The organism is Ectothiorhodospira variabilis (assembly GCF_022227625.1).
GTDB lineage: Bacteria > Pseudomonadota > Gammaproteobacteria > Ectothiorhodospirales > Ectothiorhodospiraceae > Ectothiorhodospira > Ectothiorhodospira haloalkaliphila.
Genome location: NZ_JAJNAO010000009.1, coordinates 1 through 115,343, shown reverse-complemented (window position 1 = coordinate 115,343; position 115,343 = coordinate 1). Strand labels below are relative to the sequence as shown.

103 protein-coding genes, 1 tRNA gene, 1 other RNA gene, 1 pseudogene and 1 riboswitch (1 of these 107 running past the window's edge) are annotated in these 115,343 nt (G+C 63.0%); of the genes and pseudogenes, 64 read left to right on the top strand and 42 right to left on the bottom strand.

Translation table 11 applies throughout. The features are described from left to right. The 8 genes from LPW30_RS10645 to LPW30_RS10610 all read right to left on the bottom strand — a co-directional run. On the bottom strand, window positions 1-787 hold the 5' portion of the coding sequence (locus LPW30_RS10645; RefSeq protein WP_239680831.1) for a FecCD family ABC transporter permease. It extends 302 nt beyond the left edge of the window; the window shows 787 of its 1,089 coding nt (coding positions 1-787); its start codon is at window positions 785-787; the stop codon falls past the left edge of the window. A gap of 5 nt (window positions 788-792) precedes the next feature. Then, window positions 793-1,944, bottom strand: coding sequence for an ABC transporter substrate-binding protein (locus LPW30_RS10640; RefSeq protein WP_239680830.1), 1,152 nt, complete (start codon window positions 1,942-1,944; stop codon window positions 793-795). Window positions 1,945-1,996: 52 nt separating this feature from the next. Beyond that, a complete protein-coding gene (locus LPW30_RS10635) occupies window positions 1,997-4,024 on the bottom strand; it encodes a TonB-dependent receptor domain-containing protein (RefSeq protein WP_239680829.1) in 2,028 nt (675 codons plus the stop codon). Window positions 4,025-4,167: 143 nt separating this feature from the next. Next, window positions 4,168-4,421: riboswitch (cobalamin riboswitch) on the bottom strand. Window positions 4,422-4,779: 358 nt separating this feature from the next. Continuing rightward, complete coding sequence (locus tag LPW30_RS10630; protein WP_239680828.1) at window positions 4,780-5,145, bottom strand: DnaJ family domain-containing protein; 366 nt, start codon at window positions 5,143-5,145, stop codon at window positions 4,780-4,782. Window positions 5,146-5,290: 145 nt separating this feature from the next. Further along, window positions 5,291-6,496, bottom strand: a complete 1,206-nt coding sequence (locus tag LPW30_RS10625; RefSeq protein WP_239680827.1) for a TsoY family (seleno)protein — start codon at window positions 6,494-6,496, stop codon at window positions 5,291-5,293. 102 nt (window positions 6,497-6,598) lie between these two features. Further along, window positions 6,599-7,141, bottom strand: coding sequence for a hypothetical protein (locus tag LPW30_RS10620; RefSeq protein ID WP_239680826.1), 543 nt, complete (start codon window positions 7,139-7,141; stop codon window positions 6,599-6,601). A gap of 37 nt (window positions 7,142-7,178) precedes the next feature. Continuing rightward, a complete protein-coding gene (locus tag LPW30_RS10615) occupies window positions 7,179-9,314 on the bottom strand; it encodes a TonB-dependent receptor plug domain-containing protein (RefSeq protein ID WP_239680825.1) in 2,136 nt (711 codons plus the stop codon). Window positions 9,315-9,467: 153 nt separating this feature from the next. Then, window positions 9,468-9,947, bottom strand: coding sequence for a DUF427 domain-containing protein (locus LPW30_RS10610; RefSeq protein ID WP_025281020.1), 480 nt, complete (start codon window positions 9,945-9,947; stop codon window positions 9,468-9,470). Between the two features lie 161 nt (window positions 9,948-10,108). Between LPW30_RS10610 and LPW30_RS10605 the strand changes: the two genes are divergently transcribed. From LPW30_RS10605 to egtD, 3 genes are read left to right on the top strand one after another with little or no spacing between them, the layout of a single operon-like run. Further along, a complete protein-coding gene (locus LPW30_RS10605; RefSeq protein WP_239680824.1) occupies window positions 10,109-11,335 on the top strand; it encodes a patatin-like phospholipase family protein in 1,227 nt (408 codons plus the stop codon). Between the two features lie 60 nt (window positions 11,336-11,395). Then, window positions 11,396-12,682 (top strand): ergothioneine biosynthesis protein EgtB, encoded by a 1,287-nt coding sequence (egtB, locus tag LPW30_RS10600; RefSeq protein ID WP_239680823.1) that lies wholly within the window; start codon window positions 11,396-11,398, stop codon window positions 12,680-12,682. Continuing rightward, a complete protein-coding gene (gene egtD / locus LPW30_RS10595; protein WP_239680822.1) occupies window positions 12,682-13,650 on the top strand; it encodes an L-histidine N(alpha)-methyltransferase in 969 nt (322 codons plus the stop codon). Before egtB ends, egtD begins: the two co-directional genes overlap by 1 nt. Before the next feature lie 72 nt (window positions 13,651-13,722). On the opposite strand, the gene LPW30_RS10590 is transcribed toward egtD, so the two are convergent. Continuing rightward, complete coding sequence (locus tag LPW30_RS10590; RefSeq protein WP_084306560.1) at window positions 13,723-14,262, bottom strand: Slp family lipoprotein; 540 nt, start codon at window positions 14,260-14,262, stop codon at window positions 13,723-13,725. A 225-nt stretch (window positions 14,263-14,487) separates the two neighbouring features. Between LPW30_RS10590 and pufB the strand changes: the two genes are divergently transcribed. Both pufB and pufA read left to right on the top strand, forming a co-directional pair. Next, window positions 14,488-14,646 (top strand): light-harvesting antenna LH1, beta subunit, encoded by a 159-nt coding sequence (gene pufB / locus LPW30_RS10585; RefSeq protein WP_025281025.1) that lies wholly within the window; start codon window positions 14,488-14,490, stop codon window positions 14,644-14,646. A 90-nt stretch (window positions 14,647-14,736) separates the two neighbouring features. Next, complete coding sequence (gene pufA / locus LPW30_RS10580; RefSeq protein WP_025281026.1) at window positions 14,737-14,931, top strand: light-harvesting antenna LH1, alpha subunit; 195 nt, start codon at window positions 14,737-14,739, stop codon at window positions 14,929-14,931. A gap of 140 nt (window positions 14,932-15,071) precedes the next feature. On the opposite strand, the gene LPW30_RS10575 is transcribed toward pufA, so the two are convergent. From LPW30_RS10575 to motA, 5 genes are all read right to left on the bottom strand, one after another. Next, on the bottom strand, window positions 15,072-18,224 hold the full coding sequence (locus LPW30_RS10575; RefSeq protein ID WP_239680821.1) for an ATP-binding protein: 3,153 nt from the start codon (window positions 18,222-18,224) through the stop codon (window positions 15,072-15,074). Between the two features lie 192 nt (window positions 18,225-18,416). Beyond that, window positions 18,417-18,491, bottom strand: a tRNA-Val gene (locus LPW30_RS10570). A 57-nt stretch (window positions 18,492-18,548) separates the two neighbouring features. Next, entirely contained in the window at window positions 18,549-19,499 is a 951-nt protein-coding gene (locus LPW30_RS10565) for a LysR family transcriptional regulator (protein WP_239680820.1), read from the bottom strand. A 78-nt stretch (window positions 19,500-19,577) separates the two neighbouring features. Beyond that, window positions 19,578-20,432, bottom strand: coding sequence for a flagellar motor protein MotB (gene motB / locus LPW30_RS10560; RefSeq protein WP_239680819.1), 855 nt, complete (start codon window positions 20,430-20,432; stop codon window positions 19,578-19,580). 6 nt (window positions 20,433-20,438) lie between these two features. Continuing rightward, window positions 20,439-21,296 (bottom strand): flagellar motor stator protein MotA, encoded by an 858-nt coding sequence (gene motA, locus LPW30_RS10555; RefSeq protein ID WP_025281031.1) that lies wholly within the window; start codon window positions 21,294-21,296, stop codon window positions 20,439-20,441. Window positions 21,297-21,415: 119 nt separating this feature from the next. Between motA and LPW30_RS10550 the strand changes: the two genes are divergently transcribed. Further along, window positions 21,416-22,855: an HDOD domain-containing protein gene (locus LPW30_RS10550; RefSeq protein WP_239680818.1), complete on the top strand. Its 1,440-nt coding sequence runs from the start codon at window positions 21,416-21,418 to the stop codon at window positions 22,853-22,855. 24 nt (window positions 22,856-22,879) lie between these two features. Here LPW30_RS10550 and ispG read toward each other — a convergent pair whose 3' ends face one another. Further along, the gene (gene ispG / locus LPW30_RS10545; protein ID WP_239680817.1) at window positions 22,880-24,109 is read right to left on the bottom strand and encodes a flavodoxin-dependent (E)-4-hydroxy-3-methylbut-2-enyl-diphosphate synthase; all 1,230 of its coding nucleotides are present in this window, start codon (window positions 24,107-24,109) and stop codon (window positions 22,880-22,882) included. Between the two features lie 110 nt (window positions 24,110-24,219). On the opposite strand from ispG, the gene LPW30_RS10540 reads away from it, so the two are divergent. The 8 genes from LPW30_RS10540 to LPW30_RS10505 all read left to right on the top strand — a co-directional run bounded on the left by LPW30_RS10540 (window position 24,220) and on the right by LPW30_RS10505 (window position 33,187). Further along, window positions 24,220-25,488 carry a metallophosphoesterase family protein gene (locus tag LPW30_RS10540; RefSeq protein WP_239680816.1) on the top strand — a complete coding sequence of 423 codons (1,269 nt, stop codon included), beginning with the start codon at window positions 24,220-24,222 and terminating at the stop codon, window positions 25,486-25,488. Further along, window positions 25,485-29,030, top strand: coding sequence for an ATP-binding protein (locus LPW30_RS10535; RefSeq protein WP_239680815.1), 3,546 nt, complete (start codon window positions 25,485-25,487; stop codon window positions 29,028-29,030). Before LPW30_RS10540 ends, LPW30_RS10535 begins: the two co-directional genes overlap by 4 nt. Window positions 29,031-29,108: 78 nt before the next feature. Then, window positions 29,109-29,205, top strand: an RNA gene (ffs, locus tag LPW30_RS10530) — signal recognition particle sRNA small type. A 61-nt stretch (window positions 29,206-29,266) separates the two neighbouring features. Then, entirely contained in the window at window positions 29,267-30,895 is a 1,629-nt protein-coding gene (gene dnaX / locus LPW30_RS10525) for a DNA polymerase III subunit gamma/tau (protein ID WP_239680814.1), read from the top strand. Window positions 30,896-31,002: 107 nt separating this feature from the next. Beyond that, on the top strand, window positions 31,003-31,329 hold the full coding sequence (locus LPW30_RS10520; RefSeq protein WP_025281037.1) for a YbaB/EbfC family nucleoid-associated protein: 327 nt from the start codon (window positions 31,003-31,005) through the stop codon (window positions 31,327-31,329). 7 nt (window positions 31,330-31,336) lie between these two features. Further along, complete coding sequence (gene recR, locus LPW30_RS10515; RefSeq protein WP_025281038.1) at window positions 31,337-31,933, top strand: recombination mediator RecR; 597 nt, start codon at window positions 31,337-31,339, stop codon at window positions 31,931-31,933. Between the two features lie 44 nt (window positions 31,934-31,977). Then, on the top strand, window positions 31,978-32,322 hold the full coding sequence (locus LPW30_RS10510) for a histidine triad nucleotide-binding protein (RefSeq protein ID WP_025281039.1): 345 nt from the start codon (window positions 31,978-31,980) through the stop codon (window positions 32,320-32,322). A gap of 22 nt (window positions 32,323-32,344) precedes the next feature. Then, window positions 32,345-33,187 (top strand): hypothetical protein, encoded by an 843-nt coding sequence (locus LPW30_RS10505; protein ID WP_239680813.1) that lies wholly within the window; start codon window positions 32,345-32,347, stop codon window positions 33,185-33,187. A gap of 21 nt (window positions 33,188-33,208) precedes the next feature. Here the strand turns inward: LPW30_RS10505 and rsgA are convergent, their stop codons facing one another. After that, a complete protein-coding gene (rsgA, locus tag LPW30_RS10500; protein WP_239680812.1) occupies window positions 33,209-34,087 on the bottom strand; it encodes a ribosome small subunit-dependent GTPase A in 879 nt (292 codons plus the stop codon). Between the two features lie 19 nt (window positions 34,088-34,106). Beyond that, on the bottom strand, window positions 34,107-34,448 hold the full coding sequence (locus LPW30_RS10495; RefSeq protein WP_239680811.1) for a 4a-hydroxytetrahydrobiopterin dehydratase: 342 nt from the start codon (window positions 34,446-34,448) through the stop codon (window positions 34,107-34,109). A 96-nt stretch (window positions 34,449-34,544) separates the two neighbouring features. Between LPW30_RS10495 and orn the strand changes: the two genes are divergently transcribed. Continuing rightward, entirely contained in the window at window positions 34,545-35,090 is a 546-nt protein-coding gene (gene orn, locus LPW30_RS10490) for an oligoribonuclease (protein WP_025281043.1), read from the top strand. A 6-nt stretch (window positions 35,091-35,096) separates the two neighbouring features. Here orn and LPW30_RS10485 read toward each other — a convergent pair whose 3' ends face one another. Together LPW30_RS10485 and nadB are read right to left on the bottom strand one after the other, a co-directional pair. Then, window positions 35,097-35,957 (bottom strand): sulfurtransferase, encoded by an 861-nt coding sequence (locus LPW30_RS10485; RefSeq protein ID WP_239680810.1) that lies wholly within the window; start codon window positions 35,955-35,957, stop codon window positions 35,097-35,099. Further along, entirely contained in the window at window positions 35,950-37,599 is a 1,650-nt protein-coding gene (gene nadB / locus LPW30_RS10480) for an L-aspartate oxidase (protein ID WP_025281045.1), read from the bottom strand. The genes LPW30_RS10485 and nadB overlap by 8 nt, the downstream gene beginning before the upstream one ends. A 354-nt stretch (window positions 37,600-37,953) precedes the next feature. Between nadB and rpoE the strand changes: the two genes are divergently transcribed. The 14 genes from rpoE (at window position 37,954) to acpS (ending at window position 49,109) form a co-directional block, all read left to right on the top strand. Beyond that, complete coding sequence (gene rpoE, locus LPW30_RS10475) at window positions 37,954-38,529, top strand: RNA polymerase sigma factor RpoE (protein WP_239680809.1); 576 nt, start codon at window positions 37,954-37,956, stop codon at window positions 38,527-38,529. A gap of 24 nt (window positions 38,530-38,553) precedes the next feature. Next, on the top strand, window positions 38,554-39,180 hold the full coding sequence (locus LPW30_RS10470; protein WP_238624541.1) for a sigma-E factor negative regulatory protein: 627 nt from the start codon (window positions 38,554-38,556) through the stop codon (window positions 39,178-39,180). 4 nt (window positions 39,181-39,184) lie between these two features. Continuing rightward, window positions 39,185-40,174, top strand: coding sequence for a MucB/RseB C-terminal domain-containing protein (locus tag LPW30_RS10465; protein ID WP_239680808.1), 990 nt, complete (start codon window positions 39,185-39,187; stop codon window positions 40,172-40,174). Next, window positions 40,171-40,647: a SoxR reducing system RseC family protein gene (locus LPW30_RS10460; protein WP_025281049.1), complete on the top strand. Its 477-nt coding sequence runs from the start codon at window positions 40,171-40,173 to the stop codon at window positions 40,645-40,647. The genes LPW30_RS10465 and LPW30_RS10460 overlap by 4 nt, the downstream gene beginning before the upstream one ends. A gap of 55 nt (window positions 40,648-40,702) precedes the next feature. Continuing rightward, on the top strand, window positions 40,703-42,157 hold the full coding sequence (locus tag LPW30_RS10455; protein WP_239680807.1) for a DegQ family serine endoprotease: 1,455 nt from the start codon (window positions 40,703-40,705) through the stop codon (window positions 42,155-42,157). Between the two features lie 4 nt (window positions 42,158-42,161). Then, window positions 42,162-42,404, top strand: coding sequence for a glutaredoxin family protein (locus LPW30_RS10450; RefSeq protein ID WP_239680806.1), 243 nt, complete (start codon window positions 42,162-42,164; stop codon window positions 42,402-42,404). Between the two features lie 134 nt (window positions 42,405-42,538). After that, a complete protein-coding gene (gene lepA, locus LPW30_RS10445) occupies window positions 42,539-44,365 on the top strand; it encodes a translation elongation factor 4 (RefSeq protein ID WP_029762302.1) in 1,827 nt (608 codons plus the stop codon). 15 nt (window positions 44,366-44,380) lie between these two features. Then, on the top strand, window positions 44,381-45,205 hold the full coding sequence (gene lepB / locus LPW30_RS10440) for a signal peptidase I (protein WP_238624544.1): 825 nt from the start codon (window positions 44,381-44,383) through the stop codon (window positions 45,203-45,205). Window positions 45,206-45,295: 90 nt separating this feature from the next. Then, window positions 45,296-45,667, top strand: coding sequence for a DUF4845 domain-containing protein (locus LPW30_RS10435; RefSeq protein ID WP_025281054.1), 372 nt, complete (start codon window positions 45,296-45,298; stop codon window positions 45,665-45,667). A 2-nt stretch (window positions 45,668-45,669) separates the two neighbouring features. After that, complete coding sequence (gene rnc, locus LPW30_RS10430) at window positions 45,670-46,353, top strand: ribonuclease III (protein ID WP_238624545.1); 684 nt, start codon at window positions 45,670-45,672, stop codon at window positions 46,351-46,353. Then, entirely contained in the window at window positions 46,353-47,291 is a 939-nt protein-coding gene (era, locus tag LPW30_RS10425) for a GTPase Era (RefSeq protein ID WP_419397959.1), read from the top strand. The genes rnc and era overlap by 1 nt, the downstream gene beginning before the upstream one ends. Further along, the gene (recO, locus tag LPW30_RS10420; protein ID WP_025281057.1) at window positions 47,288-47,992 is read left to right on the top strand and encodes a DNA repair protein RecO; all 705 of its coding nucleotides are present in this window, start codon (window positions 47,288-47,290) and stop codon (window positions 47,990-47,992) included. The genes era and recO overlap by 4 nt, the downstream gene beginning before the upstream one ends. Continuing rightward, window positions 47,989-48,729: a pyridoxine 5'-phosphate synthase gene (locus tag LPW30_RS10415; protein ID WP_238624547.1), complete on the top strand. Its 741-nt coding sequence runs from the start codon at window positions 47,989-47,991 to the stop codon at window positions 48,727-48,729. Before recO ends, LPW30_RS10415 begins: the two co-directional genes overlap by 4 nt. Beyond that, a complete protein-coding gene (gene acpS, locus LPW30_RS10410; protein ID WP_239680805.1) occupies window positions 48,729-49,109 on the top strand; it encodes a holo-ACP synthase in 381 nt (126 codons plus the stop codon). Before LPW30_RS10415 ends, acpS begins: the two co-directional genes overlap by 1 nt. On the opposite strand, the gene LPW30_RS10405 is transcribed toward acpS, so the two are convergent. From LPW30_RS10405 to LPW30_RS10385, 5 genes are all read right to left on the bottom strand, one after another. Next, entirely contained in the window at window positions 49,096-51,840 is a 2,745-nt protein-coding gene (locus tag LPW30_RS10405; RefSeq protein ID WP_239680804.1) for an ATP-binding protein, read from the bottom strand. The genes acpS and LPW30_RS10405 overlap by 14 nt on opposite strands. Next, window positions 51,840-52,850 carry an ABC transporter substrate-binding protein gene (locus LPW30_RS10400; protein WP_025281061.1) on the bottom strand — a complete coding sequence of 337 codons (1,011 nt, stop codon included), beginning with the start codon at window positions 52,848-52,850 and terminating at the stop codon, window positions 51,840-51,842. The genes LPW30_RS10405 and LPW30_RS10400 overlap by 1 nt, the downstream gene beginning before the upstream one ends. A gap of 8 nt (window positions 52,851-52,858) precedes the next feature. Next, window positions 52,859-54,766: a TonB-dependent receptor plug domain-containing protein gene (locus LPW30_RS10395; RefSeq protein WP_239680803.1), complete on the bottom strand. Its 1,908-nt coding sequence runs from the start codon at window positions 54,764-54,766 to the stop codon at window positions 52,859-52,861. 122 nt (window positions 54,767-54,888) lie between these two features. Further along, complete coding sequence (locus LPW30_RS10390; protein WP_239680802.1) at window positions 54,889-55,806, bottom strand: ABC transporter substrate binding protein; 918 nt, start codon at window positions 55,804-55,806, stop codon at window positions 54,889-54,891. A gap of 45 nt (window positions 55,807-55,851) precedes the next feature. Then, complete coding sequence (locus LPW30_RS10385) at window positions 55,852-57,879, bottom strand: TonB-dependent receptor plug domain-containing protein (RefSeq protein WP_239680801.1); 2,028 nt, start codon at window positions 57,877-57,879, stop codon at window positions 55,852-55,854. Window positions 57,880-57,918: 39 nt separating this feature from the next. On the opposite strand from LPW30_RS10385, the gene cysM reads away from it, so the two are divergent. Genes cysM through LPW30_RS16045 form a run of 4 tightly spaced genes read left to right on the top strand, consistent with a single transcriptional unit; the run spans window position 57,919 to window position 61,077 of the window. Then, window positions 57,919-58,809 carry a cysteine synthase CysM gene (cysM, locus tag LPW30_RS10380; RefSeq protein ID WP_025281065.1) on the top strand — a complete coding sequence of 297 codons (891 nt, stop codon included), beginning with the start codon at window positions 57,919-57,921 and terminating at the stop codon, window positions 58,807-58,809. Next, complete coding sequence (locus tag LPW30_RS10375; protein WP_238624554.1) at window positions 58,806-59,606, top strand: 3'-5' exonuclease; 801 nt, start codon at window positions 58,806-58,808, stop codon at window positions 59,604-59,606. Before cysM ends, LPW30_RS10375 begins: the two co-directional genes overlap by 4 nt. Next, a complete protein-coding gene (rlmD, locus tag LPW30_RS10370; protein ID WP_239680800.1) occupies window positions 59,603-60,934 on the top strand; it encodes a 23S rRNA (uracil(1939)-C(5))-methyltransferase RlmD in 1,332 nt (443 codons plus the stop codon). The genes LPW30_RS10375 and rlmD overlap by 4 nt, the downstream gene beginning before the upstream one ends. Before the next feature lie 14 nt (window positions 60,935-60,948). After that, a complete protein-coding gene (locus LPW30_RS16045; RefSeq protein ID WP_274520652.1) occupies window positions 60,949-61,077 on the top strand; it encodes a hypothetical protein in 129 nt (42 codons plus the stop codon). A gap of 80 nt (window positions 61,078-61,157) precedes the next feature. On the opposite strand, the gene dapD is transcribed toward LPW30_RS16045, so the two are convergent. From dapD to map, 4 genes are all read right to left on the bottom strand, one after another. Next, window positions 61,158-61,979, bottom strand: a complete 822-nt coding sequence (dapD, locus tag LPW30_RS10365; RefSeq protein ID WP_025281068.1) for a 2,3,4,5-tetrahydropyridine-2,6-dicarboxylate N-succinyltransferase — start codon at window positions 61,977-61,979, stop codon at window positions 61,158-61,160. Between the two features lie 64 nt (window positions 61,980-62,043). Continuing rightward, window positions 62,044-63,258 carry a succinyldiaminopimelate transaminase gene (dapC, locus tag LPW30_RS10360; protein WP_239680799.1) on the bottom strand — a complete coding sequence of 405 codons (1,215 nt, stop codon included), beginning with the start codon at window positions 63,256-63,258 and terminating at the stop codon, window positions 62,044-62,046. 63 nt (window positions 63,259-63,321) lie between these two features. Next, on the bottom strand, window positions 63,322-66,030 hold the full coding sequence (glnD, locus tag LPW30_RS10355) for a [protein-PII] uridylyltransferase (protein WP_239680798.1): 2,709 nt from the start codon (window positions 66,028-66,030) through the stop codon (window positions 63,322-63,324). Window positions 66,031-66,040: 10 nt separating this feature from the next. Continuing rightward, on the bottom strand, window positions 66,041-66,811 hold the full coding sequence (map, locus tag LPW30_RS10350; RefSeq protein ID WP_025281071.1) for a type I methionyl aminopeptidase: 771 nt from the start codon (window positions 66,809-66,811) through the stop codon (window positions 66,041-66,043). A gap of 206 nt (window positions 66,812-67,017) precedes the next feature. Here map and rpsB point away from each other — a divergent pair, with 206 nt between their 5' ends. The 13 genes from rpsB to lpxA all read left to right on the top strand — a co-directional run bounded on the left by rpsB (window position 67,018) and on the right by lpxA (window position 79,641). Further along, window positions 67,018-67,806, top strand: a complete 789-nt coding sequence (gene rpsB / locus LPW30_RS10345; protein ID WP_025281072.1) for a 30S ribosomal protein S2 — start codon at window positions 67,018-67,020, stop codon at window positions 67,804-67,806. 72 nt (window positions 67,807-67,878) lie between these two features. Continuing rightward, a complete protein-coding gene (tsf, locus tag LPW30_RS10340; protein WP_239680797.1) occupies window positions 67,879-68,757 on the top strand; it encodes a translation elongation factor Ts in 879 nt (292 codons plus the stop codon). Window positions 68,758-68,836: 79 nt separating this feature from the next. Further along, complete coding sequence (gene pyrH, locus LPW30_RS10335; RefSeq protein ID WP_238624558.1) at window positions 68,837-69,565, top strand: UMP kinase; 729 nt, start codon at window positions 68,837-68,839, stop codon at window positions 69,563-69,565. Between the two features lie 5 nt (window positions 69,566-69,570). Further along, a complete protein-coding gene (gene frr / locus LPW30_RS10330) occupies window positions 69,571-70,128 on the top strand; it encodes a ribosome recycling factor (RefSeq protein WP_025281075.1) in 558 nt (185 codons plus the stop codon). Window positions 70,129-70,154: 26 nt separating this feature from the next. Next, window positions 70,155-70,907, top strand: coding sequence for a polyprenyl diphosphate synthase (gene uppS, locus LPW30_RS10325; protein WP_026623407.1), 753 nt, complete (start codon window positions 70,155-70,157; stop codon window positions 70,905-70,907). Beyond that, a complete protein-coding gene (locus LPW30_RS10320) occupies window positions 70,900-71,721 on the top strand; it encodes a phosphatidate cytidylyltransferase (protein ID WP_025281077.1) in 822 nt (273 codons plus the stop codon). The genes uppS and LPW30_RS10320 overlap by 8 nt, the downstream gene beginning before the upstream one ends. Before the next feature lie 108 nt (window positions 71,722-71,829). Then, complete coding sequence (gene ispC / locus LPW30_RS10315; RefSeq protein WP_025281078.1) at window positions 71,830-73,041, top strand: 1-deoxy-D-xylulose-5-phosphate reductoisomerase; 1,212 nt, start codon at window positions 71,830-71,832, stop codon at window positions 73,039-73,041. Next, on the top strand, window positions 73,041-74,402 hold the full coding sequence (gene rseP / locus LPW30_RS10310) for an RIP metalloprotease RseP (protein ID WP_238624560.1): 1,362 nt from the start codon (window positions 73,041-73,043) through the stop codon (window positions 74,400-74,402). Before ispC ends, rseP begins: the two co-directional genes overlap by 1 nt. A gap of 6 nt (window positions 74,403-74,408) precedes the next feature. After that, the gene (gene bamA / locus LPW30_RS10305) at window positions 74,409-76,712 is read left to right on the top strand and encodes an outer membrane protein assembly factor BamA (protein WP_239680796.1); all 2,304 of its coding nucleotides are present in this window, start codon (window positions 74,409-74,411) and stop codon (window positions 76,710-76,712) included. Window positions 76,713-76,774: 62 nt separating this feature from the next. Beyond that, window positions 76,775-77,293: an OmpH/Skp family outer membrane protein gene (locus LPW30_RS10300; RefSeq protein ID WP_025281080.1), complete on the top strand. Its 519-nt coding sequence runs from the start codon at window positions 76,775-76,777 to the stop codon at window positions 77,291-77,293. Between the two features lie 5 nt (window positions 77,294-77,298). Continuing rightward, window positions 77,299-78,345 carry a UDP-3-O-(3-hydroxymyristoyl)glucosamine N-acyltransferase gene (gene lpxD, locus LPW30_RS10295; protein WP_239680795.1) on the top strand — a complete coding sequence of 349 codons (1,047 nt, stop codon included), beginning with the start codon at window positions 77,299-77,301 and terminating at the stop codon, window positions 78,343-78,345. 61 nt (window positions 78,346-78,406) lie between these two features. Continuing rightward, window positions 78,407-78,856: a 3-hydroxyacyl-ACP dehydratase FabZ gene (fabZ, locus tag LPW30_RS10290; RefSeq protein WP_239680794.1), complete on the top strand. Its 450-nt coding sequence runs from the start codon at window positions 78,407-78,409 to the stop codon at window positions 78,854-78,856. Next, window positions 78,853-79,641, top strand: coding sequence for an acyl-ACP--UDP-N-acetylglucosamine O-acyltransferase (gene lpxA / locus LPW30_RS10285; protein WP_025281083.1), 789 nt, complete (start codon window positions 78,853-78,855; stop codon window positions 79,639-79,641). The genes fabZ and lpxA overlap by 4 nt, the downstream gene beginning before the upstream one ends. Before the next feature lie 27 nt (window positions 79,642-79,668). Here lpxA and LPW30_RS10280 read toward each other — a convergent pair whose 3' ends face one another. The 7 genes from LPW30_RS10280 to LPW30_RS10250 all read right to left on the bottom strand — a co-directional run bounded on the left by LPW30_RS10280 (window position 79,669) and on the right by LPW30_RS10250 (window position 86,297). Further along, window positions 79,669-79,845, bottom strand: a complete 177-nt coding sequence (locus LPW30_RS10280; protein WP_156946774.1) for a hypothetical protein — start codon at window positions 79,843-79,845, stop codon at window positions 79,669-79,671. Window positions 79,846-79,873: 28 nt separating this feature from the next. Then, window positions 79,874-80,737: a PH domain-containing protein gene (locus LPW30_RS10275; RefSeq protein WP_238624563.1), complete on the bottom strand. Its 864-nt coding sequence runs from the start codon at window positions 80,735-80,737 to the stop codon at window positions 79,874-79,876. Window positions 80,738-80,830: 93 nt separating this feature from the next. Continuing rightward, the gene (locus LPW30_RS10270) at window positions 80,831-81,130 is read right to left on the bottom strand and encodes a hypothetical protein (protein WP_025281085.1); all 300 of its coding nucleotides are present in this window, start codon (window positions 81,128-81,130) and stop codon (window positions 80,831-80,833) included. Beyond that, complete coding sequence (locus LPW30_RS10265; protein WP_239680844.1) at window positions 81,105-82,973, bottom strand: Na/Pi cotransporter family protein; 1,869 nt, start codon at window positions 82,971-82,973, stop codon at window positions 81,105-81,107. Before LPW30_RS10265 ends, LPW30_RS10270 begins: the two co-directional genes overlap by 26 nt. A gap of 52 nt (window positions 82,974-83,025) precedes the next feature. Further along, window positions 83,026-84,195 (bottom strand): lipid-A-disaccharide synthase, encoded by a 1,170-nt coding sequence (gene lpxB, locus LPW30_RS10260; RefSeq protein ID WP_274520650.1) that lies wholly within the window; start codon window positions 84,193-84,195, stop codon window positions 83,026-83,028. Beyond that, the gene (locus LPW30_RS10255; RefSeq protein WP_239680793.1) at window positions 84,188-85,282 is read right to left on the bottom strand and encodes a DegT/DnrJ/EryC1/StrS family aminotransferase; all 1,095 of its coding nucleotides are present in this window, start codon (window positions 85,280-85,282) and stop codon (window positions 84,188-84,190) included. The genes lpxB and LPW30_RS10255 overlap by 8 nt, the downstream gene beginning before the upstream one ends. Window positions 85,283-85,334: 52 nt before the next feature. Further along, window positions 85,335-86,297, bottom strand: coding sequence for a Gfo/Idh/MocA family protein (locus tag LPW30_RS10250; RefSeq protein ID WP_026623411.1), 963 nt, complete (start codon window positions 86,295-86,297; stop codon window positions 85,335-85,337). Between the two features lie 189 nt (window positions 86,298-86,486). Here LPW30_RS10250 and rnhB point away from each other — a divergent pair, with 189 nt between their 5' ends. The 6 genes from rnhB (at window position 86,487) to hypE (ending at window position 95,174) form a co-directional block, all read left to right on the top strand. Continuing rightward, entirely contained in the window at window positions 86,487-87,107 is a 621-nt protein-coding gene (rnhB, locus tag LPW30_RS10245) for a ribonuclease HII (RefSeq protein WP_239680792.1), read from the top strand. Window positions 87,108-87,197: 90 nt separating this feature from the next. Beyond that, window positions 87,198-90,737 carry a DNA polymerase III subunit alpha gene (gene dnaE, locus LPW30_RS10240; protein ID WP_239680791.1) on the top strand — a complete coding sequence of 1,180 codons (3,540 nt, stop codon included), beginning with the start codon at window positions 87,198-87,200 and terminating at the stop codon, window positions 90,735-90,737. An 85-nt stretch (window positions 90,738-90,822) separates the two neighbouring features. Then, the gene (gene accA / locus LPW30_RS10235) at window positions 90,823-91,779 is read left to right on the top strand and encodes an acetyl-CoA carboxylase carboxyl transferase subunit alpha (RefSeq protein WP_025281091.1); all 957 of its coding nucleotides are present in this window, start codon (window positions 90,823-90,825) and stop codon (window positions 91,777-91,779) included. A gap of 6 nt (window positions 91,780-91,785) precedes the next feature. Then, window positions 91,786-93,084: a tRNA lysidine(34) synthetase TilS gene (tilS, locus tag LPW30_RS10230; protein ID WP_025281092.1), complete on the top strand. Its 1,299-nt coding sequence runs from the start codon at window positions 91,786-91,788 to the stop codon at window positions 93,082-93,084. Then, window positions 93,068-94,171: a hydrogenase formation protein HypD gene (gene hypD / locus LPW30_RS10225; protein ID WP_025281093.1), complete on the top strand. Its 1,104-nt coding sequence runs from the start codon at window positions 93,068-93,070 to the stop codon at window positions 94,169-94,171. Before tilS ends, hypD begins: the two co-directional genes overlap by 17 nt. Further along, window positions 94,164-95,174, top strand: a complete 1,011-nt coding sequence (gene hypE / locus LPW30_RS10220) for a hydrogenase expression/formation protein HypE (protein WP_025281094.1) — start codon at window positions 94,164-94,166, stop codon at window positions 95,172-95,174. The genes hypD and hypE overlap by 8 nt, the downstream gene beginning before the upstream one ends. A gap of 13 nt (window positions 95,175-95,187) precedes the next feature. Here hypE and zapE read toward each other — a convergent pair whose 3' ends face one another. Beyond that, window positions 95,188-96,276 carry a cell division protein ZapE gene (gene zapE / locus LPW30_RS10215; protein ID WP_239680790.1) on the bottom strand — a complete coding sequence of 363 codons (1,089 nt, stop codon included), beginning with the start codon at window positions 96,274-96,276 and terminating at the stop codon, window positions 95,188-95,190. Between the two features lie 162 nt (window positions 96,277-96,438). Between zapE and trpB the strand changes: the two genes are divergently transcribed. Then, entirely contained in the window at window positions 96,439-97,668 is a 1,230-nt protein-coding gene (trpB, locus tag LPW30_RS10210; RefSeq protein WP_238624571.1) for a tryptophan synthase subunit beta, read from the top strand. A gap of 126 nt (window positions 97,669-97,794) precedes the next feature. Then, the gene (locus LPW30_RS10205; protein ID WP_128571865.1) at window positions 97,795-98,193 is read left to right on the top strand and encodes a hypothetical protein; all 399 of its coding nucleotides are present in this window, start codon (window positions 97,795-97,797) and stop codon (window positions 98,191-98,193) included. 27 nt (window positions 98,194-98,220) lie between these two features. Here the strand turns inward: LPW30_RS10205 and LPW30_RS10200 are convergent, their stop codons facing one another. Next, complete coding sequence (locus LPW30_RS10200) at window positions 98,221-99,165, bottom strand: sodium-dependent bicarbonate transport family permease (RefSeq protein ID WP_025281098.1); 945 nt, start codon at window positions 99,163-99,165, stop codon at window positions 98,221-98,223. 106 nt (window positions 99,166-99,271) lie between these two features. On the opposite strand from LPW30_RS10200, the gene LPW30_RS10195 reads away from it, so the two are divergent. The 5 genes from LPW30_RS10195 (at window position 99,272) to LPW30_RS10175 (ending at window position 104,446) form a co-directional block, all read left to right on the top strand. After that, window positions 99,272-99,691 (top strand): hypothetical protein, encoded by a 420-nt coding sequence (locus LPW30_RS10195; protein ID WP_025281099.1) that lies wholly within the window; start codon window positions 99,272-99,274, stop codon window positions 99,689-99,691. Window positions 99,692-99,790: 99 nt separating this feature from the next. Further along, window positions 99,791-100,930 carry a DUF5610 domain-containing protein gene (locus LPW30_RS10190; protein WP_239680789.1) on the top strand — a complete coding sequence of 380 codons (1,140 nt, stop codon included), beginning with the start codon at window positions 99,791-99,793 and terminating at the stop codon, window positions 100,928-100,930. A 74-nt stretch (window positions 100,931-101,004) separates the two neighbouring features. After that, window positions 101,005-101,997 carry a hypothetical protein gene (locus LPW30_RS10185; protein ID WP_025281101.1) on the top strand — a complete coding sequence of 331 codons (993 nt, stop codon included), beginning with the start codon at window positions 101,005-101,007 and terminating at the stop codon, window positions 101,995-101,997. Continuing rightward, entirely contained in the window at window positions 101,997-103,097 is a 1,101-nt protein-coding gene (locus LPW30_RS10180) for an ATPase (protein ID WP_239680788.1), read from the top strand. The genes LPW30_RS10185 and LPW30_RS10180 overlap by 1 nt, the downstream gene beginning before the upstream one ends. Then, window positions 103,094-104,446: a vWA domain-containing protein gene (locus LPW30_RS10175; RefSeq protein WP_239680787.1), complete on the top strand. Its 1,353-nt coding sequence runs from the start codon at window positions 103,094-103,096 to the stop codon at window positions 104,444-104,446. Before LPW30_RS10180 ends, LPW30_RS10175 begins: the two co-directional genes overlap by 4 nt. A gap of 102 nt (window positions 104,447-104,548) precedes the next feature. Here the strand turns inward: LPW30_RS10175 and pdxH are convergent, their stop codons facing one another. After that, window positions 104,549-105,187: a pyridoxamine 5'-phosphate oxidase gene (gene pdxH, locus LPW30_RS10170; protein ID WP_025281104.1), complete on the bottom strand. Its 639-nt coding sequence runs from the start codon at window positions 105,185-105,187 to the stop codon at window positions 104,549-104,551. Between the two features lie 6 nt (window positions 105,188-105,193). After that, window positions 105,194-106,672 (bottom strand): phytoene desaturase family protein, encoded by a 1,479-nt coding sequence (locus LPW30_RS10165; RefSeq protein WP_239680786.1) that lies wholly within the window; start codon window positions 106,670-106,672, stop codon window positions 105,194-105,196. Window positions 106,673-106,831: 159 nt separating this feature from the next. On the opposite strand from LPW30_RS10165, the gene LPW30_RS10160 reads away from it, so the two are divergent. Genes LPW30_RS10160 through LPW30_RS10140 form a run of 5 tightly spaced genes read left to right on the top strand, consistent with a single transcriptional unit; the run spans window position 106,832 to window position 112,945 of the window. Further along, window positions 106,832-109,180 carry a Tex family protein gene (locus LPW30_RS10160; protein ID WP_239680785.1) on the top strand — a complete coding sequence of 783 codons (2,349 nt, stop codon included), beginning with the start codon at window positions 106,832-106,834 and terminating at the stop codon, window positions 109,178-109,180. Window positions 109,181-109,204: 24 nt separating this feature from the next. Continuing rightward, window positions 109,205-109,546, top strand: coding sequence for a hydrogenase maturation nickel metallochaperone HypA (gene hypA / locus LPW30_RS10155; protein ID WP_239680784.1), 342 nt, complete (start codon window positions 109,205-109,207; stop codon window positions 109,544-109,546). 38 nt (window positions 109,547-109,584) lie between these two features. Continuing rightward, window positions 109,585-110,391, top strand: coding sequence for a hydrogenase nickel incorporation protein HypB (hypB, locus tag LPW30_RS10150; RefSeq protein WP_239680783.1), 807 nt, complete (start codon window positions 109,585-109,587; stop codon window positions 110,389-110,391). Between the two features lie 9 nt (window positions 110,392-110,400). Beyond that, window positions 110,401-112,710 carry a carbamoyltransferase HypF gene (gene hypF / locus LPW30_RS10145; RefSeq protein WP_239680782.1) on the top strand — a complete coding sequence of 770 codons (2,310 nt, stop codon included), beginning with the start codon at window positions 110,401-110,403 and terminating at the stop codon, window positions 112,708-112,710. Between the two features lie 19 nt (window positions 112,711-112,729). Next, window positions 112,730-112,945, top strand: a complete 216-nt coding sequence (locus LPW30_RS10140; RefSeq protein ID WP_025281110.1) for a HypC/HybG/HupF family hydrogenase formation chaperone — start codon at window positions 112,730-112,732, stop codon at window positions 112,943-112,945. 108 nt (window positions 112,946-113,053) lie between these two features. On the opposite strand, the gene metK is transcribed toward LPW30_RS10140, so the two are convergent. The 3 genes and pseudogenes from metK to LPW30_RS10125 all read right to left on the bottom strand — a co-directional run. Beyond that, the gene (gene metK, locus LPW30_RS10135) at window positions 113,054-114,211 is read right to left on the bottom strand and encodes a methionine adenosyltransferase (RefSeq protein WP_239680781.1); all 1,158 of its coding nucleotides are present in this window, start codon (window positions 114,209-114,211) and stop codon (window positions 113,054-113,056) included. Between the two features lie 57 nt (window positions 114,212-114,268). Next, window positions 114,269-115,105, bottom strand: coding sequence for a methyltransferase domain-containing protein (locus LPW30_RS10130; RefSeq protein WP_025281112.1), 837 nt, complete (start codon window positions 115,103-115,105; stop codon window positions 114,269-114,271). Continuing rightward, a pseudogene (locus LPW30_RS10125) lies at window positions 115,105-115,343 on the bottom strand (class I SAM-dependent methyltransferase); the annotation flags it as partial. The gene LPW30_RS10130 and the pseudogene LPW30_RS10125, both read right to left, overlap by 1 nt.

Here is a 115,343-nt window from a genome sequence, read left to right as displayed (position 1 = left end):
GGCGCTCCACCGGCAGGCCCAGACTCCTGGCCGTGTCATCCCCCAGGAGCAGGCGGTTGAGATCCACCGCCCGCCACAGAAAGATGGGCAGTACCAGCAGCAGTGTCAGGCTGATCAGGGTGGCGCTTTCCCAGTTGGCGCGGCTGAGGCTGCCCACCGTCCAGAACATCACCTCACGGGTGGCATAGGCGTCGGAGAAATAGATCACCAGCGTGGTGCAGGCACCAAAGAAATACATGAGCGCGATCCCCGCCAGGATCAGGCTCATGGGGGTGGCACCCTTCCATTGTCCGATCAGCAGGATCAGCAGCGAAACCCCGATGGCGAACAGGAAGGCGTTGGCCACGATGCCCACCACGCCAAAGGCGGAAAACCCGAAAATGATCACCAGCGCCGCCCCCAGGGAGGCCCCGGAAGACAGGCCCAGGGTAAAGGGGGAGGCCATGGGGTTACGCAGCAGGGTCTGCAGGATCACCCCACCCAGCGCCAGCCCCATGCCGGCGGTGAGGGCGGTGATGAGGCGTGGAAGGCGGATGTTCCAGACCACGTTCTGAATCTCCGGGCTCACCCATGCGCCGGGCAGGGCCGGGGCGAGCAGGGCCAGGATGGTCTGTGAGACGGGGATATCCATGGCCCCCAGGGTCAGGCCATGGAGACTGATGGCCACCAGACCCAGTGCCAGCAGCGCCAGAAGCAGGGCACGCCGGCGATTCTGGCGACGATAGGCGGCGATGGTATCGGGTGATCCCGCATCACCCGTGTGCCGTGCCGGGGTGGCCGTGTCCATGATGGTCACAGATCCTCAAAGCCGCTTTGCCGGGCAAGATGCTCATACAGCCCGGGTTTGCCATAGAAGGTGTGGAGGATGTCCTCGCCAAGAAGTGCTGCATCCAGGTCCTCAAGGGCCTGGGGATACAGGATCCTGCCCATGCGGATCAGATCCACCAGTCCGGTGGCCAGATCCCAGCCCATGTAGGTACCCTTGAAACGATGCACCTGCCCGTCGCGGATGGCGGCCACGTCCTGCAGACGGGCGTCGTCCAGCACGGTGTCCAGGGACACCCGGCTCGCCTGGGAAGGGGTGTGCAGGAAGATATGCTCGGGGTCCCATTGCAGCAGTTGCTCGGCGGCGATTTCGCCGTCTCGACCGCGCCGCTGCGAGGCGACGTTGCGGGCACCCAGCTGTTCCAGCGGATAATAAAAGGCCACGTTGCTGAACAGGTTGGTGCGGTGGGCCAGGTAGACACGGGGCGCGGCTTCGCCCTGGATGCGGGCTTGCAGGGAGGAGACTTCCTGGCGATAGCGATCCAGCAACTGCTCGGCACGCGGCTCCCGGTCGAGGATGACGCCCATCAGGGCATAGGCCCGCTCGATCTCGGCCATGATCTTCTTTGGATCCCGCTCCCTGCCGAGGGTGCTCACCGCCACCACCGGGACGCCCAGTTGCCGCTGCAATCGATCCGCATGGTCCGCCATGGCCTGGGTGGAGTCGCCCCGGGTGAAGGCCCAGTAGAAGAAGACGTCCGGGGAGACGCTCACCACCCTCTCCAGATTGATGTCCGATCCGGGCTGACCGCCGCCCAGTTGCGGGATATCTTCAACCCCGGTCACCGCCAGCGCCTCGATGGTCTTCTCCCGGGAGAAACGGGAACCGAACATGTCGCCGGGGATGCCCACCAGGCGATCGTCCGCCCGCAGGTGCACCACCATGCGAAAGGCATCCACGTTCACCGTGGCGATGCGCTCCACATCCCTGGGCACGCTGACCTGTCGGCCCAGCATGTCCTGGATCTCGCGCATGGAAGCATCGGCCTGGTCCTTGTCGAGTCGGGCCTCGGGTGCGGGGGCATCACAGCCGACAAGGATCATCAGGATCACCATCAGCATCGATACCCGGGCAAGGGCGCGCATGGGCGCCCATGGAGTCATCATCGCGTTCTGCATGGAATGCTTTCCGTGGTTGAATGGATTCGGGCGCAGGCTGGATACCGGTTTGTCAGAATCTCAGCGTGGCACTCACCCGGATGTCCCGGCCGGGTTCGTCCCGCACGAGGATGCGGCCATCATCATCCGTGTCCGCCAGCGAGGTGTGCCGGGCATATCGGGTGTCCAGGAGGTTGTGAATCACCAGCGACAGGGTCAGACGGTCGTTCAGGCCGGGGTCCCACTGGGCCTGCAGGTCGTGGAGGCTGTAGCCATCACGTGGTGGTGCGTCGTCGGGTACCTGGGTGAGGTCATCCACCCAGGTGAAGGTGTATCCCAGGGTCAGGCTGTCCAGGGCCGCCCAGCGATGATCCCAGACGAAGCGATCCCCGCCGGTGCCACCCCGTCGCCGTGATACCGCCTGGGGATTGCCGTCCTCGTCCAGGGTTTCGGCACTGAAGAACGAGATATGGGTGTCGTACCGGCCCGCGCCCCAGCTTCCGCGGATCTCGTAGCCGCGTGTGCGCAGGGTATCCTCCCGGTTGCGGATGGTCCCCACAAAAGGTGGCTCAAAGCCGAAGCGTCGGCTGGCAAAGGGGCTTCCCCAGGGATCATCCCGGTCCACGCTGTTGCGCAAGCGGGTGTCGAACAGGGTGAATTCCAGTTGCAGCCGATCCCGATCGACCAGGGCATCCCGGGCTTCGTATCGCACGCCCGCCTCCCGGCGACGGGACTTTTCCGCCTTGAAGGGCTCGCCATCATTGAGGTTGGTGTCCTCTTTGATGTAGGCCATCCAGCCGACGGGGATGATCCCGGTGCCGCTCACCGCCTCGCCATAACCGGCAAAGGCGGTCAGGCCGGCGGGGAGTGCCACTTCCGCGCTCACGTTGGGGGAAACGGCGCTTCCCGACAGTGTCTGCTGGTGAAATTCGGTGGAGAAGTCATCGAAGCGCGCCCCCAGGGAGAGGGACAGGCGTCCCCGGTGCATGCGATTCTGGATGAAGGCTCCCAGGTTGCGGGACTCACTGGAGATGCTCGGGCCCTCTGTTTGTCCCTCTTCCAGGTAATAGTCCACGCCCAGGGTCAGCCGGTGCTGGATGCCCGCGTGATCAAGGTGGAAGGTATTCCTGGCATCGCCGCCGTATTCCCGGGTGCGGATTCGGGTGTCGTTGTCGAGTCGCTGCAGTTGATGGTCGGTGTAGTAGAGGCTTCCGTTCCAGTCCAGCCAGTCCCCCGGGGCGTCATAGGCATGTTGCAGGGTCCAGCGATGCTGTCTCACACGTTGACCCACCTCATCCTGGGCCTGGTCCTCGCGGGGGTCGCCGAAGTCGCTACCCCGGGACCCATAGGGATGATCGCCGGTGAATGTGTGGCGCTGGGCACCCAGTCGGATCTCATGACCTTGTGTGGGCAGTCGGCTGAGCCGCAGCAGGTAGTCGCGGTCCTGTCCACCGGAATGGGGCATGGTTTCGCCCCCGCCAATACGGTAATCCTCACGATTCACGGCCCGCAGATGGGCCAGGGCACCCCAGTCCTCGTTCAGCCGGGTCATGAGGGAGGTTGAACCCAGCCATGCCTCATCCGCGCTGGCATACGCGGCTTTCATGCGAGCGCCCTGTTGCTGGTCTGGCAGGAGCAGGTCCTGGGCATCCTTGGTGGTGAATGCCACGCGCCCCCCCAGGGCCCCGGGGCCCTGGTCGGCCGAGGGGCGGGGGTCCACTTCCACTTGCCTGATCAGATCAGGGTCCAGACCGCTGAGGCTGCCCCGATGCTGGTGGAGATTGCGGCCTTCGCGGGCGCCGTCGATGTTCACATTGAGATTGCTGGCTTCCAGTCCGCGCAGATAAAGGCGCTGCGCGTTGCGACTGCCGCCGCCCACATCCACGGAGACCTCGGAGCGGAAGATGTCCGCAACATCCAGGGGCTGGTGCCTGCGAATGTCCTCGTCGGTGATTCGACGGCTTGAAGGGGTTCGGGACTCGAGAACGATACGGTCCAGTTCAACGACATCAGATGGATCATGGCTGGCCTGGCCCGCAAAGCCGGGCGACACCAGGGTGCCGGACACCATGGCCAGTAAAAGGGGATTCGACTTGTGCATGGACGTTCCTTGCGCGCACCACCCCGTGCGCGGTGATCGGATGGACCACGGGGTGTCAGCGAAGGAGGGCCGAACGAGAGGAACGCACCACCGGGAAGGCGGGAGGGTTATCCGTGACCGGCCCCGACCGCAGCGCCCCGCAGTGTTCGGGTCTGTTCAGGGCCGGTCTCCGGACTTGTGGCCTGGAGGGCGATGACGCCCTCCGGCAGATCTGCCTTCCCACACGGCCCGCCCGAACAAGGACGTGAGCCGCGCAGTGGCATGAGAGAATCTGCCGTTACCACCTACCGTTGCGGGGGCAGTGCCGGACTTGCCAGGTCAACCTGGCTGCACCGGACTTCCCGTTTAACCTGCCAGACCGGGACGGTCGACAGGCACCCAGAACAACCGTGGAGAATATCAGGTTAATTGGCGCCGATTCAACTTGACGAAGGGTGCTGATTCTGGAACTGACTCCCGTGCAGCGTGTGTTTGTGCACAGGCGGGCTGGGGCTTAGTCGATTTCCCGGTTTTCTGTCAAGGGGAAATCACCCATGGAGGATATTCAGAATAAATCTATATAAATTATTGAGTTAGCCTGGGGTGGCGATTTTTTGACCAATCTGACGGCAATGCCCGTCAGGCCAGGCTTTTCGGAGTTTGCCGACACGCTGTCCACAAAGATATCCACAGGATCTGTGGGCAGCGTGTCCGCCACCTGGAAGACGCGCAAATGATCAACCGATAAATTTTTCGATGACGGCTGGATGTGGTCGTCAACGCCGCTCCAGGCGTTGGCAGACCTGCTCGAAGTAATCTGCGCTCAGCGCTGGATTCATGCCCCGTTCCCGTCCCAGCCGGTCCAGTAATAGCCTTAGGCGCTTCGAATGCTGATCCTTGAGCGACTGATCCGTAGCCGTCGCCAATAGATCTTCCACCTCACGGATTTCCTTGCGCAAACGCAGTTCCTCCGGGATGAAACCACTGTTACGCAGGAGCCGATAGGCCGTGCGCAGCTCCTCGGGCACCATGGAGTCGTCTTCCAGGTTCAGTGGCTTGCCGGCACCGGGCAGATCCTGAAAGTCGCCCCGCCGCTCGGCTTCCTCAATGCGGGCTTCCACCATGCGGTCGATGAGATACATGGGCTGATAAGTGTCGGGGGTGACGAAGCTTTGCCGGAGGCGGGAAGGGACATCAGAATGATGGCAAGTTATCGATTCTGATGTCCCTTTCGCAAGGAGTCACTGACTCTCTGAGGATTCTGTAGTGGGCGGCGTGGGCTTAACTTCAAGTGGTCCGCGCCGCTTTCAAATCTCCGGGTGCATCAAGGATGTTGCGCTTGATGCGCCACATCACTTCAAGAGTCTTGAGCTGCACGGCGATGAACGGGAGCATGACCAGAAGATGTGCCCAGCTGCCCGCCTGCAGCACGCCGCTGTTGATCAGGCCCAGGTGAATGAAGAACATGCCGAAAACGAAGAACGCCACGCCCGGGCAGATCAGAGCAAAGGTGCCGGCATTGCCCTGGCTTCCCCGGGAATAGTCGCGGAAATAACCGAGGCGCTGCATCACGGCATAGCCGATCAGCCCGAAGAGGATCTGTGCAGACAGGATGGCGGCACCCAGGATCAGCAGCGAGCTGTAGTTGACCGATTGGTCAAACCCCTGTTGCAGGCCATAGGACAGACGGATCCAGGTGATGCCCAGCAGGGTCAGGATGGGGATGATGATCCACAGGCTGGGGCTGGCTGCCACATTGATGCCCTTGACCATCATGGCCCGGAAGCCGTGTACCAGCTTGATCACCGACAGCAGGATGGCAGCGGTGAAAAAGAACATGGACAGCAGGAGGGCAATGATGGCGGTGGCCTGCGTTTCGCTCATCATGGCCGGTGCTGCCAGGCCCACGGCGATCATGGCCAGGGCGAAGATGGCGATCATGGGCGCCAGACTGTTATTGGACGAGAAATCCACGTTGCCTTCGGTGAGGGTGCGGGCAAAGTAGGTGGTCAGGATCTTCAGGGCGTATACCCCCACCGCCATGAAGGCCAGTAGCGCCAGCGGGAACAGGTATTCCACCACCGACCACAGATTAGGCACGAATAGGGCGCCCAGCACGAACATCATGTTGATGGACATGGCCAGGGTGAGGGGAATGGCCATCAGGGAGATCTCGCTGTTGTTACTGAGTAACTGGGCGAACGCCGGCGTGCGGCGAAACTGGCGGTATTCGCGGATGTTCCAGGCCAGCAGCCGGAAGTGCAGCGCAGCCAGGAGGACCACGGCCAGCAGCACCAGCGCCAGCCCGACCGATGCGGGCGTCACGGGGCCGGTGAGGATGGGCCACAGGTGATTGAAGGTGGCCATGGAGGGCTGGGGGCGTTGCACCAGAAACATGGGGTACATGAAGAACGAAACGGCCAGACCGCCTGCCCCCAGGGCTGCCAGGAAGAAGAGGGGATGGTACGACTCGTTGAGGTCGCGTTTGAGCATCAAAGGTTCCTTGGATGGCGTGGATCAATATCCGTATATGATAAATTGCTAATATAGTTCTGGCAAACCCGGACCTTGGGCCGGGAATGGGGTGTGGGTGGCTTAGTGACACTCCATGGGCAGGAATTCAAACTGCCGATGACAGGCGATGCACACGTTCTGCACATTCACCAGGCGATGCATGATCTCCTGGCTGGGCGCACCCTGCCGGGATTGCTCGGCAATGTCGTCGAATCCCAGGCGCATGGCCCGGTACATTTCCACGAAATCCGGAGACAGATTGGCCGCCATGCGCTCGAAGCGCCTCAGCTCCCGCTGGTGTGTCCGATGCGGCCGACCCTCTTCCTCATAGGCTTGAGCCAGCAACTTCATGCGTTCCAGCATGGCCGAAGTGGGGCGGAAATCCTCGGCCAGGGTGGCAATGCCCTCATGATCATCCTCCAGTGCGGAGGCGAGAATACCGTTGGAGATCTCCAGAAAATGCCGCATGTGGCCGAGCAGGTGCTGACGGTCATCGTCGCAAAGATGCAGGGCCGTGCGTGATTGACCTGGATCCGCATGCACCGGAGTCATCATCATCAACAGCATGATCAGCAGAAGAAAAAGGGCCGGAATGCCCGAGCGATATGCGTGTGGTCTTGTCATGGCTTGAATCTGTCCGCGTGTTCAGGAAAAAGGAGGCTCAGCGCAGCGAGTAGCGCAATCCCACTCGGTAGAACCGACCCGGGTCGGCCAGCAGGCTGCTGTCATTGCTGGCGTCGAACAGGTTGTCGATGCCGCCATAGAGTTCCAGGTTGTCCCAGTGTCGGGGCTGGAAGCTGGCGGTCAGGTCGGCCACGGTGTAGCTGCTGTCCCGCTCGGTGTTGTCGGCATCCAGATAACGCTGGCCCACGTGACGCACGCGCACCTGCCAGAACTGCCTGTCATCGGGTGCCCAGTTGAGGCCGGCCACGGCGGTGATGTCGGGGCTGCTGGACAGGGTTTTCCCGGTGTTGCGATTCTCGGCGTCCACCCAGGTGCCGGTGAAGTCAGCGTGCACCGTGCGGGTGACGGGCAGTGTCAACAGGCCCTCCAGGCCTCGGATGCGAGCCTCGCCCACGTTGCGGAAGGTGATGTATTCCGTGCCCAGGGGCTGTTCACGCACCCGCTCCACCCGGTCGCGAATATCGGTGTGGAAGGCGGTGAGTTCGTAGCGCCCACCGCCAATCCGTCCCAGGAGGCCCAGTTCCCAGGTTTCGCTTCGTTCCGGCTTCAGGTCATGAGGCGTTTTGCCGACACTGGGGTCGGACACATGGGCACCGAGCATGGGCATGCCGCGTGGATTGATATGGTTGGAATCGTAGTCGCGATTCTCGGGCACCTTGAAGCCCTGGGCGTAGTTGAAGCGCAAGCGGGAGGCTTCGGTCAGGGCGTAGACGCCACCGGCCTTAATGGTGGTGCTGTCTTCGCCCACGCTGGCCTCGTCGTAACGGGCGCCGTATACCAGATCCAGACGTTCGCTGGCCTGCCACTCGTGCTGGAGGAAGGCACCGCCATGCCAGCGGTCATCGCCATCGCGGTACTGGGCACCGGCTGCCAGGGTGTGTTCAGCGGCGGGGCTCCAGGTGGCCAGCAGGTCATTGATGGTCTCGGTCAGGATGGTGTCCCTGCCTCCGGCATCCGTCTGGCCCCGGTTGTCAAAGCCCAGGTCGCCCCATGGGATTGCGGTGACGGAGCGTTCCTTTTCATAGCGGCTCTGATACAGGTTGTAACGCAGCCCGAAGCGTTCGTCGGGACGCCAGTCCAGGGTGCCGGAGACATCGGTGCGACGGTTATCGTCGGTCCAGCGGGTGGGGATATTGAAGGCCGGAATGGTCTGGCCCTGGTTGTTGGTGTAGTTCGTGTCGGTACGGCCCTCATTGACGTAATCCCGGGACCGGCTTTCCTCCATCCATCCCAGTTCCAGTTCACCCTGGAGGGTGGGACTGATCTCGTGGCGTAGTGTCACTCCCAGGTTATACACGTCCGCCTCGTCCAGGCGCTGTTCATCGAAGCGGTAGATATCCTGAATGTTTCGCACGGGAGAACTGGCTCCACCGTGCTCGGAGGGGGGTGTTCGTTGCCCGGTGACCCCCACCTGGGCGGAGGTGCTGCTCTCATAGGCGTTGCGTGTACTGGCGTTGGCCAGCACGCTGACCTGGGTGCGCTCATTGCCGCCGAGCAGGTTGGCGCTGGCCGAGAACCGCTCCGCGCCCCCGCCATCGCGCATCCCCGCCTGCACGTCCACATCCGCCTCGAAGCCGGTGCGGGGCTGGCGGGTGATGATATTGATCACGCCGCCCAGGGCATCGGAGCCATACAGCACGCTGCCCGGGCCCTTGAGGATCTCGATCCGTTCAATCTGTCCTGCCGTGAGGCGGTTGAGCTCGTAGCGCCGGCTCGGTTCACCCGAGATACGGCGTCCGTTGATCAGGAACACGGTGTCATCCCGGCTGGCGCCCCGGATGGAGGCCAGGGTGCCATCGGCACTCACATACAGCCCGGAGTGGTTGCGCAGCACGTCGCCGAGCAGCACGGAACCGCTGTTCTGGATGTCTGCAGCGGTGATCACCTCCACCGATGCCGGGCTGCGCTCCAGGGCCCGTTCGGTGCGGGTGCCCGCCGTGACGGTCACTGTTTCCAGCGATACTGCAGAAGCCTCGGGTACGGGCTGGCTGGCTTGAGCATGGGCGAAGGTGGGCAATAAAACTGCCATCGCGCCGGCCAGCGGCGTCAGACGGTTTTTACGGAAGAAAATGCTGAACCGGCGGTCCCGGTGGGATGCGAGAAAGTGAGGCATGGGGCGATCCGTGAAAGGGGCCTGGCTGGCTCACCGGTGACGGCCGGTTGGCGGGCTTGGCTGCTGCGCTTGGAGGGGTTTGAATAAGAATTATGTGCGTCATGGTAATCCTTGGTTGGGCGCAGCGTCATTGATATTGGCCAAAGCCGAGGATTACCACCCCGCCGTGCCCGGCCCGCCCTTGAAGGGCCCCTCGATCTCGCTGGTGATCCAGCCGCCGTAAAAGCTGCCCTGCTGCGCCTGCACCTGCTCATCGTCCACGTAACAGGCCTCGACCCGGCCCGCGTAGAAGGAGACAAACCCGGCAATGTCGCGATGGGAGGCTGTGGGGTGCGCATAGGCCCAGCACACATCGCGGATGGTGCCGTCCGGTGTGCGCAGGTTCCAGTAGCGGGCCTGCCCCTTGAATTCGCAGTACGTGCTTGTGTCGCTGGGCTCCAGATTTGACCAGTCGACGCTGTCCGGGGGCAGGTAGTAGCAGGGCGGGTGGGATGTCTCCAGTACCCGAAAGGCCTGCCGGGTCTCGGCCAGAACCTGGCCATCATGGATCACCATCAGGTGGCGCTGCGTCGGCTCCACTCGGGGTGGACGCGGATAGTCCCAGACGGATTCCCGGGGGTGGCTCTTGGTCATGGTGGTCTCCTCAATTCATCTCCAGCCGGTGCGTGGTTGGAGCGTCGGCCGATCCGCCTGGTTCCTTCGTGTGGCTTCCGGGCCTGGTTCCAAAGACATGTCCGTGTCCATGGTATTTTTGGCCGGCGAGCTGCAATAGGATCTCAGGTTACTGGCAACACATGTCGATGGATCGTTCGTTCAATATGATCTCACCGCATTCCACCTCGCAGAGCGCTGATCAATATGACCACGCCGAGCCCCGACGTGCTTTGGTCCTCACTGGCGGGGGCGCCCGGGCGGCCTATCAGGTGGGCGTGCTCAAGGCGATTGTGGATCTTCGTGGCACGGAGGGTCCCACTCCGATGCCGATTCTGTGCGGGGTGTCGGCGGGAGGCATCAACGCCGCGGTACTGGCGGTGCTCGCCAGGGATTTCAGGGCCGGGGTCGAGAGCATGGAGACCATCTGGGGGAATTTCCGTGCTCACCAGGTGTATCGGGCTGATGCAGGTGCCTTGCTGTCTTCGGCGCTGCGCTGGAGCCTGTACCCGCTGGCCGCACGTTTCCCGCGCTTTCGCCCCCTGGCGGTTCTGGACAACGCGCCGCTTCGGCAGCTGCTCACCCGTACGCTGGATTTTTCGGCCCTGGAAGAGGCCATCGCTGACGGCCATTTGCGTGCCGCCAGCGTGTCCGCGTTTGGATATGCCTCCGGCGAGAGTCTCACGTTCTACCAGGGGGTGGGAGAGATCGAGCCATGGCGACGGGCCAAGCGAATCGGTATTCCGGCACAACTGGGCATCGATCACCTCATGGCCACCAGTGCCATTCCTTTTGTCTTTCCTGCTGTGCGTCTTGACCGGGAATATTTTGGCGACGGTTCCATGCGACACCTGTCGCCCATCAGCCCGGCGATCCACCTGGGGGCCGATCGGGTGCTGGTGATCAGTTCCTGGAAGTTACAGGAAGACCCCTGGGAGCGGGGTGAAGCCTATCCTTCGCCGGGGCAGGTGGCCGGACATGCCCTGTCCAGCATTTTTCTGGATGGCCTTACCGTGGATCTGGAGCGGATGGAGCGTATCAATGCCACCTTGAGGGCGACGGGTCGGCAAACCCTTCGCTCCGGCGGTGTGGAATTAAGGCCGATCCAGGCCCTGGTGATCGCTCCGTCGGAGGACCTTGCGGCAGTGGCCGTTCGCTATCGGCGTGAATTACCGCGCCTGATGCGGGCGGCCCTGTACCCGCTGGGAGCCATGCATCCCGAACGCTCGGAGTTGCTTTCCTACCTGCTCTTCGAGGCCGGCTTCACGCGTGAATTGATCCGACTGGGGTATCGGGATGCCATGGATCGTCGCCAGGCATTGAGAGGGTTCATGGGCTGGGCTAATGAGGATTTGCCGGATGATCGTTGACGTGGGTCAAGTCACAGTTTAACTTCCATTGACAGAACCCATGGTTGTAAGGAGCCCGCCGTGAGTGCCCTGCCCGATATTGCCCAGCCAGACGTTACGCAGACCGAGGTTACTCTTCAAACCCTGCGCCACCGTTACCAGGCGGTCCGGGATCACAGCGTTGCCCTGGCGGCACCGTTGTCCGCCGAGGACATGACGGTGCAGACCATGGCCGACGTGAGCCCCACCAAGTGGCATCTGGCGCATACCACCTGGTTTTTCGAAAATTTCATCCTGCATCCCCACGCAAAGGGTTATCGCCGATTCAATGAACGTTACGGTTACCTTTTCAACTCCTACTATTACACAGTGGGGCAGATGCACCCCCGTCCGCAACGCGGCCAGATCACGCGCCCCGGCGTCGACCAGATCATGGCCTACCGTGCCTATGTGGATGAACACCTGCTGAACTTGCTGGGTGAACGTGGAGACGATCCGGAATTGGCGCAACTGGTCACGCTTGGACTGCACCATGAGCAGCAGCACCAGGAGCTGATGCTCACGGACATCAAACATGTGCTGGCTGCCAATCCACTGTGTCCGGCCTACCGTGATGGCTCGCTTTCCGCGGTGGTATCCGTGGCACCCCTGGAGTTCCTGCCCGGGTCCAGGGAGTTGGTGGACATCGGTTCCGAGGGGGCCGATTTCTGTTTCGATAACGAGCGCCCGCGGCATCGGCAATGGCTGGAACCTCATCGGTTGGGGGACCGCCTGATTACCAACGGTGAATTCCTGGAATTCATTCGCGACGGTGGCTACCGCACCCCGGAACTCTGGCTTTCCGACGGCTGGGCCACCGTGCAGGCCCAGGGTTGGGACCGCCCGCTTTACTGGAACCGGGAGTACAACTCGGAGTTCACTTTGCTGGGCGAACAGGCCCTGGATCCATCCCGCCCCGTGTGCCATGTGAGCTACTACGAGGCCGACGCCTTTGCCCGCTGGGCCGGCGCCAGGTTGCCCACCGAGGCCGAATGGGAGACCGCCGTTGAACAGGCCGGGATCGAACCGGTGGGGCAGGGCGGGCATTCTGCCTTTCATCCCGACGCCGCACAGGGCAGTGGCCTGCGCCAGTGTTTTGGCGACGTATGGCAGTGGACCTCCAGCCCCTATGTGCAATACCCCGGTTACCGGGCGCCCGCCGGGGCCATTGGGGAGTACAACGGCAAGTTCATGTGTAACCAGATGGTGCTGCGCGGCAGCTCCTGCGTGACCCCGCCCGGGCACGCTCGAATCACCTATCGCAATTTCTTCTATCCCGGAGACCGCTGGCAGTTCATGGGGATCCGGCTGGCCAAGGATATCGACTGATGCCGGCAAACGCACAACGCCTCAATTCCCCCGCCGACGAGCGGGAAGTGTTCCTGCAGGACATGCTCACGGCCTTGTCGGGGCGCCCGAAGCAGACCTCGCCCAAGTACTTCTACGATGAGGTGGGTTCGCGCCTGTTCGATCGCATCTGCGAGTTGCCCGAGTATTACCCCACGCGCACCGAACGTCGCATCCTCGAGCAGCATGGCGCCGAGATGGCCCGGGTCCTGGGGCCACGCGTGATGCTGGTGGAGCCGGGCAGTGGCAGCAGCACCAAGGTACCGCTGATCCTGAAACACCTGCGGGAACCCGCTGCTTATGTGCCCATGGAGATTTGTCTGGAGCACATGGTGGCCAATCTGGGGCCTCTGGAGGCCGCTTTTCCGCAACTGGAGATCCTGCCGGTGGCGGCAGATTTCACCCGGCCATTCTCGCTCCCCACGCCGCGGCTGCGGGCGCGGCGCCGGGTGGTGTTCTTTCCTGGCTCCACATTGGGCAATTTCACCCCCGAAGAGGCGCGGCAGTTGCTGCGTACCCTGCGCCGGGTCGTCGGTCACGGGGGCGCGGTGTTGCTGGGGGTGGATCTGCAAAAGCCGTCCGAAGTGCTCATCCCTGCCTACGATGATGCCCAGGGCGTCACTGCCGCCTTCAATCTCAACCTGCTGGAGCGTGCCAACCGGGAGCTGGGTGCGGACTTCAATATCGGCAATTTCAGCCACCGGGCGGTGTGGAACGCGGACGCTGGACGCATGGAGATGCATCTGGTCAGCCGTTGTCCGCAGGCAGTGCACCTGGCTGGCGAGACCTTTCACTTCGCCACGGATGAGGCCATCATCACCGAATACAGCCACAAATACACTCAGCCGGCCCTGCAGTCGCTGGCGGCCGAAACAGGCTTTGCCCTGCATCGCACCTGGGAGGACGAGAAAGGCTGGTTCAGCCTTCAGTACTGGGTGGCAGTGGACTGAACGACCCGCCGCGTCCGTTCAGGAACCAATCGGATGTCCGGTCCGTTGGCTTGCAAATGATTGGGGGCGGCTTCACCACCGACGCAGTCCGCGGGGGTGGGGATACCACGGATGCCAGGGGTCATACCAAGGGTCGTAGAAGTACGGAGGGGGGTGACGGTACGATCGGTCGGTTCGTGGCTCAGGCCACAAATGGTGTCCGGTTGTGCGCACGCGTACATAGTCGTATTTGTGCTCACCCACAGGGCGCGTGGCGATCCCGTCGATGGTTCCGGTCACGGTGAAGGCGCGCCCGGGGGTATGAATGGCAGGATCGAGGAAGCCCTCCACCACAGCGAGAAAACGGCCGTCGCTGCCGTCCCCGGAATGTGGCCGCCCACGGTTATCCAGTTGACGAGAGACCACCTCAACCAGGCTGCCGTGCTCCTGGTTTTCCACCCCGGCGATCGAGCCACCCCAGCGCACCTGCGCTCCCTGGAAGCGCTCAGCGTTGCCTCGTACCTCTGTGAGGTGTGGACTGTCCGGGCCCGTTGCGGGTATGCCCTCGGGCGTTGCGGCGCAAGCCACCAGTGCCACCGAAGCCAGCAGAATGGGGAGCAGCAGTGTGCGCATGGGAATGACCTGAGAAGCGGCCTGGTATGCCTGTACTCCGTTGAGACCACCGCGTTGGGTGCAGGTTCGCTTATCTGATGGACCGAGGAAAATCGAGCGTCTGGGATTTTCTTGTGCTGGATCACTATCGTGGAAATTATCCTCGTGTAGTGTCTGCTCCGAAGTCTGTGATCGCGTTGAATCGACGCGGTATTTGCCAATAGGTCTCATTTGGAGGGAATTTAAATGGTTGACGAAACGAAAGGTTCGCTCTCGGGGCTGAACGAAGAAGAGGCCATGGAGTTTCATGGTGTCTTCATGACCAGCATGATGGGTTTTCTGGCGGTTGCCGCGGTGGCCCACGTTCTGGCCTGGATGTGGCGTCCCTGGGGTGTGGCTTGGTAAGACCCTTCGCCTGAATGGCGAATCAGGTCTGAAGCACTACTCTCAGCGAAGCAGTAAAAGCAGTTTCTTTCCGATATAGGAGATTTCACTATGTGGCGTACTTGGCTGCTGTTCGATCCGCGCAGAGCGCTGGTTGCCCTGTTTGCATTCCTGGCCGTGCTGGCCCTTTTGATCCACTTCATCCTGTTGAGCACCGAGCGCTTCAACTGGATGCATACCGCCTCTCTGGTCGACACGGTCGAGCAGGTCGCGGTTGAGCAAACGGGCAAGTCAACCCTGGGCTGAACTGGCCTCAAGGCGTTTGATGCCCGACTGCTGGGCGGGATTGCTCTGTCATTTGCATCCCGCCCAGCCTCGGGGAAACCCCCTGAAAAACCCCGCCTCTTTCTGGTCCCGGCCGTTGAAGGACCGTCGCTCTCCAGCGGCTACCTGCCTGTGACCCCAGTTGTTTGACTCGCCTGGTCCCTTGAAAGGGGGCCGTCCTCCTTTTGAGCCTTTTGCAGCAGCGCATCCAGCACGCTCAAGAAGTGCTCCACGTCCAGGGGCTTGGTCAGGTATTCGTCAAAGCCTGCGCTGATACCCCGCTCCACGTCGCGTTCGGTGGCAAAGGCCGTGAGCGCCATGACCGGGATGCGGGTCGTATCCGGGCTGGCGCGCAGCCGCTTGAGTACCTGGTAGCCATCCAGTTCGGGCATGTTGATGTCCAGCAGGATCAGGTCCGGTGCATGGGCGGTGGCCAGCTCCAGGCCCAGGCTCGGATCGGGGGCGCTGAGCAGGCGCAGATGAGGGCGGCGGGTGAGGATCTGCGCTACAAGTCGCAGGTTGGCCGGATTGTCGTCGATATGCAGTACGGTGTGGGTCTGGGTTGCATCCCCCATGGGTGCGGGCTGGCTGCTGGGTTCCATTCGGCTCACCTCGACGGACTCCTGAACCCCCTGGGGCAGGCGCAACCAGAAAGTGCTGCCCTCTCCTGGCTGGCTGTCCACGCCAATCTCTCCTCCCATGACCTCCATCAGTCGACGGCTGATGGCCAGCCCGATTCCCGTGCCCTCAACGCCCTCCATGCACCCCTCCAGGCGACTGAAGGGCTGAAAGAGTTGGTCGAGCTTGTCTGGAGAAATGCCCTTGCCCGTGTCGGTCACGCTGATGCGTAGCCATCCCTCGAAATCCGAGCGGATATCCAGGCGCACATCACCGCCATCCCGGTTGTACTTGATGGCGTTGGAAAGCAGGTTGATCATCACCTGCTTGAGTCGTATACGGTCGGCCAGGACCACGCAATCCTCGTCGTGGCCCGGGTCGATGCGGATCTGTCGGGCGTCGGCCAGGGGGGTGAGCAGCATCAGGCACTCGCGCACGAGTTCCCGCAGGGGGATGCTTTCGATGGATAGTTCCACCCGGCCAGCCTCCACGCTGGCCAGATCCAGCACTTCATTGATCAGGTCCAGCAGATGACGACCGCCTTTGAGGATCTCGCCCACGCTGTCAGCCTGGATCTCATCCAGCGTGGGATCGGTCTCCAGTAACTGGGCAAAACCGAGCACGGCATTCATGGGGGTGCGCAGCTCATGGCTCATGTTGGAGAGAAATTCGGATTTGGCGCGACTGGCCCGTTCGGCTTCTTCCTTCGCCCGGCGCAGATCTTCCTCCGTCTGCTTGCGTTCGCTGATGTCCTTGTGGCTGATCACTAACTGTCGACCGGATGTGGGTCCCCCGTCCAGAGGGGTGGCCAGTACCATGAAGGCCGTACCAGCGATTCGGTATTCGTCCTCGAAATGGGGCATCTGGCCGCGCAGAACCTGCCGGATACCCGTCGCGACCCGTCGCGCCTCGTCCGCTGATTCACCCTGAACCGCGCTGCATAGCGAGAAATAGTTGAGGCCCTGTCCCACCGGGTCCTGGGCGCCTTGGTGATGGCGACTAAAATCATCCCATGCACGGTTTACGGCGATGATCGTGCCCTCGTGATCCAGCACGCAGATGCTGGAGCGCAGCGAGTCGATGATGGCCTGGGTGAAGGCCAGCGTTTTGGCTTCGCGCTCCTGGGCGGCGGTTTCGATGGATCGGCGCTTGCGCTCCCGCTCCATCTGGTGCAGCGCATGGGACGTGTCCTCGACGATGCCTCGCAGAGAGTGCAGAACATCCTCGGTGAACAGGTCCTTGTCGCGACCCATGAAGCTGGCCAGGCCCAATAGTTCATCGCCGCGGAACAGCACGAAATGGACGCAGGTACGTATGCCGTTGGCGCCCGCCCATTCCCGCCAGGCCTCGGGCGTATCGGGGGACTCGCAATCCTTGCAAAGCAAGGGACGGTCGTTCAGGCATTCCCAGGGATTGCCACGCAGTATTTCCCAGGTCTCTTGCAGGGGCAGTCCCCGGGCCTGCTCCTCGGTCAGTCCATGGACCACGGGCTTTTTCAGTTGGGCATCGCCCCGGTGGCGCAGGCTGATGGCACAGGCATCCAGGCCGCCCTGTTCCACGACGATGCTGGCCGTGCGATGCAATAAAGTCCCTTCGTCATCGATGCGGTTGATGCATTGATTCACCTGGGTGCGGGTCGCATACAGCCGGAAGATCTGCTCAAGACGCGCTTGGGCCAGCTTGCGCTCGGTGATGTCGCGATTGACGCCGCGCCGACCCAGGTAGGTGCCGTCGTCGTCCACCACCGGCTGGCAGTAGTGCTCGATCCAGCGGATCTCGCCATCCGGGCGATGCACGGCAAACTCCAGAGCCATGTGGGGTAGATCGCTTTCCTGGTGGGCCACCTCGGCCAGGTGCTGGCGCCAGCGCTGGGCATCCTCCGGACTGAAGAGCGTGTACATGAGGTCCGGATCCTTCAGGAAGGCCTCCGGGGGATAGCCGCTGATGTCCTCACAGCCGGGAGAGACATAGACATACCGGCCATCGGCCCCGTACCAGTAATCCCAGTCCGGTGAGTGCTGGGCGGCAATGCGATAGCCGCGTTCGCTCTCGCGCAATTGCTCATGGGCAATGCGCAACTCCTCCTCATGACGCACCCGCTCGGTGAGGTCCACCAGGGCGCAGGCAAATTCCACATCCCGGCCGTCGCGGCCGGGCAGGCGTGCCACGTGCAGTTCCCCCGGGAAGTGATCCCGCTGCGCGGGGCTGGCACTAAAACGGATGTTTGCCAGCCGGGCCTGGCCTTCTCGCTCAGCCTGGCGCAGGGTCACCTGGACGATGGCCTCGTGCTCACGCTCCACCAGGCTGCACAGCCGTTTCCGGCGCAGATGGCTCACGTCGAGCCTGAACACCTTTGTGGCCTCCTCATTGGCCTCAAGGATCATGCCGCTTTGATCCACCACCAGGGATGCCATGGGCAGGCCGCCGAAGAAGGCAGCGTAGTTATCCAGTAACCGCTGGGTGACAAACTGGGATTCGCGCAGCTCGGCGTTCTGGATCTCCAGTTCCGACTCATACACGCTGAGGGTCTGTACCAGCTCGGCCAGGCTCACTTCACCCTGTTTGAGCAGATCCTCGGCCTGTTCGAAATCACCCTGCTCAACGGCATGCTGAGCGCGTTTCAAGGCATGATTGGGATGGACATCGTCTTGGGTCATTGCCGGCAATTTTGAGGCCGTGCGGGCACGGCATGAGCAGAGGCCATGGTTCCGGCATGGCCTGCGGATAGCCCAGAGTCCTTTTTATGGCGGTGCGTGGAGTTTACCGAGTGAGGGTGGGGGATACAATTCGTCATGGCAAGAAAAAAGCCGCCAAGGTTTCCCTTAAGCGGCTGTTTTTCTTACTGCATTTGGTGGGCGGTACTAGGATCGAACTAGTGACCCCTGCCGTGTGAAGGCAGTGCTCTACCGCTGAGCTAACCGCCCGATACGAGAGAAGCGCAGATTATAGGGAGGGCAGTGAGGGTCGTCAATACCTGATTTTCAGGTCGATATGTTCGGGCCTCGAGAGGCATCCTGGCCGGTCGCCACAGGCGGTACCCTGAGCACGTGCTGGGCCTCCTGCAGGGTGAAATCCAGGAAGGCTTGTCCCACTTGCGAAAAGCGTTTGCCACGTGGGTAAACCACATACCAGTGCCGCCGAATGGGGAAGCCTTCCACGTCCAGCACCACCAGCCGGTTCAACAGCAACTCCATCTCCAGGGTATGCAGGGACAAGACGCCCAGGCCCATGCCGGCCTCCACCGCCTGCTTGATGGCCTCGCTGCTGTGCATCTGCTGTGCTGCGCGCAGGGCCACGCCGTGCTCCGCAAAAAAGCGTTCGGCGGCGCCACGGGTTCCCGAACCTGTCTCACGCATGACAAAGCACTCCCCCGAGAGACGGCTCAATGGGATGTCCTTCTCGTTGGCCAGGGGATGCTCCGGTGGTGCGATGATCACCAGAGGGTTTTCCATGAAGGGGTGGGCCATGGGCTCTGATGTGGGGGGTTGTCCCATGATGGCCAGATCCATGGCATTGATGGCCAGTCGGTTTAGCAGTTCCTCCCGGTTGCTCACCTCCAGGGTGACCGAGACCCCCTGATGACGATTGCAGAAGGCGGCGATGAGCCGGGGCACGAAGTAGTTGGCGGTGCTGGCCGCTGCGATGGTGAGATGGCCGCGACGCAGACCTTTCATCTCGTCCAGCACCATTTCCACCTCTGCCAGTTGTGCGGCGATGGCACAACTGTAGTGGTAGAGCTCACGGCCAGCGTCGGTCAGATGGATGCGTTTGCCGATCTGTTCGAACAGCGGCAGGCCCACATGCTCCTCGAGCTGCTTGATCTGCATGGAGACGGCGGGCTGGGTGAGATGGAGTTCCTCCGACGCCCGCGTATAGCTCAGGTGACGGGCCACGGCCTCGAAGGCCTTGAGTTGGCGGAAGGTGAAGTTCATCGTCAGTGTTATCCGGTGCCATGATCATCCAGCAGGGGGATGCCTATCAACGCATCGTTTCGTGACCCGGTCGCAGCTTCAGAAGGGGCTCGTGTCGCCACCGTCGTATTCCACTGCCGTGGTCTCGTACATGGCATCTTCCGCTTCCTTGTTCATCACGATGATGCTGATGCGCCGGTTGATGGGATCCTGGGGATTGTCCCTGTTGAACAGCACCGTGGAACCCAGGCCCATGACGCGGCCCACCTTGTCGCTTTCCATGCCGCCTGCCACGAGCGCCCGCCGTGCCGCATTGGCCCGGTCGGTGGACAGCTCCCAGTTTGTGTAGTCGGCACTGGGGAAGGGGCGGGCGTCGGTATGCCCGGTGATGGTGACGCGATTGGGCACGGCGTTGATGATGGCACCCAATTCGCGCAGGATCGCCTGGGAATAATTCAGAAGACGATCACTGCCCAGGTCAAACATGGGGCGGTTTTCGCGATCCACGATCTGTATCCGCAGACCCTCGGGCGTGATGTCCAGTAACAGTTGATCCTTGAAGGGCTCCAGGGCCTGGCTCTTGTCCAGTGCTTCTTCCAGCACTTCCATCAATGATTCCAGGCGCTCCTCGTCCTGTTCGCGTGCCATTTCCTCGGCACGATCCATGTCGATGGCCCCTTCAAAATCAATGATGGATGGAGAAGCGCCGTCACCCTCGGTGGGGTAGGGGGGCGTGGGGCTGATCCCCATGGCAGCCGACGGGTTCTGGAAATATTCCGAAATGGCGGCTTTTTGCCGATCATCGGTCATCCCCAGAATCCAGAGCAACAGGAAGAACGCCATCATGGCGACAGCAAAGTCCGCAAAGGCGATCTTCCAGGCGCCACCATGGTGGCCTGCCTTCTTGACCACCCGCTTGATGACGATGGGTTGCTTCTTGTCTTCGGCCGCCATGGGCCCTTACTCCTTGGCGCCGCGCAGGTGGGATTCCAGTTCCGCGAAGCTTGGGCGCAGGTCCGACGCCATGGCCTTGCGGCCGAATTCCACCGCCACCTGAGGGCTGTAACCCTGGACGTTGGCGAGAATGCAGGCCTTGAGACAGGCGAAGAACTTGGCTTCCTCCTCGGCCCGGCGCTCGAGCGCGGAGCTCATGGGCCCGACGAAACCATAGGCAAGCAGGATACCGGTGAAGGTTCCCACCAGTGCGGCCGCCACGAGACCACCGATCTTGTCGATGGGACCGTCCAGGGCGCTCATGGTGTTCACGATGCCGAGCACCGCCGCGACGATACCAAAGGCCGGCAGGCCATCGGCCACCCGGGCCACCGCATGGGAGGGCTCGGCCACCTCCTCGTGGTGGGTTTCCAGGTCGATGTCCATGAGGTTGTCCAGTTCGAATGGATTCATGGCCCCGCTCACCACGAGACGCATGTAGTCACAAATGAACTCCACCGCATGATGATTCTTCGCAATACGGGGGTACTTCTCGAAGAGTGGGCTGCTCTCGGGTTCTTCGATGTCCGCCTCGATGGACATCAGGCCTTCCTTGCGGGCCTTGGAAAACATCTCGTACATCAGGCCGAGCAGTTGAAGATAGTCGTCCTTCGTATAGGTGGAACCGCCCATGAGCCTGGGGATCGCCTTGAACACCTGGATGATGGTCTTCATCGGGTTGGCGATGACGAAGGCGCCCAGTGCCGCCCCACAGATGATGACAAACTCGTACGGCTGCCAGATGAGGATCAGCTGCCCGCCGTGCGCCGCCCAGCCACCCAATACGGCGACGGTAACGATGATTGAGCCAATGATCAGATTCACGAGCCGCTATCCTCCGGGTTGGCGCGATGACTGCGGGGCTGGCTTGCCGAGAAAAAACCACGCGATAATAACGCAATCAAGACGCCCGTCACACTCATTAGGTATTAGGAGCCACATTGATGGACAGACAATCGCTGGCGGACTGGGTGCATCACCTGGGTGATCGGGACCTGCCGCTGCTCCAGGGAACCGCCGCCATCTTGTCCATTGTGGACGCCAACCCTCAGATGAGCATGCGAGCGTTAGGGCGCCTGGTGCAGCGGGATCCGGGGCTGGCCCTCAAGCTCATTCGGGTGGCCAATGGCGTACCCCATCGTCACTTTCGCACCGAGGTGGTGGCCCTGGACGAGGCCGTGATGATGATTGGCACCGACGGGCTGAAACGGGCCATCCAGGAACTTGAAAAGCTGCCGGATGTGCTCTCCACGAATGCCCAGTCCTATTACCGTTACCTGGCGGGCAGGGTGGCCTACGCGGCGACGCTTGCGGAGGCCTGGGCGGAAAACCGTCACGACATGATCCCCTCCGAGGTGGGGTTGGCGGCGCTGTTGTATGACCTTGGGGAACTGGTCTGGACGATCCATGACGAGCGGCGCATGGCGCGCTACATGGAGCTGGTTCGTGACGGACAGGTGCTGCCCCATGAAGCCGAGTACGTGGCCCTGGATGTCAGCCTGGAAACGGTGGGTCATGCCCTGGCGGAGCGCTGGCAACTGCCTGCCATGGTGCGCGAGTGCATGTGTCCTGCCAACGCCCGTCATGCCCGGGCCATGGGGGTCATGCTGGCCTCCAACCTGGCCCGGGATGCAATGGCGGCCTGGGACCACCCGGGCGTGGGGGGTAACCTGGACCAGGCGGCTCGGTATCTGGACTGTAGCTCCGAGGAGTTGGCGGACTACATCAATGGTGCCACCGAGCATTTCAATGCCCATGTGGATCTATACGGGCTGGATCCCGTTCCCTTGCTGGACGAAGAGAGGGTCAAGGCCTATCGGGAAAAGGGCGCCAGGCCGCCCGAGCCGGTATTCTGCCTCATGCCCCGGTCTGATCGGTATGAGCAGGCCCGCAGCCAATTGGCCTCCCATTCACTGGAGAACCGCGATCAGGTACTGGATGTGTTACTGGAGGGGTTGCACGAGGGCCTGGGGCTGAACCGGGTGGTATTCGCGCGACTCAGCGATATTGGTGACACCCTGTCGGCCGAGCGCATGGAGGGGACGGATCACGAGCCGGCCTTCAATCGTTTCGAACTCAATCTGGCCGGGGGGCACCTGATCGCGGTGATGATGAAGCGGCCCTCGGCCTTCTGGCTGAACCCCTCCAATTGTGACGAGGTCTGGCCGCGCGTACCCCACTCCATGCGCACCCTCATCGGTGTGCGAGAGTTCTTCGCCCATTCGGTGTTTGTGGGGGATCAGCCTTACGGCCTGGTCTATGCGGACCGCCGCTCAGAAGTCTGCGCACTGGATCGGCGGGCGCTGAAGGGTTTCAAGACGTTGGTTGAACTGGCCACTGCCCATCTGGAGTCGTTGCGACAGGCAGGGCGGGGGCGCCTCTGAGGGCACCCCCGCCAACTTGAGGGATTATTGCCCGTAACGGCGTTCGATGTACTGTTCCACCAGCACCTGGAACTCCTCGGCGATGCGTTCGCCCTTGAGGGTGACGGTCTTTTCGCCGTCCTCATAGACCGGTGCGATGGGCGTCTCGCCGGTTCCCGGCAGGCTGATGCCGATGTTGGCATGCTTGCTCTCGCCAGGGCCGTTCACCACGCAACCCATCACCGCCACGGTCATCTCCTCCACACCCGGATACTGCCGACTCCATTCGGGCATCTTGTGGCGGATGTAGTTCTGGATGTCCTGGGCCAGGTGCTGGAAGTAATCACTGGAGGTGCGGCCGCAACCGGGGCAGGCCACCACCGCGGGAAGGAATCGGCGCAGCTCCAGGCTTTGCAGGATCTCCTGGGCGACGATGACCTCCTTGGTGCGTTCCGCGCCCGGCTCCGGGGTGAGCGAAACACGGATGGTATCGCCGATGCCCTCTTGCAGCAGAACCGCCAGACCGGCGGTGGAGGCGACGATCCCCTTCACACCCATGCCGGCCTCGGTGAGGCCCAGGTGAAGGGGGTAGTTGCAGCGCGAGGCCAGGTCCTTGTAGACGCGGATCAGGGGCTGCACGCCGCTGACCTTGCAGGAGAGGATGATCCGGTCCCCGGGAAGGCCAATCTCCTCGGCCCGCGCGGCGCTGCCCAGCGCCGACTGGATCAAGGCCTCGCGATTGACGTCATGCATGCCCAGGGGCTGGGGTTGGCGGGCGTTTTCGTCCATCATACGGGCCAGCAGATCCTGATCCAGGCTGCCCCAGTTCACACCGATGCGCACCGGCTTGTCGTACTGGCAGGCCATCTCGATCATCTGTGCGAACTGGGTATCACGTTTGGCCCCGCGGCCGACATTACCCGGGTTGATGCGCAGTTTGGCCAGTGCCTCGGCGCAGGCCGGGTACTTGCTCAGCAGCTTGTGGCCGTTGAAGTGGAAATCACCCACCAGCGGGGTGTTTACCCCCAGGGCATCCAGGCGTTCGCGAATCCTGGGAACGGCCGCGGCGGCCTCGTCGGTGTTCACGGTGATGCGCACCAGTTCGGAGCCAGCGCGGGCCAGGTCGGCCACTTGCCTGGCAGTGGCGTCAATGTCGGCGGTGTCGGTGTTGGTCATGGATTGAATGACCACCGGGGCGTCGCCACCCACCGTGACATGGCCCACGCGAACCGGAACGGTGGCATGCCGGCGGTACTCAGGATTGTTCGTCATCATGGTGTGCGGTACTGGCAGATTGAGGTGGAACAATGGTAGCAGGTTGCCCGCCACCCTTGTACGGGCGGGGGATGATCCTGCCACGGTAAAAAGGACATCGGGACGATTCAATGAACTTCACTTTCCTGCATGCGGCAGATCTGCACGTGGATAGCCCACTCAAGGGGCTGGACCGTTATGAAGGGGCGCCGGTGGAGCGTTTGCGCAACGCGACGCGCCAGGCCCTGGAGGCCTTGGTGGACACCGCCCTGAATGCCCGGGTGGACTTCCTGCTGCTGGCCGGAGACATCTACGACCGGGACTGGCAGGATTTTCATACCGGCCTTTTCTTCCGCGAGCAGATGGTTCGCCTGGAGCGAGGTGGGGTGCGGGTGTTCATGGTGCAGGGCAACCATGATGCCCAGGGGGTGATCAGTCGCCAGTTGCATTTGCCCGAAAACGTGACCGTATTCTCCAGCCGAACGGCACAGACAGAGCAGTTGGAGCCGCTCTCCGTGGCCATTCATGGCCGCAGCTTTCCCAATCGCGCCGTGGATGAGGACTGGGTACCTGAATACCCGGCACCGGTGGCCGGTTGCTTCAATATCGGGCTGTTGCATACCAGCCTGAGTGGGCGGCCGGGCCATGACCGTTATGCCCCTACCGATATGGCCGCGCTCACCGCCAAGGGATACGACTACTGGGCGCTGGGGCATGTGCATCATCGCGAGGTGGTGTGTGAAAGCCCGCGCATCGTCTTTCCCGGTAACCTGCAAGGCCGTCATGCCAATGAAACCGGCCCCAAGGGCTGCGATCTGGTGCGGGTCACGCCCGCGGGCATCCAGTCCGAATTCACGCCCCTGGATGTGGTGCGCTGGCATCGGCTCACACTGGATGTCACCGATATCAAGGATATCGCCGCCTTCGTGCGCCGTGCCTCCGGGGCCCTGGAAGAAGCGCTGGACGGGGATCTGGAGCGACTGCATGCGGTGCGTGTGCAACTCACCGGCATGAGTGCCTTGCAGGATCTTGAGGCCCGTCAGCCCGGCACGCTGGAAGCCCAGGTGCGGGCCGCCGCGCAGGACCTGAATGGGCCTCAGGTATGGGTGGAACAGGTGCGGGTGCGCCTGAGTCGTCCGCTGGAGCGGGGTCAGGTGGCGGCCCGGGATGACGCCGTGGGCGAGTTGCTGCGACTGGTGGATGAAATGATGGAGGATCCCGACAGGGCTGCCGAATTCCTGCAACAGCCGCTTGCGGGTCTTCTGGACAAGATCCCCGGCGAGGTGGAACTCCCTGACTGGGTGGAGCTGAAGGATGAACAGCAGGTGCGGGATCTGCTGCTGGATGCCGAATCCACCGTGCTGGCACGGCTGGGCGAGGCGGGGCAGGGCGAATCATGAAACTCATTCGGCTGGATCTTCAGGCCTTCGGGCCGTTCACCGACACGCAGATCGTCTTTGGCCAGGCCGATGATGGACGGGACGCCGACGGTCTGCACCTGATCTACGGCCCCAATGAGGCTGGTAAATCCTCGGCACTGCGGGCCATGACGGATCTGCGTTTTGGTATCCCGGTACGCAGTCGCGACAACTTCGTTCATGATTTCAATCGCTTGCGCATTGCAGGTGTGTTTGTGGATGCCCGGGGGGAGCCCGTCTATCTGGCGCGTCGCAAGGGGCGGGGCCTTACCCTGCACAGGCCGGACAGCAAGGACCACACCCTGACCGATGCGCCCGCGGCCACCCCGGAGCAGGAGCAGCAACTCACGGGTGGGCTGACGCGAGAGGCCTTCGAGGCCATGTTTGGCCTGGATCACCTGCGATTGCGCGAGGGCGGGGATCGCTTGCTCAAGGGGGAGGGGGAGCTGGGATCCGCACTGTTCGAGGCCAGCGCCGGCACCCGGGGCATCGCCGGCATACTCGAGGCCCTGGATACGGATGCCAAAGGTCTTTTCAGTTCACATGGACGGGCCACCCAGGCGGTGATCAATGAGGCCCGGTCGACCCTGGAGGGGCAGCGCAAGGTCCACAGGGATGCACTCACGCGACCCGCCGAGTGGCAAGCCCTGGAACGCAGTCATCAGCAGGCCCTGGAAGAACTCACCACCCTGGAGAAAACGCTGGAGGAAGCCCAGCGGCATGAGAAGGACCTGGCGGGTCTGCGAACCGTGGCGCCGCTTCTGGAGGATCTGGACCGTTTGCGCAAGGAGCTTGCATCGCTTGACACCGTGCCCGACCTGGCGGCCGAGGCCCGCGAGCAACGCCTGTCGGCCCAGCAGGCTCGCGGCCGCGCCCGCCAGGATCTTCGGGATGCCGAGGCCCAGTGGCAGGAATGCGAACTCCGATTGCAGGCCCTGGTGATTGAAACCCCACTGCTGGAGCACGCTGCCACCATCGAGCGGTTGGCCGGGCGCCTGGAGACAGTCACCGAAGCCCGAGTGGAGCTTTACCGTCAGCAGGCTCGCGTGGAGCGGCTGGATGCCCGTCTGGCCGAACAGGCCCAACGCCTGGACCACAAGGCCGATGTGCAGAAGTTATTGAAACATCTGCCTTCAGCGGCCGATCGGGCTGCCCTGGAGGAGGACCTCAATCAGCTGGCAGTGATCGGGCCGCGTCTGGAGGATCGACGGTCGCGCCTGGAGGCGCTGGAGACCGCCGAGCGGGAGGCGGAGCACGAGGCGGCAGCCCCCGAGGTGACGGCCAGCGAATCCCTTGCCCAGGCGCTGCATCAGGCCCGGGCCCTGGGTGAGGTGACCACAGATACCCAGGCCGTGAAGCGGGATCTGGAAGATATGCACGGCCAGTTGCAGCAGCATCTGGCGGATATGGGGCAGACGGAGCTTCAGGCCGTGCGGGAGGCCCGGCCCTTGATGCAGGCTCAGTTGGATGAGGCCCGGAATGCCCGGGACGCGGTGGAGGACACCCTGCGGGCGCTCAACGAGGAGCAGTCGCGCCTGCAACGGGATCGGCAGGAGCAGGCCAGGCAACTGGAGCAGTTGACGGCAGGCGGTCGGGTGGTGACCCTCGATACCCTGCTCGAAGCCCGGGCGTGGCGCGATGCCCTGTGGTCGCGTCTCAGGCAGACCTACGTGGAAGGCAAGGGCGCTCCGGAAACGGCAATGCAGGATCTGGAACTGACGCGCCCCTTGCCGGAGAGCTTTGAGGCTGCTCAGGTGCAGGCCGATCATCAGGCAGATCAGCTCAGGGAGAATGCCGGGCAAGCTGCGCGCATCCAGGAATGCCAGGGCAGGATCAAGGCCATGGATGAACGCCATGGGGAGATCCAGGCCCGGCTTGCGCAAGGGCAGCGGGAGCGTGAGGCATGGATTGAACACTGGCAGGCGCGTTTGCAGGCTCAGGGACTGCCGGATCTTTCACCCGATGCCCTGGGGCAATGGCAGGCGCGCCGCGAGGCCCTGCTGGAACTGGCGAGACGAGTGGAGAGGCTGGAGCGCAGCCAGGCCGAGCGTGATGAGCAGCGTCGACAGGCCATGGAGGCACTGAGTCAGGCCTTGTGTGCCGTTGGCGAGCGCCCGGCTGGGACGGACCTCGCCACGCTGATCGAGCAGGCGGGTGCCTGGGAACGCCAGGCCACCGCCGCCCAGGGGCGCCGTCAGGAGCGAGAGCGCCACGCACGCATCCGGCAAAGGGATCGGGATGCATTGGTGCGGGACATCGACGCCATGGAACGGGCGTGGCAGGCCCGCACCCGCGCCGTTTCCGCGTGGCATGAACGCCTGGGTCTGCCCGCGACGGCAGGACCAGCCACGGTACGCGCCCGGCTGGAGGAACTGGATGCCCTGGAGGCCCTGAGTGTCGAGCGGGGGGATCTTCTCGCCGCGCAAGCACGTCAGCAATCGCTGGTGCGGGACTTTCAGGATCAGGTGGCCAGTCTGGCCCATCTTCTGGGTGAACCCGCGCCCAGCTCGCCGGATGACCATGCGGGGCAGTTGCAGATGAGACTGCGGGTTGCCCGGGAACGGGAGCATCAGCGGGCCATGTGGCTTCAGGAGCAGGGCGCGGCCGCGACCGCTCGGGAGCGGGCCCGGCAAGAACTCGATACCCAGGCCAGGGTGCTTGAGGCCTTGTGCCAGGCGGCCGGTGGGGTCTGTGAGGACGATTTGCCCGAGATCGAGGCCAGAGCCGACCGCAAACGTCAGGTGCGTATGGGCCTGGAGGAGCGGCAGCAGCAGCTGGCCCTGGCGTCCATTCGCTCGGAGGCGGACTTGCGACAGCGTCTGGAGGGGTTGGACGTGATCGCCATCGAAGCAGATCAGGCCCGTTGTCAGGGGGAGATCGAACGCCTGGGGCAGGCGGTGGCCGAGGCTCGCAGGGTGGAAGAACGTACCCGCAGGGAGCTTGAAGCGGTGGATACCTCCGGCGAGGCGGCCCGTGCCCGGGAAGCGATGGAATCGGCTGCCGCCCGTATCCAGGGGGCGATCCGGCCCTGGTTGCGCCTGCGTCTGGCCCATGGGTTGCTGCAGGAGGCGCTGCATCGATTCCGACAGCGTTCCCAGGCGCCCATGGTGGCGGCCGCCTCGAAGTATCTGGCGTTGATGACTCAGGGGCGCTATGCGCGCCTGGAGGCCGATGAATCCCAGGATGTGCCGGTGCTCAAGGCCATGCGGGATGACGGCACCCTGATCGGCGTGGATGCCATGAGTGAGGGGACCCGCGATCAGCTTTACCTGGCACTGCGCCTGGCGGCCCTGGAGTTGCGACGGGAGTCGCACCCCGGCATGCCGGTCATCCTGGATGATGTGCTCATGACCTCAGACGATGCCCGGGCCGGTTTGATCCTTCAGGCGCTGGCACGGTTCGCCGGAGAGGGGCAGGTGATGCTGTTCACTCATCACCGGCATTTGCTGGAGGTGGCCCGGGAAGCGGTGCAGGCCGATGCCCTGCACATCCATGAACTGGAGCGTGAGCGCGGCGTGGCTTGACGCTCCTGCAGCAAAGCCCGCATAATTCAACGCCTTTCCGGCGCCCGTGCGCCGTCAATACCGAGCAATGGTGACCTGCACCGGTCCCCTCGCGACAACAAGCTGTGAACCCCGCCAGGCCCGGAAGGGAGCAACGGTAGCAGTGGACTTGGGCGCCGGGGTGTGGCTGGTGTGGGTTGCCACCCTTTCGAGGCCATGCCGGGCTTGGCACTCTTCAGCGACCCGCAACGAGATCCATGAGCTATCAGGTCCTGGCCCGCAAGTGGCGTCCCCGCACCTTCGAACAACTGGTGGGTCAACCCCACGTGGTGCGCGCCCTCTCCAATGCCCTGCGTGAAGATCGCCTCCATCATGCCTATCTGTTCACCGGCACCCGTGGCGTGGGCAAGACGACCATCGCCCGCGTTCTGGCCAAATGTCTCAACTGCGAAACGGGCATCACTGCTCAGCCCTGCGGCCAATGCAGCGCCTGCCGTGAGATCGATGAGGGCCGCTTTATCGACCTGATCGAGGTGGACGCCGCCTCCCGCACCCGCGTGGAAGACACCAGGGATCTGCTGGAAAACGTGCCCTATGCCCCCACCCGGGGCCGCTTCAAGGTCTACCTGGTGGACGAGGTGCACATGCTCTCCACCCACAGCTTCAATGCCCTGCTCAAAACGCTTGAAGAACCGCCGCCCCACGTCAAGTTCCTGCTGGCCACCACGGATCCGCAAAAGCTACCGGTGACCGTGCTCTCCCGTTGCCTGCAGTTCAATCTCAAGGCCATGCCGCCGGAGATGATCCAGAGCCATTTGCTCCAGTTGCTGGAGCGGGAAGGTATCCAGGCCGAGTCGGCGGCGGTGATGCAGGTGGCCCGGGCCGCCTCGGGCAGTATGCGCGACGCCCTGAGTCTGCTGGATCAGGCCATCGGTTTCGGGGGCGGCGTACTGCGCGAGGCCGAGGTGCTGGACATGCTCGGTGCCATCTCCCGAGACCATCTGAAGCGGCTTCTGGAGGCCCTGGCCGAGGGCGATGCCCGTGAACTGCTGGCAGCGGTGGACGCGCTCTCGGAGCAAGCGCCGGACTATGGCGCAGTGCTGGGGGAAGTGATCACCCTGCTGCATCATCTGGCCCTGGTTCAGCAAGTGCCCGAGGTGGCGGACAGTCTGCCCGATGACCCATCCATGCTCAGGGACCTGGCATCGCGCCTGTCACCTGAGGATGTCCAGCTGTTCTATCAGATCGCCCTGATGGGTCGCCGCGACCTGTCCCTGGCGCCGGAGCCCCGCGCGGGTATGGAGATGGTGTTGTTACGCATGCTGGCGTTCCGGCCAGCGGAGGCCGCGCAACCGGTGGCTGCTGCCACCCAGACGCCTTCGCCCGTGCCTGCTGGCAAACGCCCACCTGCGTCGTCACCCGGGCCAGAACCCGTCTCCGCGCCTTCATCGACACCTTCCGAGGTCACGGCGGCCCCTTCGGTCCCGGCTTCCGGGAGTGGCGAACTGGACTGGCCACAACTGGCCGCCAGCCTGGGGCTCGGGGGGATCCCCGGTCAGCTGGCCAGCCATTGTGCGTTGTTGCGCTACGATGGCGGTGAGTTGGTCCTGGGCCTGGCACGTCAGCACGATAACTTCAGGACCACCAAGGCCCAGGACAAGCTGCAGGAAGCCCTGCGCCGGCACCTGGGCGACGAGGTGAAGCTCACCATCCAGGTAGGGGATGCCCAGGGAAATACCCCAGCGGCCATGGCCGCGCGTCGCGATGCGGAGCGTCAACGGGCGGCCGAGCAGTCCATTGACCAGGATCGTTGGGCCCAGGGACTGAAAGATCAGTTCGACGCAGAATTGATCCCGGGTTCCGTGCGCCCGCGCGATCTGGAGTGACGCCCGGCCCGGTCCAGGTCATGGATTCGGGCTGGCGATGATGTTTCATTGACCCCGAGGCTTTACACTAGGCCTCTTGATTCCACTGACGTACGTAAGGTGAAGATATGCTGAAAGGCGGACTTGGCAATTTGATGAAGCAGGCCCAGAAGATGCAGGAAGACATGGCCAAGGCGCAGGCTGAACTGGCCGAGATGGAAGTGACCGGTGAAGCCGGCGGCGGTTTGGTGAGCGTGGTCATGACCGGCAAGCATGCCGTCCGCAAGGTGGGCATCGACCCCAGTCTGCTGGAGGATGACCGCGATATGCTGGAGGACCTGCTGACTGCCGCCATGAATGACGCCGTGCAAAAGGTTGAAGACATGACCCGGGAACACATGGGCAACCTGACCCAGGGCATGGGGCTGCCCCCGGGCTTCAAGATGCCTTTCTGAGCCCGCCGTGGCCGAAACCTCTTTGCTGGAGCGCCTGGTGGAGGGCTTGAGATGCCTCCCCGGCGTGGGCCCGAAATCCGCCCAGCGCATGGCATTGCATGTGCTGGAGCGGGATCGCGAGGGGGCTCTGCGCCTGGCGGCTGTGTTGCGCGAGGCCGTGGAGCGCATCGGCCACTGCCGGGTGTGCCGCACCCTCACCGAGCATGAAGTCTGTCATCTCTGTGCCGATTCGAGTCGTGACCGGCAGGTGATGTGTGTGGTTGAAGCGCCTGCGGATGTACTGGCCATCGAGCAGGCCACCGGCTTTCGCGGTCAGTACCATGTCCTGCTGGGGCAGTTGTCTCCCCTGGATGGCGTGGGCCCCGAGGAACTCGGTCTGGATCAACTGGAGGCGCGACTGGGCGAAGGGCAGGTGACTGAACTGATCCTGGCCATGGGCACTACCGTGGAGGGGGAGGTGACAGCCCACTACATCAGTGAAATGGCCCGGTCACGGGGTATCCGCACCACCCGAATTGCCCATGGGATCCCCCTGGGGGGCGAGCTGGAATATGTGGACCGTGGAACCTTGTCTCATGCCTTTGACGGGCGCCGGGAATATTGAATGAGCGGACACACCATCCGCCTGAAAACCGTGATGGGGAATGCATGACCGATTGTATTTTTTGCAAGATTGCCGAAGGCACCATCCCTGCTGACAAGGTGTATGAGGACGAACTGGTCGTGGCCTTTCGTGACCTCAACCCAAAGGCGCCGGTGCATGTGCTGGTGATACCGCGCAAGCATATTGCCACCCTCAACGACCTGACCGAGGAAGATCATGCCGTCCTGGCCCGGTTGCAGTGGGTGGCCACTCGCGTGGCACAGCAGGAGGGGATCGCTGAGGATGGCTACCGAACCGTGATGAACTGCAATGCAGACGGTGGACAGTCCGTCTACCATGTACACTTGCATGTGCTGGGCGGGCGCCAGATGGAGTGGCCTCCGGGCTGACCATTCACTGAGGATCGCTGAAATGAACAAGTCTCTCTCCACTCTATGCCTGGGCGCGGTGCTGTCGTGCGCAGCAGGCGTGAGTGCGGACGAGGCACTGCATCCGGCGCTATCTCCTGGTGTCAACCTGTCTCAGTGGGATGTCCCCAGTGCCTGGGGGGGCGAGTCCGAGGTAGGGCCGCGATTCACCGTGGGGCCGTATTGGGAGAATTTCCTCACCCAGGGTAACGGACACCTGAGGGCCCTGGACGGGCGTCTTTTCCGCGAGAGCCTGGATTATGACCTGCGGCGTCAGGCCGATCGTGTACCGGCACCCAGGGGGCGCATGACGGGGACTGGCATCGAGGCCGTGGGAGGCTACCAGTTGGGCTATGTGGCGGACCGGGTGCGTTACGATCTGGTAATGGGCGTGGGCTATGACCGGGTTCGCCAGGCCTGGGACCGGGGATTGCAGAGTGCCGGTCGGGTCGGTGGCTTCGAGGATGAACTGCACCCCGTTTTTTACACCCGCATCGGGGCAGGCCCGGTCTTCGAGACGGAACAATGGCGCGGACGTTTGCATATGGGCCTGAAATACCCCCTGGACCTGGATGACGAGCTGGACCTGGCCTCCCTGATGTTTGGTCAGGACCCGGCTCACATGTCCCAGTACCACTCCGGGAGTTTTGTGAACTTCAGCAACCTCTTTCTGCTGAGGGGCAACGAGTTCCGCCTGGACTTCTACTACGACCGCTATCGGCTATCATCTCCGGGTCTTGGGGGAGGCGGGCTTGACGCATCGGGGCTGGATTGCCTTGATTGTGGCACCGGCTCCACCCAGAGCAATGTGGAGATCTTCGGTATCGAGATGGGCGTGAATTTCTAGCCATCGGAGCCACCGGCCGATTCACCCCGGAAGCAGATTCCGGTAGCTCTCATATCGTCGTGGGCTGATGTGCCCGGCTTTCACCGCCTCGATCACCGCACAGCCTGGCTCCACCGTGTGGCTGCAGTCCTGAAATCGACATTCGCCCGCCCGTTCGCGAAGCTCCACGAAGCCCTGCACCAGCGCCTCCCGGGACGCAGGCCCGGGCGTGAAGTCACGGACACCAGGGGAGTCGATCAAGGCGCCACCACATTCCAGGGGATAGAGCGTGGCATTGGTCGTGGTATGCCGCCCACCTTCGCCCCCCATCTCGGAGAGGGCGCCGATGCGGATCTCCAGGTCCGGCAACAGGGCCTTGACCAGGGAAGACTTGCCCACCCCCGACTGACCCACCAGCACACTCACCCCCGAAGACAGTGCAGCCCGGAGCGTATCCATGCCCCGATCGTGCGGGACACTGGCGTGTATGACGTCGTAACCCAGGTCCCGATACTCGGTCAGGGGTGAGGGCAACGGGCTCCCCATGGGCAGCAGGTCCACTTTATTAAACAGGATCACGCCCCGGGCGGGCATGCGCTCAATGGCCGCCAGATACCGATCCACCAGCGACCAGTTGGGTTCCGGAGCCGGCGCAATGACCACCACCACCTGACTCAGGTTGGCCGCCACACTCTTGTGGTTGCCGCGAGGGTCAACCCGTTCCAGCAGGTTGGTGCGTGGCAGGATGTCGGTGACCACGGCGTGCCCCTGCGCATCCCGATGCCACTGCACCCGGTCATTGCACACGCCATGCTCCAGGCGCCGGCGGGTGGTGCAGCGGTGGACCGCTCCCTGGTCGTCTTCCACTAATACCTGTGATCCGAAGCGGGTGACCACCCGGCCGGCCATGGATTGGGTCATTGTGTGTTCCGTGGGTTGTCTAAGTGTGCAGCAGCTGATCCACCTTGGCGGCACAGATGAAATCATTCTCCGACAGGCCGCCAATGGCATGGGTGGCGAAATCCACCCGGCATTGATTGTAACTTACGGCCATGTCCGGGTGATGATCCTGCTGGTGGGCAATCCAGGCCACGGCATTCACGAATGCCATGGTTTCATGGTAGTTGCGAAAGCGCACCGTGCGGCTCAATGTCCTGGCGTCCTCGGATAGCTGCCAATCGTTGGCGAGCTTCTCCATCATTCCCTTGGTTGCGCTCTCATCAAGAGGGGCGACCCCACCTTCGCAGGGTACGCATTGCTTCTGGCTCAGTGACTCATTCATGCAACCTCCCAGGGCGGCGCGGGCCGCCTCGAAAATGTGCGTCTCTACGGTGTAGACTGTGCCACAGTCGTCACGTTCGAACAAAAAAGGAACCCCATGAGCCCTCACCCGGATAACCTGGTCTGGATTGACCTTGAGATGACCGGTCTGGACCCCCTGTCGGACTACATCATCGAGATTGCCACCATCGTCACTGACAAGAATCTCAACATCCTGGCTGAAGGGCCGGTCATCGCCATTCATCAGAGCGAGGAAATTCTCGGCGGTCTTGACGACTGGAATCACAGCACGCATAGCCGCTCCGGACTCCTTCAGCGGGTGCGGGGCAGCATGTACAACGAGGTGGATGCCGAGCAGGCCACCCTGCGTTTTTTGAGGGAATATGTGCCGGCACGCACATCGCCCATGTGCGGCAACACCATCTGCCAGGATCGGCGTTTCCTACACCGCTGCATGCCCGACCTGGAAGCATTCTTCCATTACCGCAACCTGGATGTGAGCACGCTCAAGGAGCTGGCGCGGCGTTGGGCGCCGGAAGTGCTCAACTCCCTCTCCAAGGATGCCACGCACCAGGCCCTGCAGGACATTCGCGATTCCATCGCCGAGTTGCGCCACTACCGGGAGCACCTGCTCAAGGTTTAGCCGGGCTCAGGGTTCGATGGGGGTGTCCGGGCGGTTGCCCCAGTCGGACCAGCTTCCGGGGTAGCCACGCACCTTCTCGAAGCCCAGATGCCTGAGCACCAGCCAGGTGTAGGCGGAACGGTGATGGGTGTGACAGTAGGTGACGATCTCCTTGTCGCGGGCGAGGCCCTGGGTGCCCAACTCCTGCAGCAGCACCTTCTCCGGGCGCAATCGAAGGTCTCGGTCCTCATCCATGGCCCGAGTCCATTCGTACAAAATGGCGCCGGGGATGTGCCCGCCACGTTCGGCGCGGACATCGCTGCCATCGAATTCCTCGGGGCTGCGGGCATCCAGAAATGCCACGCGGGGATCGTGCAGATGCGACAGGATCCAGTCTCGATCGGCTACCTGTGAATGGTCAAACGTGCCCACCGGGTAGTCGCCCGGATCAATGCTGGGTTCCTGGGTGGTCACCGGCATGTTTTCCCGGCGCCAGCCTTCCAGCCCCCCATCCAGCAATGACAACCGCTCATGACCCACCACTGCCAGGGTCCACAGCAGACGCGAGGCCTTGCCACCTCCCTCGTCATCATAAGCCACCACGTGACTGCCGGGATGAATGCCCAACTCCCGGAATAGCTGCTCCAGATCATGGGCTTCGGGAATCATGCCCATGGCCGGGGGGTCATCCCTCAGCAGGCGAGGGTAATCCAGATGCACGGCGGCAGGCAGATGCCCCTGGGCGTAATGGTCCGCCTCGCTCACATCAATGATTCGAAGAGTGGCATCCTGAAGTCGGGCCTCAAGAGCGCGCGCATCGATAAGCAGTGGTGTCTCAAGCAAGGGGGGCTCCGGGGGCATGGTGGATTCCTCAAGAAGATCACGCATGGGGCAACTCCCTACCCGGGGTGCCCCCGGGCACCAGCAAGGTGGGAATGCCATCCAGTGCCGGATCGGTATCGGGATAATCGATGGTGTAGTGCAGGCCCCGGCTCTCCTGCCGGGAGAGCGCGCTGCGGATGATGATCTCTGCCACAACGGCCAGGTTACGCAATTCGATCAGGTCGTTGCTCACCCGGAAATTGCTGTAATACTCCTGGATTTCTCCCTGGAGTAACTCGATGCGGCGCAGGGCCCGTTGCAGACGCTTGCTGGAACGCACGATGCCCACGTAGTCCCACATGAAACGGCGCAGCTCATCCCAGTTGTGCGAAACCACCACCTCTTCGTCGGAATCAGTGACCCGGCTCTCGTCCCAGGGGGGTATCTGGGCGTCACGGGTGACGTGATCCGTGTGCGCGAGAATGTGTGTTGCGGCTGAACGGGCGAATACCAGACATTCCAGCAGCGAGTTGCTGGCCATGCGGTTGGCCCCGTGAAGCCCGGTGTAGGCCACCTCGCCGATGGCGTATAGTCCATCCAGGTCTGTGCGTGCGCTGAGGTCGGTGACCACCCCACCACAGGTGTAATGGGCGGCGGGCACCACCGGCAGTGGGTCGCGGGTGATGTCGAAGCCGAATTCCAGGCAGCGCTTGTAGATGGTGGGGAAATGCCCCTTGATGAAGTCGGCCGGTTTATGGGAGATGTCCAGGAACAGATGATCGGCTCCCAGGCGCTTCATTTCATGGTCGATGGCCCGGGCGACGATGTCTCTCGGAGCCAGCTCGCCGCGGGGGTCGAAATCATGCATGAAAGGGTCGCCATTGGGTAGCAGCAGGCGGCCGCCTTCGCCGCGTACTGCCTCGGAGATGAGGAAGGACTTGGCCTTGGGATGGAAAAGACAGGTGGGATGGAACTGCATGAACTCCATATTGGCCACCCGACAGCCGGCCCGCCACGCCATGGCGATGCCGTCACCCGTGGAGCCATCCGGGTTGCTACTGTAGAGATACACCTTGCTGGCACCGCCTGTGGCCAGCACCACGGCCGATGCGTCGAAGATCTCCACCTGCTGGCGGTCCAGGTCCAGCACGTAAGCACCCAGGCAGCGCTCTCCGGGCAGGCCGAGTTTGGCGCTGTTGATCAGGTCGACGGCGATGTGATGTTCGAACAACTGGATGTTGTCGTGACGTCGTACCTGTTCCACCAGGGTGGATTCGATGGCCTGGCCGGTGGCGTCGGCGGCATGGACCACGCGGCGGTGGCTGTGCCCTCCCTCGCGGGTCAGGTGCAGCTGCACCCGGCCATTCTCGGTGGGTTCGCGCGTGAAGGGGACGCCCAGGTCCAGCAGCCACTGGATGCTTTGGGGTCCGTTCTCCACCGTGTGGCGCACCGCCTTTTCATCGCACAGGCCAGCTCCTGCGCCCAGCGTGTCGCGTACGTGAGCGTCGATGGAATCTTTCCGATCGAGCACCGCCGATACGCCCCCCTGGGCGTAGAGGGTGCTGCCTTCGGTGATCGGCCCCTTGCTCAGTACCGCCACCCGGCGCTCCGAGGCCAGGTGCAACGCCAGGCTCAGGCCGGCGGCGCCACTGCCAATGATCAGGACATCCGCTGACTGGCGCTCGGGCGCCTGGGTATCTTCCTGCATGGGTTTACAGCCTCGCGTAAGATGTCAGCCTCGATTGATCCGTCCGGGGTGTCATGGGGCACTTCCGGTTGTCCTGGGAGTACCCGGGTCCGTCAGGACTCGGGCCTTGGTCACGGGGCGCCTCCCAGGGCGGCCCTTGCTTGAGGCTATGTTGTTATATGGGTTATTTTGTCACAGTTTTTCGCGCTGTCACACGTGCCGGGGGGCGGGCTCAAAAATTGACCTATGCCAAGCATTTGCGGGAAAAGACCTGCAGATGGGAAAGTGTTTGTCCCATTTGCCAGAACTTAAAGAGGGTTTTCATGTCCATCGCAGTTAGGGTACAGGAGGTGCCCTTAGAGGGGGAGTGCCCGCATGGGCAATAAAGTTACCGACGAGGAATTGGTCAGGCGTGTTCAGGCCGGGGACAAGAAGGCTTTCGACATGTTGGTGCTCAAGTACCAGCACAAGATCGTCAATCTGGTCTCACGCTACGTGCATGACCCCTCCACGGCGCTGGACGTGGCCCAGGAAGCCTTCATCAAGGCCTATCGGGGCCTCGCGAATTTCCGTGGAGATAGCGCTTTTTACACGTGGTTGTACCGGATCGCGATCAACACCGCGAAGAACTATCTGGTGTCACAAAGCCGCAGAACACCGGACTACGAGGTGGATGCCCAGGATGCCGAGCAGATGGGCGGCGAATCGGCTCTCAAGGAATATGCAACCCCGGAAGGGGAAATGATGTCAGATGAGATACGCATGGCCGTTCAGGAGGCCATCGGCGGTCTTCCGGAAGACCTGAGAATCGCCATCACGCTGCGTGAACTGGAAGGCATGAGTTACGAGGAGATCGCGCAGACCATGGGGTGTCCCATTGGCACGGTGCGGTCCCGAATTTTCAGGGCCCGGGAGGCGATTGACCGAACCTTGCGGCCTCTGCTGGATTAAAGCTCTACATAAGCGAGAAGTCACATGACAGCCACTAAAGAGGAAAGACTCTCTGCACTGGTCGACGACGAGGCCGATGCATTCGAGCTCCGCCGGCTGGTGGACGAGATGGAGAAAAACCCCGAGGACCTGTCCCAATGGGGGCGTTACCACCTCATCGGGGACGTCATGCGTGGGAATACCCTGCGCGCCCCCGCGGGTTTCAGCGACCGGGTGATGCAGGCCATCGAGGAAGAGCCCGCGCCCACCGTTTCGCCCTGGGCGAGGCACGGTCGGATGCTGAAACCCGTGGCTGGCATGGGCATGGCGGCCGCCGTGGCCGTGGCAGTGCTGGTGGGTGTGCAGAACTTCACCGGCGATGCCCGTGATCCAGGGTCTGCTGAACCGGCGATGGCGGGCACCGACTCCGACCTTCGTTCGGTGCAGTTCGGGCAAGGTCAGCAGCCGCGCTATCAGTCCGTCTTCCCCTCGGATACCCGCAGTACCCAGGTTCAGCACTCCCCGGTGGAGATGGGTGGTCATCGGGCGCTGCGCATCGACATGGGCGACGCCCGTTTCAACAGTTACCTGATCAATCACACGGAATCGACAGTGGGGGCCGGGGTGTTTCCCCAGACGCGAAACGCGGGTCACGGCGCTTCGGGTGAATGATCCGATGATGCGCAGGCTCCCAGCCTGTCTGGCGATGGCCGCATTGCTCGCCTCGGCGGTGGCCGCGGCGTCGGAGACGACAGCCGATGACCTGGTCGCAAAGATGGTCCGTGCAGTGGACCAGTTGAATTATGAAGGGATTTTTGTCTTTTCTCAGGAAAACCGCATGGAGACCATGCATATCCTGCATGGCCGGGACGAGCAGGGCTCCCGTGAGCGCCTGACGGCGCTTACCGGCGAACTCCGGGAGGTCATCAAGGATGATCATTCCATTACCTGCATTCGGGCAGACAGTGGCTCCGTGTGCATGGAGCCACGCAAGACACTGATGGGCATGCCCGGGATGAGTCCTCTGCGAGGTGGTACGGAGGGCCTGCGGGATAACTACCGCGTCAATGCGGGTGCGTCATACAGGATTGCGGGTCTCTCCTGTCGCGAGGTGGCCATCCTGCCCAGGGATGAGCTCCGCTATGGCCATCGCCTGTGTATCCATGAAGACTCGGGCATGCTCCTCAAGGCCCAGCTCCAGGGGCATGATGGTGGGGTGCTGGAGCAGTTCATGTTCACCCATATCGAATTCCCCGAATCGGTCGACGAAGAACGCTTCCAGCCGACCCTGGAAGGCGAGGGTTTCACTGTGCAGCGCCTTGAAAAAAGGGATCGCCCCGAGCGGGAAGTGATGGAGCCCGCTCCCCACTGGCATCTGCGCGATCTGCCCCGTGGCTTTGATGTCACCGCGGTACGCAAGCGAGCCATGGACGCCAATCCCCACCCTGTGCAACACATGGTGCTCTCTGATGGCATGGCCACGGTGTCGGTATTCATTTCCCGCGCAGAGCGCCCCGAGGACCTGCTGGTCGGCGTCACGCGTTCGGGTGCCCTGCATGCGGCCGCCCGGCCGGTGGGGGATTATCAGATCACCGTGCTGGGGGAGGTGCCGGCAGCGACCGTGCGCCTGATTGCCGAATCCGTCGTCCACGAGGAAAGCCCGTGATAGAAGAAACCGCCCGTGTGATTGCCGTGGATGAGCCGGGCTTTGCCTGGGTGGACACCCAGCGCAAGACCGCTTGTGGCTCCTGTGCCGTGTCCAGCGGCTGTGGCACCAGCGTGATCGCCAAGCTGTTCAGTGCCAAGCGCACCCAGGTTCGGGTCATCGACCCGCTGGGCGTCAAGCTGGGGGAGGAAGTGATGGTGGGCATCGAGGAGTCTGCCCTGGTGCGGGGCTCCCTGGCGGTCTACATCCTGCCCCTGATCACGATGTTGCTGGCTGCGTTGGTGGCTCAGGGGCTGTGGTCCGGTGCCGGTGAACTTCCGGTGGTGTTCGCCGGTCTGTTGGGACTGGGCGGGGGCCTGGGCCTTGTGGCCTTGTACACGCGACGGATTCGTCGTGACCCGCGTTTCCAGCCGGTGGTGGTTCGCCGCCTGGGTCCACCGGTGACGCCCGTGGAGGGTGTGCTGGCTCCCTGACGTGATAAGCACCAACCGACATTCAATCCACGGACCGACCTGCGAGCGCATGTTCATGATACCGAGCACTCGTTTCAAACTGTTTTTCTCTCTGGTTCTGGCCCTGGCGCTGATGTTTCCGGTGGCCGGCGCTGTGCAATCCAGAAGCCTCCCCGACTTCGTTCCCCTGGCAGAAGCCAACAGCCCTGCCGTTGTGAATATCAGCACGTCGCGCACCGTGGAGAGCCGAATGGGGCGGGGGCACCCTCCGATCGAACTACCGGACGGACTGCCCCAGGACGGACCTTTTGGCGATCTGCTGCGTCGCTTCTTCGGTGAAGAGGGACAGGGCGCACCCCGGCGCGAATTCGACTCCCGATCCCTGGGGTCAGGCTTCATCATCTCGGACGACGGCTACGTGGTGACCAACCATCATGTGGTGAAAGATGCCGACCAGATTGAGGTGCGCCTGAGTGACAGGCGTACCTTCGAGGCCGAATTGGTGGGATCCGATCCTCGTACCGACGTGGCCCTTCTGCGCATTGACGCCACCGACCTGCCCACCCTCAAGCTCGGTGACTCCGAGGATCTCAAGGTGGGTGAGTGGGTGCTGGCCATCGGATCCCCCTTTGGATTTGATCACTCGGTGACGGCCGGCATCATCAGTGCCAAGGGTCGCAGCCTGCCCACCGAGAACTATGTGCCGTTTTTGCAGACGGACGTGGCCATCAACCCGGGTAACTCCGGCGGACCGCTGTTCAATCTGGATGGAGAGGTCGTAGGCATCAACTCCCAGATCTACAGCCGCACGGGGGGCTTCATGGGTCTCTCGTTCGCCATCCCCATTGAGGTGGCCATGGATGTGGTGGATCAGCTTCGCGAAACCGGGCGTGTCAGCCGGGGTTGGCTGGGCGTGATGATCCAGGAAGTGACCCGTGATCTGGCTGACTCCTTCGATATGGATCGTCCCATGGGCGCACTGGTCGCGCGGGTGTTGCCCGACAGTCCTGCCGAGGCGGCCGGCCTCAAGAGCGGAGATGTGATCGTGGGCTTTGCGGGTGAGGAAGTCCCCCGTTCATCCGCGTTGCCCCCCATGGTGGGGCGTTTCTCCATCGGCGAGACTGCCGAGGTGGACATATTGCGTGACGGCGCGCCCAAGAGCCTGTCGGTGAAGATCGCCAGACTCCCTGAGAATGATGGCCAGGCTCGGGCACATACGCAGGCCCCCGTGGAGCCTCCGTCTGCCGCCATGGAGATGTTCGGCATGGATGTGGGGCCCGTGCCCGATGATATCCGCGAGCGACTGGACCTGCCGGAAGGCGGCGTGCTGGTGAAGGATGTAGCTCAGGGCGCGGCCCAGCGGGCGGGTATCCGCTCCGGGGACGTGTTGCTGATGATCAACAGCCATGCCCTGGAGTCACCGGAGCAGATGTCCCAGGTGATCGAAGACCTGCCCGCCGGGCGCTCCGCCCGGGTGCTGGTGCAGCGCCGTCAGGGTCCGATCTGGATGCCGCTGGAAGTGCCTGAGTGAGGCCATGGCAGCTTGTGTGACCGTTTATCATCGCGAGGGCTGTCATCTCTGCGATCGCATGTTTGCTGAACTCCGTTCGTTGCAACGCCGGCTGGATTTTCACGTCCAGCCGGTGGATATCGACGAAGATCCCCAATTGAAGGAGCGATTCAACGTCAAGGTGCCGGTGCTGGCGGTGGAGGACGACATCCTCTGCTGCCATTTCCTGGATGTGCCGGGGCTGGAGCGGGCCCTGGAGCCCGACTGACCTGTTCCCGGCCGCCCCCTCGCTGTTCCTGCCTGGGCCGAGTCTGTACAATGCGCGCAACCCATCTGGCTGCACCCGCCGCGGGCCCGATATTCCGGGGCACGTGCGGGTGCGCATCATTTTGAGCATCGCCCATGAGCAGTAGTCCCCCGATCGACGACAAACAACAGCGCATACGTAACTTCTCCATCATTGCCCACATCGACCATGGCAAGTCCACCCTGGCCGATCGCTTCATTCAGGAATGTGGCGGGCTCACCCAGCGGGAAATGGCGGAACAGGTTCTGGACTCCATGGACCTGGAGCGGGAACGGGGCATCACCATCAAGGCGCAGAGCGTCTCGCTGTTCTATACCGCCCAGGATGGCCTGGAATACCAGCTCAACTTCATCGACACCCCCGGTCACGTGGACTTCTCCTATGAGGTATCCCGGTCCCTGTATGCCTGCGAGGGGGCCCTGCTGGTGGTGGATGCATCCCAGGGGGTCGAGGCACAGAGCGTGGCCAACTGCTACACCGCGATTGATCAAGAACTGGAAGTGGTGCCAGTGCTCAACAAGATCGACCTGCCCGCCGCCGAGCCCGAACGCGTGGCCCATGAGATCGAGGAGATCATCGGCATCGAGGCACAGAACGCCGTGCGGGTGAGCGCCAAGACCGGCGAGGGTGTTTCCGAGTTGCTGGAAGCCCTGGTGGCCCGGATTCCCCCACCCCAGGGAAGTCCCGATGGCCCCCTCAAGGCCCTGATCATCGATTCGTGGTTTGACAACTACATGGGCGTGGTGGCCCTGGTGCGGGTCAAGCAGGGATGCATTCGGCCCAAACAAAAGATCATGGCCATGTCCACAGGGCGCAATCACCTGGTGGACAAGGTGGGCGTATTCAATCCCAAGCCCACGCCTTGCGACGTACTGGGCGTGGGGCAGGTGGGCTTTGTCATCGCCACCATCAAGGACATCACCGGGGCCAAGGTGGGGGATACCCTGACCAGCGCCGATCATCCCGCCGAATCCCCATTGCCGGGTTTCAAGGAGGTTCAGCCCCGGGTCTTTGCAGGCATCTTCCCGGTCAGCGCCGATGACTTCAATGATTTGCGTGAAGCCCTGGACAAGCTCCGCCTCAACGATGCCTCGTTGCACTATGAGCCGGAGACCTCCCAGGCCCTGGGCTTCGGTTTTCGCTGCGGTTTCCTGGGCATGCTGCACATGGAGATCATCCAGGAAAGGCTGGAGCGGGAGTATGACCTGGACCTGATCACCACCGCGCCCACCGTGATCTACGAGGTGGAGACCACCAGCGGCGAGGTGAAGACCATCCACAATCCCTCGCAGTTGCCGCCGAGCAATGAGCTGGCCGAGATCCGCGAACCCATCATCAGTGCCAACATCCTGCTGCCCCAGGACTATGTGGGCGCAGTGATCACCCTATGCGTGGAAAAACGGGGTGTGCAGACCCGCATGCAGTATCTGGGCAAGCAGGTCTCGCTGGGCTACGACATGCCCATGTCGGAGGTGGTGCTGGACTTTTTCGACCGCCTCAAGTCCGTCAGCCGCGGCTATGCCTCCTTTGACTATGAGCTCAAGAACTTCGAGGCGGCCCCCCTGGTGAAGGTGGATGTGCTCATCAATGGAGAGCGTGTGGATGCCCTTTCCATCATCACCCACAGGGATCAGGCCCAGACCCGGGGCAGGGACCTGACCGAGCGCATGGCCAAATTGATCCCTCGGCAGATGTTCGAAGTGGCCATCCAGGCTGCCATCGGCTCCAAGATCATCGCCCGCTCCTCCGTGAAGGCCCTGCGCAAGAACGTGACCGCCAAATGTTACGGCGGCGACGCCAGCCGCAAGCGCAAGCTGCTGGAAAAGCAGAAGGCCGGGAAGAAGCGCATGAAGAACATCGGCCGCGTCGAAGTACCCCAGGAGGCCTTCCTGGCGGTGCTTCAAGTGGACAACAAGGACTGATCGGAGACAGGGACCATGACATTCGACCTGGAATTGATTCTGGTACTGGGCACTCTGGTCACCGGTCTTGTGTGGCTGGCAGATGTGATCTGGTGGCGCAAGTCACGCATGGCTGCAGTGCAGGAAGCAAACCCCGGGCAGGACAAACGGGTGGCCAAGGTCGCGGCCAAGGCTCAGGAGCCCTGGTATGTGGACTATGCCAAGGCGTTCCTGCCGGTACTGCTCATCGTGCTGGTGCTGCGCTCCTTCGTGGCGGAACCCTTTCGCATTCCCTCCGGCTCCATGATGCCCACCCTGCTGGTGGGTGATTTCATCCTGGTCAGTAAATCCAGCTATGGCATCCGCTTGCCGGTGGTTCGCACCCGAATCATCGATACCGGCCAGCCACAACGTGGCGATGTAGCGGTTTTTCGATACCCGGCCAATCCCCGTGAGGACTACATCAAGCGCATTGTGGGTGTGCCGGGGGATCGTGTGGGTTTCCACGGCAAGCGTCTGTACATCAATGGGGAACCCGTGCCTCAGGAAGTGCTGGGCATTTACGAGGGGCAGGGTTCGGGCGCAGTCATGACCGGGGCCCGGTTGATGGAAGAGCGTATCAACGGGGTTTCCCATCAGGTGCTGGCATGGCCGGATCGGCAGTCCGCTGAAGGTGAAGTGGTGGTTCCTGAAGGCCACTATTTTGCCCTGGGCGACAATCGTGACAACAGCAATGACAGCCGCTTCTGGGGGTTTGTGCCAGAGGAAAACCTGGTGGGTCGGGCCCTGTTCATCTGGATGCACTGGGACCATGGTGCCCGTGAGATGGATTTCAGCCGACTGGGTACGCGTATCCAGTAGGGCGACCGCCGGCGCTGGCTGTGGCGCCGGTGAGTCGCGTCAGGGGTTATACTGAACCCCGACTATTGGCGTCTATTGGGGGCTCAGAACATGAAAAACTTGCATTCGCAATCCGGCGCCGGGTTCATCCCGCTGCTGTTGATCATCGGCATCCTCGTGATGCTGGGCACCGTGGGCCTGCGTTTGTTCCCCGTCTATACGGAGTACTGGAACGTGACGTCCATCGTCAAGGATGTGGCCAGCGAACCGGGTGCCGCCGACAAGAATGCCCGTCAGTTGTGGACCGACGTGAACCGCCGCTTCCAGATCAACTCGGTGGAAAACGTACAACGTGATCATGTCACTGTGGAACAGCAGGGAGGCGGACAGGTCCTGCGGGTACAGTACGAGGTTCGCACCCCCATGATCGCCAATGTGGATGCGGTGGTGAACTTCGATCGGTCGTTTCCGCTGGCGGATTGAGCATGGCACGTACTGGTCTCATGGCGCTCCTGCCGGCATCGGTCCCGGATTCGGATGCGTTACGTCAGGCGCTCACCCACCGCAGCGCGGGTCAATGTCATAACGAGCGTCTGGAATATCTGGGTGACAGTGTGCTCAATTTCATCATTGCCGACCGCCTCTACCAGGTGCGTCCCGAGGCGCCCGAAGGGGAACTCAGCCGCCTCAGGGCCGCTTTGGTGAACAAGGACAGCCTGGCGGTCATCGCCCGGGACCAGGGCATGGGAGAACTGCTCAGCCTGGGCGAGGGCGAGCGCAAGAGCGGCGGCCATCGCCGCGATTCCATCCTGGCCGATGCCCTGGAAGCGGTGATCGGTGCGGTGTACGTGCTCACGGATTTTGAAACCACGCGGGACTTCGTGCTCAAGCTCTATGCATCGCGCTTTGCCAGCCTGCCCAGTGCCGAATCCCTCAAGGACCCCAAAACCCGCCTGCAGGAGTGGTTGCAGCGCAGAAACCTGGACGTTCCCGACTACGAGATTCTGGAAGTGTCGGGCAAACCTCATGATCAGCATTTCAAGGCAGCCTGCCATATCCCGGCTCGGGAGTTATCGGTGAAGGGCGAGGGCAGCAGTCGTCGCCGCGCCGAGCAGGCCGCCGCCGTCAAGGCCATGGAAGCACTCCAGGCCGTGGAGAAGAACACTTGATTGAACATTCCGATCCTGGCTCCCTGGGCCGGGGTGATGACCTGCCGTCCACCCGTTGTGGTTATGTGGCCATTATCGGGCGTCCGAACGTGGGCAAGTCCACCTTGCTCAACCACCTGGTGGGGGAGAAGATCGCGGCCGCCAGCCGCAAGGCCCAGACCACGCGGCACCGCATTCGCGGACTGATCACCCACGGCCCGGATCAGTTGGTGCTGGTGGATACACCGGGGGTGGATCCCTCCACACCCAAGTTGTTGGGCAAGGTACTCAACCGCACCGCCCAGGCGGCCGTGGATGATGTGGATGCCGTGGTCCTGGTGGTGGAGGCGGGTCGCTGGGAACCTGCTGACGAGGCCCTGGCCCAGCGCCTGGAGAACAGCAACCGCCCTGTGGTGCTGGTGATCAACAAGGTGGACCGGCTCAAGGACAAGTCAGCCCTGTTGCCTTATATCGATCAGGTGCGTGGCCGGTTGCCCTTTCACGAGGTGGTGCCCCTGTCGGCCCTCAAGGGCAAGAACGTGGAGCCGCTGGTGGACACCCTGATGCAGCTCCTGCCCCCAGGCCCCCACCTGTTCCCCGACGACGAAATCACCGACCGTAGCCAGCGGTTCCGCGTGACGGAGGTGATCCGCGAGCAACTCCTGGAGCGCCTGGGCCAGGAAGTGCCCTACGCCACCTCGGTGGAGGTGGAGCAATGGGAAGACTCCGGCACCGCACTGCATATCGGCGCAGTGATCTGGGTGGAGCGCGAGGGTCAGAAGGCCATTGTCGTGGGCAAGGGAGGCCGCATGATCAAGGGCGTGGGCAGCGGCGCCCGGTTGGAACTGGAACAGATGCTTGAACGCAAGGTGATGCTCAAGCTCTGGGTGAAACTGCGGGACGGCTGGCAGGATGATCTGGATGGTATCCGCCGCATGGGGATCGATGTGGAGTCGTGAGCACTGTCTCGCGCAGCATCGGCTATGTGCTGCATGCCCGCCCTTACCGTGAAACCAGCCAGCTGCTGGAGCTGTTCACCGTATCCGAGGGGCGCATGGCCGCCGTGCTGCGCGGTGCCCGTAACCGGGGCCGTCATGCCGCCCAGCCGTTTCGCCGGATGGAACTGGCCTGGTCCGGACGTGGCCAGGTACAGACCCTCACCCAGTGCGATGAGATCGGGGCAATGCGGCTCAAGGGAGATCGCGCCATTTGCGGCCTGTACGTCAACGAACTGGCCATGAAGCTGTTGCCCCGACAGATCCAGGCTCCCGACCTGTTTGAGGCTTATGAGCAGGTGCTGTGCCAGTTGGCAGATGCCGGCATTCCCGTGGAGAGACCGCTGCGCCAGTACGAACTGGCCCTGTTGAAATGGCTGGGGGAAGGCCTGGAATTCCTGTCCAGCGACGACCTGGAGCCCGGCGCTCATTATGTGCTGGAACCTCAGCAAACGCCGCGCCGTGCCGGTGCAGGCGAGATGGATTCACCCCACTGCATCACCGGGCGGGCACTGACCGCCCTGTTGTGCGGTCAACTGGAAGACCGCGAAGACCGGCGTCAGGCAAGGCGGGTGCTGCGTCTGCTGCTGGATCACCATCTGGATGGTAAGCCCCTCGTTTCACGTCAACTCATCGCCCGCGGGCGATCGGATGCCACATCATGAGCTTTGTCTTTCCCCGTTTACGCCTAGGTGTGAACATCGATCATCTGGCCACCATCCGCCAGGTACGTCACACCACCTATCCTGATCTGGAAGAAGCCGTACGCCGTATCGAGGCCGCAGGCGCCGATATCATCACCCTGCACCTGCGTGAGGACAGGCGCCATATTCAGGACGCCGATGTGCATGGCCTGCGCCATACCATCCAGAGCGGCATGAATCTGGAAATGGCTCCCACCGCCGAGATGCATGCCATTGCCCTGGAGGTGAAGCCCGAGGCCTGTTGTCTGGTGCCTGAGCGCCGTGAGGAGCTCACCACCGAGGGTGGGCTGGACGTTCTGGGTCATGAGGATCGCCTGGCCGACTATTGTGCCGGACTGGTGGAGGCCGGCATCAAGGTCTCCCTGTTCGTGGAGCCGGATCCCGAGCACCTGGATGCCGCCCGGCGCATCGGCGCGCCCGTGGTGGAATTGCACACGGGCGCTTATGCCAACGCCAGGAGCCCTGAGGAGCGTCAGGCGCTGCTGGAACAGATCGGTCGGGCGGCGCGCCACGGCCACGAACTGGGGCTGGTGGTCAGTGCCGGTCACGGCCTGGACTACGATAACGTGGGAGCCATCGCCGCGATTCCTGAATTTTATGAGTTGAACATCGGCCACGCCATCGTGGCGCGGGCCCTGTTCTGTGGCATACAGGACGCGGTGGCACAGATGCGCGCCGCCATGGATGCCGCCCGCTGATGCGCGTGATCGGGATCGGTACGGATATCGTTGCCGTGCACCGTATCGAGGCCTCGTTGACCCGCCATGGCGAGGGTTTTGCCCAACGTATCCTGCATCCTGACGAGTGGGATGGGTTTCGCGACAGTCCCGCACCGGCGGCATTCCTGGCAAAACGCTTCGCGGCCAAGGAGGCGGTGGCCAAGGCCCTGGGCGTGGGCATCGGGGCCAGGATGTCCCTTCAGGATGCCTGCGTCGACCACGACCCCCATGGACGCCCCGTGCTGCGCCTGGATGGAAGGGGACAGGAAACGGCACAGGCCCTGGGGGTCAAGGAGACGCAGATCAGCCTCTCCGATGAGCGCGAATACGCCCTGGCCTTCGTGGTCATGTCAGGTTGATCACGTTGTCCCAGAGCGATAGCAGGGCCTCCACCTCTCCCAGCAGGGTTTGACGCATTCCGGGTATGGACACCTCGTCATTCTCGCGCAGGGCCTTCTCCAGAGCCGTGCTGGCCGCCTCCAGGCGGGGGGTTGCGCAGTAGCGCGAGGCCCCCTTGAGCTGGTGCGCCAGTTTAAGCAGCGCCGGGCGCTTCATCCCGGCATCGCACAATTCCTGTCGGGCCCTTGTCAGATCCCGGATCAAGAGTTGTCGCAGTTCCCTCGCCAGGTCCGGGGAATCGCCGGCCATTCTCAGGGCGCGCTCCGGATCGTGAAGAGGGCCCCCGGGCGGTGGTTGGAACGAGCCTGCGGCGGGGGCGGCGCTGACCGGGGCCTGCTCATTGGAGGCCTTTTTCACGCAGTCCAGCAGATCGTTCTGGGACACGGGCTTGGTCAGGATGCGGTCAAACCCCAGCTCCAGCAGCTCCCCATGAAACTCGGGGCGGGCATCTGCAGTCACGGCAATGATCCTGGCGCCTGGGTCCTCCCGCCGGATGAGCCGAAGCGCTCCGGGGCCGTCCAGCACTGGCATGTGTACATCCATGAATACGATATCGCAGCGGCGGGCCCGGTAGGATTCCGCGGCCTGGCGGCCGTTGGCGGCTTCATCCACCAGACCGCCCATGCCGCTGACGAACTCGGTGAGCAGACGGCGATTGATGGCATTGTCATCGGCGATGAGAACGCGCTTGCCACTGATGGACCGGGGCCCTGGATGTGCCAGTCGGGGCCTCTCGGCCACGGGGTACTGCCCGGATTCAGTACCCTGTCTGAGCAGATACTCTCTCAGCATGCTTTCGGACAACTGCGGCGCGACCAGCAGTGCCCCGCGCCGACGCCATTCGGCGGTGAGATCGTCCGGGAGCGCAGAGAACGCGACCAGGATCACCTGTTCCGCCTGCCGGGGGGGCTGTCGGAGGAGCCGCAGGGTCTCGGCGCCCGGACGGCGTAACCATAGCAAGCCCCGATGCCTGTGCGATGCACTCAGCGCATCCAGAAAGCCCTGCATGCTATCCATTGGCCACGCCTGCAGCCCCTGCTGGCGCGCGCAGGCCAGCGCCAGGTCACGGGCTTCGGCGTCATCCGCGTGGATCACCAGGGCATCGAGCACCGGTGGGGCGGGTTTGGCGGCCGCCTCGACGGTATCCATGGGCACCTGCAGGCGGAAGGTGGCGCCTTCGCCCGGACGACTGTCCACCGAGATCTGGCCTCCAAGCACCTTGACCAGGCCTCGCGTGATGCCAAGCCCCAGGCCTGACCCCAACCGTTGAATCTCATCGGGCTGAACCTGGTAAAAGGGCTCGAAGATGCGCTCCAGGTGGGCTTCCTCGATCCCGGGCCCGAAGTCCTGAACCTCCATCTCCAGAACAGTGCCCTGAGCAGCCTCACGGGCCCGCACTCGCAGGATGACATGGCCGTTGAGCGTGAACTTGACCGCATTGCTGAGCACGTTGGTCAGTAACTGCTTCACCCGTAGCGGATCGCTGACCAAATGCTCCGGGGTGCCTGGTTCCATCAGCAGGGCAATATTGACGGTCCTTTCCGGCACGGCCTTGTCGCAAACGCTGATCACTTCGCCCAGCAGTTGCTGCAGGCTGAAGGCCGTACGGTTGATGTAGACGTTGCCGGACTCGATGCGGGAAATATCCAGCAGGTCGCTGACCAGTTTCAGGGTGTCCTGGCTGGATTCATCGATGATATTGACCCAGGAGCGTTCCTGGTCATCCAGGGTGCCACGCTGGATCAACAACTCCGCGTAGCCCTGAACTGCGGTGAGGGGAGTACGCAGTTCGTGGCTGATGCTGGCCAGAAACTCGGATTTGCGCCGATTGGCCTCATCTGCCTCACCACGGGCCCGGGTCAGGGCCTGGTTCTTCTCGTCGATCTCACGGAGTTTTTCCTGCAGGCGCTGCGTGGCTTCCTGAATACGCTCGGTCATGGACTGCTGGGAACGCTCGATGCTCTCCGCCATGCTGTTGATGCCCACCTGCAGCACGCCGATTTCACCATCCACCCGGGCACGACTTCGGGCCGTGAGGTCTCCCTGGTCGATGTACTTCACTGTGGCAGCAATCTTCTCCAACGGTACGGACAAGCGCATGCTCCAGCGGCTCACCAGCACCCAGGTGATCGTCAACAAGAGCATGACGAGCATCAGGCTTTGCAGCATGGACTGGGTCTGACGCACCGAGGTGGGGATGTTGGTCAGGTTGAGTGAGACCGTGCCGATGAGGCGGGGGTCGCCATTGCCTGGGGCTGTGGCGGCATCGGGCAAGGGCAGGTCGAACTCGTCCAGGGCAGTGAGACGGATCTCCTCCTGAAAACGTTTGACCTCCTCGCCAAACAGGTGTGACGCCATCCAGGCTAAGGGGGAGTGGGCATCACTACCCTCCAGATGCTGTTTGTGGTGGTAAACCTGATGCCCCTTGTGATCCGTGATGGTGACCTCCAGCACATCGGGCTGCATGCGTGCCTTGGCGGTCACCGCCTCCAGATAGTTCTTGTTGCCGGAGATCACCCCATACTCAGCCGCTGGCGCCAGGAACGCCGCCAGCATCTCGCCGCGCATCAACAACTGTTCATCCAGCTCACGGACCTTGATGTCCGTCCAGTAGAGGGTCAGCGCCAGCGCCACCGCGAGGCTGGGTAGCAGTGACAGGGTGAGGATGCGATGGCGTATGCGACCTTGCATCAGGGCTCTTCCACCGTGATGCGCAGGGAACGGGCCACCTGGTGATTGATGGAGACCTGATGGACTTGAGTATGGCGGCGTACCGCCACCCAACCGTCGGGGCCATTCAGGGACTGGATGAACTGGCCGGCCTCGCGGCCCAGGGCCTGTGGCGGACTGTGGATGGACATCAGGGCTCCCGCCCGGTGAAGGGCCTCGGAATGACCAATCAGCGGCGTCCCCTGCCGATACGTGGTCATCATGATACTGACGATGGTGCGGGGGTTGTAGATGCGCCGGTCGGGGACGGTGATGATGGCATCCGCTTCCCTTGATGCCCGGATGAAGGTAGGGATCAGGTCATCCTCCTCGGCAGCGAACCGCAACAGGGACTGGGGATCGTCCTTTTCACGAAGGCTGGTGTTGTCCAGGTTGGTTCCAAACCCTGGGCTCTGGACGATGGCGAAGCGGTGCAGGACAGGTACATGCCGGCGTACGATCTCCATCCGGCGTTCCAGCGGGATATCCATGAAAATGGCCGCAAAACGCGGATCATCGTCGCGACTACCCATGACTCGCTCATAACTGATGGTGGGCACGGTGATGCTGAGCACCCGTGCCTTTCGCGTTTGCGATTGCGCGGATTCAGCTGCCCGTGTTCCGGACGTGATGATCAGGCAATTGTGGCAATCGGCACTCTGGATCCACAGCGCGGCATCCGGCGATTCCATTGCGGTGAAAACGGGTTCCTTGTCTCTTGGCAGGGTGCGAGCAAGGCCCTGGAAAACCTCCTGATGCAAGGGACTGTCTGCACTTGCCAGGAAGATGATGCGCTGGAAGTGCGTGGCCGTCGGTGCTGCGCCATCCAGGCCCTGAGCAAGCGCGGTCTGGCCCATCCCCAAACCCATCCATATCGCCATGCCCAGGCACAACCGGGCCAATGAGGCATTCAGCCAGAAGCGCCCGCTCGCCCAGGAACGCCTGCCGACGCCCCTGAGGGTATGGGTGTTGAAAGGGGAGAACCGTTCCATGGGCAGTCTCAGAATTCCGCGCTCAGGGTGAACCAGGCCCCCGTCTTGCGAGGGTTGGCACGCCAGTTCGAATCGGGGGAACGGGTATCGTAGCCACCGGCCAGCAGGTCGGTGATGGAAAGTGAGGCTTCCAGCCGAGGGGAGAGCTGGTGAGTCAGATGAAGGTCCAGGAAACCGTCCCCCGCGTCCACGGGGCGACTGCCGGGATCATCGATCCACCGTATATCGCCGTAGTGGTAGTAGCTGGTCATGATGCGCCAGTCATCACTGGGGCGCAGGATCATGCCCAGGTTCACCACATGGGAGGGTACGGAATCCGCCTGGGTCTGGCCGTGACCGTCACTGCGTGCCTGCATCAGGCTCAGCCCGCCCGTGAGGCGCAGGCGCCGATGGGGGCGGTAGCCCAGCTCGCCCTCCACGCCACTGATGCGCAGGTTGCCCTCGTTCCTGATGACGCCGGGTGGTTGAGCATTGATGATGGCCTCGTAGGGCATCTGGATGATGTGCTCAATGATGTTGTGAAAACCCTTGAGATCGACTGTGACACGACCCTGGTCGAACTGCCCATGGTAACCCAGCTCGTAGGAGCGGATGACTTCTGCGTGCAGGTCGTCCTCGGTGGTGAGCAGGAAGATATCCGTGCCGGGTATTCGACCCCTGGCATACGCTTCCACCAGGCTGGGCGTGCGGGTGGCCCGGGAGACGACGGCGCGGATGCTGTGCGTATCCGTGGGCATGAAAGTGATGCCTGCCCGTGGAAGGAATTCATCGCCGACCAGATCGTTATGTTCATACATGCCCCCAAGATGAACCATCCAATGGGCATTGGGCGACCATTCCAGATGGCCGAACAGTCGATACAGTTCATTGTTCACCCAGTTGCCGTGGTCGTAGTAGAACTCGGATCGTGACTGATCACGCCGAACCCCAGCACCCACCACCCAACGCGAATCCTGACCCACAACGCGATGCCGTTCCAGCTCGATGTCATGACGCCGGGATACCGTCACGGCAGGGTCGTCGGGAGTATTGGCAAAGAAGGCGCGCCCATCGTTTTGCTGGAAAAAGTACTGGATGACATGGCTGGTGCCCATATCACTGTGTTCTTCCAGCCTGAGCTGCAGATGACCTGAGTCGAGGGTGTCGTTGCGAAACGGCGGATGCACGTCATGAGTGCTCCCTGGGCGCCGCTCTGCCTGGAATAGACCCGCGTGAGTGGTCAGCATCCATCCGTGCGATAACAGCCAGTCTGCACGAAATCTCAGGGTATTGAGCGTGGGTTCGTCATGAGCAGAAGTCAGTCCATCATCGTGTTTCTGGCTGAGGCTCACTCGGTAGGCCAGGGCGGCCTCCTCATCACTGCCGCCCAGTCGGTACCTGATGTCACGGATGCCTCTCGAACCCAGCCGTGTGTGGATCTGCTGGCCTTGAGTATCGGAGGCATGTCGTGTGAGCACGTTGATGATGGCGGAAAAGGCATTGGAGCCATAAGCGGCTGCATTGGGTCCTCGGATGATCTCGATGCGTTCAATATCGTCCGGATGCAAGTCCAGGTCCGCCCATTGGGCCCCTCCTGTGGTGGGGCTGTAAATGGAGCGTCCGTCAATGAGTACCTGCATCTGTCGCGTGAACCGTTGCCCCAGTCCCTGATAGGCCACCATGGGATGATTCCCGTTATGCTGGCCAACGATCATGCCCGGCACCAGCCGAAGCAGATCCGTCAGATCCCTCGCCTGGCTGGCCTCCAGCCACTCCCGGTCGACGACCGTGATGGATGCTGGTGCCTCAAGCAGGGGCTGCTCCAGGCGCGTGGCCGTGAGGGCTACCGGCATATCCATGAAGAAATCCTGTTCTGTGGGAGACCATTCGCCGGCCCAAGCGGGCAGGCCAAAGGGCAGGAGCAGGGTCGTGCCCATGAGCCATGGAAGGGTCCTGCCAGCAGTGCGGTGGCATGCCTTTGAAGGATGATGGTGGCGAGACATGGTCTTTGGTGTTTGCCCGGAACCCGGGTGGGCGGGCATTGAGGTGAGTTTCAGTGTCATGGAGCCACCTGGATACGTAATGACCGGGCTACATACGGGTTGATTGCCACTTCGTGTCGTTCCGTGTGGCGTCGCTGGGCGCTCCACTGGGACTGCCCGCTCTCCAGTTGCTTGAGCAGCATGGCGGCTTCCTTTCCAAGTTGCTCTGGAGTGGCGTGAATGGAGATCAGCGCTCCGGCCCGTAGCAGGCTTTCTGAATGCGCAATCAGGGGTGTTCTGTGACGGTAGGTGGTCATCACGATGCTGACGATGGTGCGCGGGTTGTAGACGCGTCGGTCCGGGACGGTCAGGATGGCGTCGGTCTGTTCAGAAGCGTGGGCAAAGGTGCCGATCAGGTCGTTTTCCTGATAACTGATGAAGCGCTGTATTCCGGCGGGTCCACGGCTTTCCAGGCCTGAGCCTGCTTCCACGGGTAGGCGAGGCGCCGGGCCCTCGATCACGGCGATGCGATTGACGCTGGGAATCCTTTCCCGGGTGATCGCCAAGCGACGCTCCATGGGAATGTCCATGAAGATGGCGGCCAGGCGCTCCGTGTCACCATGGGTGTGGATGGCCAGGTCAAAGGCCTGGCGGGGGAGGGTGATACTCAGGATGCGGGCTTTGCTGAGGGCGGGCAGGGCCCGGTTGAGCGAGCGGGTGCCGGAAGTGATCACCAGGCAGCGGTCGCAGTCCCAGGTGGACAACCAGGCGCCCGCGTCGGGCTGATCCAGGGCCGTATAGACCATCTGTTTTTGAGGGATGTCACGGAGTTGTTCAAAGATGCTCTGATGAGGGTGACTGTCTTCACTGGCCAGAAAGAGGATGCGCTCCCAATCGGGGCTACCGCCGGCGACACCGGGCACCGGTAATGACGGGCCGGCGAGCAGCAGGGCCAGCGCCAGGATGAACCGGTGGGGAAGTGCAATCCTTGTCATGGGTGGGGCGTTCCTTCTCAAAGGGCGTTTTCACCGCGCGGGCCGCTAGAACTCCAGGGAGAGACTCAGGTAGGTCTCGGTGGACCGGCGATTGCCCGTCGAGCTGGGGCCATCCACCCGGCTGTCAAACCCGCTGGCGAGCACGTCCTTCACGGACAGGGCCACGGAGGCATGGGGGCCCAGATCACGCGCGATGTTCAGGTCCAGGAACCCGTCTCCTGCGTCAAGGCCCGGGCGGTCCCGTACCGGGTCGTCAAGCCAGTCGATTGACCCATAGTGGTAGTACTCGGCGCTGAGCGTCCACGGAGCGTCCGGTGTGAACATCACCCCCAGGTTGGCGGTGTGCCCCGGTATGGAATCGGCCTGCGGCCGGGCGTCGGTGTCCACCCCGGAGGTGTTCAACAGGGCGAACCCCGCCAGCAGTCGCAGATGCGGCGTGGGCCGGTAATCCCATTGGGTTTCCACCCCCTGCAGGGTCAAGCCACCGACGTTGCGGAACTCCCCCTGCGTTTCGAACTGGTTGAAGGAGTCATAGGGCACCTGAATCAGGTCCCGTAGCTGGTTACGAAACAGTTTGACATCGGCGGTCAGCCGGCCATCGGCGAACCGGCCGTGATAGCCCAGTTCGAGGGAATGAATGATCTCCGGTGCAAGACCGCCCTGTGACTCGGCGAGGACTCTCTCATCGCCCGGACTTGATCGGTCGACGATGCGCAGTTCCTCTTCCGCCAGGCTGGGCGTGCGCGTCGCCCTGGAGGCCACCAGGCGAAGGCTGTGCTCCGGATGGGGCAGGTAGACAAAGGCCGCCCGGGGCATGAGGTTGTCCCCGGTGATGTCGTTGTATTCGTACATGCCGCCCAGATTCACCAGCCATTGGGCCGTGGGCGACCACTCCCAGTGACCGAACACCCGGTAGAAATTATTTTCAATCCATCCCCCATCATCAAAGTAATAGGACGATGCGGAGCGATCCAGTCGTGCACTGCCGCCATACACGATTCGGGCATCGGGAGAGAGTCGGTGGGATGACTCCAGTTCCAGGTCATGACGTTGCGCCCGCGATTCGAGGGTGGCGGTGTTGCGCTGTCCATCCGCGTTCACGGTTTCAAAGTCATCCTCCAGGTCATGGAACTGGAAGTAATACTGAACCCGGTGCGTCGTGTCCGGGTCTCGGTTGTCCTGCAGTTGCAATTGAAGGTGGCCGAAGTCACGGGTGAATTCCCGGTTGGGCTGGGCTCCGATGGCCCCACGCACACCGTCGATACCCTTGCGGGACTGTCCCAGCCCCAGCTGGGTGGTGATGCCGACCCCCGGCAGCGCATCCCAGTCGGAGCGGGCGCTGAAGGTGTCGATGCGGCGGTGGTCGTTCTTGTCCCGGAAACCATCGTCCTCCTTGCGCTGCATGGCCACCCGATAATGGCTGTGCTCGGTACTGCCGCCATGGCGCCAACGCAGGTCGCGAACCCCGTTGGAGCCCAGCCGGGTGGTCACCCGGTTACCCTGGGTTTCGGCCGAGTGCCGCGTGAGGATGTTGATGATGGCGAAAAAGGAGTTGGAGCCGTAGGCGGCGGCGTTGGGGCCGCGGATCACCTCGATGCGTTCGATGTCGTCCGGCGTGAGGTCCAGGATGCCCCATTGGGTGCCGCCGTTGATGGAGGTATAGATGGAGCGGCCATCCACCAGTACCTGAAGTTGCCGGACGAACTGCTCGGAGAACCCGTGATAGGTGACGATGGGGCGTCCGCCATTGGCCGCGCCGATCACGAAACCGGGCACCATGCGCAACAGTTCATGGATGTCCCGCGCCTGACTGCCGCTGATCCAGTCGCGGTCGATCACCGTGACCGAGGCGGGCGCCTCGATCAGGGGTTGCTGCAGGCGGGTGGCGGTGAGGGCCACGGGCAGGTCCATGAAATAATCCTGCTCGGTGGGCCATGCCTCCTCGCCGAACGCCGGGAGAGAAAGGCTTGCCCCCATCAGGCCCAGACCGGTGAGCCCCATCCAGCGATGTCGGCCCGAAAACGGGCTTGTCCAGCCGTGTTTCGGCGGCGTTTCGAAAGGGGTGTCCGGCATGGTTATAATGGGCCCTGAGTCTCGAGGCGACCTTTTACGATGAATTATCCGACGATGGAATCCTGCGTGGGCAACACGCCCCTGGTACGGCTGCAACGCCTGCCGGGTGACACCTCCAATATCCTGCTGGGCAAGCTGGAGGGTGATAACCCTGCCGGTTCGGTGAAGGATCGCCCGGCCATGAGCATGATTCGCCATGCGGAAGAACGCGGCGACATCCGGCCCGGCGACATCCTCATTGAAGCCACCAGCGGCAATACCGGCATTGCCCTGGCCATGGCCGCCGCCATCCGTGGATACCGGCTGGTGCTTATTATGCCGGAAAACATGAGTTCTGAAAGGCGCGCGACCATGAAGGCCTTTGGCGCCGAGATCGTCCTGGTCACCAAAGGCGAGGGCATGGAGGGTGCGCGGGACCTGGCCCAGCAGATGCAGGCCGAGGGCAAGGGTCGTGTGCTGGATCAGTTTGCCAATGCGGACAATCCCCGCGCCCATTATGAAACCACCGGGCCGGAGCTGTGGCGCGACACCCAGGGGCAGATCACCCATTTTGTCAGTTCCATGGGGACAACCGGGACCATCATGGGGGTATCGCGCTACCTGAAGGAGCAGAATCCGAACATCCAGATCATCGGGGTGCAGCCCACTGAGGGGTCCAGCATCCCGGGCATCCGCCGCTGGCCCGAGGCCTATCTGCCGCGCATCTTTGATCCTGCCGCCGTGGATAGAGTGATCGACGTATCCCAGGATGAGGCCGAAAAGACCATGCGGCGACTGGCCGCGGAGGAGGGGATCTTTTCGGGTGTCTCCTCCGGGGGCGCCATGGCCGCAGCCTTGAGGCTGTCGGCGGAGCTGGAGAATGCCGTGATCGCGTCCATTGTCTGTGACCGTGGTGACCGCTATATCTCCACCGGCGTGTTTCCCGCATGACGGCCGCTTTTGCGGAACCGGTGATGGTCTTCGACATCGAGACCATCCCCGATGTGGAGGGTGGCCGCAGGATTCATGGTCTGGATGATCTGGATGATGCCAAGGCCGCCAAGGCCCTGTCGCAACTGAGGCTGCAGAAGACCGGTAGTGAGTTTCTGGCCCTCCATCTGCATCGGGTGGTGGCCATCTCCGTGGTGCTGGCCACCCGGGATCAGCTGAGGGTGTGGTCACTGGGCAGCCCGGACTCGGACGAGGCCGAGCTGGTGCGACGCTTCTTCGAGGGGATCGAGCGCTATGGCCCCACCCTGGTGACCTGGAATGGCGGCGGATTCGATCTGCCGGTGCTGCATTACCGCTCGTTGCTTCACAAGGTCTCGGCGCCCCGGTACTGGGATACCGGCGATGACGATCGCAGCTTTCGTTACAACAATTACCTCTCCCGCTTTCACTGGCGCCACGTGGACCTGATGGACGTGCTGGCCGGCTTTCAGATGCGGGCCAATGCGCCCCTGGACGAGATCGCCACCTTGCTGGGTTTCCCCGGCAAGATGGGAATGGACGGGGCCCGCGTGTGGGATACCTGGCTGGCCGGGGATATCAAGGCGATTCGCGATTACTGCGAGACGGACGTGCTCAACACCTACCTGGTCTTTCTGCGCTTTGAACACCTCAGGGGTCGCCTCAGCGATGAGGGTCTGGCCCGGGAAGAGGGGCGCGTGGCCGAATTGTTGCAAACTTCAGAAGCCTCCCATCTGCAGGCCTTTCACACGGCCTGGCTCGGACATCCCCCGGAATGAGTGCCAGAAAACGCAATAAATTGCCTGACGAGCCCGTTCAGGCCTCTATCGATTCCATGACCCACGAAGGGCGCGGTGTCACCCGTGTGGACGGCAAGGCCGTCTTTGTGGACGGCGTATTACCGGGCGAGACGGTGACTTTCCGTTACACGCGCCGCAGTCGCCGTTATGACGAAGGGCGTGTGGACCAGGTGCTGGAGGCCTCGAATGATCGCGTGGAACCCCGCTGCCCCCATTTTGGGGTCTGTGGCGGGTGTGTGCTCCAGCACATGGATCCCTCAGCCCAGGTGCGGGCCAAGGAGCAGGCCATGCTGGAGAACCTCAAGCATCTTGGCAGCGTGAGCCCGGAACGGGTGCTTACCGCCATCACCGGCCCCCGGTGGGGTTATCGGCGCAAGGCGCGCCTGGGCGTCAAGCATGTGCCCAAGAAAGGCGGCGTGCTGGTGGGCTTTCGGGAGCGGGGCAGCCCCTATCTGGCCGAACTGGAGGTGTGCCATGTGCTTCATCCGGCAGTGGGTGAGCGCATCATGCACCTGCGGGAATTGCTCACCGCCATGCAGGCGCGGGAGCGGATACCACAGATCGAGGTCGGGGTGGGGGATGATGATGCGGTGGCCCTGGTGTTCCGCCACCTGGATCCGCTCACAGAGGAAGACCAGGAGCGTTTGAAGGCCTTCGGTCAGGACCATGACCTGCAGATATGGCTGCAGCCCGGTGGTCCGGACAGCATCACCCCCCTGTGGCCGGAGTCCCCTGCGGATCTGTGTTTCACTCATCCGGAGGAGGGTCTGCGTATCCCGTTCTCCCCTGTGGATTTCATCCAGGTGAATCGTGATGTGAACCATCGCATGGTGCCGCAGGCCATGGAGCTGTTGCAGGTGGCACCGGAGCATGGGGTGCTGGACCTGTTCTGCGGGTTGGGTAACTTCACTTTGCCACTGGCCCGACGGGCTGCCCGGGTGACCGGCGTTGAGGGCGATGCCGCCATGGTGGAACGGGCCCGGGAGAATGCAGTCAAAAATGGCATCCATAACACCCGTTACTTTGCCGCAGACCTGAGTGCGGACCTGGCTGGAGCCCCGTGGTTATCCGAACCGGTGGATCGCGTCCTGCTGGACCCACCTCGATCCGGTGCCCGGGAGGTGCTGGGGTCGGTGGCGGCCCTGGCGCCTGAACGGATCGTCTATGTCTCGTGTAATCCGGCCACGCTGGCACGTGACGCAGGTGAACTGGTTCGCGAGCATGGGTATCGACTGGAAGCGGCGGGTGTCATGGACATGTTTCCGCACACGGCTCACGTGGAGTCCATGGCGGTGTTCAGCCGCTGATAGCGAGGCAGGTCATGATTGATACCACCACCCTGGTCCTGGCCAAGGGCCTGTTGACGGCCGCCATCCTGCTGGGCGGTTGCGCCTGGCAGCTCTGGTCGGTGAAGCGGGCATTGAGGGAGCGGAAGGAGAAAAAAGGCTGACGTGACGGGTCAGCCGCTCTGCCCTCACCCCAACCCCTCTCCCGCCAGCGGGAGAGGGGCGTCAAGGGAGATCCCGGAGCTCAGATGTCCCGCAACAGCTCGTTGATCCCCACCTTGGAGCGGGTCTTCTCATCCACCTTCTTGACGATGACGGCACAGTACAGGCTGTACTTGCCGTCCTTGGAGGGCAGGTTGCCGGAGACCACCACGGAACCGGCCGGGACGCGGCCATAGGTGATTTCGTCCTTCTCCCGGTCGTAAATGCGGGTGCTCTGGCCCAGGTAGACCCCCATGGAGATGACCGAGCCTTCCTCAACGATCACGCCTTCCACCACCTCGGAGCGGGCGCCGATGAAGCAGTTGTCCTCGATGATGGTGGGGGAGGCCTGCAGGGGTTCCAGCACACCACCGATGCCCACGCCGCCGGACAGATGCACGTTCTTGCCGATCTGTGCACAGGAGCCCACCGTGGCCCACGTGTCCACCATGGTGCCCGTATCCACATATGCGCCGATATTCACATAGGAGGGCATCAACACCACGCCCGGGGCGACATAGGAACCCCGGCGGGCAGTTGCCGGCGGCACCACCCGCACGCCACCCTCACGAAATTCCCGTGAGTTCACGTCGCCCCACTTGGAATCCACCTTGTCGTAATAGTTGGTGAAACCACCCTTGATGAACTGGTTGTCATTGATGCGGAAGGACAGCAGCACGGCCTTCTTGAGCCATTCATTGACGACCCACTCACCATCGCGCTTTTCCGCCACCCGGGCCGTGCCCCGGTCCAGCATGTCGATCGCCTCCATCACTGCGTCCCGCAGGCGGGTCTCGGCGTTGCGGGGATTGATCTCCGCGCGTCGCTCGAAGGCGTCTTCGATCAGGGTCTGAATATCACTCATGGAATGTTCCTCTGGTGGTCAAGCCGATTGGTTTGCGGATTCTAAGGGGTGGGGGTTCCCGGTGTCATTGCGCCCGGCAGGGGGCTGACTCCAGGTAACGGCGAATGCGATGGGCGGCGTCGATGCAGTCCTCCAGTGGCGCCACCATGGCCATGCGGACCCGCCCCTGGCCGGGGTTGCCGGACTCAGTGGCGCGGGAGAGGTAACTCCCTGGCAGCACGGTGATGTGTTCCTGGGCAAACAGTGCCCGCGCGAAGGTTTCGTCATCCCCGGGCGTGCGCGCCCATAGATAGAAACCTGCGTCCGGACGCTGTACATCCATGATGCCATCCAGAATCTCCAGTACCGCGTCGAACTTGCGGGTGTATAGCGCCCTGTTGTCCTTCACGTGGGACTCGTCATTCCATGCGGCGATGCTGGCGGCCTGGGTCGGGGGCGCCATGGCGCAGCCATGGTAGGTGCGATATTGGTGAAAGCGATCCAGGATTCGGGCATCCCCGGCCACAAAGCCCGATCTCAGGCCCGGCAGGTTGGAGCGCTTGGACAGGCTGTGGAAGACCACCACACGCTCGAAATTCGGGTCACCGGCCCGGGCCGCGGCGCCCAGCATCCCCGGTGGCGGGGTGGCGTCGGTGAAATGGATCTCCGAATAGCACTCGTCTGCTGCGATGATGAAGTCATGGGCGTGGGCCAGGGCCAGCAGTTGCTGCATGAAGGCTTCGTCCATCACGGCGCCACTCGGATTGCCGGGATTGCAGATGTAGAGCAATTGGCAGTCCCGCCATTGATCCTCGGAGATCGCTTCAAGATCAGGTAGAAAGCCATTGTCTGCGCTCAGATTCATGAACAGCGGCCGGGCCCCGGCCAGCAGGGCAGCCCCTTCGTAGATCTGATAGAAGGGATTGGGCATGAGCACCAGGGGGTTGTTCCGGGTGCGATCCACCACGCATTGGGCCAGGGCGAACAGGGCCTCCCGGGTGCCGTTCACTGGCAGTACCTGGCGCTCCGGGTCCAGGCTGCCCGTGGGCAACTGGAAGCGTTGCCTGGCCCAGTGGCTGATGGCCCGACGCAGTTCCAGCCCGCCACGGGTCACGGGGTAGCGGGCCAGACCCGCCAGGCTGGCCTGCAATGCCTCCAGGGCGATCTCGGGGGCCGGGTGAGCCGGTTCACCGATGGAGAGCGGAATATGGCTCAGATGCGCGGGAGGGGTGATGCCCTGCTTGAGGGCCACAAGCTTCTGAAAAGGGTAGGGTTGCAGGCGATCCAGGTCGGGATTCATGTCTTGGGGGTGCGAAAGGGCGCCATAGTATACGGTAGAAGGCACCAGAGTGAATGGATGCGTCTATACCGCCAATTCCCGGGGAGGAGGGTCCGTCGCGCCAATCTCCAGTGCCTCCCTGAGTCGCGATGCGATCAGCGCCTGGCGTTCGGGGTCACTGATGGGGGTGTCATCCAGATTGGAGATGTAGAAGACGTCATCGGCCTGTTCGCCGGCAGTGGCGATCTTGGCGTTGTGCACCTTCACCTGACAGTCGGTGAGAATGATGCCGATGCGCGAAAGCAGCCCAGGCCGGTCGGCCGTGCTGATCTTGAGCACGGTACGCAGATGATGCGTGTGCGGCGCAAAACTCACCTCGGTGGGTACGTCGAAATGCTTGAGCTGGCGAGGGGTGGAGCGGCGCACCATGTTCGGGCGCCGGTCAGGCTCCTTCAGGCGCTCCTTGAGCAGTCGACCGATCTCCTGAACCCTGAAAGGGTTGTCGATGGGCTGGCCGGTATCCTCCAGGACGAGGAAGGTATCCAGGGTGCGGTGGCTGCTGGTGGTGATGATGCGGGCATCCACGATGTCCAGACCCAGCTGGGTCAGTGCCGTGCTGGTCAGGGCGAACAAATGCGGGTGGTCTTCCGTGTAGAGGAATATCTCGGTACTGCCCCGGGCCGTTTCCTGGCGCACCTGGACCAGGGGCAGGTCCTCTTCGTCCACCTCGTGGATGGCCCGGGTGTGCCAGGCAATCTCATCAGCGGAGTGACGCAGGAAATAGTCCACATCAAAGTCGTTCCAGATGGCGAAACAATGCTCCTCGTCCACGCCCCGGGACTTGAGCAGCTCCAGGGCATGGGTTTGTACCTCGCCCACCAGTTCGTCCTGATCCGGCGGGTTGTCCAGCCCGCGGCGCAGCATGCGCTGGGTGGAGGCATACAGGTTGTTGAGCAGGGAGTTCTTCCAGGAATTCCACAGCTTGGGGTTGGTTCCCCGGATATCCGCCACGGTGAGCAGATACAGATAGTTCAGGCGCATGGTGTTGCCCACCTGGGAAGCGAACTCCATGATGACGTCCGGATCCGAGATGTCCCGTCGCTGGGCAGTGAGGGACATGAGCAGGTGGGCGCGGACCAGCCAGCCCACCAGATTGGCGTCGTACAGGGCGAGTCCGTGGCGCAGGCAGAACTCCCGGGCCTCCTCGGCTCCCAGTTCTGAATGGTCGCCGCCGCGTCCCTTGGCGATGTCGTGGAACAGACCGGCCAGATACAGCAGTTCCGGTTTGGGTATGCGCCGGAAGAGGCGTGAGCACTCGGGCAGTTCTTCATCGTGCTCGCTGCTGGCAAAGCGCCGCAGGTTGCGGATGACGGCCAGGGTGTGTTCATCCACCGTGAAGACGTGGAACAGGTCGTACTGCATGCGCCCCACGATCAGGGCAAAGGCGGGCAGATAGGCGGCCAGCACCCCATAGCGGTTCATGCGACGCAACTGCTCCGTCACGCCGTGGGGTTGGCGCAGGATCTCCATGAACAGGCTGCGGCAGGCCAGGTCCTGGCGGAAATTGTCGTCGATCAGACCACGATGGCAGCGGATCTCGCGGATGGTCGAGGCCCGGATCCCCTTGAGGTCCGGGTGCTGCTGGAGTAACAGGAAGACTTCCAGGAGGGCAGGGGGGTACTGGCGGAACACCCGTGGGTGGGTGATCTCCAGGAATCCGCGCCGGGCCTGGAAACGCCGGTTGATGGGCACGATGTCATCATCGGTTTCGTCCAGCAGAATGGCCTCGCTGAAGTGTTGCAAGAGCATCTCATTGAGCCGTTCCAGTTCCATCACGGTGCGGAAGTACTGCTGCATGAACTGCTCCACGGCCAGATTGTGGTCGTGGTCGCTGAAGCCCAGCAGATTGGCCAGGCGGCGCTGATAGTCAAACAGCAGGCGATCTTCCTTGCGGCCGCTGAGCATGTGCAGTGCAAAGCGCACGCGCCACAGGAAGGCTTGCCCATCCATCAGGTCGTGGTACTCGGCCTGGGTGAGAAAGCCATGGGCCACCAATTCAGCCAGGGCGCTGGAGCCGAAGTGGCGCTGCGTGACCCAGCCGATCATCTGGATGTCGCGCAGGCCTCCCGGGCTCTCCTTGAGATTGGGTTCCAGGCGATAGGCGGTTTCGCCGAAGCGCTGATGGCGGGCCTCCTGTTCGTCCAGCTTGGCGCAGAAAAAGGCCCGACTGTTCCACATGCGCTCCGGGTTGATACGTGACTCCAGTTCGGAAAACAGTGACTCGGGGCCGGTCAGGGGGCGGGATTCAAGCAGGTTGGTGGCCACCGTGATGTCGGCGGCCGCTTCGCGACTGCAGTCCTCCAGGTTACGCACGCTGTGCCCCAACTCCAGGCCGATGTCCCAGAGGAAGGTCACGAATGCGCCCAGGCGTTCCTCGATACCCGGAGAGATCCCGTTCTGGAACAGGATCAGGATGTCCACGTCCGATCCTGGATGCAGGTCGCCTCGTCCATAGCCCCCTACCGCAGCCAGGCCCAGCGTCTCTTCCTGATCCAGGGCCATGCCGGCCCAAGCGCTGATCAGCAGTCGATCCATGGTGGCAGCGCGTGCCTGCACCAGGTCGGTGACATCGCAGCCCTCGGCAAAGGCCGTTTCCAGCGTCAGGCGCACATGGTTGAGGGCATCCACGTAGGTCTGTTTGTCCGGCGGGGAGTGAGCACGCAGGCGCTGCTCCTGCGACTCCCAGTCCAGGCGCTGTTGAATGGATTCCGGCAAGGGCCTCAATGCGGACATGGGACTGCCCTCAGCTGGCGCGCTCGTCCTTGCGCAGAGTCAGAATCTCGTGGCCGTCTTCGGTCACCAGGATGGTGTGCTCCCACTGGGCCGACAGGCTGTGGTCCTTCGTGACCACTGTCCAGCCGTCGGCCAGCAGACGGGTGTGACGCTTGCCGATATTCACCATGGGTTCGATGGTGAAGGTCATGCCTGGCTGCAATTCCATGCCTTCTCCAGGGGTGCCGAAATGCAGCACCTGGGGGTCTTCATGGAACTCCCGGCCAATGCCGTGACCGCAGTACTCGCGCACCACGCTGCATCGTTCGGCTTCGGCGTAGGTCTGCACCGCATGACCGATATCACCCAGGCGGGCCCCGGGGCGCACCATCCGGATGCCCCGCCACAGCGCCTCATGGGCGATGTCCACCACGCGCTGCGCCTTCACCGAGGGCTTGCCGATGACGAACATGCGACTGGTATCCCCATGGTAGCCGTCATGGATCACGGTGATGTCGATATTCAGGATATCGCCGTCCTTGAGGCGGCGTTCACCTGGGATGCCATGGCAAACCTGGTGGTTCAGTGAGGTGCAGATGGAACGGGGAAAGCCCCGGTAATTCAGCGGCGCGGGCGTCGCCTTCTGTACGTTGACAATGTGCTGGTGACAGAGTTCGTCCAGTTCGCCGGTGCTGATCCCGGCCTGCACATGGGGCGCGATCATCTCCAGAACTTCGGCGGCCATGCGGCCGGCCACGCGCATTTTCTCGATCTCTTCCGGGGTCTTGATGGATACGGGCATCAGGTGGGGTCCACGGCGGGTTGGGACGCGCTATGCGTTTGTTGTGAAAGACCGTTTATGGTATAAAGCGCCCGCGCTCCATGCAAACCAGACCGCCGGGAGCGTCCACTCTATCGAATCCACACATACGCCGTCACGCATGGCTGGGTGCCCTTGAAGGGTTGCCATGCGGGGCGTATGGAGGCTCAACCCTCGGGAGAATCATCATGCCTAACGTGACCATGCGTCAGATGCTCGAAGCGGGCGTCCACTTCGGACACCAAACCCGTTACTGGAACCCGAAGATGGATCAGTACATCTTCGGACACCGCAACAAGATTCACATCATCAACCTCGAAAAGACGGTTCCGTGCTTCAACGATGCGATGAACTACCTGGGCAAGATGGCCGCCAATGGTGGCAACATCATGTTCGTGGGGACCAAGCGTTCCGCTCGTGATCTGGTGGCCGAGCACGCCAGACGCTGCAAGATGCCCTTTGTGAACCACCGCTGGCTGGGTGGCATGCTCACCAACTTCAAGACCGTGCGCCAGTCCATCCGCCGCCTCAAGGACCTGGAGGCCATGCAGGAAGACGGTAGCCTGCGGGTGCTGAACAAGAAAGAAGCCCTGATGCGCACCCGCGAGATGGAAAAGCTCGACCGCAGCCTGGGCGGCATCAAGGATATGCCGGGCCTGCCCGACGCCCTGTTCGTGATCGACGTGGGCTACGAGCGCATCGCCATCAGCGAAGCCCGCAAGCTGGGCATTCCCGTCGTGGCCGTGGTGGACAGCAACAACTCCCCCGATGGCGTGGACTATGTGATCCCCGGCAACGATGATGCCATGCGGGCCATCCAACTGTATGTCAGCGCCGCTGCCGATGCCATCAACGATGCCCGGAGCGTGGCCCGTGCCGGCGCCGGCGACGAGTTCGTCGAGGTGAAGGACGAAGCGCCTGCCCCGGCCGCCCAACCCGCGGAAGCCCCCGAAGCCGGACAGGCTGAGGCCAGGTAACTCTTTCCAGGCCCCGCCGATGCCCAGACGGCATCGGCGGGGCGCTGCAAACGAATCTTCAGGAGTATCCCCATGCAGATTACCGCATCCATGGTCAAAGAACTGCGCGAGACCACCGGCGCAGGCATGATGGAGTGCAAGAAGGCCCTGACCGCGGCCAATGGAGACATGGAAGCCGCCATCGAACAGATGCGCAAGTCCGGTGCCGCCAAGGCCGTCAAGAAGGCTGACCGTGTCGCTGCCGAAGGGCAGGTGATGGTGGCCAGTTCCGATGATCATCGTCGCGCCGTCATCGTCGAAGTCAACTGCGAAACCGACTTCGTGGCCAAGGACGAAAACTTCAACTCCTTTGTGACCCAGATTGCCGAACAGGCATTGGCGCAGCAGCCCGCCGATGTGGACGCCCTGATGGCGCTGTCCGGCGCCGAAGGCAGCCTGGAGGAGACCCGTGCAGCCCTGGTGGCCAAGATTGGTGAGAACGTCCAGGTGCGCCGTTTCGAACTTTTCGCCAGCGAAGACGGTGAACTGGCCCATTATCTCCATGGCACCCGCATCGGTGTGGTGGTGGAAATGGTGGGTGGCAATCAGGACCTGGCCCGCGACGTGGCCATGCATATCGCCGCCAGCCACCCCGTGTGCGTTGACGAAAGCCAGGTGCCTCAGGATCTTCTGAAAAAGGAAGAGGCCGTGTTCCGTGCTCAGGCCGAAGAAAGTGGCAAGCCCGCCGAGATCATCGACAAGATGATCACCGGTCGCATCAAGAAGTATCTGGGCGAGGTCACCCTCCTGGGCCAGCCCTTCGTCAAGGATCCCGATCAGACCGTGGGTCAGATGCTCAAGGCCGCCGGTGCTCAGGTACGCCAGTTCGCCCGTTTCGAAGTGGGTGAGGGTATCGAGAAGAAGACGGAAAACTTCGCTGAAGAGGTCATGGCCCAGGCGAAGGGCTCCTGATATTGTTCTAGACAACACCGCCCCAGAACCCGGGGCTCACTGGCCCCGGGGACCGACAATCCAGCCATCAAGGTTACCCATGACTGACGACACCCGCCCTGCCTACAAGCGAATCCTGCTGAAGCTGAGCGGCGAGGCCCTGATGGGGGATCTGGAGTACGGCATTTGCCCGGATGTATTGGGGCGGGTGGCTCGCGAGGTGGCCGAACTGAGCCGACTCGGCATCGAGGTGGCCATCGTCATTGGGGGTGGCAACATCTTCCGGGGGGCAGGGATGGCCCAGGCCGGTATGGATCGGGTGAGTGCCGATCACATGGGCATGCTGGCCACCGTGATGAACGGTCTGGCCATGCAGGATGCCCTGGAACGGGTGGGCAAATTCTGCCGGGTGATGTCGGCGCTCAAGATCAATCAGGTCTGCGAGGACTACATTCGCCGCCGCGCGGTGCGTCATCTGGAAAAAGGGCGCATCGTCGTGTTTGCCGCCGGTACCGGCAATCCCTTCTTCACCACCGATACCGCTGCCAGCCTGCGTGCCATCGAGATGAACTGCGATGTCATGATCAAGGCCACCAAGGTGGACGGTGTCTATGATTCCGATCCCATGCGCCATCCCGAAGCCAAACGTTACGATCGGCTCACCTTTGACGAAGTCCTCACGGCGCGTCTGGGGGTCATGGATGCCACGGCCATCGTCATGTGTCGGGATAACGATATGCCCCTTCGGGTGATCAATATATTCAAGGAAGGGGAACTCATGCGACTCGTCATGGGCGAGCGCGTGGGCACCCTGGTCGAGAGAGGTTGAGTGACATGCTTGATGCCATAAAAGACGATGCTTCCACCCGCATGGGTAAGAGTATTGATTCCCTGCGGCTGGAAATGGCCAAGATCCGCACCGGCCGTGCCCAAACCAGCCTGCTGGACCACGTTCAGGTGGAATACTACGGTAGCGAAGTGCCCATCAACCAGGTGGCCAACGTCAACGTGGAAGACGCCCGTACCCTGACCGTGACACCCTGGGAACGGGATATGGTGAGCAAGGTGGAAAAGGCCATCATGAATTCGGATCTGGGCCTGAACCCTTCTTCCGTGGGCACCGTGATCCGCGTGCCGATGCCGGCCCTGACCGAGGAACGACGCAAGGACCTGGTGAAGGTGGTGCGCCACGAGGCGGAGAACGCCCGGGTGGCGATCCGCAACATCCGGCGGGACGCGAACAGCGATCTCAAGGCCCTGCTCAAGGACAAGTCCATCACCGAGGACGATGATCGCCAGGGCCAGGAGATCATCCAGAAACTGACCGATCAGCACATTGCTGAAGTGGACAAGGTTCTGGCCCAGAAAGAAAAAGAACTCATGGCCATTTGATTTCCACGGATGGATATCAAGACGCAGTGAGCCAATCTCCCGTGAATGCCGCGGGCACGCCGCGCCATGTGGCCATCATCATGGATGGCAATGGACGGTGGGCCCGCTCCCGCTTGCTTCCCCGGACAGAAGGTCATCGTCAGGGCGTGAACGCTGCCCGGATGGCGGTGCGTTACTGCGCCCAGCAGGGCGTCCGGGTTCTGACCCTGTTCGCCTTCAGCAGCGAGAACTGGCGTCGCCCACGTCAGGAGGTGGGCACGCTGATGGATCTGTTCGTGGGTTCCATCGGCCGCGAGGTACCGGAACTGGTGGAGAAGGGCATTCGCCTTCGCTTCATTGGCGATCGCACCACCTTCTCCGCCAAGCTCCAGGCGCGCATGGCCGATGCCGAGGAGCGTACCCGGAGCAATGAGCGTATGGAGCTGGTGGTGGCGGTCAGCTACGGCGGGCGCTGGGACATCGCCAACGCCGCTGCGGCGCTGGCTGAACGGGTGCGGCGCGGGGAGCTTGAACCGGAGCAGATCACCCCCGAAGTCATGGACAGGCATTTGTCCACAGCGGGTCTGCCTGAGCCGGATCTGTTCGTGCGTACCGGAGGCGAACAGCGCGTCAGTAACTTCCTGTTATGGCAGCTGGCTTACACCGAGCTGTTCTTTACCGATGTGCTCTGGCCGGATTTCGATGAAGATGAATTGGGTCGGGCCTTTGAATACTTCGCCGGGCGTCAGCGGCGCTTCGGGCATATCCAGGAACAGGTCGTGGGGACGGGGGATGCTTAAACAACGAGTGATGACCGGCGTGATCCTGGCGGCGGCCGTCGTGGCGGCCGTGTTGCTGCTGCCCAATTCCGTCTTCGCGGTGGTCATGCTGGCGGTGACGCTGCTGGGTGCTTGGGAATGGAGTCGTCTGTGCGGGCTCGATGAAACCCGGGTGCGCGCCGCCTACGTGGGAGGCCTAGCCGTTCTGGGAGGCATCACCTGGTGGCTGGTCTTCGTGCAGGTGCATCTCTGGCCCGTGGCCATTGGAGTCATCTGGTGGGTCTGCGTGCTGGTGATGCTGGCCCTCTACGAGCCAGGGTCCGGGGAGCGTCGGGCCCTGCGTCGGTACGGGCTGGCCTTGGCAGGGGCGTTGACCCTGATCCCCGCCTGGGCCGCATTGGTCTGGTTTCATCAAGTCCAGCCGCTTCTTGTGCTGTATCTGGTGTTGCTCACTGCCACCGCCGATACGGCGGCCTACTTCACGGGAAAGCGCTTCGGTCGGGTGAAGCTGGCACCGTCCATCAGTCCCGGCAAGACCCGGGAGGGCCTGCTCGGGGCCATCGCCGCCATCGTGCCCTTTGGTTTGCTGGGTGCCTGGGGCTTCGGTGTGGAACCCGGGTTGTGGTTTTATTTCGTGGCCCTGTGTGTGATCACTGCTTTGATTTCGGTGGCTGGCGATCTATTCGAGAGCCTGGTCAAGCGGGAGGCGGGAGCCAAGGACAGCGGTACCCTGTTGCCGGGGCATGGTGGGATAATGGATCGCATCGACAGCCTCACGGCCGCAGCGCCGGTCTTCCTGATCGGTCTCTTGTGGGCCGGAATTATGGCAAGATAGCGCTCGGCGAGGGACCGGGATTTCTCCAATCACCCGATCCCTGGCCTCGCACACGCCGGCGGTATCCGTCCGCGTCAACCTGACTGTATGAGTACCGGGAGTCTTTCCATGGCTGCTTCCCCCAAGGGCGTGACCGTTCTCGGCGCCACCGGAACCATCGGCGTCAACACCCTGGACGTGATGGCGCGCCATCCCCAACTCTATCGGGCCGTGGCCCTCACGGCCAACGGTAATGTGGAGCGCCTGGTGGAACAATGCCGCGCCCATCGACCCGCCTATGCCGTGGTGGCCGATCCCCAACACGAAGGCGCCCTGGCCGCCGGATTGAAGGCGGCCGGGCTGGACACCGAAGCCCTGTCGGGGCCCGAAGCCCTGGCGCATGTGGCCGCTCTGCCGGAAACGGATTATGTGATGGCAGCCATTGTGGGCGGTGCCGGCCTGCTACCCTCCCTGGCCGCGGCTCGGGCGGGTAAACGGGTGCTGCTGGCCAACAAGGAGGCCCTGGTCATGTCCGGGCGCATCTTCATGGACCAGATCCGTCAAAGCGGCGCAGAACTGCTGCCCATCGACAGTGAGCACAACGCCATCTTCCAGTGCATGCCGGGCGACTTCGATCGAGGTCTGGGGCGTGTCGGCGTGGAACGCATTCTGCTGACCGCATCCGGTGGCCCCTTCCGTGCCTATGCCGCGTCGGATCTGGAGGCTGTGACCCCGGAGCAGGCCTGCGCGCATCCCAACTGGGTGATGGGGCGCAAGATCTCGGTGGATTCCGCCTCCATGATGAACAAGGGACTTGAACTGATCGAGGCCTGCTGGCTGTTCGATACCAAGCCGGACAAGGTGGAGGTGGTACTGCATCCCCAGAGCGTGATTCACTCCATGGTGTCCTATGTGGATGGCTCGGTACTGGCACAGCTGGGCAACCCCGATATGCGCACACCCATCGCCCATGCACTGGCCTGGCCGGAACGCATTGCCTCCGGTGTGGATCCCCTGGATATCGTGCAGGTGGCCCGGCTGGATTTCGAACGACCCGACATGGATCGCTTCCCGTGCCTGCGCCTGGCCTACGAATCCTTCGAGGCGGGGGGCACTGCCACGGCCATCCTCAACGCGGCCAACGAAGTGGCGGTGGAATCCTTCCTGGAGGCACGCATTCGCTTCACGGACATTCCCCGGGTGATATCCCACTGCCTTGAGACCATGGAACTGGGCACGGCGGATACCCTGGAGGAGGTCCTGGCGGCCGATGAGGCGGCTCGCGCCGTGGCCCGTGCGGTTGTCACGGCAGGTGGTCTTGGCCGGCGGGTCACCGCCTGATGACCTTCTTGATCAGCGTTCTGGCCTTTGTGGTGGCCATCGGGGTGCTGGTCACCGTGCATGAGTTCGGCCACTACTGGGTGGCGCGTCGCTGCGGTGTGAAGGTGCTGCGTTTCTCCGTGGGTTTCGGCCGCCCTCTTTGGAGACGGGTGGCTGGCAAGGACCGCACCGAATACGTGATTGCCGCGATCCCCCTGGGGGGGTACGTGAAGATGCTCGACGAGCGTGAGGAGCCCGTTGCCGAGAAGGACCTGCCTCGTGCCTTCAACCGCCAGAACGTCTGGCGTCGCATCGCCATCGTGATTGCCGGGCCCACCGCCAATTTCCTCTTCGCCATTGCCGCCTTCACCCTGATGTTCATCGTTGGGGTCTCGGGGGTGAAGCCGTTGGTGGGTGAGGTGATGCCAGGGTCCCTGGCAGAACAGGCGGGCTTTGAACGCCAGGATGAGATCCTGCGGGTGGAAGACAAATCCACGCCCACCTGGGAACTCGTGGCCCTGAATCTGCTCGAAAAAGGCCTGGATGCCCGTGAGGTTGATGTGCTGGTGCGCACGGCCGGGGGGCAGGAAGTGTGGCGGACGCTGGATCTGACCGATCGGCGTCAATTGCTGGCGGATGGGCCGCTGCTGGATAAACTGGGAATGGAAGTCTGGCGGCCCTGGTCCGAGCCGGTCTTTGGTGAGGTACTGGCGGATGGGGCGGCTGAACGTGCCGGCGTACGACCCGGGGACCGCATCCTGAGCGTGAACGGTGAATCCATTTCCAGTTGGCAGGCCTGGGTGGAGTATGTCCGGGCGCGTCCTGACGAAACACTGGATGTTCGCCTGCAGAGGAATGGATCTCCCATCACGCTCACGTTGCGGACCGAGGTCCGCAACGACGGAGAAGAGCGGATCGGTCAGATCGGCGCCTGGCCCCGCATGGACGATGAGGCGGTCGAGGCCATGCAGCGGCAGGTGCGCTACGGGCCTTTCACCGCCATTGCCCTGGGTCTGGAACGGACATGGGATATGTCGGTGCTGACCCTGCGGGTGATGTGGCGTCTGATCACGGGGGAGGCCGCAGCCAGCAACATCGCTGGCCCGGTGGGCATTGCCGAATATGCCGGCGTGAGTGCGGTCATCGGCTTTTCCGCATTCCTGAGTTTTCTGGCCATCGTCAGTCTCAGCCTGGGCATCATCAATCTGCTGCCCATACCGATACTGGATGGGGGGCACTTGCTGTATTACCTGGTGGAGATCATCAAGGGCAGTCCGGTCTCACAAACGGTGGAGGCCATCGGTCAGCGTATCGGCCTGGTGATGATTGCCATGCTGATGTCACTGGCCCTTTACAACGATTTCATGCGAATCCTGGGTTGAATCTGAATGTTTCTTGAGGTGCGACGTCTGATCGCCGGCACGGGCCTGGCCATTGCCCTGGCCAGTACCCCCACCATCCTGCATGCCAGCAATGAGCGGTTTGTCATTGAGGATATCGAAGTGGAGGGTCTGCAGCGCATCGCTGCCGGCACCGTTTTCAGCTACCTGCCGGTGGGTGTGGGGGATTCCTTCGATGAGGCCCAGAGTGCCGAGGTGATCCGTGCCCTGTATCGTACCGGCTTCTTCTCGGACGTTTCGCTGCTGCGGCGTGACGGGGTGCTGGTGGTGATGGTGGAAGAGCGCCCGGCCATCAACGAGATTCGCATCAGTGGCAACCGGGACATCAAGACCGATCAATTGATGGATGCCCTGCAGCAGGTGGGCATGGCCCGCGGCCGCGTGTTCAACCGCAGCGTGCTCGAGCGGATGGAGAACGAGTTGCTGCAGCAGTATTTTGCCCGAGGCAAGTACAACGTCCAGGTGGATGTGGAAGTGGACGAGCTGCCCCGCAACCGCGTGGATGTGGTCATTGATATTGCCGAAGGTCGGGTGGCCCGTATCCAGCAGATCAATCTGGTGGGTAACGAGACCTATACCGACCGGGAGCTGACCCGCCGTTTTGATTCCGGGGCGCCACCCTGGTACAACCCCTTCAGCCGACGTGACCATTATTCCCGCCAGCGCCTGTCGGGGGATCTGGAGGAGTTGCGTTCCCGCTATCTGGATTCGGGTTTCGTGAATTTCAATATTGACTCCACGCAGGTCACGCTCACCCCGGATCGCAAGGACATCTACGTCACCATCAATATCGATGAGGGTGATCAATACTCCATCAGCGAAGTGAGTCTGGCAGGCGACCTGGTGGTCAGCGAGGAAGAGCTTCGTGAGTTGCTGGACATCCAGCCCGGGGACACCTTTTCCCGCAGCCGCATCACCCGCAGTGCCAACGCCATCAGCGACCGTCTGGGTGATGAGGGCCATGCGTTCGCCAACGTGAATCCCATCCCCGAACTGGATGAGGAGAATCAGACGGTGGCGCTGACCTTTTTCGTGGACCCCGGGCAACGGGTGTACGTGCGGCGCATCAATTTCAGCGGTAACACCCGTACCCGGGATGAAGTCTTCCGCCGCGAGATGCGACAGATGGAGGGGGGCTGGTATTCCGCATCCAACGTGGATCGCTCCCAGGTGCGTCTGCAGCGGCTCTCGTATGTGGAAAACGTGAATGTGGAAACCCGCCGCGTTCCCGGCACGGAGGATCAGGTGGATCTGGACATCACCGTGCGCGAGCGCCTGTCGGGCAACTTCATGGTGGGTGCGGGTTATTCCCAGAGCCAGGGGGTTCTGTTCAACACCAGTCTCTCCCAGGAAAACTTCTTCGGTACGGGTAACCGGGTCTCCCTGGCCGTGAATACCAGCCGGGTGAGCACCCTGTACAGCCTCTCCTATACCAACCCCTATTACACCATTGACGGCGTCAGCCGGGGCTTCAATATCTTCTATCGGGAAACGGATGCCTTCCGGGCTGACATCTCCCGTTACTCATCCAACCGGTTCGGGGCCAACATCACTTATGGCATCCCGCTGACCGAGTACAACACCTTCCGGATCACGCCCGGGTTCGAGAGCGTGGAGATTCTCACCTCGGACAACACGCCCGACGAGATCTTCGACTATCTGGAGACCGAGGGGGATCGGTTCGACCTTTACACCCTGACGACCAGCCTCAGTCACGATACCCGTAACCGCACGGTGTTCGCGGAGAAGGGCAATCTGCAACGGGGCACGCTGGAATTCTCCCTGCCCGGTAGCGATCTGGAATATTACAAGATCGACTACCGTAACCAGCTGTTCGTGCCGGTGCGGGATAACCTCACCTTCAAGCTCTCCGGAGAGGTGGCGTATGGGGAGTCTTACGGGGATACGTCGGATTTGCCGTTCTTCGAGAAGTATTTTGCCGGCGGTACGCGCTCCGTGCGTGGCTACCGGGATCTCAGCCTGGGCCCCCGTGACAGCCGCGATGACCCCTTCGGCGGCAACTTCCGGGTGCTGGGCGGGGCCGAGTTGATCTTCCCGCCGCCCTTCATGGAGGAGGCGCCCAACGTCCGCATGAGTCTGTTCCTGGACGCAGGGCAGGTCTATCCCAGCTACGATGACTTCAAGGCGGACGAGATCCGTGCCTCGGTGGGCGTCGGCATGACCTGGTTGTCGCCGGTGGGCGCGTTGACTTTCAGTCTGGCCGAGGCGTTAAATGACGAGCCTGGTGACCGCCTGCAGTCGTTCCAGTTCAACATTGGCGCCTCCTTCTGAGATCCGGTGGACCCACTGCACGGGCGTCCCCATAGCCGCGGAGAAAGGGTTTGAAGAGTCATATGTCGCGAATCATCACCGGGCTGGTGCTGGTCCTGGTGCTGATCATGCCCGGGCTCGCGCTGGGGGCAGGTTCCATTGCCTTTGTGAACATCAATCGTGTCATGGATCAGTCGCCCCAGGCGGAAGCCTCACTGAGTGCCCTGGAGGAAGAATTCGCCCCCCGGGATGCGGAACTGGTGGCCGAGCGTGACGCATTGCGTCGCTTGCAGCAGCGCCTGGAGCGGGATACGGACATCATGGGTTCAGAAGAGCGTCTTGAACTGGAGCGGGAATTTCGCAACCGCTCCCGAGAGTTCAAGCGATCCCAGGACATGTTTCAGGAAGACCTGAACGTTCGCCGCAATGATGAACTGGCCCGTCTGCAGCGACTGGTGCACAACGTGATCCTGGAGATCGCGAAAGAGCAGGGCGTGGATCTCGTAGTGACCGAACGCACCGTCCTGTTTGCCAGCGATCGTATCGATATCACCAGCAAGGTGCTGGACGAGTTGCGCCGGCAGCATCGGAACGGTGGTTGATGGGGATGACGGGGACCGTCATCACGCTTGGCGAGCTCGCAGAGTCTCTGGGTGCCGAACTGCAGGGGGGTGAGCCGGGTACGCGAATGCATTCGCTGGCCCCCCTGGAACGGGCTGGTTCGGGCCAGTTGGCCTTCATGACCCATCGTCGTTATCAGGACGCACTCATCCGCACTCGCGCCGGTGCAGTGATCCTCTCCCCCGAACACCTGCCCCATTGCCCCGTGCCGGCCCTGGTGTGCCAGCAGCCCCATGTGGCCTATGCACGGGCCGCACGATGTCTTCATCCGGATCCCGTGGCCTTGCCCGGCATTGCCCGCAGCGCCTGTGTCAGCGATCGGGCCCAGGTGCATCCCACGGCCGAGGTGGGCCCGCAGTGCGTGGTGGAGGCTGATTGCCATGTGGGGCCGGGGGTGATCCTGGGGCCGGGATGCATACTCCAGCAAGGATGCCAGGTGGGCGAGGGTTCGCGACTGGTGGCGCGAGTGACCCTGGGCCCCCGAGTGCGGCTGGGAAGACGCAACCTGGTGCAACCGGGGGCGGTCATCGGCGCGGATGGCTTTGGTTTCGCCCGGCAGGGGGAAGCCTGGCTCAGAGTCCCGCAGGTGGGCAGTGTGCTGGTCGGTGACGATGTGGAAGTGGGCGCCAACACCACCATTGACCGGGGTGCCCTGGATGACACGATCATCGAGGATGGGGTCAAGCTGGATAACCTCATCCAGGTGGCGCACAACGTCGTCATCGGGGCGCACACCGCCGTGGCCGGTTGCGTGGGCATTGCTGGCAGTGCGCGTATTGGCCGGCGCTGCGGCATCGGTGGTGGTGCAGGTATACTGGGGCACCTGGAGATCGCGGACGATGTCACCGTGACCGCCATGACGCTGGTGACGCATTCCATACGGGCACCCGGGGTCTATTCTTCCGGCATGCCTCAGGCACCCGCCCGGGAATGGAATCGAAGCCTGGCTCATCTGCGGCGGCTGGGGGAGCTTTTTCGCAGGGTGAGAGGGCTGGAGCAGGGGGGCGATCCGAATGGCAGGCAGCGTCGCTGAGGCCTTTCATCGCCGCGATGCGGTTTTTCTCGGATAAGAACAGGACAATAATGTGGATCAAATGACCATACATGAGGTGCTGCGCTATCTGCCGCACCGTTTTCCTTTCCTGATGGTGGACCGGGTGCTGGACTATCAACCCGGTGATTACATGAATGCCATCAAGAATGTCTCTTTCAACGAGCCTTATTTCCAGGGGCACTTTCCGATTCGTCCGGTGATGCCCGGTGTGCTCATCCTGGAGGCCCTGGCTCAGACCACCGGTCTGCTCGCCTTCAAGACTCAGGAACACAGCGGCGAGTCCGGTGACAAGCAGCAGCTCTATCTGTTTGTGGGCATCGACGAAGCCCGTTTCCGTCGCCAGGTGGAGCCTGGGGATCAGCTGCACCTGTACGTGAAGCATGTGCGTACCGTGCGTGGCATCTGGCGTTTTGAGGCAGAGGCCAAGGTGGATAGCAAGGTGGTTGCCACGGCCACACTCATGTGTGCGGGCAAGGACGTGGAATCATGATTGACTCCCGTGCCGTTGTGGACCCCGGCGCGCGGATAGAAGAGGGCGTCAGCATTGGCGCCTTTTCCATCATAGGGCCCGACGTGAAGATCGGTCGAGGCACCTGGATCGGTCCCCATGTGGTGATCAACGGGGACACCACCCTGGGCGAGGATTGCCAGGTATTCCAGTTTGCCTCTCTGGGGGAAGCACCTCAGGACATCGGCTATCGGGGTGAGCCAACCCGCCTGGTGATCGGTGATCGTAATATCATCCGCGAATTCACTACCTTGAGCCGCGGCACCCCGAAGGGTGGAGGCTGCACCCGGGTGGGGTCGGACAACCTCATCATGGCCTATGTGCACATTGCCCATGACTGCGAGGTGGGCGATCACGTGGTGTTCTCCAATGCCGCCTCGTTGGCAGGCCACTGCCATGTGGGGGATCGGGCGATCCTGGGTGGCTTTACCCTAGTGCATCAGTTCTGCCGGGTGGGCACTCAGGCCTTCACCAGCATGGGGGCCGCCCTGAACCGGGATCTGCCGCCTTACTGCCTGGCCAGCGGCAACTATGCCCGGGCGGTGGGTATCAACAAGGTGGGCCTGAAGCGGCGTGGTGTATCACCTGAGGCGGTGCGCGCCCTGCATCGGGCCTTCAAGCTGCTGGTTCGGGGCCGGGATCGGTCCCAGGGGCTTGAGGCCGTGGCTCCTCTTGTCCAGGCTCATCCGGAGGTGGCCGCCTTCGTGGACTTCATCCAGAACAGCCCTCGCGGCATCATCCGTTCCGGTCGTCGCGGCGAGGGCTGAGGAATCAGGGACGGGGTTGAGCCCCTGCTATTGCCCGCCCCCTGATCCGGAATCCTTGTCCTTGAGGCGCACATCCAGAATGCGCACGCTTTCCACCGCCTCCACCTGATTGGGAGCAATCAGGCGCTCAGCGAGGCTCTTGACGTCAGCCAGTTTCACCTTGCTCAGGTTAACGTCCAGTTCAACGGTTACTTCCACTTTCACGGTGTGACCTCCTCGCTGCAGGGCGTGTTCAGATGCTGGGGGCAGTGGTGTGGGTCGGGTCCAGCATGTCCCGCAGGCTCATGGGATCGGCGATCCCGGGCAGCTTGATGCTGCCACCGTCGCGACCGATGATGCCCACCTTGCCATAGCCCAGGAGTCGGCCCAGCCGGCCCTGAGACAGTCCGGCAGCCCGGATGTGGTCAAGTTCCAGCGTGCGCTTCCTCCGAAACAGTGTGCCTGTCACCGTGATCAATCGTCGGTCGGTGACGGACACCTCGGTATTGAGGAAGATGGCCAGCGCGCGGGCCATGACCCCTGGTACGATCACCACATACACCACGGCGGCAACCACTTCACCCCCAAGGCCAAACGGACCCAACACCAGCAGGATGCAGAGGGTGAGGAGCTGGATGGGCGGCAAAAAGATGGCCCAGTGGGTGTCGGCGCGGAACAGGATATCCTCGTCAGGTTCCAGGAGGTCCTCGGTGACCTCGTCACGACTCAGGGAGAAGGACACCAGGGCAGCCACCATGGCAGCCGGCAATAGCAGCGTACCCGCAACCAGCAGAGTGGTGCCCAAGGGCGTGCCGAAGAAGTTCAGCCCTGCGAACACGTTGATGGCGGCGGCCACCAGCACCCCAGCGGATACGAAATTCAGTCGCCGTTTCCACCGTCGACTATTGGGCAGCGACTGGCAGGGGCGCGAAGGCCACCAGCGGACCAGCATCACGATCAGGGTGATGGGGAACAGGACGATAAAAAGGCTCAGGGAGAACAGGGCCGCCCGGCCCAGGAAGACTAGCGACCCCATGAGACTGAGCAGGGTGCACCAGAACAGCACGTGGGGAAGCCAGCGGCTCCAGAAGCTCCTTTTTTTGCGCTTTTCGTTCAAGGCCAGACTCCGGTGGGCATCTTGAGTATTTTCCCCTTTGGGGGATTGCCCTATTTTGCCTGAGTATCCACCGGATTGTCCCTGTATCGGCGGTTACGAGTCCTTGATCTGGTCCTCGGCCTTACCCTCTCCTTTCTCGGGTTTGTCGACGCCGCGCAGTTCCTTCACCCGATCCAGGCCCTTGCGTCGCTGCGCGTAGATCACCTCCAGCTTGGCGGCGATCTCGTCACGCTCCTCGCCCGCGGGAGCCTTGGGCAGCTTCTCGCGCAGGTCTCGCTCCTTGTGCTTGAGCTTCTTGAGCACCTTGCGGATGGAGTCAATCTCCTTACGCTGCGAGGCTCGGTCAGCATCCAGGAACCTGCCCAGCTTAGCGAGCAGTTTTTTCGTCGCCATGGGTATGATCCGGTTGGGGTGAGTCAGGTTCAGCACTGGCCATCCGCTCGATGTCGCTCGCGTCCAGCGCCAGCGCCCCCTCCGCGGCCTGCTCAGCCAGTGTACCGGTCTGGAGCAGTGCCTGTGCCGCCTCCAGGAGGTTTTCACACACCTCAGAGGCATACTTTTCATCGTTCAGCATCGATGTGGCAATGGCGGGGGATAATCGCCGGCTACGGACCATCCGGTTGATATCCGAGGTGAATCGGCGACCGGATTTCTCCATGGATAGCCTAAGGGAGTCCAGTGACAGGCTTGTGACAGTTTCGGGGTCCTGCTGCCGCAATTGCCGTATCTCCCGCAGCACCCGGGCAATGCGCAGGCGGATGTCGTCATAACCCTCCCGCACCGGCACGTTGGAGGACAGCCCGTAGCGTGACAGATTCTTGTGCAGGTGCTTTGTGGCCTTCACGGCCTCAACGATGTCCCGGCTGGCCTGCTGCAGGGCGTAGACCTGATTGATGGCGTATTCGGACAACTCCCTGCCCTGGATCTCGCTGGCAAAGGCGATGACCTCGTTATGCAGGCTCTTCACCTTGTGCTCGTACACATCATCCACGTCCAGCGGGATGATCCGGTGGGTCTTCTTCACCGCCTCCGTCAGGGAGTCGTCCGAGGCGATCACGGAGCGCCGCAGACTCACACCGTGGGCGATCAGGTCGTGGGCATTGTCATATAAGTGCCCCACCTCCTTGCGCAGTGCGGTGAGGGCACTGGCCGGCGTTTCCAGGGCCCCCGGGTACAGGTAAAGCGGTTGCGCCCGGGACTTGGGGGTGAATTGAACATAGCGCAGCAGCGCCCATTCCAGTTGCTTGATGAAGGGGGCCAGCAGCAATACCCCGAGCAGGTTGAACAGCGTGTGGAACAGCGCCAGCTTGAGCAGAAGATCGTCCTGGATCCCCATGAGCACGCTGAGCTGATCCACCACCCAGCCCATCTGTTCGATCAGGGCAATGGCCACCGCAGCGGTCATGATGTTGAAGATCACATGGGCCATGGCCAGGCGCTTGCCGCCCAGGTTGGCGGTCATGCCGCCGATGGCGGTGGTGACGGCGCTGCCCAGATTGGCGCCGATGGCCAGTGCCAGGGCCGCATCGTAAGTGATCTGGCCGGCGGCCAGGGCGGCAATGATCACCAGCAGGGTGGCGTGGCTGGACTGCATGATCACCGTGATGAGCACACCGATTCCGGTGAACAGCAGCACACCCCAAAGACCGGGCACCTCGTAGGCCGAAAGTTCGAAGGCCTGCTGGAAGGCCTCGAAACCCTCCTTCATGTAATGGATGCCCAGGAACAGGAACCCCACACCCAGGGCCAGGTACCCCAGGCCCTTCACCAGCTTGGAGCGCTGCAGCAGCATGACCACGCCAAACACCAGGGCGGGCATCGCATAACCGGCGATGTCCACCCGAAGCCCCAGCCCGGCGATGAGCCAGGCCCCGGTGGTGGTGCCCAGGTTGGCGCCCATGATGATGCCGATCCCCGCCGCCAGCGTGATCATCTCGGCGCTGACGAAGGAGATGGTGATCAGGGAGACCAGGGTGCTGGACTGCATCAGCGTGGTGGAGCCGATGCCGAAGGCGATGCTTTTCCACAGCCGGTTGGTGGAACGGCGCAACACCCGCTCCAGGGCGCCGCCGGTGAAGGCCTTGAAGCCCTTTTCCAGGGAGATCATCCCGAACAGGAACAGGGCCACGCCGGCGGCAATCTCCTTGAAATGCGGGCTCACCCAGAAGCCATAGCCCAGGATGATGAACACCACCAGGAGCCAGTAGCGACGCGGGTCCAGCAGGTGGATGTGCATCTTCAAGGCGTTGCTGTCCTCACGGTTGTGGGCACCGGGCAGGCGGCGTGATTCACGTTTCCTTCAGCGTGCCTTCCCGTATCAATTCCAGGGCCATGCGGGCCACCTTGTCCGAGCCTCCGCCTTCGCCCAGACGTTCGCGAATCTCGGCCAGAGAGGCCACCACCTCCCCATGATACGCTTCATCCATGAGCAGTCTCTCCACTTCCATACCGATCTGCTCGGCATTGGCTTCATCCTGCACGAACTCCCTCACCACACGTTTTTCGGCGACGATATTGGCCAGGCCGATGTCCCGGATGAGGATCATGCGCTTGAGGATGGCATGAGTGATGGGCGAGACGCGATAGATGATGGCCATGGGGGTCTTGAGCAGGGCGGCCTCCAGGGTTGCCGTGCCCGAGGCGATGATCAGGGCCCGGCTCACCGACATCACGTCATGGGCCTGGCCGATCACCTGATGAATGCCCAGCGAGGCATCCACGTGGGGTGTGATGTCGGACTGGATATCCACCCCCGGTGCCAGGGGCATCACCCACTGAATGTCCGGGTGGCGTGCCCTTAGCCAGCGGCAGGTCTCCATGATGATGGGCAGGTGGCGTCGCAGTTCACCGGAACGGCTGCCCGGTAACAGACCGATCACCGGCCGCTGGGGGTCCAGTCCTAGAGAGGTCATGATCTCCTGGCGACTCCCCGAGGGTTTGACACTGTCCACCAGCGGGTTGCCCACGTAGCGCACGGGGATCCCGTAACGCCGGTAGACCTCCACCTCGAAGGGGAACAGCACGGCCATGGCGTCGATGACGCGGCCAATGCGCTTCACCCGGTGGGGTCGCCAGGCCCAGATCTGCGGGCTGACATAAAACAGCACGCGGATGCCCTGCGCCTTGGCTGCCCGGGCCAGGCGCAGGTTGAATTCCACATAGTCCACCAGTACCAGCAGGTCCGGCGGATCGCTGTGCAGGCGTTCCTTGAGGATGTTCAGGGCACGGCGGATCTCCCGGTACTGGGCGATCACCTCCCACAGGCCCACTACCGCGAGGCGGCGCGCGTCAACCACCAGTTCCACGCCGGCCTCACGCAGGGCATTGCAGCCCATGCCCGTGTAGCGGTTGCCCGGGCTCAGGTCCTCCAGGGCGCGGACCATGGCGGCCGCATGCTGGTCACCGGAGGCTTCCCCGGCCACCACCATCACGTGCAGGGGTTGGCCGGCCTCAGTCAAGGGCGCCCCGGATGACCTGGGTGATGCGCTCGATGGATGCATCGGGCAACTCCGGATAGATGGGCAGGGACAGGCAGCGCGCGGCCACCGAATCGGTCACCGGCAGGTTCACTCCGGCGGTGGTGTCGGCAAAGGCCTTCTGACGGTGCAGGGGGATGGGATAGTAGATGGCGCAGGCGATCTGTTCGGCCTGCAGGGCCTTCATGATGACATCCCGCTGATCGCTGAGGATCGTGTACTGGTGGAACACATGGGTGCCCAGACCGTCTTCAAAGGGCGTGGACACGCCGGTACCGGCCAGCAGTTCGTTGTAGCGATGGGCGACCCGCCGGCGGCTGAAGTTGTAGTCGTCAATATGGGGCAGTTTCACCCGCAGGATGGCCGCCTGGATCTCGTCCAGGCGGCTGTTGTAGCCGATGCGGTCATGGTGATAGCGCACGTCGCTGCCATGGTTGCGCAGATTGCGCAGCATGGCCGCATGGGCCGCGTCACGGGTGGTCACCAGGCCGCCGTCTCCGTAACACCCCAGATTCTTGCTGGGGAAGAAGCTGAAGCAGCCGAAATCGCCCGCAGCCCCGGTTTGTTGAACGCCCACCCGGGCGCCAAAGGATTGGGCGCAGTCTTCCAGCAGCATCAGGTCGTGTTGCCGACAGAGCTGTTTCAGGGCGTCCAGGTCGGCGGGCTGGCCGAACAGGTGCACCGGCATGATGGCGCGTGTCTTGTCATTGATGGCCCCACGCACCTGCTCCACATCAATATTGAAGCTGTGGGGATCGATATCCACGAATACCGGTGTGGCACCCACGTAACGGATGGCCTCGGCGGTGGCAATGAAGGTGAAGGCAGGGGTGATCACCTCGTCTCCAGGCCCGATGCCGGCAGCCCTGAGGGCCAGATGCAGGGCGTCGGTGCCCGAGGCACAGGTGATGGCGTGCTCGACGCCCAGATAATCGGCCAGCTCCTGCTCCAGAGTCTGAACATTGGGGCCCAGGATGAAATGGGTGCTGTCGAGCACACCCTGCACGGCGGCGTCGATGTCGCTCTTGAGATGCTGGTATTGGGTCTTGAGATCGACCATGGGGATCATGGTGGGGTCCTTCTGCAAACGAATCGGGTGTTGGGACGATCGGGCGAGGGGCTCAGCAGTCCTCGCCCAGCACATGGGCGCCGTGGCGCACCTGCTCGGTGATGCGAATGGCCGTTTCCAGGGCGCGTTGCCCATCCTCGCCGGAGACAATCACCGGCCCACCGTTCCGCACGGCTTCCAGGAACGCGGCAATCTCGGTCTTCAGGGCATCGCCTTCCTCGAAGATGCTGGTTTCGGTGGTCACTTCCGGTATGCCGGGGAACATCTCTCGCTCACCCAGGCGGTGGATGGACAGGCCGCGATTCTGGAAATCCACAGAGACATAAGCGTTCTTCTGAAAGATGCGCATCTTGCGCTCGCTCTTCAGGCTCACCCGGCTGGAGGTGACATTGGCCACACAGCCATTTTCGAATTCAATACGGGCATTGGCGATGTCCAGCGCCTCGGATAGCACCTTGGCGCCACTGGCGGCCACGGATTTTACCGGTGAGCGCACCATGTCCAGGATGATGTCGATATCGTGGATCATCAGGTCCAGTACCACGTTCACGTCGGTGGCCCGGGGCTTGAAGGGGGCCAGCCGGTGAGATTCGATGAACAGGGGGGGGCAGCGCTGGTCGGCCAGATCCAGCAGGGCGGCGTTGAATCGTTCCAGATGCCCCACCTGCAGGATGGCATTGTGCTCGCGGGCGATGCGGTTCAGCTCCGCCGCCTCTTCCACGGTGCTGGTGATGGGCTTCTCCACCAGTACATGAGTACCTCGCTCCAGGAAGTCCCGCGCCACCTGATAGTGCAGGGTGGTGGGCACGGCGATGCTCACCGCGTCCACCTCACCGAGCAGCTCCCGGTAATCGGTCACCCCGCGACAGTCGCAGTCCGCCGCCACCCGGGCGACCGCCTCGGCGTCAGTATCGGCCACGGCGACCAGATCGGCGTGGGAAAAGGCGGCGTACTTCTGGGCGTGAAACTTGCCGAGATAGCCGACGCCGATGACGGCGCATCGGGTTGGAGTCATGGGTTTTCCAGGGTTCGGTTTTCCAGGGATTTTCCGGGACGGTGCGTGTGGAACGGCCAGTCGTGGGGTGCCAGGATACACCGTCGTGGGGCGCCGGGCCGCTTGGCCATGCATCCATGCCGCTGATGCCCGTGGGGCTGGCTTTGCCTTGGCTGACCTGCTTAATTGATTGTTGATGGCATCATTTTAATGGATCGTGAGGGCCTTGTGGTGACGGAAGCGGAACTGACCCGATTGCTGGCACAAAACGACGTGGCCGGCGTGGATGAGGTGGGGCGCGGCCCCCTGGCCGGCCCGGTGGTGGCTGCCGCCGTGATCCTGGATCCTGCCCGCCCCATTGCCGGGTTGATGGACTCCAAGTCCCTGACACCGGCCCGCCGCGAGGCGCTGGCGGTGCTGATTCGTGAGCGATCCCTCGCCTGGTCCCTGGCCCTTTGCACGCCGGGGGAGATCGACGAGATGAACATCCTGCGCGCCACTCTCGAGGCCATGCGGCGGGCTGTGGCCACGCTGACGCGACCGCCAGCCATCGCACTGGTGGACGGAAATCGCTGCCCTGAACTCAACTGTGCCGCCTACCCGGTGGTGAAGGGGGATGGCCGCGCCCCCTGCATCAGCGCTGCCTCCATCATTGCCAAGGTTCACCGGGATGCCCTGATGGCCGACCTGGATCAGATCCATCCCGGTTACGGGCTGGCCACCCACAAGGGCTACCCCACGCGGGCCCATCGGGATGCCCTGTTCAGGCTGGGCCCCAGTCCATGCCATCGCCGCAGTTTCGCTCCCGTCCGGGAAGCCGGGATGCGCTGAGCCTCCCTGGCCGCAAGGCTGGATCAAGGGCCCCCCTCTGGCCTTATACTCCACGACTGTCCAGCTCGACCCAGCAGCCCCACGGCACCCATGACACCCAGTTTCGTTCATCTCCATCTGCATTCCGAATTCTCCCTGGTGGACGGCCTGGTGCGCGTCGGTGCCCTGGTGGATACCGCGCGGGCCAACGGCATGCCGGCCTGTGCGGTCACGGACCAGAACAACCTCTTTGGCATGGTCAAGTTCTACAAGGCCGCGCTCAAGGCCGGGGTGAAGCCCCTCATTGGCGCCGATGCCTGGGTGACGGCACCGCAGCCTGGAGAGCCACCCACGCGTCTGGTCCTGCTCTGCCAGGACAACGAAGGCTATGGAAACCTCACGCGCCTGATCAGCCGGGGTTATCAGGAAGGCCAGCAAAGCGGTGCTCCCATCCTGGAGCGAGACTGGTTCACCCCGGAGACCTGTCGCGGATTGATCGCCCTGTCCGGCGCGCGCGAGGGGGAAGTGGGTCGCGCCCTGCTGTCCAGCCAGCCGGACATGGCCCCGCCCCTGTGCGATCACTGGGCAGGGCTTTTTCCGGGGCGCTTCTACCTGGAACTGGTCCGCACCGGGCGAGAGGGCGAGGAGGATTACCTGCACGCGGCGGTGGAACTGGCTGCCACCCGTGGCCTGCCGGTGGTGGCCACCAACGATGTGCGCTTCCTCAAGGCCGAGGATTTCGACGCCCATGAGGCCCGTGTGTGCATCCACGATGGCCGGGTGCTGGACGATCCGAGACGGCCACGTCTGTACAGTCGGCAGCAGTATCTGCGCACCCCGGAAGAGATGGCAGAGCTCTTCAGTGATGTGCCGGAAGCCCTTGAAAATACAGTGGAGATCGCCAGGCGCTGCAACCTCACGCTGACCCTGGGGGAAAACTATCTACCCCAGTTCCCCATCCCTGACGGGATGACCACCGACGAGTATTTTCGCAGTGAGTCCCGCAAGGGGCTGGAGCAGCGCCTGGTCCGTCTGGTGGCCGAGGATGATCCGGATCGGGAGGCCCGCATCCAGACCTACAAGGACCGTCTGGAGGTGGAGCTGGACGTGATCTGCCAGATGGGGTTCCCCGGCTACTTCCTGATCGTGGCGGATTTCATCCAGTGGGCCAAGGACAACGGCGTGCCGGTGGGCCCGGGGCGTGGCTCCGGGGCGGGCTCCCTGGTGGCCTATGCCCTGAAGATTACCGACCTGGATCCAATACGTTATGAGCTTCTCTTTGAGCGTTTTCTGAATCCGGAGCGGGTGTCCATGCCCGACTTCGATGTGGACTTCTGCATGGAGAAGCGGGACAGCGTCATCGAGTACGTGGCCCGTCGTTATGGTCGGGAAAAGGTCTCGCAGATCATCACCTACGGCACCATGGCGGCCAAGGCGGTGGTGCGCGACGTCGGCAGGGTCCTGGGACATCCCTATGGCTTTGTGGACCGGATCGCCAAGCAGATCCCCATGGAGATCGGCATGACCCTGGACAAGGCCCTGGAGCAGGAGGAGGACCTGCGTCAGAGTTACCAGGATGACGAGGAAGTACGCGATCTCATCGACCTGGCCCTGAAACTGGAAGGGGTGGCTCGCAATGCCGGCAAGCACGCTGGCGGCGTGGTCATCGCCCCCACCACGCTCACGGACTTCTCGCCCCTGTTCTGCGAGCCGGGCGGGCAGGGGGTGGTCACCCACTTCGACAAGGACGATGTGGAGGCCATTGGTCTGGTGAAGTTCGACTTCCTGGGCCTGCGCACCCTGACGATCATCGATTGGGCGGTGCACAACATCAATGCCCGGCGCAGGGAAAACGGCGAGGATCTGCTGGACATCAACGATGTCTCCCTGGAGGACCCGGATACCTTCAGCCTGCTCAAGCGCCAGGAGACCACAGCGGTCTTCCAGCTGGAATCCCGGGGCATGAAGGATCTCATCAAGCGCCTGGAACCCGATGATTTTGAAGACATCATCGCGCTGGTGGCCCTCTACCGCCCTGGCCCGCTGCAATCGGGCATGGTGGATGACTACATCAACCGCAAGCACGGCCGGGCCAAGGTGGAATACCCCCACCCGGCCCTGGAGCCCATCCTCAAGCCCACCCATGGGGTGATCCTCTACCAGGAACAGGTGATGCAGATCGCCCAGGTGCTGGCTGGCTATAGCCTGGGCGGCGCTGACCTGCTGCGTCGAGCCATGGGCAAGAAAAAGCCCGAGGAGATGGCCAAGCAGCGGGAGATCTTCCAGAAGGGCGCCGTGGAGCAAGGGGTGGAGGCGGACACCGCCACCTACATCTTCGACCTCATGGAGAAGTTCGCCGGTTACGGATTCAACAAATCCCACTCGGCGGCCTATGCGCTGCTCTCCTACCAGACTGCCTGGCTCAAATGCCATTATCCGGCGGCCTTCATGGCGGCGGTGCTCTCCGCCGACATGGATCACACCGACAAGATCGTGAATCTCATCGACGAGTGTCGTTCCATGAATCTGGAGGTGATCCCGCCGGACGTGAATGCCTCCAGCTACGAGTTCACCGTGCGCGATGCGCGCACCATCGTTTACGGGCTGGGCGCCATCAAGGGCGTAGGTGAATCGGCCATTCAGGTGATCCTGGACAGTCGTAACCAGGGCGGGTCGTTCAGCAGCCTGGATGACCTGTGCATGCGCGCCGACTCCCAGAAGATCAACCGGCGCACCCTGGAGGCCCTGATCCGCGCTGGCGCCCTGGATTCCATCGGCCCCAATCGGGCCACGCTGATGCACACACTGCCCCAGGCGCTGTCCCGCGCCGAGCAATACCTGCGGGATCAGAGCATGGGGCAGGAGGACCTGTTCGGGGATCTGGTCGCCCCGACACCGGAGGTGACGGCGACCGAGCAATGGCCGGAATGGGACGAAGAGAGTCGCCTGCTGGCGGAAAAGGAAACCCTGGGCCTGTACCTCACGGGGCATCCCATCATCCGCTATGAGGCCGAACTGGCGCAGATCACCGGTAAGCGCATCGCCGATCTGCTCAGCGACCTGGCCGATAGCGCCCCTGGAAACGGCGGCAGCAATGGGAGTGGCAATGGCGAGGGCGGCGGTTACGCTCGGGGCCGGCAGCGGGAGCAGACCGTGATTGTCGCCGGTCTGGTGGTGGCCATCCGCACCCGCAACGGCAACTCCGGACGCATGGCCTTTCTCACCCTGGATGACCGCAGCGGGCGGGTGGAGGTCGGACTGTTCGGGGACGATTACCGGCGCTACCAGAGCCTGCTGGTCAAGGATCGCCTGCTGGTGGTGGAGGGCAGTGCCGGCGTCGACGAGTTCAGTGGCAATGTGCGCATGCGCTGTCGCCAGATCATGGATCTGGACCAGGCGCGAGAACAGTTTGCCAAACGGGTGGAACTGGCCGTGAACGGCAAGGCCAGCCCGGGGCTTCTGGAGGGGTTGCACTCGCATCTGGAACCGTTCAGCGAGGGACCATGCCCCATCTACCTGAGTTACTGCAACGACCAGGCCAGTGCCCGCTTTCGGCTGGGGGCCCGCTGGCAGGTGCGCCCCAGTGAGGAACTGATTCATCGCCTGCGAGAGCTGCTGGGGGAGGAGTCAGTGCGGATTGTCTACCGGTGAGATCAAGATGCTGCGATGCACTTGAGACGAGTCAGTTCCCCGCGTGTACAATGCCCCTTTCCCACACCAACCGACAAGTCATCGAATGAACCCGGATTTCCTTGAATTTGAGCAGCCTATCGCCGAACTGGAAGCCAAGATCGAAGAGCTCCGGTTCGTGGGTGATGATGCGGAAGTGAACATCCAGGATGAGATCGCCCGTCTGGAGGCCAAGTGCAAGAGCCTCACCGAGTCGATCTTCTCCAAGCTCACGGCCTGGCAGATTGCCCAGCTGGCCCGTCATCCGCGACGGCCCTACACCCTGGATTACGTGCAGCACATGCTCACGGACTTCGAGGAACTCCATGGGGATCGCGCCTTTGCCGATGATCCGGCGATTGTGGGCGGCATCGGGCGCCTGGGGGATCGGCCCGTGATGGTCATCGGCCACCAGAAGGGCCGTGACACCAAGGAGAAGATATTCCGCAATTTTGGCATGCCGCGCCCCGAGGGTTACCGCAAGGCCCTGCGCCTGATGCAGATGGCGGAGCGGTTTTCACTGCCGGTGATCACCTTCATCGATACCCCCGGTGCCTACCCCGGCGTAGGGGCCGAGGAACGAGGTCAGAGCGAGGCCATTGCCCGTAACCTCATGGAAATGTCGGAACTGCGCACGCCCATCGTCTGCACCGTGGTGGGCGAGGGTGGGTCCGGTGGCGCCCTGGCCGTGGGGGTGGGTGACAAGGTTCAGATGCTGCAATACAGCACCTACTCGGTGATCTCGCCCGAGGGCTGCGCTTCCATCCTCTGGAAGAGCGCTGAAAAGGCTGCCGAAGCCGCCGAGGCCATGGGCATCATCTCCACCCGGCTCAAGGAACTGGGACTGATCGACGAGGTGATCAATGAGCCGCTGGGAGGGGCACACCGGAATCCGGACGCCATGTGCCAGACCTTGAAGGCGAATCTCCAGGAGACCCTGGACGAGTTGCAGTGCATGGATGTGGATGAACTGGTGGAGCGTCGTTATCAGCGCATCATGAAGTACGGACAGGTCAAGGAGTAAGCTTCCGTGCTCAAGGACCTCGTCCAGGCCCTGGAACGTCTGCCGCCGGCACGACGGTGGTTGGTGGGGCTGAGCGGGGGGCTCGATTCCGTGGCCTTGTTGCACGGGCTGGCGCAACTGGACGCTCCGCCAGGCTCCCCTGGCTTGCGGGCGGTGCACGTGCATCATGGTCTTCATGCCCGTGCGGATGAGTGGGCCCGACAGTGCCAGGTGCTCTGTGATGCCCTGGAGGTGCCACTGGAAGTGGTGAACGTGGATGCCCGGCCCCGGCGGGGCCAGAGCCCCGAGGCAGCCGCCCGCCGGGCACGCTATGAGGCACTGGCCGACCGGATGGCCCCCGGTGACGCCCTGCTGACCGCCCATCACCGCCGCGATCAGGCGGAAACCCTGCTCCTTCAACTCCTGCGTGGCGCCGGCCCTGCCGGGCTCTCGGCCATGCCCCGCTGGCAGCCCTATGGTTCAGGCTGGCACGGTCGGCCTTTGCTGGACATGGATCGCTCCGTTCTCGAGGCCCATGCCCACCAGCATGACCTGGTCTGGGTGGAAGACGACAGTAATACCGACCTGGGGCTGGACCGCAATCTTCTGCGCCATGAGGTGATGCCCCAGCTGCGTCAGCGTTGGCCGGCCCTGGATACCACACTGGCCCGAGCCGCGGGCCTGCAGGCGGAGGCCCAGGAGCTTCTGGCGGAGCGCGCCCGGGAAGACCTGCAGGACCTGCGAGGGGAGGTGGCAGGCACCTTGTCGATTCCGGCGATCCGTGCCCTGCGCCGGCCCCGGCAACGCAACGCCGTGAGAGGCTGGTTGCAGGAGAAGGGGTTGCCGGTACCGAACCAGAATCGCCTGGAATCCCTGTTGCGCCAGATTCGGGATGCCAGTCCCGATACCCGGCTGCGGGTGAGCTGGCCCGGGGCAGAGGTGCGCGGGTATCGGGACAGTCTCCATGCCATGGCGCCATTGCCGCCGGTGGACCCTGGGCGGGTATGGTCATGGGATGGCACGACGGAACTTCACCTGCCCGAACTGGGGATGACCCTATCGGTAGAGGAAATGGCCCGCCTGCATGAACTGGACCCTACCCGCCTTGCATGGCCGCTGACGGTGCACCTGCGCCGGGGAGGCGAAACATGCCGTCTGCGCGGACAGACCCGAATCCTCAAGAAACTCTTCCAGGAGGCAGGCATCCCCCCATGGGAACGGGAACGCATTCCCCTGATATACGCCGGCGATCGTCTTGCCCTGGTGTGGGGCCTGTGGTGCTGTGATCTCCCGACCGGGGTGGTTGGCGGTGAAGCATCTGAGTGAATACCGGGACGCCGGAGCCGTGCGGCAGATGGCGGCGGCCATCGCCCGGGAGGTGGATGCGGCCCGGTATTATCGATTCATGGAGTTCTGCGGCGGCCATACCCACGCCATCGCCCGGGACGCCCTGGCCGGTCTGTTGCCGGAAAATCTGCAGTTTGTTCATGGTCCGGGGTGCCCGGTCTGCGTGCTCCCTGGCGAACGCGTGGATCTGGCCATCGCCCTGGCGCAACGCCCGGAGGTGATCCTGTGCACCTATGCCGATACCCTGAGAGTGCCCGGCTCCGGTGGCCACACCTTGCTTCGGGCTCGAGCCCAGGGAGCGGATGTGCGCATGGTGTATGCCACCACCGATGCCCTGCAGGTGGCCCGGGACCATCCGGATCGACAGGTGGTCTTTTTCGCCATCGGTTTCGAGACCACGGCCCCGGCCACGGCAGTGGCACTGTTGCAGGCCCGTGATGAGGCCCTGGGCAATTTCTCTGCCTGCTGCAACCATGTGCTGACACCCCCTGCGATGCGCGCCGTGCTGAGCGGCGATCAGGAGAGTGCGCCAGCGCGGGTGAATGGCGTGATCGGTCCATCACATGTATCGGCCATCATCGGCCTGGAACCCTACACCTTCGTGGCTCATGAACTGCAAACGCCTCTGGTGGTGGCCGGGTTCGAGCCCCTGGATGTGCTGCAGGCGGTGCTCATGCTGGTACGTCAGACCCATGCGGGTCGGTGCGAGGTGGAAAACCAGTACACTCGGGTGGTGTCTCCTCAGGGGAATCCCAAGGCCCGTGCACTGATGGACCAGGTGTTCCTGCCCCGGCCCAGCTTTGCATGGCGGGGCTTGGGGCGATTGCCGCACAGCGCCCTGGGTATTGCAGATGACTTTGCGGATCTGGATGCCGAGCGGCGCTTTCCCGTGCAGGTGGTCCCGGTGGAGGATCATCCCGCTTGTCAGTGCGCTGCCGTCCTGCGTGGGCAGATGGAGCCCCGGGCGTGTCGGGTGTTTGGTCGTGGCTGCACTCCGGAGAGTCCGCTGGGCGCGTGCATGGTGTCCTCGGAGGGGGCTTGCGCGGCGGCCTATCGATATGGCTGAGAACACCATCACCCTGGCCCACGGCAGTGGCGGGCGCGCCATGAGCCAGTTGATTGAGGATCTGTTTCGGTGCGCCTTTGACAATCCCTGGCTCAACCAGGGCAATGACTGTGCCGTAATGGACTCCCCGCCGGGCCGCCTGGTGATGGCTACCGATAGTCACGTGATCACGCCACTGTTCTTCCCCGGTGGCGACATTGGTAGCCTGGCCGTGCACGGCACCCTGAACGACGTGGCCATGAGTGGTGGCAAACCCATCTCCCTGTCGGTCGCCTTCATCCTGGAGGAGGGGTTTCCCCTGGCGGATCTGGAACGCATCGTCCGCTCCATGGCCGATGCGGCCCGGCAGGCGGGCGTGCCCGTGGTGACCGGGGACACCAAGGTGGTGCCGCGAGGGCAGGCGGATGGGGTGTATATCACCACCACCGGGCTGGGCCGGGTTTCCGAGGGCGTGAACATCGCCGGAAGCCGTGCCCGCCCGGGGGACGCCATCCTGGTGAGCGGCACCCTGGGGGATCATGGGGTGGCCATCCTGTCCCTGCGGGAAAACCTGCAGTTCCAGACAACCCTGGAATCGGATACCGCTGCCTTGCACGAATTGGTGGCGTCCATGCTGGCGGCCGTGCCGGATATTCATTGCCTGCGGGACCCTACGCGGGGCGGGCTGTCCTGCTGCCTGTACGAGCTGGCGCAGCAGTCGGGCGTGGGCATGATCATCGAGGAGGCGCAGCTACCGGTTCGGGAGGCCGTGGCCGGCGCCTGCGAACTACTGGGCCTGGACCCCCTCAATGTGGCCAATGAGGGCAAACTGGTAGCCATCTGTCCCGGACACCAGGCTCAGGCCTTGCTGGCTGCCCTGCATCATCACCCGCTGGGCCGGGAGGCGGCCATCATCGGCCAGGTGGTGGAGGACGCGCATGGGCTGGTTCGCCTGAAGACCCGCTATGGGGGGATGCGCCATGTGGAATGGCTGGCCGGCGAGGCCCTGCCGCGGATCTGCTGAAAACAGAATGCCTTCAAGGCCGGTGAGGCTGTGCCAGATAGTCCTCGGATTGCATCTCCAGCAGCCGGCTCACGCAGCGCTGGTACTCGAAGCGTAGCCGCTGGCCCTGATACAGCGCCTCGGGGCGCGCTTCGGCGGCGATGATGAGGTTCACCTTGCGGTCGTAGAACTCATCCACCAGCGCCAGGAATCGCCGGGCGGCATCGTCCATGGTGTTGTCCATGACCGGCACATCGGCGATCAGCACCGAATGGAACTCCCGGGCGATCTCCACGTAGTCCACCTGACTGCGCGGCCCTTCGCACAGATCGGCGAAGCGAAACCACACCACACCGTCGGCGCAGCGCTGAACCGGGATCTTGCGACCCTCCACCTTGATATTGCGGCAATCGTGTGGCGCATCGGGGGCCAGGGTGTTGAAGGTGCTGATCAGTCGCTCGCGAGACGCCTCGTCAGACGGTGTGTGATAAATCCGGGCCTGTTGCAGGCTGCGCAGCCGATAGTCCACATCCCCATCCAGATGGAACACCTCCAGGTTTCTCTTGATCAGCCCGATGGCGGGCAGGAACAGGTCCCGTTGCAGACCATCCTTGTAAAGCTCATCCGGTGGCAGGTTGGAAGTGGTCACCAGGCAGACGCCATTGTCCATCAGTCCCGCCAGCAGACGGTGCAGCAAGACCGCATCAGTGATGTCGGAGACGAAAAACTCATCCAGGCACAACAGACGGGCGCGGGCCATGCGTTTGGCGACAATGGCGATGGGGTCGCTCTGGTCCTTGAGTCCGCCAAGTTCGGCATGCACCTTCTGCATGAAGCGGTGAAAATGCAGCCGGGTCTTGTCCTCGATGGGCAGTTCATCGAAGAAGCGATCCACCAGGTAGGTCTTGCCACGACCCACATCCCCCCATAGATACAGGCCGCGCACCGGTTCTTGCACATCACCACGCCCCAGCAGGCGGGCCAGCGGACCGGGCCGCTTCGGTCGGGGCGCCGCCTCCAGGTCATCCGAGATGCGTCGCAAGCGCGCCAGGGCCTGTTCCTGAGCGGGATCCAGCTGGATTTCAGTTGGGTGTTCGGGTTGCACGCGACCGTGATGGGTCATGAGAACGGCTCTGTGATGACAGCGCTACGGCACCGCAGCATAGCATAGACATCCGTACACCCAACCCCGCGAATCCCGTGGAAAAGGACTGGTCAGGGGCCTATCCGGGGTTTAGCATTGCGACTATCCGTTTCGTCATCTGGTGAATGAGAGCTGTGATCCATGAATAAAGCCCCGGAAACCGACCTCCACGCCCTGCTTGACCAGCCCATGCCCGATCGTGACGGGCACTTCGGGCCCTACGGGGGGCAGGCCGTACCCCCGCAGTTGAAGGCCATCATGGATTCCATCGCCGAGGCCTATCTTGCCATCCGCGAGACCCAGGCTTATCAGGACGAACTGGCCGAGTTGTACACCCACTACGTCGGTCGCCCCAGCCCCATCTACCTGGCCCGGCGGCTGAGTGAGCACTGTGGTGGCCATGCCGAAATCTATCTCAAGCGGGAGGATCTGAATCATACGGGCGCCCACAAGATCAACCATGCCCTTGGGGAGGCCCTGCTGGCCAAGCACATGGGCAAGACCAAGGTGATCGCCGAGACGGGGGCGGGACAGCACGGTGTGGCCATGGCCACGGCCTGTGCCCTGGTGGGGCTGCCCTGCGAGATCCACATGGGTGAGATCGATATCGCCAAGGAACACCCCAACGTGGTCAAGATGAAGATCCTCGGGGCCACCCTGATCAGCGTGGATCGTGGCACACGTACCCTGAAGGATGCCGTGGATAGCGCCTTCGAGGAATACATGAAGGACCCGGACAACTTCTTCTATGCCATTGGCTCCGTGGTTGGCCCCCATCCCTTCCCCATGATGGTGCGGGACTTCCAGTCGGTGGTGGGGCGCGAGGCGCGCGAGCAGTTTCTCGCCATGAAGGGGGAACTCCCGGATTACGTGGTGGCCTGCGTCGGGGGCGGCTCCAATGCCATGGGGCTGTTCACGGCCTTCCTGCATGATCTGGACGTGAAGATGGTGGGCGTGGAGCCTTCCGGTCGGGGTCTTGGCCTGGGTGAACATGCTGCCACGCTGACCTATGGCAAACCTGGCACCATGCACGGATTCCATTCCTACATGCTGCAGGACGATGAAGGTCAGCCTCAGCCCGTGTATTCCATTGCCTCCGGCCTGGACTACCCCTCCGTGGGTCCTCAGCACAGCTACCTGAAGGATATTGGCCGGGCCGAGTACCATGCCATGGATGATGAGGCCTGCCTGAAGGCCTTCATGGATCTTTCCCGCTTTGAAGGCATCATCCCCGCCCTGGAATCCTCCCATGCCCTGGCCTGGGCCATGCAGGCCGCACGCGAGGCAAAGCCCGGCACGCGCATCCTGGTCAACCTCTCGGGGCGTGGCGACAAGGACGCTGACTTCGTCGCCGACAAGCTCGCCCTTTAAGCTCGTGCCGAACCCCTCTCCCTTCACGGGAGGGGGCAGCTGATCCTTTCCGGAACCACCGCCATCGGCGCGCTGTCTTCATCCTGTGGCCAGGGAAGGCCCGCATTGCCTGCCACCGAGGAGACCATGATGAAGACCCTGACCCTCTCCCGCCTGCCCTCGCCGGACAATCCCGCGCTCATCCTGCTGCCCTGGCTGGCTGCCCTGGCTGCGGTGATCGCGGCATTGACGCTGGGCGATCCTGCGGCCCACCTGGCCGGTGAGACCGACACCTCGGGCCTGCTGCGCGGTTTTGCCATGCTCAAGGGGGTGATCACACTGGTGGCCCTGCTGCTGCTTTCCTGGCGCCTGCTATGGCCGGTGCCCCGTTTTCTGCTGGTGGGGTATGTCCTGGCCATTGTGTCCATGGCGGGCGCGGCTGCCATGGTCTGGCAACTGTCCTATCTGGGCCTGGTCTCCATTTTCTTCCATGGCGGGCTGATCCTCCTGCTTCTGATGGCCTGGAAGGATTCGTCAGCCCATTGACTCCGCGCACGGGGTCGCCCTCGACCATCAGGCCACACCCAGCCACTGGACCAACTGGTAGTAAAGGGGAATCCCCACAATCACGTTGACCGGGAAGGTGAGCCCCAGGGCGGCCAGCATGGCCAGGCCTATATTGGCCTTGGGAATCGCGGCGCGAATGGCTGCCGGCGCCGCAATATAGGAGGCGCTGGCGGTCAGGGCCGTGAGAATTAGCACCGAGCCCGCCGGCAGGCCCAGCACAATGCCCATGCCCATGCCCATGGCAGCCAGCACGAATGGCGCAAACACGGCAAAGCACAACAGACGCCAGTGGTGCCAGGGGATGGGGCGCAGGGTTTCGGCGGCCGTCAGGCCCATTTCCAGGAGGAACAGGGCCAGAACCACCTTGAAGGCATTGGTCAGCAGGTCGGTGACCGCCGCGCCGTCCTGGGGACCATAGAGCAGACCGATGATCACGCCACCCACCAGCAGGATCACTCCGCGGTTGGTCAGGGTCTCATGCCAGATGCTGGGCGTGGCCGCACCTTTCTTCGCGCCGCTAAAACGGCGATACAGAAAGATGGCCACCATGATGGCCGGCAATTCCATCATCACCAGGTACAGGGTCACCTCGGGACTGATGGTGAGTTGCAACCCTTCGGCATAGGCCAGGGCCACAGCGAAGGTGCCCGCGCTCACGGAACCGTAGTGGGCGGCCATGCTGGCGCTGTCGGCAGTGGACAGACAGACCACCCGCATCAGTAGAGGCATGAGTATCAATGGAATCAGTGCCCCCAGCAGGGCCACCGCCAGTAGATCCTGGATGACCGACAGGCTGATGTTGCCGTGCAGGGCCATTCCCCCCTTCAGGCCGATGGTCAGCATCAGCAGAAGGCTGAGGGTGTCGTAGGCGGCCTTGGGAATGGTCAGGTCTGATTTTAGCAGCCCGGCCACCAGGCCGAGCAGGAAGAACATGACGACAATATCAGGCATGGGCGTGGAAGCAGTTGGCAAGTAGGGGCGGATTTTGAAGCGAAAAGCCCCTGGATGCCAGTACCTGGGGCTTGAGTAGCCCTCGGCCTGGTGGCACTCTCCTGTCATGACACTTTACACGCGCATCATGATCATTCCATGGGTTGCACTGGCGTTGAGCTGGCTGGTACTGGCCCCGGTGCAGGCGCAGACCATCATCCTTCAGGAAGGGGAATCCTGGGAGCGGGGTGGCGTGCAGGTCTGGTGTGGGCCACCCCCTTCCAGCGTGCGCCCCATCGTGATCACGGAGTGCCAGTTCTGGGACGATTTCGACCGCACCTGCCTGTTCGAGCGCCGAATTCATCGGGTCGGCAGCCAGGCGTGTGTCGAGGAATGCCAGCACTGGGATGATTTTTCGAGCACCTGCAACTTCGAAACCCGCTGCGATTTCCACCCCGATCAAGGCGTGTTCGTGCACACTCGCTGTGAGCAATTCGACGACTTTTCCAGGACTTGCGAGCGAGAGCAAGCCCGTATTCTGCGCTGATGAAGGCCGTTTTCCCCGTTTTGTTGTGAAGGCCCCCTAAAGAATCCATCCAGGCCGCCGATACCGTCTCCATACCCCCCAGTGCAGGAGTGTGCCGCCGTGGCCATCGATAATAGTTCCTTCCCGGTCTCACTCAAGACCCCCGATTTCCGTCCCGGCGCCAGGGGCGCGGGACAAGGCCTGGCCGCGGGTGACAATGGATCGGCCCGCAGCCTGAATGCATTGCAGAACAAGATCCTGGAGAATCTGGCCAGGCAGATTCCCGGGCAGAGTGCGAGCAGCATGAAACGCCTGGATGCCAATGACTTCACCCCCGAGAAGGTGGCCGAGCGCATCGCCGGTTTCGTGGAGCTGGGGCTGGCCAATGCCCGTGCCCGGGGGGCATCCGAAGAACAACTGGAGAATCTCAGGCAACAGGCCACCCGCGGCGTCGAGCAGGGCTTCAAGGAGGCCCGTGAGATCCTGGGTGGTCTCAATCTACTCGATGGAAAGATCAAGGCGGACGTGGACGAGACCGAACGACTCACCTTCGACGCCCTTGAAAACCTCAAGCGCGCCCCTCAGGATCGGGACCTGGCCGGCGTGACCCGCCTCTCCATGATGGAGCGCTATCAACGGGCAGAGAGCCTGGAGTTGAACATCACCACCCAGTCCGGGGCCCAGGTGAGCATCCAGTTCCAGAGCGCCCAGGACACGCGTGTTCAGGCCGAGGCCCGCATGGAAGGCGGAGAGTCACGGGGGTGGCTGGATGTCAGTCGCTCCGAGCAGAGCGGCTACCGGTTCTCCGTGCAGGGCGACCTGAATCCCGACGAGCTCCAGGCCATCGAGAACCTGGTGCGGGATGTGGGCCAGTTGGCGGACGAATTCTTCAACGGAGATGTGCAGCGGGCCTTCGAGATGCTTCCCGACCTGCGTTTCGACACCAGCCAGCTGCAGTCCATGGACCTGAACATGACCCGCACCGAGACCTACAAGATGGCTCAAAGCTATGAGCAGACCCGACAGATGGAGTCGCCGGAGCAGTCCATGCCGGGACGTCGCATCGGTCAGTTGATGGAAGCCATGCAGGAGCGGTTCAACCAGCCTTCGCTTCAGTTCCTGGCCAATCCCATGGACGATGGTGGGCTGATCATGAAGACACTGGTGGAACAGGATACCCGCTTCAAGGAAGCCGCCACCGAGCAACAAGAGCGGTTCCAGGAGAACATGGCGCGGCTGCTGGACGCAGTACGTCAGTAGCATGAGGGCCCGCAGCGGGGAATATTCCGGTCACTCCACGGTCATAATTCCAGGTAACCACCCCTGGAGCTCCGGTGACCCCGCTAACCCATCATGAAATCCTCACCCTGGTTGGCCCCTTTGCCCGCGATGAATGGCGGGTGGATCTGGCGGCCACCGATCGCCAGAACCGGTGCGTGGTGTTCGAGCCGCGCACCCATGACAACCCCGAAGATCCTTCGAGCCTCTCGCTCACCGAACACCTGCAACTGGAAAACCCGGCCCGTGGCCGATTCTTTCTGCGGCGCACGCTGACCGAAGCATCGGGCCTGAGCGCCACACTGGAAGTCACCGGTGAAGACCCGGCCTCGGTGTACGCCCAGTGCGCACATGTGCCGCCACATGACCACTTTCGGCACCAGGCCGGCACGTTGGCGGCCATCAGTTACGCCCTGGAATATCGCCGCCCTGCACCTAATGCCGAGCCGGGCTGGAGGCGGCGTTTCACCCTGGGCGAGGCCTGCGTGCGCGGGCGACGCCTGCAGTTTGATGCCCGCACCGTCCCGGGTCTGCCGGCCAAGCTGACCCTGGACTGGCACCCCCGGGGGGATATCCATCTTCCCGGTGACCTGCTGGCAGTGCAGGGCTGGGCGTGGCGCCCGCTGCAACTCATGCCCGGCGGCTGGAAGGCCACCGTGAAGCTGTCCCGACGGGAGCCGGAGCGTTCACAGGAGGCCGAGGAGCGCTTTCTGGCCACCGTGGCACATCTGGAACAGACCCTGTCCCAACCCCCCGCGCGCTTTCATGAACGCTTCAAGTGGCAGCGCTGGCGGGTGGTCTTTCAGCGCAGCCTGGCCATACAGGGGATGCTGGCCATCCTGTCGGCCATCCCCATCCTGTACTGGGGCGATTTCGGGCAGGATGGTCAGGTGCCCCTGTGGACCACCGGTGTGCCACCCGTGATGCTGCTGGCCATCTTCCTGAGCTGGTCCCGCGAGGTGCCGGTGATGGAGATCCCGCCGCTGCCCAAACCGCTGCTGGCCAACGCCTGGGAGCAGGGTCCAACGACTGAAGGAGTTTCAGACTGATGCAGGGCAATCCCATGAACATCCCGGCGGTGTCCATTGCCGCTGCCAAGCAGGCACTGATCGAGCAATACGCGGATCCGGTGCTGCGGCTTCGTGCCTCCATGCTCTGGGGCACCCGCGGGGTGGGCAAATCCTCCATCATCGCCCAGGTGGCCGAGCACTACAGGGTGCCCCTGGTGGACCTGCGCTTGACCACCATCGAGCCGGTGGACATCCGCGGTGCCATCTATGCCGACGAGGAACAATCCCGTACGGTCTGGTTTCCCCCGGAATTCCTGCCCGGGCCGGATCAGCCCGAGGGCATCCTGTTCCTGGATGAACTCACCGCCGCCGATCAGCGCCTGCAGATCTCCGCCTATTCCCTCATCCTGGATCGTCGCGTGGGGCACTACCGTTTGCCTGATGGCTGGCAGGTGGTGGCAGCAGGAAATGCCCGCTTTCACGGGGCAGTGAGTCACGACATGGGCACCGCCCTGGCCGATCGCATGTTCCACTTCAACGTGCAGACAGCCATCGACGCCTTCCTGGAACACGCCATGGAGCGTGGCTTTGCCCCGGAGGTGATGGCCTATCTGAAGGTGCGGGCCGACAAGCTGGATGACACCCAGACCCAGCTCGCCAATGATTATCTGATCGGCGCAAGCCCGCGGGGCTGGGAGGATATCTCCAACGTGCTGCACTCGGATATCTCCGACACGGCCAAGCGTCTGTTCGTCCAGGGTCGCATCGGGTCCGCCAATGCCGCAGAGTTCTTCGGGGTGTTGCGGGAGATCCAGTCGGGCGTGGATGTGACCCGGCTACTGGCAGCGGATGCGGGGCCGGAAACCGCGGACCTGCTACCGCAGTCACTGGATGGCCTGTACGGCATGATCTACGGCCTGCTGGCGGCCGTGGAGGATGCCACTGCCATGAATCGCGCCCTGGAGATCATCGAGCAGTATCCGGATATCCGCGCCGATGTGGCCTTGCCCATTCGTGAAGCCCAGACCCTCACCATGGAACTGCTGCTGCAGAAGGGCCTGGCCCGGGGGCTGGAGAACACCATCCTGGCCAGCCCGGCCTATGAGCGCTACATGGCCCAGCGGGAACAAGGGGCATGAAGGGCTACGACGACCCGGTTCATGCTGGCCACCGGGGGACCCGAGCGGTGCAGACCATGGTGGAGTACGCCCCGTCCACGGGGGGCCTGGCCCTGTGGATGCAGCATCAGGACGTGGACGAACTCCCGGAGTCGGTCAGGGCGGCCAATGATGGTCAGACCATCTATTACGGACCCGGCTTCGGGGATCTGCCCTTGCCGCGCCAGGTGGGCCTGGTGGCACACCAGGTGCTGCACGTGGCCCTGCGCCATGCCCAACGCCGGGAGGAACTCAGACGCCTGGTGGGGGATGTGGATGCCCAACTCTACAATATTTGCGCCGATGCCATCGTCAATACCAGCCTGAGTCATCTGGACTGGCTGGAGCTGCCCCGGGATGCGGTGACCCTGGAGCGCCTGCTGCGGGAGACGCTCGACACGCGCTACGGGCCCGAACAGGCCCTGCTGGAATGGGATGTGGAGCGGCTCTATCGTCAGGTGGACGATCGCCGCAAGGGGCGGGAATCCGGGCGCGGCGAGGGCGGCGATCAGGGGGGATCGGCAGGGGAGGGCAGCGAGGATGCCCGCGACGGCGCGCAGGACAAGCCCGGGCCGAGGCAGGATGGCCCCCGGGCCGAACGGGCGCGACGTCTGGATGGGGCAGAGTCCCGGGATCTGCTTCCCAGTGATGAGGATGTGAGCCGACCCGAGGCCGCAGCGGAGCAGAGTCGGGAGTGGGCCGAGCGCATCAGCCGTGCCCATGCCGGGGACGGTGCCTTCTCCATGATTCGCTCCCTGCTCGCGGATCTGCCCCGAGTGCGGGTGCCCTGGGAGCAGGTGCTGCGCACCCAGTTGACCCGTGGTCTGACCCGGAATCCCGAGTTGTCCTGGTCCCGCCCATCGCGCTCTTACCTGGCCAATCGGGGGCGTACGGCGGGTGGGCGTCGCATGCCTTGGGAACCCGGTATGGTGGGTTCCCGTGCCGTCCCCCGGCTGGTCCTGGTGGTGGATGTCTCGGGTTCCATTGATGAGGGTCTGCTGGGGCGCTTTGCCACCGAGATCGAGGCCATCACGCGTCGCACCGAGGCCAATCTGATCCTGGTGATCGGGGACCTGGTCGTACGCTCGGTGCAGCGCTTCGAGCCTGGGGTGTCCTCATTGCGGGATCTGGTCTTCGAGGGAGGCGCAGGCACTGACTTCACGCCCCTGCTCAAGGAGGCGGATCGGCAACAACCGGACATGGGGGTGGTGCTTACCGACCTTCAGGGACCGGCCCATTACCGCCCGGACTGGCCGGTGCTCTGGGCCGTGCCTCCCGAGCATGAATCCACCCCGGCGCCGTTTGGTCGCAAGCTGGTGCTGGTGGACTGAGGCGGTCCTTCCCTTCCCCTCACCCCAACCCCTCTCCCCCAAGGGGAGAGGGGCTTGTCACTTTCATCATCGGGGGTGCGTCACCACCGTGATGGATGAGCGTCAGGGCATCAGCCGCTGGATCTCCCAGGTCTCGTATTGCAGCCGGTACTGAAACCGGTCGTGCAGTCGGTTGTCCCGTCCCTGCCAGAATTCGAAGGTGTCCGGTACCAGTCGGTACCCGCCCCAGGTCTCGGGGCGGCGCACATCCCCATGGGGGTGGCGTAGCTGCACCCGTTCCAGACGTTGCTCCAGGGCCTCCCGGTTTTTCACTGGGCTGCTTTGCTCCGAGGCGGCCGCGGCCAGCTGGCTGCCCCGTGGGCGGGACCGGAAATAATCATCCGCATCCTTTGCGGGCAAGCGTTCCACGTAGCCTTCCACACGGATCTGACGTTCCAGCCCGGCCCAGTAAAACAGCAGGGCGGCCATCGGGTTCTCCGCCAGTTGCCGACCCTTCAGGCTGCGAGCATCGGAATACCAGCACAGCCCCCGATCATCCACATGCTTGAGCAGCACCGCCCGGGCCGAGGGGCGGCCCTTGGCATCCGCCGTGGCCAGCACCATGGCAGTGGCGTCGGGTTCGCTTTCGGCGTCCTTGAGCCAGTCGGCCAGTTGTTCGAAGGGGTCCAGGGCCAGATCGGCACGGCGCAGGCTCGCACGTTGATACGATCGGCGGGTCTGACGATGGTCAATGGGCGACATGGGCCGTCAACTCCTGCACTGTTGGAGGATCTGTTCAGCGGCGATGGTGCCGGACAGGATGGTCGGGGGGACGCCCGGTCCCGGTACCGTGAGCTGGCCAGCGTAATAGAGATTATCCAGCTTGCGGCTCTTCAGTCTGGGTTTGAGCATGGCCGTTTGCATCAGAGTGTTGGCCAGGCCATAGGCATTACCCTTGAAGGCATGATAGTCGTGGATGAAATCCTTGTGGGCGTAGGATCGGCAGAACACCACATGATCGCGAATGGACTGGCCGGTGATGGCTTCCAGCCGGTCCAGGATCAGGTTCTGGTAATGGCGTCGCGTCTCGGGGGTGTCCTCCAGGCCAGCGGCCACCGGGATGAGAACCATGAGATTCTCCTGACCCTCCGGGGCCACCGAGGGGTCGGTCTGCGAGGTGGCGCTCACGTACAGGGCCGGTTCGGTGGGCCAGGTGGGGTTTTCATAGATTTGCGCCGCATGGGCCTCGAAATCGGCGTCAAACAACAGGGTATGGTGCGGCAGCCCCTCCAGTTTCTTGTCCACACCCATGTAGAAGATGATGGAGGAGGGCGACATGACCCGTTTGTCCCAGTAGCTGGGTGAATACATACGATCCGCTTCGGGGAGCAGATCCTGTTCCACATGATGATAGTCCCCGGCACCGATCAGATAGTCGGCCTCGAAGCGCCCCTGGTCCGTGTTCACGGCCACGACCTTGCCATCCCGGGTTTCAATGCCGCTGGCCTCGGTGCCGAACTGGAATCGGACCCCCATTTCCTCGGCCAGTTGATGCATGGCCTTGACCAGTTCATGCATCCCGCCCATGGGATACCAGGTGCCCAGCTTGAGATCGCCATAGTTCATCATGCTGTACAGGGCCGGTGTGGTGCGGCCCGTGCCCCCCAGGAACAGGATGGGAAACTCCAGCATGCGGTGCAGGCGCGGGCTCTTGAAGTAACGGGTGATATGGCTGCGGTAGGAGCGCAGCAGATGCATGGAGAAGAGATAGCGCAACAGCCGCAACTGGGCAAATTCCATGAAGGAAAGGCAGGGTTTATTGGCAAACTCGCCGATGCCGACAGTGTATTTCACCTCGGCCTCGTCCAGGAATCGTTCCAGCTGAAAACCGGCACCCGGCTCGATGCTCTCGAACAGCTCAACGGTCTGTTTCACGTCTGCCGGGATCTCCACATAGTCATCCTTGCCGAAGTAGATCCGGTAGGACGGGTCCAGGCGTTTGAGTTCAAAGTAGTCAGAACTCTTGCGCCCGAATTCGGCGAAGAACCCATCGATGACATCGGGCATCCAGTACCAGCTCGGCCCCATGTCGAAGGTGAACCCCTGGGCGGAGAACTGCCGCCCCCGGCCGCCGGGGATGTCATGGCGTTCGATGACGGTGACATCCATGCCCTCGCGGGCCAAGGTGGCAGCGGCGGCGAGCCCGGCAAAGCCGGCACCGATGATGACGATCTTGTTTTTCTTCATGATTTCTTCGGGAAATGACGGTGAATGGGTACGCTACTCCGGCGGCCCGTGGCTGGCAAGGTGTACCGCCCCGCGCCCCTCCATGAAAACCCGCCCATGGGACCCGGGCCATGGGTGGGTTATGATTGCCCCCTCATTTTGTTCAAGTAATGGCTCCCCATGACTTCCATATCCTCTCGTATTGCCCAGGAACTGGGCGTTCAGGCCAGCCAGGTCAACGCTGCCGTGGAACTGCTGGATGGTGGCTCCACCGTGCCGTTCGTGGCCCGCTATCGCAAGGAGGCCACTGGCGGCCTGGACGACACGCAGTTGCGTAACCTGGAGGAGCGACTGATCTATCTGCGGGAGCTGGAGGGTCGTCGTCAGGTGGTGCTCAAGGCCATCGAGGAACAGGGCAAGCTCACCGACACCTTGCGAGAGGCCATCGAGACCGCCGAGACCAAAACCCGTCTTGAGGACCTCTACCGGCCCTACATGAAAAAGCGCCGCACCAAGGCGCAGATTGCCCGGGAAAATGGTCTGGAGCCCTTGCTGGATAGCCTGCTGCAGGATCCGGCCCAGTCACCGGAGGCGGTGGCGGCGGGGTTCACCACCGAGGAGATCACCGTGGAGGCGGCCCTGGAGGGAGCCGGGCACATCTTCATGGAGCGCATTGCCGAGGATGCCGACCTCATTGAAGAGATGCGCAAGTTCGGCTGGGAGCATGGCTACATGGTCAGCCGTGTGGTGGAAGGCAAGGAACAGGCCGGTGCCCGTTTCCGTGACTATTTCGATCATGTGGAGCCCCTGTGCAAGGTGCCTTCCCACCGGGCCCTGGCCATGTTCCGTGGGCAGGCCGAGGAGGTGCTGCGCCTGGAAGTGGCCTGGAGCCAGGCCCAGGCCCGGGGTGAGAAGGAAGAGGCCGGCGCCTCCCCCGGCGAGCGTGCCGTGGTGCGACGCTTCGGCCTCTCGGACCAGGGGCGTCCCGCTGATGCCTGGCTGGCGCGGCATGCCCGCCTGGCCTGGCGGGCCAAGCTTTCCATCCATCTGGATGTGGCCCTCAAGCGACGCTTGCGGGAACTGGCCGAGGAGGAGGCCATCCGGGTCTTCGGGGCCAACCTGGAGGACGTGCTGCTGGCAGCGCCGGCGGGCTCGCGGGTCACCATGGGCCTGGATCCGGGGGTGCGCACCGGTGTTAAGGTGGCCGTGGTGGATGCCGGGGGGGCGGTACTGGACACCGCCACCGTCTATCCCTTTGCGCCGAAGAACCAGGTGGACGCTGCCCTGCACGCCCTGGAAACCCTGGTCAAGCATCATCAGGTGGACTTGATTGCCATCGGCAACGGCACCCATTCCCGGGAGACGGATGCCCTGGCGGCCGAGCTCCTGCGGCGCCTGAACCGGCCCGGGCTGAACAAGGTCATGGTGTCCGAGGCCGGTGCCTCCGTCTACTCGGCCTCGGAGCGGGCCTCCCGTGAACTGCCGGATCTGGACGTCTCCTTGCGGGGCGCCGTATCCATTGCCCGGCGGTTGCAGGACCCGCTGGCGGAACTGGTGAAGATCGAGCCCAAGGCCATCGGTGTGGGCCAGTATCAGCACGACGTGAATCAGAGCCAACTGGCCCGCAAGCTGGATGCCGTGGTGGAGGACTGCGTGAACGCCGTGGGCGTGGACGTGAACACCGCCTCGGTGCCCCTGCTGGCCCGGGTGTCCGGTCTGGGTCCCACGCTGGCGGAGAACATCGTGGTGCATCGCACGGAGAACGGGGCCTTCAGGAACCGAACGGCACTCAAGGCCATCCCCCGCCTGGGGGCGAAGGCCTTTGAGCAGGCGGCAGGATTTCTGCGCGTGCCTTCCGGGGACAACCCGCTGGATGCCTCGGCGGTACACCCTGAGGCCTATCCCGTGGTCAAGCGCATTATGGCCGAAACCAAGCGAGACGTGAGCCAGTTAATCGGGGACGAGGCCTTCCTCAAGACCCTGGACCCCCGGGCGTTCACCGATGAAGCCTTTGGTGAACCCACGGTGCGGGACATCCTCGCTGAATTGGCCAAGCCGGGCCGAGATCCCAGACCCGAGTTCCGCACGGCCGCCTTCCGCGAGGGGGTGGACAAGCTGGAGGACCTGGAGCCGGGGATGGTACTGGAGGGTACGGTCACCAATGTGGCCAACTTTGGAGCCTTTGTGGATGTGGGTGTGCACCAGGATGGCCTTGTGCACATCTCCGCGCTGGCCGAGACCTTCGTCAAGGACCCTCGGGACGTGGTGCGGGCGGGCGATGTGGTCAAGGTGAAGGTCATGGAGGTGGATCCGGAGCGTCGTCGCATCGGCCTGAGCATGCGACTGGGGGATGAACCGGGGCAGGAGAGTCGCGGCGGTCGCAAGCCGCCTCGGGACCAGAAGGCCCCCCATGCCGGCCGCAACGGCAAGGGGGCACCGCCCAAGGTTCGGGCGAGCGGCAAGCCCCGCGAGCCCGAACCTGAGGGTGCCCTGGCCGCCGCCTTGAAAGCGGCCCAGGGCAAAGGCTGAGGGCCGGCCTCCGGGGCCGATGTCATGCACGAGATGTCCCTGGCCCGTGAGGTGCTTCGCATCCTTGAAACCCAGGCCCGTTTGCAGAAATTTTCCCGGGTCCACGCGGTCACACTCTCTGTGGGCCCATTGGCTGCAGTGGATCCGCATGCCCTGCGTTTTGCCCTGAAGGCGGTGACTCGGGGAACGCTTGCCGAGGGGGCGGAAGTGCATATCGAGCCCTCTGTGGCCAACGGGTGTTGCCGACACTGCGGACACTGCTTCAACATGGATTCCTGGCTGACCCCTTGCCCTCGTTGCGGTGGCCCTGCGCGGGCCGAGAACGGTCAGGAGATGCAGGTCAAGGATCTGCAGGTCAGTGATTAGGGCCGGGTAGGCGGTCACGGGATGCGGAGGAAAAGATCATGTGCACGGTTTGCGGTTGTGGTGACGATGAACACGGGCACGAGCATCATGGCAAGAACACCCGCCAGGTGTCCGTTGAAACGGACCTGCTGGCACAGAACGACGCCCATGCTCAGAACAACCGGGCCTGGTTCGAGCGCGAACGGGTACTGGCCCTGAACCTGGTCTCAAGCCCCGGGTCGGGCAAGACCAGCTTGTTGACCGCGACCATCGAGCGTTTGAGGGATCGCCTGCCGTTGGCGGTCATCGAAGGGGACCAACAAACCAGTCGCGATGCCGTACGTATCCGCCAGGCCGGCGTGGCCGCCGTGCAGATCAATACCGGCAAGGGCTGCCACCTGGATGCCCATCGGGTGGGGCATGCCTGTGAAGACCTGGAGCCACCCAAGGGCGGCATTCTTTTCATCGAAAACGTGGGCAACCTGGTCTGCCCGGCGGCCTTTGATCTGGGTGAGGCCTTCAGGGTCGTGGTCCTCTCGGTCACGGAGGGGGATGACAAGCCCTTCAAGTATCCGGACATGTTTCAAACCTCCCGGGTGATGATCGTGAACAAGCTGGACCTGCTCCCCCATGTGGACTTCGACCTGGACGCCTGCATTGAACAGGCGCGTCGGCTCAATCCAGAGATGGAGGTATTCCAGCTCTCGGCCCGCACGGGGCAGGGGATGGAGGCCTGGGTGCAGTGGCTGGAGGATCGGTGTTCAGGCCCGGGGGATGTGTCGGAGGGGCAGGAGCTGGAGGCCCTGCGCCAGCGTGTGGCCGAACTGGAGTCCCGTCTGCAGCAGGCGGGACTGATGAAGTCCTGAGGACACTCCGTGACCCAGGGCCCGGTTCGCCTGCATCTATGTATCCAGGGGTGTGTTCAGGGAGTGGGGTTCAGGCCTCATGTTCATCGTCTGGCTCAGTCCCTGGAACTGACGGGTTGGGTGCGTAACCAGGCGGACGGCGTTGAGGTGGAGTTGCAAGGGAATGCGCTGTCGCTGGATGTCTTTATCTCCGCTCTGCCAAAGGGGCTGCCCCCTCTGGCGAGACTGGATCACCTGGTACGCTCAAGCCGGGTGCCATTGGATGGAGAATCCGGGTTCGTGATCCAGCCGAGCCAGACGGGCGGCGTTCACTTTGGCCCGATGGCGGATGCGGCGATATGTCCACAGTGCCTGCGGGAAATGTTCGACCCCCATGACCGTCGCTACCGCCACGCTTTCACCCATTGCACCCACTGCGGCCCCCGTTACACGATGCTGGATGCACTTCCCTACGACCGGGCCCGCACCAGCATGCAGGTTTTCACACCCTGCGCAGCCTGCCAAGCTGAATACGAAGACCCCGCTGATCGACGCTTCCATGCCCAGGCCAATGCCTGCCCCGACTGTGGTCCCCGCCTGGCGCTGTTGGACCCGTATGGCCAGCCGGTTGAAGCGGATGATCCCGTGGCCGAGGCGGCGGCGTGGCTTGCCGAGGGGCGCATCCTGGCACTCAAGGGAGTGGGTGGATATCAACTGCTGTGCAATGCCCGTGATGCCGCCGCCGTGGCCAGGTTGCGGGCGCGCAAGCATCGCGGTGAACAGCCTCTGGGCGTGATGTTGGTCAATACGGCTTCTCTGGACGGCCTTGCCCGAGTGGAGCCACCACAAAGAGCATGGCTGGAGGACTGGACCCGCCCACTGGTGTTGCTTGAACAGACCACGGACACGGAGACGGCGCTGCCGGGTGTGGCCCCCCATCTACCCTGGCTGGCGGCCATGCTGCCCTGCGCCCCGGTGCACTACCTGCTATTTCACGCCCTGGCGGGGCAGCCGCCCGGGACGGCATGGTTACAGCAACCCCAGCCCGTTGTGCTGGTTTGCACGTCGGGTAATCTTCATGGCGAGCCCTTGTTCATCGACGATGCTCAGGCGCTGGAGGGTCTGGCATCGGTGGCTGATGGCTTTCTGGTCCATGACCGGGTCATTCGCCAGCGCTGCGATGACAGCGTGTTACGTGTGACAGACGGAGGGATCACGATGATTCGCCGGGCCAGAGGCTTGAGTCCTGCGCCCATTACCCTGCCTCGTGAGGGGCCCACCGCCCTGGCCACCGGGGCGCTGTTGAAGAACACCCTGTGCATCACCCGGGGCCGCCAGGCCCTGATGTCCCCCCATGTGGGGGATCTGGATCACGACGGAACCTGCCGGGCATTGGAGACACTGGCCCAATGGTGGTTGGAACGGCTGGACGAAACGCCCGCTGTGGTGGCCTGCGACATGCACCCGGACTTTTACAGCACTCGTCTGGCCTCGCGCCTGGCGGCTGAGTGGTCGGTGCCCTTGCTGGCGGTACAGCATCATCATGCCCATCTCGCAGCGGTACAGGCCGAGCGTGGCCTCGAGCGGCCGATACTTGGCCTGGCCATCGATGGCTATGGTCTGGGGACGGACGGAGGCGCCTGGGGAGGAGAGTTGATGCTGCTGGAGGGCCAGGACTTCCAGCGGGTGGGCCACCTGCGGTCTCTGGCCCTCCCGGGCGGTGACCGGGCAGCAGTGGAACCCTGGCGAATGGCGGCGGCGGTCCTGCATGCCCTGGGCCGAGGCGAGGAGATCCCTGTGCGTTTCGCTCGATATCCCCAGGCCCAGGGTGTGGAGATGCTGCTGTCGTGCGGCAGTCTCTGTCCACGCACCACCAGCCTGGGTCGGTTATTCGATGCGGCTGCGGGTCTGTTGGGGGTGGTGGATTTCAATGGCTATGAAGGCGAAGCGGCCATGCGACTGGAGGGATTGGCTACTCGCCATGGCCCGGCAGAGGCGCTTCCTGGGGGTTGGGAGCTGGATCGGGACGTGCTGGATTTCTGGCCACTGCTGGCTTGCCTGGCCGGAGGGCGGCTTTCGACAGCCGAGGCGGCTGCTGTCTTTCATGCCACGGTGGCCCGAGGCCTGGCCGAGTGGACCCTCAGCCGGGCCCGGCACCTGGGACTGGAGGAAGTGGTGGTGTCGGGCGGCTGCTGTCTGAATCAGATCCTGATGCGGGACTTGCGACGTCTTCTCGCCGGCGCCGGGTTGCGTGTCTACGAGCCCCGTCGGTTACCACCCAATGATGGCGGGCTGAGCCTGGGGCAGGCCTGGGTGGCCCTGCAAGCGGTGCGCGGTTGATCAATCCGGGAGGATTGCCATGTGTCTGGCCATGCCGGTGGAAGTGATCGAATGTCTGGAGGGAGATCGGGCCCTGGTGGATCTTGGCGGCATCCGCAAGGAGATCAGCCTGGCCCTGGTGGATGATGTCTCGGCGGGGGACTTCGTGATCCTGCATGTGGGCTTTGCCATTGGCCGCCTGGACCCCGACGAGGCTGCCCGTAGCCTGGAGATGTTCCGTCAGATGGGCATCTGAAGCACAGGGCAGGGCAATGTGCCGGGCACAAAAAAGGCCGGGAGAGGTTTCCCCCTCCCGGCCTCTCAATTGCATCGGGCGATGTCCGATGCAAGAGGCGCCAGGTACTTACTTGGCGGCCTTGGCCAGGGCGTCGGCGCGGTCGGTGCGCTCCCAGCTCACGCCCAGGTCTTCACGACCGAAGTGGCCGTAGGAAGCGGTCGGACGATAGACCGGCTTCTCCAGGTCCAGCATGGTCAGGATGCCATAGGGGCGCAGATCGAAGACGTCGCGGACGATTTCCGTCAGACGGGTCTCGTCGATCTTGCCGGTGCCGAAGGTTTCCACGGCGATGGAGGTGGGCTCGGCCACACCGATGGCGTAGGAGACCTGCACTTCGCAGCGCTCGGCCAGGCCGGCGGCCACGATGTTCTTGGCCACATAGCGGGCGGCGTAGGCAGCCGAACGGTCCACCTTGGAGGGGTCCTTGCCGGAGAAGGCACCGCCACCGTGACGGGCCATGCCGCCGTAGGTGTCGACGATGATCTTGCGGCCGGTCAGACCGCAGTCACCCAGTGGGCCGCCGGTGACGAAGCGACCGGTCGGGTTGATGTGGAACTTGGTGCCCTTGTGCAGCCATTTCTCGCCCAGCACAGGCTTGATGATCTCTTCCATCACGGCTTCCTGCAGATCTTTTTGTTCGATCTCGGGAGCGTGCTGGGTGGAGAGCACCACGGCGTCGGCAGCCACGGCCTTGCCGCCTTCATAGCGGAAGGTCACCTGGCTCTTGGCGTCGGGACGCAGCCAGGGCAGGGTGCCGTTCTTGCGCACTTGGGCCTGGCGCTGCACCAGCTTGTGGGAGAAGTGGATGGGGGCGGGCATCAGCACGTCGGTTTCGTTACAGGCATAACCGAACATCAGGCCCTGGTCACCGGCACCCTGTTCTTCCGGGCGGCTGCGATCCACACCCTGGTTGATGTCCATGGACTGGGCGCCCAGGGAGTTCAGCACGGCGCAGGTGTTGCCGTCGAAGCCCTTGTCGGAGCTGTCGTAACCGATGTCCAGAACCACTTCACGTACCAGGTCTTCCAGGTTCAGAACGGCAGTGGACTTCACCTCACCGGCGATCAGCACCATGCCCGTCTGGGTGACGGTCTCCGCGGCCACGCGGGCCTTGGGATCCTGCGCCAGGTAGGCGTCAAGGATCGCATCGGAGATCTGGTCGGCCATCTTGTCCGGATGGCCTTCGGAGACGGATTCGGAGGTGAATAGATAGGTCTTGCTCATGTAATGGTTTCTCCTGGTAATGGTCTTTCAGGGTTGAAGTCGGATCATGATCCGGAATCAGGCCTTGCGGAAGCGGAAAATGCCCCAGCACAAGTGCCCGGCCTTGCCACCATCAACCCAGTGTTGCAAACCTTTCTTCATGCGTGCGATGTAATCGTCTGAAATCAGCCCCTTGAGGCTTTCCTCGCGGGATTCCAGCTCCTTGAGCACCCGCCCGTAGTGGCGCGGCAGCTGGTGACTGTGATCCTCGAAGCCGATTTCTTCAAGACCCACCTTGCTGGCGGCTTCCCGGTAGAATCCGGGGGAACCCAGGGTTTCCAGGTGGATGCGGTCGAGGATGGGCTGCAGCTTCTCCTTGGGTGCATCGTCGGTCTGCATCGGGTCGGTGAAGATGAACACGCCGCCCGGCTTGAGCACGCGGGCCACTTCCTCCATGACCTTCATGCGGTTGCCGCTGTGCAGGATGGAATCCTGGGACCAGACCACGTCGAAGCTGTTGTCCTCGGCCGGGATGGATTCGAAACTGGCGTCAAGCACGTCGACGAGATGATCCAGCTTGAGGGCCTTGTTCATCTGCCGGTCGCGCTCGTTCTCCACCTCGCTCAGGTTCAGCGCCTTGACATGGCATCCGAAGGTGGTGGCCAGGTAGCGAGCCGCGCCACCATATCCAGCACCGATATCCAGCACCTTCATGTCGCTGGTGGGTTCGCCCAGCAGGTCACCCATGTGAGCGACGGTGCGGCGGCTGGCATCCGGAATGGCTTCCTCGTCGGACTCGTACAGACCGATGTGGATATCCTCACCACCCCACACCCGGTGGTAGAAGTTATCGGCGTCTTCGCTGTTGTAGTAGTCGCGGGCAGTGGCGACGGCACCTTCATACTGATTCGTCATTATTCTTTCCCCGTATATTTTTTGCTGGCTACGTGGATGAAGAAGTCCGGTTCAGTGTCGTGGTAGGTTTCCTTGAAGTCGCCGTAGGTTTCGATGTTCTGGAAACCCACCTCGCGCATCAGGCGGCGCACATAAGGCTTGCGCAGCGGGAACATGTTCAGGTGAAACACGGACTTGTCCGGGAAGGCATAGCGGAAGCGAGCCAGGCCGTCGTCCACGTGTTCCGGATACACCGAGG

Bases quoted from the DNA above. Each gene is read 5' to 3' on its own strand.
- LPW30_RS10640 (WP_239680830.1), bottom strand. From the start codon at position 1,944: ATGCAGAACGCGATGATGACTCCATGGGCGCCCATGCGCGCCCTTGCC.
- LPW30_RS10635 (WP_239680829.1), bottom strand. From the start codon at position 4,024: ATGCACAAGTCGAATCCCCTTTTACTGGCCATGGTGTCCGGCACCCTG.
- LPW30_RS10630 (WP_239680828.1), bottom strand. From the start codon at position 5,145: ATGTATCTCATCGACCGCATGGTGGAAGCCCGCATTGAGGAAGCCGAG.
- LPW30_RS10625 (WP_239680827.1), bottom strand. From the start codon at position 6,496: ATGCTCAAACGCGACCTCAACGAGTCGTACCATCCCCTCTTCTTCCTG.
- LPW30_RS10620 (WP_239680826.1), bottom strand. From the start codon at position 7,141: ATGACAAGACCACACGCATATCGCTCGGGCATTCCGGCCCTTTTTCTT.
- LPW30_RS10615 (WP_239680825.1), bottom strand. From the start codon at position 9,314: ATGCCTCACTTTCTCGCATCCCACCGGGACCGCCGGTTCAGCATTTTC.
- LPW30_RS10610 (WP_025281020.1), bottom strand. From the start codon at position 9,947: ATGACCAAGAGCCACCCCCGGGAATCCGTCTGGGACTATCCGCGTCCA.
- LPW30_RS10605 (WP_239680824.1), top strand. From the start codon at position 10,109: ATGTCGATGGATCGTTCGTTCAATATGATCTCACCGCATTCCACCTCG.
- egtD (WP_239680822.1), top strand. From the start codon at position 12,682: ATGCCGGCAAACGCACAACGCCTCAATTCCCCCGCCGACGAGCGGGAA.
- LPW30_RS10590 (WP_084306560.1), bottom strand. From the start codon at position 14,262: ATGCGCACACTGCTGCTCCCCATTCTGCTGGCTTCGGTGGCACTGGTG.
- pufB (WP_025281025.1), top strand. From the start codon at position 14,488: ATGGTTGACGAAACGAAAGGTTCGCTCTCGGGGCTGAACGAAGAAGAG.
- pufA (WP_025281026.1), top strand. From the start codon at position 14,737: ATGTGGCGTACTTGGCTGCTGTTCGATCCGCGCAGAGCGCTGGTTGCC.
- LPW30_RS10575 (WP_239680821.1), bottom strand. From the start codon at position 18,224: ATGACCCAAGACGATGTCCATCCCAATCATGCCTTGAAACGCGCTCAG.
- LPW30_RS10565 (WP_239680820.1), bottom strand. From the start codon at position 19,499: ATGAACTTCACCTTCCGCCAACTCAAGGCCTTCGAGGCCGTGGCCCGT.
- motB (WP_239680819.1), bottom strand. From the start codon at position 20,432: ATGGCGGCCGAAGACAAGAAGCAACCCATCGTCATCAAGCGGGTGGTC.
- LPW30_RS10550 (WP_239680818.1), top strand. From the start codon at position 21,416: ATGGACAGACAATCGCTGGCGGACTGGGTGCATCACCTGGGTGATCGG.
- ispG (WP_239680817.1), bottom strand. From the start codon at position 24,109: ATGATGACGAACAATCCTGAGTACCGCCGGCATGCCACCGTTCCGGTT.
- LPW30_RS10540 (WP_239680816.1), top strand. From the start codon at position 24,220: ATGAACTTCACTTTCCTGCATGCGGCAGATCTGCACGTGGATAGCCCA.
- LPW30_RS10535 (WP_239680815.1), top strand. From the start codon at position 25,485: ATGAAACTCATTCGGCTGGATCTTCAGGCCTTCGGGCCGTTCACCGAC.
- dnaX (WP_239680814.1), top strand. From the start codon at position 29,267: ATGAGCTATCAGGTCCTGGCCCGCAAGTGGCGTCCCCGCACCTTCGAA.
- LPW30_RS10520 (WP_025281037.1), top strand. From the start codon at position 31,003: ATGCTGAAAGGCGGACTTGGCAATTTGATGAAGCAGGCCCAGAAGATG.
- LPW30_RS10510 (WP_025281039.1), top strand. From the start codon at position 31,978: ATGACCGATTGTATTTTTTGCAAGATTGCCGAAGGCACCATCCCTGCT.
- LPW30_RS10505 (WP_239680813.1), top strand. From the start codon at position 32,345: ATGAACAAGTCTCTCTCCACTCTATGCCTGGGCGCGGTGCTGTCGTGC.
- rsgA (WP_239680812.1), bottom strand. From the start codon at position 34,087: ATGACCCAATCCATGGCCGGCCGGGTGGTCACCCGCTTCGGATCACAG.
- LPW30_RS10495 (WP_239680811.1), bottom strand. From the start codon at position 34,448: ATGAATGAGTCACTGAGCCAGAAGCAATGCGTACCCTGCGAAGGTGGG.
- orn (WP_025281043.1), top strand. From the start codon at position 34,545: ATGAGCCCTCACCCGGATAACCTGGTCTGGATTGACCTTGAGATGACC.
- LPW30_RS10485 (WP_239680810.1), bottom strand. From the start codon at position 35,957: ATGCGTGATCTTCTTGAGGAATCCACCATGCCCCCGGAGCCCCCCTTG.
- nadB (WP_025281045.1), bottom strand. From the start codon at position 37,599: ATGCAGGAAGATACCCAGGCGCCCGAGCGCCAGTCAGCGGATGTCCTG.
- rpoE (WP_239680809.1), top strand. From the start codon at position 37,954: ATGGGCAATAAAGTTACCGACGAGGAATTGGTCAGGCGTGTTCAGGCC.
- LPW30_RS10470 (WP_238624541.1), top strand. From the start codon at position 38,554: ATGACAGCCACTAAAGAGGAAAGACTCTCTGCACTGGTCGACGACGAG.
- LPW30_RS10465 (WP_239680808.1), top strand. From the start codon at position 39,185: ATGATGCGCAGGCTCCCAGCCTGTCTGGCGATGGCCGCATTGCTCGCC.
- LPW30_RS10455 (WP_239680807.1), top strand. From the start codon at position 40,703: ATGATACCGAGCACTCGTTTCAAACTGTTTTTCTCTCTGGTTCTGGCC.
- LPW30_RS10450 (WP_239680806.1), top strand. From the start codon at position 42,162: ATGGCAGCTTGTGTGACCGTTTATCATCGCGAGGGCTGTCATCTCTGC.
- lepA (WP_029762302.1), top strand. From the start codon at position 42,539: ATGAGCAGTAGTCCCCCGATCGACGACAAACAACAGCGCATACGTAAC.
- lepB (WP_238624544.1), top strand. From the start codon at position 44,381: ATGACATTCGACCTGGAATTGATTCTGGTACTGGGCACTCTGGTCACC.
- LPW30_RS10435 (WP_025281054.1), top strand. From the start codon at position 45,296: ATGAAAAACTTGCATTCGCAATCCGGCGCCGGGTTCATCCCGCTGCTG.
- rnc (WP_238624545.1), top strand. From the start codon at position 45,670: ATGGCACGTACTGGTCTCATGGCGCTCCTGCCGGCATCGGTCCCGGAT.
- LPW30_RS10415 (WP_238624547.1), top strand. From the start codon at position 47,989: ATGAGCTTTGTCTTTCCCCGTTTACGCCTAGGTGTGAACATCGATCAT.
- acpS (WP_239680805.1), top strand. From the start codon at position 48,729: ATGCGCGTGATCGGGATCGGTACGGATATCGTTGCCGTGCACCGTATC.
- LPW30_RS10405 (WP_239680804.1), bottom strand. From the start codon at position 51,840: ATGCAAGGTCGCATACGCCATCGCATCCTCACCCTGTCACTGCTACCC.
- LPW30_RS10400 (WP_025281061.1), bottom strand. From the start codon at position 52,850: ATGGAACGGTTCTCCCCTTTCAACACCCATACCCTCAGGGGCGTCGGC.
- LPW30_RS10395 (WP_239680803.1), bottom strand. From the start codon at position 54,766: ATGGGCACGACCCTGCTCCTGCCCTTTGGCCTGCCCGCTTGGGCCGGC.
- LPW30_RS10390 (WP_239680802.1), bottom strand. From the start codon at position 55,806: ATGACAAGGATTGCACTTCCCCACCGGTTCATCCTGGCGCTGGCCCTG.
- LPW30_RS10385 (WP_239680801.1), bottom strand. From the start codon at position 57,879: ATGCCGGACACCCCTTTCGAAACGCCGCCGAAACACGGCTGGACAAGC.
- cysM (WP_025281065.1), top strand. From the start codon at position 57,919: ATGAATTATCCGACGATGGAATCCTGCGTGGGCAACACGCCCCTGGTA.
- LPW30_RS10375 (WP_238624554.1), top strand. From the start codon at position 58,806: ATGACGGCCGCTTTTGCGGAACCGGTGATGGTCTTCGACATCGAGACC.
- rlmD (WP_239680800.1), top strand. From the start codon at position 59,603: ATGAGTGCCAGAAAACGCAATAAATTGCCTGACGAGCCCGTTCAGGCC.
- LPW30_RS16045 (WP_274520652.1), top strand. From the start codon at position 60,949: ATGATTGATACCACCACCCTGGTCCTGGCCAAGGGCCTGTTGACGGCC.
- dapD (WP_025281068.1), bottom strand. From the start codon at position 61,979: ATGAGTGATATTCAGACCCTGATCGAAGACGCCTTCGAGCGACGCGCG.
- dapC (WP_239680799.1), bottom strand. From the start codon at position 63,258: ATGAATCCCGACCTGGATCGCCTGCAACCCTACCCTTTTCAGAAGCTT.
- glnD (WP_239680798.1), bottom strand. From the start codon at position 66,030: ATGTCCGCATTGAGGCCCTTGCCGGAATCCATTCAACAGCGCCTGGAC.
- map (WP_025281071.1), bottom strand. From the start codon at position 66,811: ATGCCCGTATCCATCAAGACCCCGGAAGAGATCGAGAAAATGCGCGTG.
- rpsB (WP_025281072.1), top strand. From the start codon at position 67,018: ATGCCTAACGTGACCATGCGTCAGATGCTCGAAGCGGGCGTCCACTTC.
- tsf (WP_239680797.1), top strand. From the start codon at position 67,879: ATGCAGATTACCGCATCCATGGTCAAAGAACTGCGCGAGACCACCGGC.
- pyrH (WP_238624558.1), top strand. From the start codon at position 68,837: ATGACTGACGACACCCGCCCTGCCTACAAGCGAATCCTGCTGAAGCTG.
- frr (WP_025281075.1), top strand. From the start codon at position 69,571: ATGCTTGATGCCATAAAAGACGATGCTTCCACCCGCATGGGTAAGAGT.
- LPW30_RS10320 (WP_025281077.1), top strand. From the start codon at position 70,900: ATGCTTAAACAACGAGTGATGACCGGCGTGATCCTGGCGGCGGCCGTC.
- ispC (WP_025281078.1), top strand. From the start codon at position 71,830: ATGGCTGCTTCCCCCAAGGGCGTGACCGTTCTCGGCGCCACCGGAACC.
- rseP (WP_238624560.1), top strand. From the start codon at position 73,041: ATGACCTTCTTGATCAGCGTTCTGGCCTTTGTGGTGGCCATCGGGGTG.
- bamA (WP_239680796.1), top strand. From the start codon at position 74,409: ATGTTTCTTGAGGTGCGACGTCTGATCGCCGGCACGGGCCTGGCCATT.
- LPW30_RS10300 (WP_025281080.1), top strand. From the start codon at position 76,775: ATGTCGCGAATCATCACCGGGCTGGTGCTGGTCCTGGTGCTGATCATG.
- lpxD (WP_239680795.1), top strand. From the start codon at position 77,299: ATGACGGGGACCGTCATCACGCTTGGCGAGCTCGCAGAGTCTCTGGGT.
- fabZ (WP_239680794.1), top strand. From the start codon at position 78,407: ATGACCATACATGAGGTGCTGCGCTATCTGCCGCACCGTTTTCCTTTC.
- lpxA (WP_025281083.1), top strand. From the start codon at position 78,853: ATGATTGACTCCCGTGCCGTTGTGGACCCCGGCGCGCGGATAGAAGAG.
- LPW30_RS10270 (WP_025281085.1), bottom strand. From the start codon at position 81,130: ATGGCGACGAAAAAACTGCTCGCTAAGCTGGGCAGGTTCCTGGATGCT.
- LPW30_RS10265 (WP_239680844.1), bottom strand. From the start codon at position 82,973: ATGCACATCCACCTGCTGGACCCGCGTCGCTACTGGCTCCTGGTGGTG.
- LPW30_RS10255 (WP_239680793.1), bottom strand. From the start codon at position 85,282: ATGATCCCCATGGTCGATCTCAAGACCCAATACCAGCATCTCAAGAGC.
- LPW30_RS10250 (WP_026623411.1), bottom strand. From the start codon at position 86,297: ATGACTCCAACCCGATGCGCCGTCATCGGCGTCGGCTATCTCGGCAAG.
- rnhB (WP_239680792.1), top strand. From the start codon at position 86,487: ATGGATCGTGAGGGCCTTGTGGTGACGGAAGCGGAACTGACCCGATTG.
- dnaE (WP_239680791.1), top strand. From the start codon at position 87,198: ATGACACCCAGTTTCGTTCATCTCCATCTGCATTCCGAATTCTCCCTG.
- accA (WP_025281091.1), top strand. From the start codon at position 90,823: ATGAACCCGGATTTCCTTGAATTTGAGCAGCCTATCGCCGAACTGGAA.
- hypE (WP_025281094.1), top strand. From the start codon at position 94,164: ATGGCTGAGAACACCATCACCCTGGCCCACGGCAGTGGCGGGCGCGCC.
- zapE (WP_239680790.1), bottom strand. From the start codon at position 96,276: ATGACCCATCACGGTCGCGTGCAACCCGAACACCCAACTGAAATCCAG.
- trpB (WP_238624571.1), top strand. From the start codon at position 96,439: ATGAATAAAGCCCCGGAAACCGACCTCCACGCCCTGCTTGACCAGCCC.
- LPW30_RS10205 (WP_128571865.1), top strand. From the start codon at position 97,795: ATGATGAAGACCCTGACCCTCTCCCGCCTGCCCTCGCCGGACAATCCC.
- LPW30_RS10200 (WP_025281098.1), bottom strand. From the start codon at position 99,165: ATGCCTGATATTGTCGTCATGTTCTTCCTGCTCGGCCTGGTGGCCGGG.
- LPW30_RS10195 (WP_025281099.1), top strand. From the start codon at position 99,272: ATGACACTTTACACGCGCATCATGATCATTCCATGGGTTGCACTGGCG.
- LPW30_RS10180 (WP_239680788.1), top strand. From the start codon at position 101,997: ATGCAGGGCAATCCCATGAACATCCCGGCGGTGTCCATTGCCGCTGCC.
- LPW30_RS10175 (WP_239680787.1), top strand. From the start codon at position 103,094: ATGAAGGGCTACGACGACCCGGTTCATGCTGGCCACCGGGGGACCCGA.
- pdxH (WP_025281104.1), bottom strand. From the start codon at position 105,187: ATGTCGCCCATTGACCATCGTCAGACCCGCCGATCGTATCAACGTGCG.
- LPW30_RS10165 (WP_239680786.1), bottom strand. From the start codon at position 106,672: ATGAAGAAAAACAAGATCGTCATCATCGGTGCCGGCTTTGCCGGGCTC.
- LPW30_RS10160 (WP_239680785.1), top strand. From the start codon at position 106,832: ATGACTTCCATATCCTCTCGTATTGCCCAGGAACTGGGCGTTCAGGCC.
- hypA (WP_239680784.1), top strand. From the start codon at position 109,205: ATGCACGAGATGTCCCTGGCCCGTGAGGTGCTTCGCATCCTTGAAACC.
- hypB (WP_239680783.1), top strand. From the start codon at position 109,585: ATGTGCACGGTTTGCGGTTGTGGTGACGATGAACACGGGCACGAGCAT.
- LPW30_RS10140 (WP_025281110.1), top strand. From the start codon at position 112,730: ATGTGTCTGGCCATGCCGGTGGAAGTGATCGAATGTCTGGAGGGAGAT.
- metK (WP_239680781.1), bottom strand. From the start codon at position 114,211: ATGAGCAAGACCTATCTATTCACCTCCGAATCCGTCTCCGAAGGCCAT.
- LPW30_RS10130 (WP_025281112.1), bottom strand. From the start codon at position 115,105: ATGACGAATCAGTATGAAGGTGCCGTCGCCACTGCCCGCGACTACTAC.